We start from the raw sequence: 111559 nt of genomic DNA, 5'->3' as shown, positions 1-111559 counted from the left end.
CTCGGCGAACTCCTGCACCATGTCGTAGACGACCTGACGGGCGGGGCGCACGGTGTTCATCAGCCCCACGCACTGGCCGACGAAGTAGTTGGCCAGCTCGCGGGCGCCCTCGTGGCCGCTCTCGGCGACCTTGTTGATCTGCCGCATGGCGCCCTCGGCGACCACCATCTGCAGCGGCATCCCCAGTGTGCCGGGGCTGTCCGGGCCCTCCCAGGCGTCGGTCCAGGCGGAGCGGAGCTGGCGGGCGGGCTTGCCGGTGCGCGACCGGGAGCGGACGGTGTCGCGCGAGCCGGCGGCCAGCATCTTGGCCTTGACGTGCGGCGGGGTCTCGGCCTCCTCGGTGGTCAGCCAGACCGACCCGCACCACACCCCGGACGCCCCGAGCGCCATCGCGGCGGCCATCTGGCGTCCGGTGGCGATGCCGCCCGCGGCCAGCACGGGCAGCGGCGCGACGGTGTCGACCACCTCGGGGACCAGCACCATCGTGGAGATCTCGCCGGTGTGCCCGCCGGCCTCGCCGCCCTGGGCGACGATCAGGTCGACCCCGGCGGCGACCTGGCGGCGGGCGTGCTCGGCGGTGCCGACCAGCGCCGCGACCGGGACGCCGGCGTTCTCGGCCGCCTCGACCATGCGGGGCGGCGGGGTGCCGAGGGCGCTGGCGATCAGCCGGATGGGGTGGGCCAGCGCGACCTCGATCAGGTCGGTGGCGCCCTGCTCGGTGACCTGCTCGCCGGCGCCCCGGGCGGTGGAGCGGCGGGCGGCGTCGAAGTCCGGCAGCGGGACGCCGTGCCGGTCGAACAGGTCCCGCAGGAACGCCCAGTGCTCCTGCGGGACCGCGGCCAGCATCGCCGCCGGCCCGCCGCCCCCGCCCGGCCCGCCGGAGGCGTCACCGAGGTCGAGCCTGGCGGGCACCAGCACGTCCACCCCGTACGGCCGGCCGCCGACGTGCTCGTCGATCCAGCGCAGTTCCTCCTCGAGCCGGTCGGGGGTGTAGGCGACGGCGCCCAGCACCCCGAAGCCGCCCGCGTTGGTCACCGCGGCGACCACGTCACGGCAGTGGCTGAAGGCGAACAGCGGGAACTCGATGCCGAACATCTCGCAGACCTCGGTGCGCATGCCGCGCACGCTACTGGACCGAACGTCATTCGGTCCAGTGTCGCGCCCCTGTTCAGACCGGCCGGAACAACAGGTAGGGCTCGCCCTCCGCGGGATGGACGAACGACGCCCGCAGCGCCAGCCCCTCCTGCAGCGCGGCCGCGTCCACGCCGTCCAGCCGGGCGTTCAGCCACGGCCCCTCGGCCAGCTCCACCAGCCCCAGGACCGCCGGCGGCGGCACCGTGCCGTCCGCGGCGGGCCGCCCGTGCAGCACCGTCCACGTCACCAGGGTCGCCTCCCCGGAGGCCCGCGCCCACACCAGCTCGTCGCCGCCGCAGGACGGGCAGCCCGACTGGTCGGGCGCGTACCAGTGGTCGCACGGCTCGCACCGCCGGATCACCAGCCGGCCCTCGGCCGCGCCGTCGAAGAACGGGTCGGTGCGGCCGTCCCTGCGCAGGATGCCGATCTCCACGGCCTAGGCCCCCTTCCGGTGCGGGCTGAGGATCAGGGTCGAGTGGTGGTCCAGGATGCCGCCGTTGCCGCTGACCAGGATCACGTCGTGCTTGGCGACCTGGCGTTCGCCGCCGTCGCCGCGGGCCTGGACGACCGCCTCCGACAGCGGCGTCATGCCCCACATGTAGTAGCCCGACAGCTGCCCGCCGCCGGTGTTGGTGGGCAGCGCGCCGCCCGGCCCGAGCGCCCCGGACTCCACGAACGCCCCGCCCTCGCCCTTGGCGCAGAACCCGTAGTCCTCCAGCGAGACCAGGACCGTGTAGGTGTAGCAGTCGTACAGCTCGCAGACGTCGATGTCGGAGACGGTCACCCCGGCCATCTTCATCGCGATCGGCCCGGAGACCGCCGCGCCGGTGGTGAGCCCGAACTCGCTGCCACGCTCCCTGCGGTGCCCCGGGTGGCCCTGCCCCCAGCCCCAGATGTGCACGGGCGGGCGGGCCAGGTCGCGGGCCCGGTCGGCGGAGGTGACGACCACCGCGATCGCCCCGTTGGACACCAGGCAGCAGTCCAGCAGGTGCAGCGGCTCGGCCACCCAGCGGGAGTTCTGGTGGTCGGCCAGGGTGATCGGGTCGCGCATCTGGGCCAGCGGGTTCATGGTCGCCCACTGCCGGGTGCTGACCGCGATCGCGCCGAACTGCTCGCTGGTGGTGCCGTAGCGGGCCATGTGCCGCCGCGCCGCCAGCGCGTACAGGGCGTTGACGCTGCGGAAGCCCAGCGCGGCGGTCATGCCGCCGTAGCCGTGCCACTCCCGGGCGCTGCGCTCGTACGCCGCGCCCGAGGACCGCTCGGGCCGCAGCGGCGCGTCGGCGAACACGCAGGCCACGGTGGTCGCGGCGCCGCTGGTCACCGACATGGCGGCGTACGCGATCATGGCCCCGGCGGTGGCGCCGAAGGCGTTCATCTGGGTCAGCGCCCGCAGGTCGCGCAGGCCGAGCGTGTCGGCCAGCTCGATGCCCGGGGAGCCGCCCAGCCCGTGGCTGACCACCAGCCCGTCCAGGTCGGCCAGGCCGAGCCCCGCGTCGGCGACCGCGCGCCGCACCGCGTCGGCGGCCAGCCGGCGCGCGCTGCGCCCGTACACCTTGCCGAGCTCGGTCATCCCGAGCCCGGCGATCGCCGCTCCCTCACCCATGGATCCTCATCGCCCCTCCAGACCGGAACGTTCCGATCGCCACCGTACCGAATGACATTCGGTACGGGGCGTGTCGCCCTGGGGTGGATTCGCCCGGTTCGTTCGGCGTGCGATCGGCGGCGGAGACGGCGAACGGCCGTGCGCCGCCGGGCGCACGGCCGTTCGACCGGACGGCTCAGAACGCGGCGAACCGGTCGGTGGCCTCGATCAGGTGGTGCAGGATCCCCGGCTCGTCGTAGGAGTGGCCGGCGTCGTCCACGAGGTGGAACTCCGCCTCCGGCCACGCCCGGTGCAGGTCCCAGGCGGTCGCCGGCGGGGTGCAGACGTCGTAGCGGCCCTGCACGATCACCGCGGGGATGTGCCGGATCCGGTCCACGTCCCGCAGCAGCTGGTCCTCCTCGAAGAACCCCTCGTTGCGGAAGTAGTGGTTCTCGATCCGGGCGAACGCCACCGCGTAGTCGGGGTCGCCGAAGTGCTCGATCAGGTCGGGCCGGGGCCGCAGGGTCAGCGCCGTCGCCTCCCACTGCGACCAGGCGCGCGCGGCCGCCACCCGGACCTCCCGGTCGGGCGACTCCAGCCGCTCCCCGAACGCGGCGATCAGGTCCTCGCGCTCCTCCTCGGGGATCGGCGCCACGTACCGCTCCCAGGCGTCCGGGAAGATCAGCGAGGCGCCCTCCTGGTAGAACCAGTACAGCTCGAACGGCCGCAGCATGAAGATCCCGCGCAGCACCAGCGCGGTGACCCGGTCGGGATGCCGCTGCGCGTAGGCCAGCGACAGCGCGCTGCCCCACGACCCGCCGAACACCAGCCACCGGTCGATGCCCAGGTGCTCGCGGAGCCGTTCCATGTCGGCGACCAGATGCCAGGTGGTGTTGTGCTCCAGCGACACCGCGGGGTCGGCGGCGTGCGGCCGGCTGCGCCCGCAGTTGCGCTGGTCGAACAGCACGATCCGGTACCGCTCGGGGTCGAACTGACGGCGGTGGTCGGCGGTGCAGCCGCCGCCGGGCCCGCCGTGCAGCATCACCGCGGGCCGGCCGTCGGGATTGCCGCAGACCTCCCAATAAATCTGATTTCCGTCACCGACGTCCAGCAGCCCGCCGTCGTACGGCTCGATCGGCGGATACAGCGTGCGCAACTCCATGACCAGCGATTGTCGCACCGGCGGCGGAGCCGTCCGCGGGGTGTACGCGGTGTTGACAACGCATTGAGATCCTCGTTCTCAAACCCAAACAGGGCAAACGCTGTGCTGATCGGGACTAGAGTGCGTGGGGGAACGTTGTGGGGAGCCTCCGGGCGACGAACGCAGCGGACCAAGAGCCAACCAAGGATGCAGGGTGAGCCGGCGAACGCGGCTCCGAGCCTCCAGGCGAGGGGACAAGTGAGCGATCTCAACGGATCGGGTCACCGGCCGGTCCAGGACATGGGTTCGGCATGGCCGGTACTGGGGCCCGACTCGGGACCGCAGCCCGTGGTGCCCGCGGCGTCCGCGGCGGCGCAGCAGGCCGCCCGGCCCGGCGAGCAGCACGACGCCCAGCCCTGGGACATCGTCGAGCGGCTGCGGCAGATGGCCGACCTCATCGGGGACGCGCTGGCCGCCGGCGAGCGCAAGGTCGCCGAGGCCACCACCGAGCTGACCACGTTGCAGCAGGAGAAGGAGGCCGCGCAGCGCGACGCCGCCGCGGCGTGGGGCGAGGTGCAGCGCGCCCGGGGCCAGGCCGAGCAGGCCGACCGCCGGGCCGCCGAGGCCGAGCGGCGAATGGCCGAGGCCGCCAACGAGGCGGCGGCGCAGATCGCCGCCCTGCAGGCCGAGCGGGAGTCCGCGCAGCGCGACGCCGCCGCGGCGTGGGGCGAGGTGCAGCGCGCCCGGGGCCAGGCCGAGCAGACCGAGCGCCGGGCCGTGGAGGCCGAGCGGCGCGCCGAGCAGGCCGAGCTGCGGGCCGCCGAGGCCGAGCGGCGGATGGCCGAGGCCGCCAACGAGGCGGCGGCGCAGATCGCCGCCCTGCAGGCCGAGCGGGAGTCCGCGCAGCGCGACGCCGCCGCCGCCTGGAACCAGGCCCAGCAGGCCCGCGCCCAGGCCGAGCAGGCGCTGGCCCAGGCCGAGCAGGCCGAGCTGCGGGCCGCCGAGGCCGAGCGGCGCGCCGAGCAGGCCCGCGCCCAGGCCGACCAGGCCCGCGCCCAGGCCGAGCAGGCCGGCCAGGCCCGCGCGCAGGCCGAGCAGCGGACGGCCGAGGCCGAGAACACCGCCCGCCAGGCGATGGCCCAGCGCGACTCGATGCGCGAGGCCCGCGACGAGGCGCACCGGGCGATGGAGGACGCGGTCGCCGCCCGGCGCGGCGTGGAGTCCGAGCGGGACCGGATGGCCGAGCAGGCCGCCGAGCTGTCGCGGGCGCTGGAGACCGCGCACGCCGAGCTGGCCGCGGTGCGCGCCAAGCTCAGCGACGCCGAGCTGACCGCCGCCAACCTGCAGCACGCCGTCGCCGCCGCGACCAAGGAGGCCGAGGCCGAACGGCGGCGCGCGGCCGAGCTGGACACCGAGCGGCAGCAGGCGCTGGAGGCAGCGATGGCCGCCGAGAAGCAGCGCGAGGCGGCGCTGCAGGCGCAGGCCCGCGCCGACTCCGAGGCCACGCTGGCCCGCGGCCGCGCCGAGCAGGCCGGCCGGGAGCGCGACAACGCGGTGGCCGCGATGCGGCAGCTGGCCGCCGAGCGCGACGCGATCGCCGAGAAGCTGGCCGAACGCGACCAGTGGGTGGACCAGCTGGCGCAGGCGGTCACCGAGCAGCGCACCGCGCTGGCCGAGATGTCCCAGGAGCGCGACGCCGCCCGGACCGCCGCCGACCAGGCCCGCAACCTGATCGACGAGCTGACCCGGCAGCTGCGCACCATCATGCCCAACGCCGTGCCGCGGGTCTGATCCGTCGCACGGCGGACGGCTCCGGCGCCATCGGCCGCCGGAGCCGTCGTGCGTTCCCGGCCACGGCACCGGTTCCGGCGGCGCGGCGGGGCGCCGGCCTGCGTTCCGGCGGCGGGGCCGGGCATCCCGGACCCGGCCGTGCCCACCTGCTGATATCCTGGTGGCCCGTGGACAGGGCGGTCGAGGGTCCGCCATGCGACGACCACGGGAGTGTCCTTTTTGCCTTCGGCAGCCACTGGTAGCCAGCGTCCTACCAAGCATCTCTTCGTCACCGGCGGTGTCGCCTCCAGCCTCGGCAAGGGACTGACGGCGTCCAGCCTGGGCCGGCTTCTGACCCTGCGGGGCCTGCGGGTCACCATGCAGAAGCTGGACCCCTACCTCAACGTCGACCCCGGCACGATGAACCCCTTCCAGCACGGAGAGGTGTTCGTCACCGACGACGGCGCCGAGACCGACCTGGACATCGGGCACTACGAGCGGTTCCTGGACACCGACCTGCACGGGTCGGCCAACGTGACCACCGGCCAGGTGTACTCCAACGTGATCGCCAAGGAGCGGCGCGGCGAGTACCTCGGCGACACCGTCCAGGTCATCCCGCACATCACCAACGAGATCAAGGACCGCATCCGCGGCATGGCCGAGCCCGGCGTGGACGTGGTGATCACCGAGGTGGGCGGGACCGTCGGCGACATCGAGTCGCTGCCGTTCCTGGAGGCGGTCCGCCAGATCCGGCACGAGATCGGCCGCGACAACTGCTTCTTCCTGCACGTGTCGCTGCTGCCCTACATCGGGCCGTCCGGGGAGCTGAAGACCAAGCCCACCCAGCACTCGGTGGCCGCGCTGCGCAGCATCGGCATCCAGCCCGACGCGATCGTGTGCCGCTCGGACCGGCCGATCACCGACGGGCTCAAGCAGAAGATCAGCCTGATGTGCGACGTGGACCGCGAGGCCGTGGTGTCGGCGGTGGACGCCGCCAGCATCTACGACATCCCCAAGGTGCTGCACGCCGAGGGCCTGGACGCCTACGTGGTGCGCCGGCTCGGCCTGCCGTTCCGCGACGTGGACTGGGGCGCCTGGGACGAGCTGCTGCGCCGGGTGCACCGGCCGGCCCGCGAGGTCACCATCGCGCTGGTCGGCAAGTACATCGACCTGCCCGACGCGTACCTGTCGGTGACCGAGGCGCTGCGGCACGGCGGGTTCGGCAACGACGCGCGGGTCAACATCCGCTGGGTCAAGAGCGACGAGTGCGCCACCCCGGCCGGCGCCCGGCAGATGCTGGACGGCGTGGACGGGGTGCTGATCCCCGGCGGGTTCGGGGTGCGCGGCATCGAGGGCAAGATCGGCGCGGTCCGGCACGCCCGGGAGAACCGGATCCCGCTGCTGGGCATCTGCCTGGGCCTGCAGTGCATGGTGATCGAGGCGGCCCGGTCGCTGGCCGGGCTGACCGACGCCGGCAGCACCGAGTTCAGCGACGACACCCTGCACCCGGTGGTCGCCACCATGGCCGACCAGCTCGACGTGGTGGCCGGCGACCGCGACATGGGCGGCACCATGCGGCTCGGCCTGTACCCGGCCGAGCTGGCCGAGGGGTCGCTGGTCCGCGAGCTGTACGGGGTGCCCCGCGCCAGCGAGCGGCACCGGCACCGCTACGAGGTCAACAACCTGTACCGCGAGCAGCTGGAGAAGGCCGGGCTGCGGTTCAGCGGGCTGTCCCCGGACGGGCGGCTGGTGGAGTACGTGGAGCTGCCCCGCGAGGCGCACCCGTTCTTCGTCGGCACCCAGGCGCATCCGGAGTTCCGGTCCCGCCCGACCCGCCCGCACCCGCTGTTCGCCGGGCTGGTCGCGGCGGCCATCGAGTACGCCACCGCCCGGCGCGGCGCCGACGCGGTCGCCGCCTCATGAGCGCCCTGCCCGAGCCCGTCGAGGAGATCTGCGACCGACCGGAACGCTGGGAGGTCGTGGACAGCGCCGAGGCGTTCCGGGGCCGGGTCGTGCGGGTCCGCGTCGACCGGGTGAAGATGCGCGGCGGCGACGGGATGGAGGTCGTCACCCGGGAGGCCGTCGTCCATCCGGGCTCGGTCGGCGTCGTCGCGATCGACGAGGCCGACCGGGTGCTGATGATCCGCCAGTACCGGCACCCGGCCGGGCGGCTGCTGTGGGAGGTGCCCGCCGGGCTGCGCGACGTGCCCGGCGAGCCGCTGCGCGACCTGGCGGCGCGGGAGCTGCTGGAGGAGGCCGGGTACCGGGCCGAGCACTGGCACACCCTGGTCGACGCGTTCCCCTCGCCCGGCATGTCCGACGAGCGGATCCGGGTGTTCCTGGCCCGCGGCCTGACCGAGGTGCCGCCCGAGGAGATCGACTTCGAGCGGGTGCACGAGGAGGCCGACATGCCGGTGGCGTGGGTGCCGCTGGACGAGGCCGTGGCCAAGGTGCTGCGCGGGCAGATCCACAACTCGATGGCGGTGAACGGGATCCTGGCCGCCCACGCCGCCCGCGCCCGCGGCTGGACCGGGCTGCGCCCCGCCGACGCGCCGGAGGACTGACGTTCGGCCGCGTACCGGCCGCGGACCCGGCATGATGGGCGGGTCCGATACCGGCGGGTACGAGCGGGACGGGAGTGCCGAACGTGGCGGCGGAGGTCGCGTTGCACACGGCCGTGCACGGCTATCTGGCGCATCTGGCCGCCGAGCGCGGGCTGGCCGCCAACACCCTGCGGTCCTACCGGCACGACCTGAGCCGTTACGTGCGGGTGCTGGCCGCCCGGGGCCGGCACGCCATCGGCGAGGTGACCGAGGCCGACGTGCTGGACTTCCTGGCGGCGCTGCGCGAGGGCGAGCCCGGACGGCCACCGCTGTCGGCGCGGTCGGCGGCCCGCGCGGTGGCGGCGGTCCGCGGGCTGCACCGGTTCGCCGCGCAGCGCGGCATGGCCCCCGCCGACCCCGCCGCCGGGGTGCGCGCGCCCGCCGCGCCGCGCCGCGCCCCCAGGGCGATCTCGGTCGCCGAGGTGGAACGGCTGCTGGCCGCCGCCGCGCCCGACGACACCCCGCGCGGGCTGCGCGACCGGGCGCTGCTGGAACTGCTGTACGCCTCCGGGGCGCGGATCTCCGAGGCGGTCGGGCTGGACACCGGCGACGTCGACCTGGCCGCCGGGCTGGTCCGGGTCGCCGGGCAGGGCGGCCGGACCCGGCTGGTGCCGGTCGGCGAGCACGCCCGCCGGGCCGTGCAGGCCTATCTGCTGCGCGCCCGCCCCCGGCTGGCCCGCGACGGCGCGGCCGGTCCCGCATTGTTCCTGAACGCCCGCGGCGGTCGGCTGTCCCGGCAGGGCGCCTGGATGGTGCTGCGGGCCGCCGCCGAACGGGCCCGGCTGGCCGGGGTGTCCCCGCACACGCTGCGGCACTCGTTCGCCACCCATCTGCTGGACGGCGGTGCCGACGCGCGGATCGTGCGGCGGCTGCTCGGGCACGCCGACGGGACGGCGGGGGAGGGCCCGGGCGCCGACCGGCTACTGCGCGACGTGTACGCCGAATCCCATCCCCGGGCCGGGATCTGACCGGATCCGGGTAATCGGTGTCACCGCGCGCGTCGGCTTGAGACCGGGGCGACGGAACCCTAAAGTCCCCGTTTTGGACGGTAACCAGGCCCCGGGAAGGTTCGAAGCCGTGACCAGTACGCCAGAGGCCGCCGAGAGCGAGCTCTCGGCAGCCCTGACCGACCCCCGCCAGGCGATCGGGCCGACGGGGCGGCCCCTGCCCGAGTTCCCCGAGCCCGAGCCGCTGACCGAGCACGGGCCGGCGCGCATCGTGTCGGTCTGCAACCAGAAGGGCGGCGTCGGCAAGACCACCACCACCATCAACCTGGGCGCGGCGCTGGCCGAGGTCGGCCGCCGGGTGCTGCTGGTCGACTTCGACCCGCAGGGCGCCCTGTCGGTGGGCCTGGGCAAGGGCGACCCCCGCCAGCTCGACCTGACGGTCCACAACCTCCTGCTGGAGAGCAACGTCTCCTGGGAGGAGATCGTCATCGACACCGGCGTGGAGGGCATGGACCTGCTGCCCAGCAACATCGACCTGTCGGGCGCGGAGGTCCAGCTCGTCCACGAGGTCGGCCGCGAGTACATCCTCGCCGGAGCGCTCAAGCCGGCGGTCCCCGAGTACGACTACATCCTCATCGACTGCCAGCCGTCGCTGGGCCTGCTCACGGTGAACGCGCTGGCCGCCAGCCACGGCGTGCTGGTGCCGCTGGAGTGCGAGTACTTCGCGATGCGCGGGGTCGCGCTGCTGATGGAGACGATCGAGAAGGTGCAGTCCCGGATCAACCCGGAGCTGCAGATCGACGGCGTGCTCGGCACCATGTACGACTCGCGGACCCTGCACACCCGGGAGGTGCTGCAGCGGATCGTGCAGGCGTTCGGCGACCGGGTGTTCCACACCGTGATCAACCGGACGGTGCGGTTCCCCGACGCCACCGTGGCCGGCGAGCCGATCACCTACTTCGACCCCTCCTCGATGGGCGCCAACGCCTACCGCGAGCTCGCCAAGGAGGTCCTGGTGAGGTGGAACCAGGCCGGCTGAGCGCGGCCGGGGCCGTGACGGCCCGCCGATGCCTGGTCATCGGCCCGATTCCGTTACGGTCTTACGTGTGAAGCACGCCGCCGCCCCCGACACCGGCGACCCGCGGGCCGCCGCACCGCAGGCGGACGCCGCGGACACCGGGCAGCCGCAGGGCTTCCAGGTCCGTCTGGACAACTTCGAGGGCCCCTTCGACCTGCTGCTGGCGCTGATCTCCAAGCACAAGCTCGACATCACCGAGGTGTCGCTGCACAGGGTCACCGACGAGTTCATCGCCTACATCCGGTCCCGGGGCCCGGACTGGGAGCTGGACCAGGCCAGCCACTTCCTGCTGGTCGCGGCGACGCTGCTGGACCTGAAGGCGGCCCGGCTGCTGCCGTCCGGCGAGGTCGACGACGAGGAGGACCTGGCCCTGCTGGAGGCCCGCGACCTGCTGTTCGTCCGGCTGCTGCAGTACCGGGCCTACAAGGAGGTCGCCAAGGTCCTCGCCGGGCGGATGGCCGCCGAGTCCCGCCGCTTCCCCCGCGCGGTGCCGATGGAGCCCCGGTTCGCGAACATGCTGCCGGAGGTGTTCCTGGGGCTCGGGCCGGTCGAGTTCGCCCGGCTGGCCGCCAGGGCGCTGGCGCCCAAGGGCCCGCCGCCGGGGGTGTCGGTCGAGCACATGTACACCCCCAAGGCCAGCGTCACCGAGCAGGCCGCCATCGTGGTCGCCAAGCTGCGGCGGCTGCGGCGGGCCACGTTCCGGACGCTGACCGCCGACGCGCAGGGCACGTTCGAGGTGGTGGCGCGGTTCCTGGCGCTGCTGGAGTTGTACCGGGAGAGGGCCGTGACGTTCGAACAGGCCGAGCCGATGGGGGAGCTGCACGTCACCTGGACCGGCAGCGACGAGGGCGAGGTGGCGGTGGCCGACGACTACGAGGGCGCCCGGGAGCCGGCCGGCGACCGGTCCGGCGACCGGTCCGGCGAAGAGGAACGGGCATGACCGCGACGATGGGCGAGCAGACGCCCGAGGAGTCCGCGCAGCCGGACCTGCGGGCCGCGCTCGAGGCGATCCTGATGGTGGTGGACGAGCCGGTGACCGAGGTCACCCTGGCGCAGATCCTGGAGAGGCCCCGCCGGGAGGTCGCCGCGACGCTGCGGGAGCTGTCGGCGGAATACACCGCCCAGGGCCGCGGGTTCGACCTGCGGGAGGTCGCCGGCGGCTGGCGCTTCTACACCCGCGCCGAGTGCGCGCCGGTGGTGGAGCGCTTCGTCACCGACGGGCAGCAGGCCAGGCTGACCACCGCGGCGCTGGAGACCCTCGCGGTGGTGGCCTACCGGCAGCCGGTCAGCCGGGCCCGGGTGTCGGCCATCCGGGGGGTCAACAGCGACGGCGTGATGCGCACCCTCACCCTGCGGGGCCTGATCGAGGAGGCTGGTCAGGACCCGGAGACCAACGCCCATCTGTACCGGACCACCGGGTACTTCCTGGAGCGGCTGGGCCTGGGCAGCCTGGACGAGCTGCCCGACCTGGCCCCGTTCCTCCCCGACGACATACCCGACGACATTCTCGAGGACGACCGCACGTGAACACCGACACCCACAACGAGGGCGTACGCCTGCAGAAGGCCCTGGCCGACGCGGGGGTGGGCAGCCGCAGGCACTGCGAGCAGCTCATCGCCGAGGGCCGGGTCAAGGTCGACGGCAAGGTGGTGTCCTGGTTCGGCGCCCGGGTCGACCCGGCCAAGGTCGTCATCCACGTCGACGGCCTGCGCGTGGAGACCCGCCCGGAGATGCGCTACTACGCCGTCAACAAGCCGCGCGGCGTGGTGTCCACCATGTCCGACGAGCGCGGCCGCAAGTCCCTGGCCGACTTCGTGGACGTCCCCGAACGGCTGTTCCACGTGGGCCGGTTGGACACCGACACCGAGGGGCTGATACTCCTCACCAACGACGGCGAGCTGGCGCACCGGCTCACCCACCCCAGCTACGGGGTGCAGAAGGTGTACCTGGCCGAGATCCAGGGGCCGGTCAAGCGGGACCTGGGCAAGCGGCTGCGCGCCGGCATCCCGCTGGAGGACGGGCTGGCCCGCGCCGACCGGTTCAAGCTGGTCGAGCAGGTCGGCCGGCGGGCGCTGGTGGAGGTGGCGCTGCACGAGGGCCGCAAGCACATCGTGCGGCGGATGCTCAAGGAGGCCGGGCACCCGGTGCAGCGGCTGGCCCGTACCGAGTTCGGCCCGATCAAGCTGGGACACCTGAAGTCCGGCGGGCTGCGCGCGCTGACCATGAAGGAGATCGGCGAGCTGTACAAGGCGGTCGGGCTCTGACGCTCGGGCCGACGCACGGCTGGGAAGGACGACGACAGTGGCGGTACGGGCGATCCGGGGGGCCACCCAGGTGGACGCCGACGAGCGGGAGCTGATCCTGGAGGCGACCACCGAACTGGTCTCGGAGGTGATGCGGCGCAACGAGCTGACCACCGACGACGTGATCAGCGTCATCTTCACGCTCACCCCCGACCTGACCGCGGAGTTCCCCGCGCTGGCCGCCCGCAAGCTGGGGTTCCACGAGGTGCCGCTGCTGTGCGCCAGCGAGCTGAACGTGCCGCACGCCATGCCCCGGGTGATCCGGCTGATGGCGCACATCGAGACCGACAAGCCCCGCTCGGCGATGCAGCACGTCTACCTGCGCGGCGCCACCGCCCTGCGGCTGGACATCGCCCAGTGAACGCGGATCGGCGGGCCGGGCGGACGGCGCGGGAGCAGGGGATCGGGCGGATCGTCGTCATCGGGACGGGACTGATCGGCACCTCCGTCGCGCTGGCGATGCGCGGGCGGGGCGCCGAGGTGCTGCTGGCGGACCGGGACGGGGCCTCCCTGGAGCTGGCGGCCCGGCTGGGCGCGGGCTCCCCGCTGCCGCCGGACGGGCCCGGCGAGCCCGCCGACCTGGCCGTGCTGGCGGTGCCGCCGGCCGCGGTCGCGCCGGTGCTGCTGGACGCCCAGAAGCGCGGGCTGGCCCGCGTCTACACCGACGTGGCCAGCGTGAAGGCGCTGCCGCTGGCGGCGGCGGCCGAGCTGGGCTGCGACCTGAGGACGTTCGTGGCGGCGCATCCGCTGGCCGGCAGTGAACGGTCCGGGCCCGCCGCCGCCCGCGCCGACCTGTTCCTGGGCCGCACCTGGGCGGTGTGCCCGGCCGCGCAGACCGATCCGGCCGCCGTGGCGCTGGTGGAGGAGCTGGCCCGGGCCTGCGGCGCCGCCCCGCTGCGGGTGGAGGCCGCCGAGCACGACCGGGCGGTGGCGCTGGTCTCGCACGCCCCGCACGTGGTGTCGGCGGCGACGGCGGCGCGGCTGCGCGGCGCCGACGAGGTCGCGCTGGGCCTGGCCGGGCAGGGCGTGCGCGACGTGACCCGGATCGCCGCCGGGGACCCGGAGCTGTGGATCGGGATCCTGGCCGCCAACGCCGGGCCGGTCGCCGACGTGCTGGAGGAGGTCGCCACCGACCTGGCGCTGGCCGCCGCGCTGCTGCGGGACGGCGGGGAGGGCGCCATGGAGCACGTGCGGGAGCTGCTGTCGCGGGGCAACGCCGGGCGCGCCCGGATCCCCGGCAAGCACGGCGGGCGGCAGTCCCGGTACGCGGTCGTCCCGGTGGTCGTCCAGGACCGGCCGGGCGAGCTGGCGCTGCTGTTCCAGGCGGCCGGGGTCGCCGGGGTCAACATCGAGGACGTGGCGATCGAGCACTCCCCGGGGATGCCGGTCGGCGTGGTGGAGCTGTCGGTGGAGCCGGCGGCGGCCGGCCGGCTGGCCGACGAGCTGCGCGCCCGGGGCTGGTCCGTCCCCGGCTGATCTCCGGGAGCGGTAGCCTGGCACGCCGGGGCCGGGCGCGGCACGGGCCGCGCACCCCCGCGACTCCTCCGCCGGCACCCGTTCCTTGAAACCTGGGAAGGAATCCACCGTGTCGCTCGTTATCGCCATCGACGGACCGTCCGGGTCGGGCAAGTCCAGCGCGTCCAAGGGCGTGGCCCGCGCGCTGGGACTGCGTTACCTGGACACCGGGGCCATGTACCGGGCCATGACGTGGTGGATGCTGAACCAGGGCGTTCCGGTGCAGGACGCCGAGGCCGTCGCCGCGCGGGCGGGCGAGCCGGTGCTGGAGTGCGGCACCGACCCGGACGCGCCGACGATCGCGGTGGACGGCACCGACGTGTCGGGCCCCATCCGCACCCGCGAGGTCACCAACGCGGTCAGCGCGGTCAGCGCGGTGCCCGCGGTCCGCGAGCGGCTGGTGGCGCTGCAGCGCCAGATCATCGGGACGGGGGGCATCGTGGTGGAGGGCCGCGACATCGGCAGCGTGGTGGCGCCCGACGCACCCGTCAAGATCTTCCTGACCGCCAGCGAGGAGGCCCGGGCGCAGCGCCGTGCCCGGGACCTGGCCGCCGACCCGGCGGCGACGGTGGAGCTGACCCAGGCCGAGCAGGCCCGCCGGGACCGGCTGGACTCCACCCGCAAGGCGTCCCCGCTGACCAAGGCGGAGGGCGCGGTAGAGATCGACTCCACCGGCCTGAGCCTGCCCGAGGTCATCGAGACCGTCGTGCGGCTGGCCAAGGAGAGCACCGCCACGGGGTGACCCCGGGCAGCCGCAGGCTCCGAACCGGTCGTCCGCGGAGCACGTGGTACGGCAGGACGACCACGAAACCGGAGTAGACGTGAGCGAGTACGACGTCGTGGAGAGCGCGGAGTTCGAGACCGCCGGCGATTTCGGGGCCGACGAGCGGATCCCGCCCGTGGTGGCCGTGGTGGGGCGTCCCAACGTGGGCAAGTCCACCCTGGTCAACCGGATCCTGGGGCGCCGCGAGGCGGTCGTGGAGGACGTGCCCGGGGTGACCCGGGACCGGGTCGCCTACGACGCCGAGTGGAGCGGCCGGCGGCTGACCGTCGTGGACACCGGCGGCTGGCTGCCGGACGCCGCCGGGCTGGCCGCGGCCATCGCCGAGCAGGCCCGGATGGCGGTGGACCTGGCCGACGTGGTGCTGTTCGTGGTGGACGCCACCGTCGGCGCCACCGACGTGGACGAGGCCGTGGTCGACATCCTGCGCCGGTCCGGCAAGCCGGTGCTGCTGGTGGCCAACAAGGTCGACGACGCCGCCACCGAACTGGAGGCGGCGGCGCTGTGGTCGCTGGGCATTGGCGAGCCGCACCCGGTCAGCGCCCTGCACGGACGCGGCAGCGGCGACCTGCTGGACGCGGTGCTGGAGGCGCTGCCCGAGCCTCCGCCGCCCGTGCAGACCGCCGAGGGCGGGCCGCGCCGGGTGGCGCTGCTGGGCCGCCCCAACGTCGGCAAGTCCAGCCTGCTCAACAAGCTGGCCCGCGAGGACCGGGTGGTGGTCGACGACGTCGCCGGCACCACCCGCGACCCGGTGGACGAGCTGATCGAGCTGGGCGGCCGGACCTGGCGGTTCATCGACACCGCCGGGATCCGGCGGCGCTACCGGGAGAACCAGGGCGCCGACTTCTACGCCACCCTGCGCACCCAGTCGGCGCTGGAGCGCGCCGAGGTGGCGGTGGTGCTGATCGACGCCAGCCAGTCGCTGGCCGAGCAGGACCTGCGGATCATCTCCATGGTGATCGAGTCCGGCCGGGCGCTGGTGCTGGCCTACAACAAGTGGGACCTGCTGGACGAGGAGCGCCGCTACTACCTGGAGCGGGAGATCGACCGGCAGCTGCACAACGCCCGCTGGGCGCCGCGGGTCAACATCTCGGCCTACACCGGGCGGCACGTGGACAAGCTGGTGCCGGCGCTGGACACGGCGCTGGAGGGCTGGGGCCACCGGGTGCCCACCGCCAAGCTCAACCAGTTCTTCGCCGAACTGGTGGCCGCGCATCCGCACCCGATCCGCGGCGGCAAGCAGCCGCGGGTGCTGTTCGCCACCCAGGCGGGCGTCCGGCCGCCCCGGTTCGTGCTGTTCACCACCGGTTTCCTGGAGGAGGGCTACCGGCGGTTCATCGAACGCCGGCTGCGCGAGGAGTTCGGCTTCCCCGGCACCCCCGTCGAGATCAGCATGCGGATCCGCGAGAAGCGGGGCGACAAGGGGTCCCGGCGCGGCAGGAAGTGAGGCCCGCGGGCTTCCCGGGCGGCGCGATCCTCCCTATCGTGGAGGCTGAAACGAGAACACGTTCTACCGCGTCGCCCGGGAGTTGCCACGTGCGGACCCTGCTGTTCGTCCTCGCCGCGATCGCTCTGGTGGCCTGGGGTTTCGCCGGGGACATGCCCTGGCTGTGGGGCCTGGGCCTGCTGGTGGGCCTCGGCGCGCTGCTGGGCGACAAGGACCCGGTCCAGGCCCGGTACGCCGAGCAGGGCGCCGAGACCCCGCAGACCGTCCGCCGCATGCGCAGCAGGGACCTGTGACCGCTCAGGCGCGGCCCGCGCCGGGTTCGCCGGCCACCCGGTGGTCGGCGGGCTCGGCGGACTTGGCGGGCTCGGCGGGCGGCGCCTGGTCGGGGCGGAGCGCGTAGCGGCCCTGCGGCCGGGCCATCGGCTGCGTGACGCCCTCGGGCCGCGATCCGGCCGGCGGGTGCGCCTCCCAGGGCTCCTCACGGCGGGCGTCGTGCTCGGCGAGCTCCTCCGCCAGCCGGGCCTCGCGGACGCCGACCACGGCGAACCGGCCCAGGGCCAGCGCGGCGAAGAACACGATCACCGTGCCGAGCCCGGTGAAGAAGCTCAGCTGCTCGGCCACCTGCCGGGTCTCGCCGCCCAGCGGAGTGCCGACGCCGTCCGCGTTCCACAGCACCGACAGCGGCCCGCCGACCACGAACCAGGCGCCGCCCAGCACGGCCAGCCAGGCCCCGAGGATGGCCACCGCCCGGTTGGCGACGGCCAGCACGATCAGCCCGCCCAGCACGGTCGCCGCCGCGGGCGCCGCGCTCAGCAGCAGCCGGTCGTCGGTGACGTGCCACGGCTCGTCGGGGCTGAAGGCGAAGTCGGCGTACGGGCCGACGAACGGGATGAGCCCGCCCCACAGCCCGAGCAGCACCAGCATGAGCCCGCTGAACGCGCCACGGCTGCGCGGTACTCGCATCGTCCCAGTCATGTGATCTCCTGACCAGGTGGGGGGTTTGGTCCAGTGAAACCGCCTTACCCGCCCAGGCACGGTCCAAGCACCGCGGCACCGGCGTCCGCCCCTGTCACCGGCCGGTGACGGGGGCCGGGGACCGGCCGCCCCCGTCCGGTGTTCAGGACCAGCCGACGCTCTCGTCGAGCTCCGCGGACGGCTGGGTCAGGCTGAACCAGTTGCCGAAGTCGTCGCGGAAGATCGCCTCGACGCCGTAGGGCCGCTTCTGCGGCTCCTGCAGGAAGTTGACTCCCCGCGCCTTCATCGCCCGGTAGTCGCCCTCGCAGTCGTCGGTGGTGAACGCCCCGGCGCCGAGCGCGCCCTTGGCGATGAGGGCCTTGATCTGCTCGGCGGTCTCCGGGTCGTGGGTCGGCGGGCCGGGCACCATCAGGGTGAGCATCAGGTCCGGCTGGTCCTTGGCGCCGACCGTCACCCAGCGCATGCCGCCCTCGCCCAGGGTCAGGTCGTCGCGCACCTCCATGCCGAGCTTGTCGACGAAGAAGTCCTTGGCCCGGTCCTGGTCCAGGACCCATACGGTGGCCACTCCGAGTCCGGTGATCATCGCCGCCTCCTGGCAGGTCGTCGTCGTGTTCGTGCTGCTCACGCTAGGGATCGCGGTTCTCGGGGGACTTCTCGAAAGTTGCGGCGTGCGGCGTGCCGGCCCGGAAGCCGCCCGCCCAGAACAGCGCGAAGCAGCCCGGGATCCGCCCCGCCCCCTCGGTGCGGGCGCGGGCGCGGAACTCGGTGGGGGTCATGCCGACCTGCCGCTTGAAGCGGTTGCAGAAGCTGCCCAGGCTGGTGAAGCCCACGACCATGCAGATCTCGGTGACCGTGAGGTTGGCCGAGCGCAGCAGGTCCTGGGCCCGCTCGATCCGGCGGCGGCTCAGGTACTGGCCCGGGGTCTCCCCGTACACCTCGCGGAACAGCCGGATGAAGTGGTAGCGCGAGTAGCCCGCCTCGGCGGCGACGGCGTCCAGGTCGATCGGCTGCGACCAGTCGCGGTCCATCACGTCCTTGGCCAGGCGCAGCCGGTGCAGTTGCGCCAGGTCCGGCCGTCCCATGTCCCGATCCTGGCACACCGCCGGGCCGCGTGGCGTCGCACCCGACGGCCGGGACGGCGGAGCCGACCGCATCTGCGAGGCTGAACGCGGAGATGGTACGCAGATTCCAGGGTTGATCCGGGATTGGCGTCGTATCGGCGAGATGTTACGGTTCCGGCGTGGAGACGTTCCGGATCAGTGAGGCCGCCGGGCTGCTGGGGGTCAGCGCCGACACGGTGCGCCGCTGGGTCGACGCCGGGCGGCTCCCCGCGGACCGCGACGAGCACGGTCACCGCCGGATCGCCGGGGCCGACCTGGCCGCCTTCGTCCGCGAGCAGGCCGGGCGGGACGGGCCCCGGGGGCGGTTCTCCTCGGCCCGCAACCGGATGCGCGGCATCGTCACCGACGTCGTCCGCGACACCGTGATGGCCCAGGTGGAGATCCAGGCCGGGCCGTACCGGCTGGTGTCGCTGATGAGCCGGGAGGCCGCCGACGAGCTGGGCCTGCGGGTCGGGGTCGTCGCCGAGGCCGTGGTCAAGTCCACCAACGTCGTCGTGGAGCTGCCCGATCATGACTGACCGCATCGCCCGCCGGGCCGCCCGGACCGTCGCCGCCCTGGCCCTGGCCGTCGCCGCGGCCGGCTGCGGCGACGCCGGCCGGACCGGCGGGGGCGGCGCGACCCTGACCGTGTTCGCCGCCGCGTCGCTGACCGAGTCGTTCACCGAGCTGGGGCGCGCCTTCGAACGCTCCCGGCCCGGCGTCAGGGTGCGGTTCTCGTTCGCCGGCAGCTCCACGCTGGCCCGGCAGATCGCCGAGGGCGCGCCCGCCGACGTGTTCGCCGCCGCCGACCAGAACGCCATGCGCACCGTCGCCGGCGCCCGGCGCACCGCCGCCCCCCGGGTCTTCGCCCGCAACCGGCTCGTGATCGCGATCGCGCCGGGCAATCCCGGCGGCGTCCGCTCGCTGCGCGACCTGGCCGGCCGGAGGGTCAAGGTGGTGCTGTGCGCGGCCCCGGTGCCCTGCGGCGCCGCCGCCCGCAAGGCCCTGGACGCCGCGAACGTGCGGGTCACCCCGGTCTCCGAGGAACAGGACGTCAAGGCGGTCCTGACCAAGGTGCGGATGGGGGAGGCCGACGCCGGGCTGATCTACCGCACCGACGTGCGGGCCTCGGGCGGGCGGGTCGAGGGCGTGGAGTTCCCCGAGTCCGCCCAGGCCGTCAACGACTACCCGATCGCGCCGCTGACCGAGGCCCCCGAGCCCGGGCACGCCGAGGCGTTCGTGGCCCTGGTGACCTCCGCGCAGGGCCGTGCGGTGCTCGCCGGGGCGGGGTTCGGCCTGCCGTGAGCCGGGGCCGGGTGCCGTGGCCGCTGGTGATCCCGGCGGCGCTCGGGCTGGCCTTCCTGGTGCTGCCGCCGGCCGGGCTGCTGCTGCGCGCCCCTTGGTCCACGCTCGGCACCCGGCTGGCCGAGCCGCAGGTGCTGACGGCGCTGCGGCTGTCGCTGGTGACCGCCACGCTGGCGACCGGGCTGTGCCTGCTGCTGGGCGTTCCGCTGGCGTGGGCGCTGGCGCGGGGCGGCTTCCGGGGGCGGGGCCTGGTGCGGGCGCTGGTCACGGTGCCGCTGGTGCTGCCGCCGGTGGTGGGCGGGGTGGCGCTGCTGATGGTGCTGGGCCGCAACGGGATCGTCGGCCGGTGGCTGGACGCGGCGTTCGGCGTGACGCTGCCGTTCAGCACGGCCGGGGTGGTGCTGGCGGAGGCGTTCGTGGCGATGCCGTTCCTGGTGATCAGCGTGGAGGGGGCGCTGCGCGGGGCGGACCCGCGGTACGAGGAGGCCGCCGCGACGCTGGGCGCGTCCCGCTGGACGATCTTCCGGCGGGTGACCCTGCCGATGGTCGCGCCGGGCGTGGCGGCGGGCGCGATCCTGTGCTGGGCCAGGGCGCTGGGGGAGTTCGGCGCGACGATCACGTTCGCGGGCAGCTTCCCGGGCCGCACCCAGACCATGCCGCTGGCGGTCTACCTGGCGCTGGAGACCGACCCGCAGGCGGCGATCGTGCTGAGTCTGGTGCTGCTGGCGGTCTGCGTGGCGATCCTGGCGCTGCTGCGCGACCGGTGGGTGAGCGGCCCGTGACCGCCGGTCTGCAGACCCGGCTGGTGGTGCGCCGCGGGGACTTCACCCTGGACCTGGCGCTGGAGGCCGCCGCCGGCGAGGTGGTGGCGCTGCTCGGGCCCAACGGCGCGGGCAAGACCACCGCGCTGCGGGCCCTGGCCGGGCTGACCCCGCTCGCCGCGGGGCACATCCGGCTCGACGGCGAGCCGGTGCACGACCTGGCCGCCGAACGCCGTCCGGTCGGCGTGGTGTTCCAGGACTACCTGCTGTTCCCGCACATGACCGCGCTGGACAACGTGGCGTTCGGCCCCCGCTGCCGGGGCGCGTCCCGGCGGGAGGCGCGCCGGCGGGCGGGCGAGTGGCTGCGGCGGGTCGGCCTGGAGGGGCACGAGGACCGCAGGCCGCGGGCGCTGTCGGGCGGGCAGGCCCAGCGGGTCGCGCTGGCCCGGGCGCTGGCCGTCGAGCCGCGCCTGCTGCTGCTGGACGAGCCGCTGGCCGCGTTGGACGCGCACACCCGGCCGCGGATCCGGTCCGGGCTGCGGCGGCACCTGGCCGACTTCGGGGGAGTGGCGATCCTGGTCACCCACGACCCGCTCGACGCGATGGTGCTGGCCGACCGGCTCGTGGTGGTGGAACGCGGCCGTCTGGTCCAGCAGGGGCCGCCCGCCGAGGTCGCCCGGCATCCCCGCAGCGACTACGTGGCCCGCCTGGTGGGCCTGAACCTCTACCGGGGCCGGGCGGACGGCCACACCGTCGCCCTGCACGGCTCGCCGATCCGGCTGGACACCGGCGAGGCCCTGCACGGGGAGGTGTTCGTGGCGTTCGCCCCCTCGGCCGTGGCGCTGTACCGGGAGCGTCCCGAGGGCAGTCCCCGCAACCGGTGGCGGGCCCGCGTCGAGACCGTCGAACGGCACGGCGACCGCGTCCGGGTGGGGCTGGGCGGCCCGGTCCCGGCGGCCGCCGACGTCACCCCCGGCGCGGTGGCCGAGCTCGGGCTGGCCGAGGGGAGCCGGGTCTGGGCGGCGGTCAAGGCCACGGAAACCCACGCCTACCCCGCCTGAGATCACACCTTCTGGGTGGTTAGTCCGACTCGTCCCGGGCACGCTCCAGGCAGGTGACATCGGTCACAAACGGCCCCGGGGACGGTAAAAACGGCCCGGATTGGTCCAGACCAAATGGAAAACATGTGTCGTTTTGTTCATCATGCAAAGATCCTGCGAACAGCATAAGGAGTTGCCCGTGTCCCAACAGGTACCCGGCCTCGATCAGGCCCCCACCAGTCACGCCGAGCTGGTCGACTGGGTGCGCCGGATCGCCGAGCTCACCAAGCCCGACCGGGTCGAGTGGTGCGATGGTTCGGACGAGGAATGGAAGCGGCTGACCGACCTTCTCGTCGAGCAGGGCACCTTCAAACGCCTGAACCCAGACAAACGGCCGAACAGCTTCTACGCAGCCTCCGACCCCAGCGACGTCGCCCGCGTCGAGGACCGCACCTTCATCTGCTCCGAGCGGGAGGAGGACGCCGGCCCCACCAACAACTGGATCGCGCCGGCGGAGATGCGGGCCACCTTCGACACGCTGTTCGACGGCTGCATGCGGGGCCGCACCATGTACGTGGTGCCGTTCTGCATGGGGCCGTTGGGCGGTGAGATCTCCCAGCTCGGCGTCGAGATCACCGACTCGGCCTACGTGGCCGTGTCGATGCGGATCATGACCCGGATGGGCGCGCCCGCGCTGCGGCTCATCGAGGAGCGCGGCTCGTTCGTCAAGTGCGTCCACTCGGTCGGCGCCCCGCTGGAGCCCGGCCAGCAGGACGTGCCGTGGCCGTGCAACTCCACCAAGTACATCTCGCACTTCCCCGAGACCCGGGAGATCTGGTCCTTCGGGTCCGGGTACGGCGGCAACGCGCTGCTCGGCAAGAAGTGCTACGCGCTGCGGATCGCCTCGACCATGGCCCGCGACGAGGGCTGGCTGGCCGAGCACATGCTGATCCTCAAGCTGACCCCGCCCAGCGGCGAGACCCGCTACGTGGCGGCCGCGTTCCCGTCCGCCTGCGGCAAGACCAACCTGGCCATGCTGCAGCCGACCATCCCGGGCTGGAAGGTCGAGACCATCGGCGACGACATCGCCTGGATGCGGTTCGGTGAGGACGGCCGGCTGTACGCCATCAACCCGGAGGCCGGCTTCTTCGGCGTCGCCCCCGGCACCGGCGAGACCACCAACGCCAACGCCATCAGGACGCTGTGGGGCAACAGCATCTTCACCAACGTCGCGCTCACCGACGACGGCGACGTGTGGTGGGAGGGCCTGACCGACGAGCCGCCCGCGCACCTGACCGACTGGAAGGGCAACGACTGGACGCCGGAGTCCGGCACGCCCGCGGCGCACCCGAACGCCCGCTTCACCACCCCGGCCGGGCAGTGCCCGACCATCGCGCCCGAGTGGGAGGACCCCAAGGGCGTGCCGATCTCGGCCATCCTGTTCGGCGGTCGCCGCGCCACCGCCGTGCCGCTGGTGACCGAGTCGTTCGACTGGCAGCACGGGGTGTTCCTGGGCGCCAACGTGGCCTCGGAGAAGACCGCCGCCGCCGAGGGCAAGGTCGGCGAGCTGCGCCGCGACCCGTTCGCCATGCTGCCGTTCTGCGGCTACAACATGGGCGACTACTTCGCCCACTGGATCAGGATCGGCAAGCAGGCCGACCCGGAGAAGCTGCCGCGGATCTACTACGTCAACTGGTTCCGCAAGGACGCCGACGGCCGGTTCATCTGGCCGGGCTTCGGCGAGAACAGCCGGGTCCTGAAGTGGATCGTGGACCGGCTGAACGGGCGGGCCGACGCGGTCAAGACCCCGATCGGCCACGTGCCGACCAAGGAGTCGCTGGACACCGAGGGCCTGGAGATCGACGAGGCCGACCTCGACACCCTGCTGTCGGTGGACGTCGAGGTCTGGAAGCAGGAGGCCGCGCTGATCCCCGACCACTTCGACACCTTCGGCGACCACCTGCCCAAGGAGCTGTGGGAGGAGTACCGCGCCCTGGTCAACCGCCTCGGCTGAGCGGGCGGACCTGACACGGACCGGACAACGGCCATGACGCGCGCCGCGTTCCCCGATCTCCGGGGGGCGCGGCGCGCGCGTGCGTTCAGGCCGCCCGGTCCGCGACCCGCCTGACCATGCCGGACGCGCCCGGCTCGATCCCCCACGTGTAGATCCGGCGGGGACGGATGCGGATCAGCTCCGGGCTCATGCCCGGCCGCGGCGGCCGCTGCCCGGTCAGGGCCTCGGCCTCGCCGCGGATCTCCATGCCCCGCACCCGCCAGGGGTCCGTGGAGGTCAGTTCGTCGATCACCAGCGCGACGTTCGGATTGCGCTGGACGTTGCGGAACTTGCGGGTGGACCCCAGCGCGAAGCCGCCGATGTCGAACGTCCCGGTCCCGGCGTTGTAGAAGAAGCCGACCGGGTTGTTCTGCGGCGCTCCGCCGGCGTCCACGGTGGCCAGCCGGCCGAGCCGCTGGGTCCGCAGGAAGGCCAGTTCGTTCTCGGTGAGCTCCATGACCCGATCCTGGTACCTCAACCAAGGTTGAGGTCAAGCTAGAGTGGGGGCATGACGCAGTCCACCCGTTCCGAGCTCACCGTGGGCCAGCTGTCCCGGCGCAGCGGGGTCGCCGTCTCCGCGCTGCACTTCTACGAGGCCAAGGGGCTGATCCGCAGCCGCCGCACGGCCGGCAACCAGCGCCGCTTCTCCCGCGACACGCTGCGGCGGGTGGCGTTCATCCGGGTGTCCCAGCGGGTCGGGATCCCGCTGGCGGAGATCCGCGAGGCGCTGGCGCGGCTGCCGGAGGAGCGCACCCCGACCGTCGAGGACTGGGCGGCGCTGTCGGAGGCGTGGCGGCGCAAGCTGGACGAGCGCATCGCCCAGTTGCAGCGGCTGCGCGACGACCTGACCGGCTGCATCGGCTGCGGCTGCCTGTCGCTGAGCGTCTGCACGCTGGCCAACCCGGCCGACCGGCTCGCCGAGGAGGGCCCCGGCCCGCGCCGCCTGCTGGTCCGCTCCGGTGAGGAGGCCGAGGAACGGGAGACCGCCGACCGCTGACGGCGCCCGGCCGTGGCCGCCTGCCGGTCCGTTCTCAGGAGGGGAACGCCCCGAGCCCGCCGCCGACTGCCGCTGACGGCGCCCGGCCGGAGCCGCCTGCTGGTTCGCTCTCAGGAGGGGGAACGTCCCTGGCTCGCCGCGCTAGGTGCTGCCGACGGTATTCGGCCGGGACCGCGGGCGCGTCGTCGCTTCGCTCCTGGGGCGCCGAGGCGGGCTCGGAGAGTGATGCCCCCTCAGCGGTGCCCGGCCAGGACGGCGTGGTGGTCGGCGCCGCCGACCGGCCGCGGATCGGCGTGCACGAGTGCGCCGTGCAGCCGGGGCAGGGCGTGCAGCAGGGCGTGCTCGGCGGCCACCGCCACCGCGTGGGCCTCGACCGCGCTGGCCCGGTGGTCCACGACCACCTCGCACTCGGCGCGCAGCCGGTGCCCCAGCCAGCGGAGCCGGACCGCCCCCACCCCCAGCACCCCCGGCGTGCCGCGCAGCGTCTCCTCGGCCCGGTCCACCAGGGCCGGGTCGACGGCGTCCATCAGCCGGTGGCACACCTCCCGGCCCGCCTGCCGCAGCACCGCCAGGATCGCCGCCGTGATCGCCAGCCCGACCACCGGGTCCGCCCACCGCCAGCCGGCCGCGACCCCGGCGGCGCCGGCCAGCACCGCCAGCGAGGTGAACCCGTCGGCGCGGGCGTGCAGCCCGTCGGCGACCAGCGCCGCCGAGCCGATCCGGCGGCCCACCCGGATCCGGTAGCGGGCGACGATCTCGTTCCCGGCGAACCCCACCAGGGCCGCCGCCGCCACGGCCGGCAGGTGGTCCACCGGAGCGGGCTCCAGCAGCCGCCGGATCGCCGCGTAGCCGGCCGCCGCGCACGACAGCGCGATCACCGCGACGATCAGCACCCCGGCCAGGTCCTCGGCGCGCCCGTACCCGTAGGTGAAACGGCGCGACGGCGGGCGGCGCGCCAGCCAGAACGCCACCGCCAGCGGGACGGCGGTCAGCGCGTCGGCCCCGTTGTGCAGGGTGTCGCCCAGCAGCGCCACCGAGCCCGACACGGCGACCACCGCCGCCTGGACCAGCGTGGTGAGCCCCAGCCCGCCGACGGAGATCCACAGCGCCCGCATGCCCTCGGCGGCCGACTCCATCTCCCGGTCCACCCGCCCCGCCGGTTCGTGGGAGTGCCCGTGGGAGTGCGGGCGCAGCAGACGGGCGATCCGACCGAGCGGGCCGCGCCCGTGATGGTGATGACCCATGGCGTCAGGATGACGCAGCGATCCCGCTGCAGCACCTCGACAACAGCGCAGGTCATGCTGTTGCAAACCGGGCGCGACGGCTCATAGTTCGCCGCGCTGGACAGGTCGCAACCGCCCTGACGGATCGGTGCGGCGCGGGGCGGGTCCCCGTCCGTGGGGCTGCGCCGGACGCGGCACGGACGGGATCGGCGGCACCGCCAGGCGCACCGGGTCCTCGCCCAGCTCGAACTCCTCGCCGTGGTGGGCGATCCGCAGCGGCGGCCCCTGGTGCAGCTCGTACAGGGCCTTCTCGGCGGTCACCGTGACGCACAGCCGCCGCCCCCGGTACCGGATCCGGAACGACAGCCGGCTGATGCCGCCCGGCAGCCGCGGCGCGAAGCTCAGGCACCCCTGGCAGGCCCGCATCCCGCCGAACCCGGCCACCAGCGCGTTCCACGTCCCCGCCAGCGACGCCAGGTGCAGCCCGTCGCGGGTGTTGCCGGCCAGGTCGTGCAGGTCGATCAGCGCGGTCTCGCCGAGATAGTCGTGCGCCAGGTCCAGATGACCGACCTCGGCGGCGATCACCGCCTGGGTCTGCGCCGACAGCGAGGAGTCCCGCACCGTGATCGCCTCGTAGTAGGCGAAGTTGCGGCGCTTCTGCTCCTCGGTGAACGCGTCCCCCCGCAGATGCATCGCCAGCACCAGGTCGGCCTGCTTGACGACCTGCTTGCGGTACAGGTCGAAGTACGGGAAGTGCAGCAGCAGGGGGTACTGGTCCGGCCCGACCTGCGAGAAGTCCCACCGGGCGTGGTTGGTGAACTGCTCGCTCTGCGGGTGGACGCCCAGCCGCTCGTCGTAGGGGATCAGCATCGCGTCCGCCGCGTCCCGCCAGGAGGCCGCCTCCTCGGTGGTCACCCCCAGCCGGTCGGCGACCTCGGGATGCCGCATCGCCATGTCGGCGGCGGCCCGCAGGTTACGCTGCGCCATCAGGTTGGTGTAGACGTTGTTGTCGGTGAGGGCGCTGTACTCGTCCGGGCCGGTCACCCCGTCGATCCGGAAGCCGCCGTGCACGTCGTGGTGGCCCAGGCTGCGCCACAGCCGGGCGGTGGCCACCAGCAGTTCCAGGCCGATCTCCCGTTCGAACTCGGCGTCCTCGGTGGCGTCGACGTACCGGACCACCGCGTCGGCGATGTCGGCGTTGACGTGGAACGCCGCGGTGCCCGCCGGCCAGTACCCCGAGCACTCCTGCCCGCGGATCGTCCGCCAGGGGAACGCCGCCCCCTCCAGGCCCAGCGTCCGGGCCCGTTCCTCGGCCAGCGGCAGCGTCATGCGCCGCCACGCCAGCGCGTCCGCCGCCGCGGTCGGGAACGTGTAGGTCAGCACCGGCAGCACGAACGTCTCGGTGTCCCAGAACGTGTGCCCGTCGTAGCCGGGGCCGGTCAGCCCCTTGGAGGGGATCATCCGCCGCTCGGCCCGCGCCCCGGCCTGCAGGATGTGGAACAGCGCGAACCGCACCGCCTGCTGCACCTCGGGATCGCCGTCGACCTCCACGTCGGCGCCCTCCCAGAACTCGTCCAGGAACTCGCGCTGCTCCCGCAGCAGGCCCTCCCAGCCGGTCAGCCGGGCGTCCGCGAGCGCCGCCACCACCTGGTCGTGCAGCGCCGGGCGGGACCGCTGGCTGGACCAGCCGTACGCCAGGTACTTGACGATCCGCAGCCTCTGCCCCGGGTTCAGCCGGGTGGCCACGGTGACGCGGCCGACGTCGGGGAAGCTCTCGGCCTCGGTCGACAGCTTCTCCGGGCCGTGGATCTCGTGGGTCATCCCGGCCGCCATCCGCAGCCCGCTGCGGCGGGTGCGGTGCACCAGCACCACCCGGTGCCCGTTGGACACGTGCTCCTCCGACACCAGCGGATGCTCCAGCACCGCCGCCATCCGCGGGTCGTTGCCCAGGTACGGGATGGACTCGTTGGCGACCAGCTCCGACTGCACCACGATCCGCACCGGCTCGTGCACCGGCTCCACCTCGTAGCAGATCGCCGCGATCGCCCGCTGGGTGAGCGAGACCAGCCGGGTCGAGGTGACCCGCACCGTGTCGTCGGCCGGGGAACGCCACTCCACCTCGCGGGTCAGCGTCCCGGCGCGCATGTCCAGGCTGCGCACGTGCCGGTTGAGCCGGCCGTACCGCACGTCGAACGGCTCGTCGTCGACCAGCAGCCGGATGATCTTCCCGTTGGTGACGTTGATGACCGTCTGCCCGGACTCGGGGTAGCCGTAGCCGGCCTCGGCGTACGGCAGCGGGCGCAGCTCGAAGAAGGAGTTCAGATAGCTGCCCGGCATCCCGTGCGGCTCGCCCTCCTCCAGGTTGCCGCGCAGCCCGATGTGCCCGTTGGCCAGGGCGAACACCGACTCGCTCTGGGCCAGCCGGTCCAGGTGCAGGTCCTGTTCGCGTACGCACCACGGATCGACGTCGTACACGGGCCGGGGGGTCTCGGGATCGGTCATCGCACCTCCAGCAGCTCGCGGAGCTCGCCCAGGTCGTCCACCACGATGTCGGCGCCGTGCTCGCGCAGCGCCTCGCCGTGCCCGCCGCCGACCCGGTCCACCCCGACGACCAGCCCGAAGTCGCCGGCCCGGCCCGCGGCCACGCCGGCCAGGGCGTCCTCGAACACCGCCGCACGGGCCGGCTCGACGCCCAGCTCACGGGCGCCCTCCAGGAACATGTCGGGGGCGGGCTTGCCGGGCAGGTCCCGGTCGCGGGCGGTGACCCCGTCGACCCGGGCGTCGAACAGGTCGGTCAGCCCGGCGACCTGGAGCACCTGCACGGTGTTGGCGCTGGAGGACACCACCGCGGTGCGCATCCCGCGGTCCCGGACCGCCCGCAGGAACGCCACCGCGTCGGGGAAGACGGTCACGCCCTTCTCGTCGAGCAGCCGCAGCACCAGGTCGTTCTTGCGCGCCCCCAGCCCGCGCACGGTGGGCGCGTCCGGCGGGTCGTCGGGGGAGCCCTCGGGCAGTTCGATGCCGCGCGAGGCCAGGAACGAGCGGGTGCCGTCCTCGCGCTTCTTGCCGTCGACGTACCGGGGGTAGTCGGTGTCGGGATCGAACGGCACGAACGGCTCGCCCGCACGCGCGGACCGCTCGCGCAGGAACTCGTCGAACATCTGCTTCCAGGCGGCCGAGTGCACCGCCGCGGTGTCCGTCAGCACCCCGTCCATGTCGAACAGGCAGGCGCGCAGATCGCTGGGGAGCATCACCCTCCTCAAAGGGTGGCAGGGGGCCTCGTTTGTCGACCGATGCCTACCCCTTGACGCCGATGCCGAACGGGTGGGGGCCTGATCACGTAGAACGGAGGAGGTCGCTTCAACGAAGAGGGGATTGAGATGGCACAGGCGCGCATCGGCGTCACCGGCCTGGCGGTGATGGGCCGCAACCTGGCCCGCAACCTGGCCCGGCACGGCCATCCGGTGGCCGTGCACAACCGCACCGAGGCCCGGACCAAGGCGCTGGTCGAGGAGTTCGGCCACGAGGGGACGTTCGTCCCGGCGTCCACGCCCGAGGAGTTCGTGGCGGCGCTGGAACGGCCCCGCCGGCTGGTGATCATGGTCAAGGCGGGCGCTCCCACCGACGCGGTGATCGAGGAGTTCGCCCCGCTGCTGGAGCCCGGCGACATGATCGTGGACGGCGGCAACGCGCACTTCGCCGACACCCGGCGACGGGAGGCGGCGCTGCGCGAACGCGGCATCCACTTCGTCGGCACCGGCATCTCCGGCGGCGAGGAGGGCGCGCTGCACGGGCCCAGCATCATGCCGGGCGGGTCGGCCGAGTCCTACGAGGCGCTGGGCCCGCTGCTGGAGGACATCGCCGCCGAGGTCGACGGCACGCCGTGCTGCACCCACGTCGGGCCGGACGGCGCGGGCCACTTCGTCAAGATGGTCCACAACGGCATCGAGTACGCCGACATGCAATTGATCGGCGAGGCGTACGACCTGCTCAGGCACGCCGCCGGGCTGGAGCCCGCGGAGATCGCCGAGGTCTTCCGCACCTGGAACGGCGGGCGGCTGGAGTCGTACCTGATCGAGATCACCGCCGAGGTGCTCGCGCACACCGACGCCGCCACCGGCGGGCCGTTCGTGGACGTGGTGCTGGACCGGGCCGAGCAGAAGGGCACCGGCCGCTGGACGGTGCAGACCGCCCTGGACCTGGGCGTCCCGGTGAGCGGCATCGCCGAGGCGGTGTTCGCCCGGTCGGTCTCCGGCCACGGGGTGCTCCGCGAGGCCGCCCGCGGGCTGCCCGGACCGGTCCCGGCCAGGCTCCAGGACGCCGGCACGTTCGCCGACGACGTGGAGAAGGCCCTGTACGCCTCCAAGATCGTCGCCTACGCGCAGGGCTTCCACCAGATCCAGGCCGGCAGCACCGAGTACGGCTGGAACATCGACCTCGGCTCCATGGCCACCATCTGGCGCGGCGGCTGCATCATCCGCGCCCGCTTCCTGGACCGCATCCGCGCCGCCTACGACGCCGACCCCGGCACCGTCACCCTGCTCACCGACGACCACTTCGCCGAGGCCCTCGGCGACGCCCAGGACGCCTGGCGCAAGGTCGTCGCCACCGCCGCCCGCCTGGGCGTCCCCGCCCCGGGCTTCTCCACCGCCCTGGCCTACTACGACTCGCTGCGCGCCGAACGGCTCCCCGCCGCGCTCACCCAGGGGCAGCGGGACTTCTTCGGCGCCCACACCTACCGCCGGGTCGACCGCGACGGCTCGTTCCACACCCTCTGGGGAGGCGACCGCACCGAGCACCCGGCCTGACGCCGCCTTCCCGCTCCCGGCCGATACGACCGGCCCTGTCGCGTCCGTCGAGGAGTGCGCCGCGGGGCCGGCCACGGCATGGCTCACCCCGGCCGGCCCCTGCGCGCGAATCGCTCCACTCACCTCCGAAATCTTTCGAAAGAGTTAAGAGTTTTTCGGAGATCGGGTCGGGGTGTTGAGCGCCTTTAGTGAGGCTTTCGCGGGGGTGACCTCTGGAGTTGTTCTATCGATGCAGGTCGCCGTGAAGGAATCTGTTCGGCGATCTCGCTTCACTTCCGAAACGTTTCGGAAAATGTTTATTGACGTTCCTCCGCCCGGAGTCCAGACTCTCGTTCGCGGCGCCGCGCAAATCCCGCCCCTGCCCGGGCGGCCCCAGGGCCGTCCGGGCACCGGAAGAGGAGGCCGAAGTGAGCAGAGATTCCTCCGGATCCGTGCGCACGCGACCAGGACCGCTCGCCCGTGTCCGCAGGGCGTTGGGTCTGGCCGCGGCGGGCGTCGTGGCCGCGACCGGGCTCGTCGTCCTGTCCGAACCCGCCCAGGCCGCCGACACGCTGGGGGCCGCGGCGGCGGCCCGCGGCCGTTACTTCGGCGCCGCCGTCGCCGCCAACCGCCTCGGCGAGTCGCAGTACGTGACCGTGCTCAACCGCGAGTTCACCTCGGTCACGCCCGAGAACGAGATGAAGTGGGACGCCACCGAGCCCAGCCGGGGCTCGTTCTCGTTCGGCAACGCCGACCGGATCGTCAACCACGCCCGCGGCCGGGGCATGTCGATCCGCGGGCACGCTCTGGTGTGGCACTCGCAACTGCCCGGCTGGGTGAGCGGCCTGTCGGCCACCGACCTGCGCTCGGCCATGAACAACCACATCACCACGCTGATGCGGCGCTGGCAGGGCCAGATCCACTCCTGGGACGTGGTGAACGAGGCGTTCGAGGACGGCTCCAGCGGCGCCCGGCGCAACTCGGTGTTCCAGCAGCGGCTGGGCAACGGCTACATCGAGGAGGCGTTCCGCACCGCCCGCGCGGCCGACCCGAGCGCCAAGCTCTGCTACAACGACTACAACATCGAGGACGCCAACGCCGCCAAGACCCGGGCCGTCTACAACATGGTGCGGGACTTCAAGCAGCGCGGCGTGCCGATCGACTGCGTCGGCCTGCAGTCCCACTTCAACGCCCAGTCCCCGGTCCCGGCCAACTTCCAGCAGACCATCGCGCAGTTCGCCGCGCTCGGGGTCGACGTGCAGATCACCGAGCTGGACATCGAGGGCTCCGGGCAGACCCAGGCCACCAACTACCGCAACGCCGTGAACGCCTGCCTGGCCGTCTCGCGCTGCACCGGCATCACCGTCTGGGGCATCCCGGACCACTACTCGTGGCGCGCCAGCGGCACCCCGCTGCTCTTCGACGGCAGCTACAACAAGAAGCCGGCCTACTACGCGGTGCTGGAGGCCCTGAACGGTTCCAGTAACCCCGGCGATCCGGGCGACCCCGGCACCGCCTCCTGCACCGCGACCTACACCGAGACCCAGCGCTGGGGCGACCGCTTCAACGGCCAGGTGACGGTACGGGCCAACACCGCGATCAGCAGTTGGGCCGTCACCGTGACGGTGACCCCGCCGCAGCGGATCTCCACCACCTGGAACGGCAGCCCCACCTGGGACGGCAGCGGCAACGTCATGACGATGAGACCGAACGGCAACGGCGCCCTGGCCGCCGGGCAGTCCACCAGCTTCGGGTTCACGGTCATGGCGAACGGCACCTGGTCCGCCCCCCGGATCGGCGGCTGCACCGCCTCCTGACCGGACGACGCGACCGGGACGATCCGGTCGGACGACCCGGCCCGCGGCGCGGCGATCCCGGATCGCCGCGCCGCGCGGCCCGTGCCGGGCGCGGCGGTCGCAGGGAGCACGTTCGTCGCGCCCGGCGCCGGGCCACACGACCATAGACTTCATCGAGTGACCCTTATCGACCTGTTGCCGCCCCTTGACAAAGCCGATCCCGATTCCCTCTTCGAGGCGTTCGAGGAGTGGGTCTCCGAGCGCGGGATCACGCTGTATCCGGCGCAGGAGGAGGCGCTGATCGAGGTGATGTCGGGGTCGAACGTGATCCTGGCGACGCCTACGGGGTCCGGCAAGAGCCTGGTGGCGGCCGGGGCGCACTTCGCGGCGCTGGGGCGAAACGAGGTCAGCTTCTACACCGCGCCGATCAAGGCGCTGGTGTCGGAGAAGTTCTTCGACCTGTGCGCGATGTTCGGCAGCGAGAACGTCGGCATGATGACCGGGGACGCCAGCGTCAACGCCGACGCCCCGATCATCTGCTGCACCGCCGAGGTGCTGGCCGGCATCGCGCTGCGGGACGGCGCCGACGCCGACATCGGCACCGTGATCATGGACGAGTTCCACTTCTACGCCGAGCCGGAGCGCGGCTGGGCGTGGCAGGTGCCGCTGCTGGAACTGCCGCAGGCGCAGTTCCTGCTGATGTCGGCGACGCTGGGCGACGTCAGCCGGTTCGAGAAGGACCTGACCCGGCGCACCGGCCGGCCCACCGCCGTGGTCACCTCCGCCGAGCGGCCCGTCCCGCTCAAGTACGAGTACCGCCTCACCCCGCTGCACGAGACCATCGAGGACCTGCTCGGCCAGCAGAAGGCGCCGATCTACGTGGTGCACTTCACCCAGGCCGCGGCGATGGAACGGGCGCAGGCGCTGATGAGCATCAACGTCTGCACCAAGGAGGAGAAGGCGAAGATCGCCGAGATGATCGGCGGGTTCCGGTTCACCACCCGGTTCGGCCGCAACCTGTCCCGGTTCGTGCGGCACGGCATCGGCGTGCACCACGCCGGGATGCTGCCCAAGTACCGGCGGCTGGTGGAGCGCCTGGCCCAGGCCGGGCTGCTCAAGGTGATCTGCGGCACCGACACCCTCGGCGTCGGCGTGAACGTCCCCATCCGCACCGTGGTGTTCACCGCGCTGAGCAAGTACGACGGGCACCGGGTGCGGCGGCTGCGGGCCCGGGAGTTCCACCAGATCGCCGGGCGCGCCGGGCGGGCCGGGTTCGACACCATCGGATACGTGGTGGCGCAGGCCCCCGAGCACGTCATCGAGAACGAGCGGGCGCTGGCCAAGGCGGGCGACGACCCCAAGAAGCGGCGCAAGGTGGTCCGCCGCAAGGCCCCCGAGGGGTTCGTGTCCTGGGACGAGGAGACCTTCGTCAAGCTGCAGTCCGCGCCGCCGGAGCCGCTGCAGTCCAGGTTCAAGGTCACCCACGCCATGCTGCTGTCGGTGATCGCCCGGCCCGGCAACGCGTTCCAGGCGATGAAGAAGCTGCTCACCGACAACCACGAGGACCGGGCGGCGCAGCGCCGGCACATCCGCCAGGCCATCGCGATCTACCGGTCGCTGCTGGCCGGAGGGGTGGTCGAGCAGCTGACCGAGCCCGACGAGGAGGGCCGGTACGCCCGGATCACCGTCGACCTGCAGGAGGACTTCGCGCTCAACCAGCCGCTGTCGACGTTCGCGCTGGCCGCGCTGGAGATCCTGGACCCGAACTCGCCGACCTACGCGCTGGACGTGCTGTCGGTGATCGAGGCGACCCTGGACGACCCGCGGCAGATCCTCGCCGCCCAGGAGAACAAGGCCCGCGGCGAGGCGGTCGCCCAGATGAAGGCCGACGGGGTGGAGTACGAGGAGCGGATGGAGCTGCTCCAGGACGTCACCTACCCCCGGCCGCTGGAGGAGGAGCTGAACGCCGCGTACGAGATCTACCGGCGCGGCCACCCGTGGGTGAGCGACCATCCGCTGGCGCCCAAGTCGATCGTGCGGGACATGTACGAGCGGGCGATGACGTTCGTGGAGTACATCGGCTTCTACGAGCTGGCCCGCGCGGAGGGTCTGCTGCTGCGCTACCTGTCCAGCGCCTACAAGGCCCTGCAGCAGACGGTGCCGGAGTCGATGAAGACCGAGGAGCTGGTCGACCTCATCGAGTGGCTGGGCGAGCTGGTCCGCCAGGTCGACTCCAGCCTGCTGGACGAGTGGGAGCAGCTCACCAACCCCAGGGACGCCGAGGAGCCGGGCACGGTCGTGGACGCCCCGGCCGCCAGGGTCACCGCGAACACGCGGGCGTTCCGGGTGCTGGTGCGCAACGCGATGTTCCGGCGGGTGGAGCTGGCCGCCCTCGAACGGTACGACGAGCTGGGCGAGCTGGACCCGGAGTTCGGGGCGGACGCGTGGGCGGAGGCGATGGACGCCTACTACGCCGAGCACGACGAGCTGCCGACCGGCCCCGACGCCCGCGGCCCCGGGCTGCTGATGATCGAGGAGGTGCCCGAGGAGGCGCTGTGGCGGGTCCGGCAGGTGTTCGACGACCCGGCCGGCGACCGCGACTGGGGCATCACCGCCGAGGTCGACCTGACCGCCTCCGACGAGCAGGGCACCGCGGTGATCAGGGTGCTGTCGGTCGACCGGATGTGAGCGCGCCCCGACCGGCCGCCCGGTGCGGGCGGCCGGTCACGCGGGACGCGGTCAGCGGCGGCCGGCCTTCTGGACGGCCTTGGCGAGCTCGTCCTTGGTCATCTTCGAACGGCCGGAGATGTCCAGCTCCTGCGCCCGCTTGTACAGCTCCTGCTTGGTCCCGGCGGGGGCGGCCTTGCCGCCCTTGCCGCCCTTGACGGCGGAGCGCACGCCGCCGCGGGTCTTGCCGGTGGTCTTCGGGGCCTTCTTGGCGCCGAAGCCGTGCTTGGACATCTCCTGCATCCGGCGTTCCTCGAACGCCTCGCCCAGCTCGTCGAGCCGCTTCCTGCTCACCGCCTTCTTGAGGGCGGGCAGGATCTCGCCCTCCTCCTCTTCGATGTGGTGTTTGACGGCGGTGACCAGCTCCTCCAGGCACTGGTCGAAGTCGGGGCCACCCGGGTCGATGCCCTCGAGCCGGTGCAGCGTCTCCTCCGCCTCCCTGTGCTCCTCCTCGCTGTGCTCGATCTCGCCCTTCTCACCGGCCTCCTCGGCGATGGCGGGGTAGACCCGCTCCTCCTCGGCGCGGGAGTGGGCGATGAGCATGGCGCTCATCTCCTTGACCAGCTCGGGCCGCCTCCCGCGGTCGGAGGCCAGCCGGTCGAACAGCTTCTCCATGGCCCGGTGGTCCTTGGTGATCAGTGTGATGACGTCGGGCATCCGTCGCTCCTCGAACTTCGTCGGTCAGGATGTGCCGGTCCGAAGGTCCGGTCAGGGCCGGTGGCCGACCCCGGTGGTCAGTTCCCGGATCCGCATCGGGCCGCCGGTGCCGGGCGACAGCGGCGGGGTGTCCATCCCGGCGCCCTCCCGCAGCCCGCGCAGGAACTCCTCCAGCGCCTCCAGCGAGCTGTGCCGGGGCGTCCAGCCCAGCTCCCGCCGGGCCCGGCCGGTGTCCATGATCGGAATGTGCCGGGCCAGGTCGAACAGCTGCGGCGAGGCGGGCACCAGGCCCAGGCCCCAGCCGGCCGCCAGCATCGCCCGCACCCCCGCCGCCGGGACCCGCACGATGCGCGCCCCCAGCAGCGAGGCCAGCTCCCTGGCCCCCACCACCGGGTCGGCGGCGAGGTTGAACGGGCCGCGCGCGTCGCCGGTGATCGCCAGCCGGTACGCCTCCCGCACGTCGTCGGCGTGCAGCACCTGGAACCGCAGCCCCGGGAAGTCCGGGACCACCGGGATCAGGCCCGGCCGCACCAGCCGGTTCGGCACCAGCGGCCCCATGAACAGCCGCCGCTGCTGGGTCGCCGACTCGCGCTTGAAGATGAACCCCGGCCGCAGCCGCACCACCCGGCAGTCCGGGTTCACCACCTGGAAGCTGTCCAGCAGGCGTTCCACGTACGCCTTCTCCCGGCTGTAGGCGGCCATCGGCCAGCCGTGGGTCTGCCAGTGCTCGTCGACCCGGCGGTCCTTCGGCCCGGGGGAGTAGGCCCCCACCGACGAGGCGTACACCAGCGCGGGGACGCCGGCGTCGGCGACCGCGCGGAACACCCGGGCGCTGCCCAGCACGTTGTTGCGCCAGGTCACCATCGGCCGGTGGGTGGGCTGGAACAGCCACGCCAGGTGCACCGCCACGTCGGCGCCGCGCAGCAGCGGCACCAGGTCGGCGGTGGTGACGTCGGCCTGCGCCCACTCGGTCTTGCCGGCCGTCCACCCCGGCCGGCGCCGCGCCACCCCGAGGATCGAGGTCACCCGCGGGTCGGCGGCCAGCGCCTCGACCAGGCTGGTGCCGACGTTGCCGGTGGCGCCGATGACGACTACCCGCATCGGTCCCTCCTCAGCGCGTCACCCTGGCCAGCGCCCCGCTGACCAGGTCGCGGGTCCGGTCGAACACGGCGACGGCGGGCCCGGCCAGCAGGTTGCGGGTCGCGCTCTCGGTGCCCGGATGCGGGTGGGTGGGCGCGGTGGCCTCGGCGGTGCGCACCGCCGCCGCCAGCGCCCGGCGCTCGGCGGTCCCGAACTCCCGCCGCACCAGCGGGAACTCCTGCCGTTCCTCCTCGCGGGCGTGGTCGAGGACCGCCCTGCGCAGCTCCTGGATCCCGTCCAGGAACGCCGGGTCGCCGATGTCCATGCCGTCCAGCGCCGCCAGGATCTCCTTGGCCCGCCGCTCCTCGGCCAGCCGTTCGGCCACGACCCGTTCCCCGTCCGGGGCGACTCGGCGCACCAGCGGGTGCACGATCTCCTCCTCGGCCGTCTCGTGCACGGCCAGCAGCCGGACCAGCCGCCGGAAGGCGTCCCGTCGTTCGTCTCCGGTGCGGTCCTGAACCTGGAAGAACAGCTCGTGGATCTGCTCGTGCTGCCGCAGCAGCAGGTCGACCACATCGGTCTCGGCGCTCATGGTCACCCTCCTCGTCGGCGTGCGAGCGCCGTACCCGCCCATCGTCCCGGCATGCATCCCGAACCCGCACGTCACGGTCGCGGCGGGCGGCCGGGTCAGCCGGTTCCCCGGCCGTACGGGCTGAGCAGCAGGAGGGCGATGTCGTCGCTGACGGAGTCGTTCTGCAGGTTGTGCCGCAGCAGGACGTCGGCCAGCGACTCGATCGGCTGCCGCCCGGCCCGCGACAGGGTCTTGGCCAGCTCGACGATCGCGTCGTCCAGGCCGATGTCCGGCGACTCCACCAGCCCGTCGGTGTACAGCGCCAGCACCGAGCCGTCGGGGAAGGGCAGTTCCACCGTCGGGTAGTCGCCGCCCGGCTCGATGCCCAGCAGCAGGCCCGGCTCCACCGGCAGCACCTCGGTGTCCCCGTCCGGCCGGCGCAGCAGCGGCGGGGGATGCCCGGCCGAGGCCAGGCAGACCTTCCGGCTCTCCAGGTCGATCTGGGCGTACAGGCAACTGGTGAACAGGCCCGGGTTGAGGTCGGTCAGCAGCCGGTTGGTGTGGGCGAGGACCTCGCCCGGGGCGGCGCCCGCGGCGCTGTGCGCGTGCACGGCGGTGCGGACCTGCCCCATCAGCGCGGCGGCGGTGACGTTGTGGCCCTGCACGTCCCCGATCACCGCCGCCGCCGTCGCGCTGTTCAGGCGGATCAGGTCGTAGAAGTCGCCGCCGATGTCCAGGCCGCGGGTCGCGGGCCGGTAGCGGGCCGCCACCTCCAGCCCCGGCAGGCCGGGCAGTTCGGCGGGCAGCAGGCTGGCCTGCAGGCCGTGGGCGAGCTGGTGCTTGGCGTCGTAGAGCTGGGCGCGTTCCAGGGCCTGGGTGATCAGACCGGCCAGCGAGGTGAGGATGGCCCGCTCCTCCACCGGGAACGGGTGCGGCCGGTCGTAGGACAGCAGGCAGCACCCGACCGGCCGGCCCGAGGCGACCAGCGGCAGGAACGCCCACGCCGACTTGCCCGAGATCGCCGACAGCCCGGGATAGATCCGCTCCATCTCCTCGGGGGAGGTGATGAAGCTGGGGATGCCGCTGACCAGCGCGCGTTCGACCGGGGTCGGCCGGGGGTGACGGTAGAACACCGCATCGAACAGCTCGGGCATCTCCGGGCCGTACCCGCGGTGGCCGATGATCCGCAGCCTGCCGTTATCGGCCCGGAACAGCGCGAGCCCCTGCGCGTCGAAGGCCGGCATGATCTGGTCGGCGACCAGGTCCACCACGTCCTGCACCCCGACCGCCTCGGTGAGCGTGGCCGCCAGGTGCATCACCTGATAGAGCACCCCGGCCCGGATGGGGGAGGACGGCGCCGCCTCCGGCCGCCCGGTCTGGTCCTCGATGGCGCCGGTCATGTCGGTGGGCGTGATGCGGACGCTGATGCCGCTGCCGTCCGGCCACATGTCGAACGTCAGCCACTGGTCCGGCGGGCGCCGCGCGGTGAACCTGGACGGCCGCCGGCTGACCAGGGCGGACCGGTAGCGGTCCTCGTAGACCGGGTCGTACAGCCAGGGCAGCGCCTCCCACGGGAGCCGGCCCAGCAGTTCCGCGCGCGGCCTGCCCAGCAGTTCGGCGGCCCTGGTGGTGAGGAAGACGATCCGGCCCTCCAGGTCCAGCGAGCAGCATCCCTCCGGCAGCCGTTCGGTGAACTCCAGCGCCAGCACCGGCTCGCCGGGATCGGGCCTGCGGGAGGGCGGCGGTGAGATCAGCCTCGGCTCGAGGGCGGGCCGGACGGGACGGCCGCTGTCGGCGGCCTCCTGTAGGTAGCGGCCCAGCCGCCGGCAGGCGGTCTCCAGACGGCGCCGTTCCTGCCGGGACAGGTGCGGCGGGTGGAACGGCGGCAGTACCAGGACCAGCGCCCCCCAGTCGGTGTCCCCCCAGGTGATGGGGGCGGCGACCAGGGCGAACTGGTACGGCAGGATCAGCGCGGTCCGCGGGTAGCGGCGGGCCAGCTCGGTATGGCTGCGGATCCACACCAGGTGGTGCTCGCGCAGCGCGTCGGTGGCGGGCGCGGGGGCGCCGACCGGCACCCGCTTCCAGGGGGCGGCGATGTCGGGGCTGACCCCCAGCACCGTGGTCAGCCGCAGCACCTGCTTGTCCGGCTCCAGCAGGTACAGCAGGCCGATGGTGGCGCCGGCGCGCGCGATGATCCGGCCGACCATCGGGTCGAGCCACTCGGCCCCGGTCTCAACGGCCTGGGCGGCCTCGTCCCGCATGGCCTCTCGCTCCCCGGTCCGGGCCGACCACGGCGGCACCCGGGCCCGGCGGCGGGGCCTCGGTCGTCATCGTTGTCGCCACCACGAACACCTCCGCCAGCGCGGTATGCCCGGCCGGTGCGCGGCGCACACCACCGTCCGGGTCAAACCCCCAGGAAACGACGGTGCAGCTCGCGGATGGACGCGGCCAGTTCGGGCACCGGGCCGTCGACCACCGCGCCCGGCACCACCTCGCGGACCGGCAGCGGCCGGACCGGCGGGGCCGCGACGCCCCACTCGGCGAGCCAGCCCGACAACTGCTCGGAGGAACTGGCGTACACGATCCGGCCGAGCCCGACCCAGCCGTGCGCCGCCGCGCACATCGGGCAGTGCTCTCCGGAGGTGTAGACGGTCGCCGCCGCCCGTTCCCCGGGCGTCAGGGCGCTCGCCGCCCACCGCGCGATCGCGAACTCCGGATGCCGGGTGCGGTCGCCGGAGGCCACGTGGTTGTGGTCCTCGAAGAGCACGGTGCCGTCGGAGGCGACCAGGACGGATCCGAACGGCTCGTCGCCCGACTCCAGGGCCTGCCCGGCCAGTTCCACACAGCGCCGCAGATGACGCAGGTCCGTGTCGTTCACCATGGTCGCCTCCCTGTCGAGATCCGCGCGGCATCGTAGCCCGGCGCGGGCCGCCGACGCCCGATGGCGGGCCGCGCCGGAGCGCGACCCGCCACCGGGGAGGGAGGGAGCGGGGGTGTCAGCTGCCCGGGCAGGTGTGCCGGTACTCGGAGATGCCCCGGTCGTCCGGGGGCGGGCACAGGAACTGCTCGTAGCGGGTGTCGTCGTCGATGTACCGCTTCATCCAGCTGATCATGTACTTGGCCATGAGGGTGTTGGCCGTGTTGGGGAAGAAATGTGTCCCGTTGTCGATCTCCATGTACGCCTTCTCACGGGCGTTGGAGAGGCTGTTGTAGAACGGGATCGAGTGCGTGTTCACCGCGGCGATGTTGTCGCTCTCGCCGCCGATGATCAGGGTCGGGGTGCGGACCTCCGCCCAGCTCTTGTCCAGGTTCCACGGCGCCAGCGGGATCGCGGCCTTCAGCGAGGGCCGCTCGGCCGCGGCCTCCAGGGTGCCGCCACCGCCCATCGAGTGACCGGCCACCGCCAGGCGCCGCGCGTCGATCAGGGCGCGGGCGTTGCTGCGGGTGGTGGCGTAGTCCAGCGCGGCCAGCAGCTGGCGGCCGCGGCTGCCGGGCTGGTCCAGGCGGGTGATGGTGTCGATGCCGATCACCACGAAGCCCTGCGAGGCCAGCCGCTCGCCCAGCCAGGACAGGCTGGTCCAGCCGGCGGTGAAGCCGGGCGAGATGGCGATGGCGCCGTAGGTCTGGCTCCGGTCGGTCGGGTGGTAGATCGTGGCGCCGCCGAAGTCCGACACCCCCAGCGAGCCGACCCGCTCGGTGGAGACGCCGAACGGGCCGCGGGCGGCCTCGATGCTGCGTTCGGTGGGGTCGGGGCCGCGTTCGTAGGGGTTGTCGGCGGCCTGGGCGGCGGGGGCGGCGGCCAGGCCGGCCACCAGCGCCGCGGCGGCGGAGACGAGCCCGATCGACTTCTTCAGGGGCATGGTCGTCCTTTCACAGACGGACTGCGGGGGTCCGCGGCGCACCGGCGCGCCGCACGCGGGTTCCCGCCGGGGCGGTCGGGACCCGATCCGGTGGCGCCGGGGGAGTGGCACGTCCCGGCGGAACCGAACGGGCCTCAGTGTGTGAGCGCCGGATCCGCCCGCCATCGGTGAAATCACGGACCGGGTCGCTCGCCGCCGCGACCTTGTGAGGGGCGTGCGCGAAGCAAGGGCCGGGATGGGCCACGGGACAGCCGGTGACGCCTTTCCGTGGCGGTGGCGTCAACGGTGCGTGGTCGTCCCTGCGCGGTCGCGGAACGCCGGGAAGCACGGGCGGGCGGCGGATGTTCGACCGGGCATGAGCACTTCACCGTCCGCCGTGAGAGCGGAGATCCTGCGGTACGCGGCGTTCACCACCGACCCGGACGGCGGCAATCCGGCGGGGGTCGTGCTGGACGCCTCAGGGCTGGACGACGCGGCGATGCTCGCGGTCGCCGCCGAGGTGGGCTACTCCGAGACGGCCTTCCTGACGGCGCCGCCCGAGCCGGGGGAGGAGCGCGCCTGGACCGTGCGCTACTTCAGCCCCAAGGCCGAGGTGCCGTTCTGCGGGCACGCGACGATCGCGACCGCCGTCGCGCTGGCCGAACGCCTGGGGCCGGGCCCGCTGACGTTCCACACCCCGGCCGGGAGGGTGCCGGTCGAGGTCGGCGGGGACCCGGACGGCGGGCTGAGCGCGACGCTGACCAGCGTCGAGCCGTACGTGGCGGAGATCGGCGGGCCGGAGGTCGCCCGGGCCCTCGACGCGCTGCGCTGGAAGGCCGGCGACCTCGACCCCGCCCTGCCGCCCCGGATCGCGTTTGCCGGGGCCCGGCACCTGGTGCTGGCCGCCGCCACCCGCGCCCGGCTGGCCGACCTGGACTACGACTTCGACCGCCTGCTCGGCTTCATGACCGAACACGACCTGACGACGGTGCAACTGGTGTGGCGGGAGTCGGCGGACACCTTCCATGTGCGCGACCCGTTCCCGGTGGGCGGCGTCGTCGAGGACCCGGCGACCGGGGCCGCCGCCGCGGCGTTCGGCGCCTACCTGCGCGATCTCGGGCAGGTGAGTCCTGATGCGGTGCTGACCCTGCACCAGGGGGAGGACATGGGCCGCCCCGGCACGCTGCGGGTGGAACTGCGCCCCGGCGACCCCCGGATCCGGGTCTCCGGAACGGCGGTGCGCATCCGGGACTGACCGCGCCCCCACCCATCACGGCCCGTGACCAAAGGCCGATGTGCGCGCGCACATCGGCCTTTGGGCCGCGGCCTCGGGCGCCGCGGCGCCGGTCACCGGCCGGGCTGCTGAGGCGAGGTCATCCGGAGGATCATGGTGTGCAGGAACCGGCGGAACGCCTCCAGGTCCTGGGGCGGGACGCCCGATCGGCGGCCCTCGTGACGCATCGGATCGGCGGTCTGCATGCCGCCGGTGAGGTAGCCGTACACGCACCAGACGACGCTCCAGACCAGGAAGTCGGCGGGGACGTCCTCGGGGATCAAGGGGGCGACCAGCTCGCTCACCGCGAGCGCCAGCGGACGGCTGTACAGCTGCTCCAGTCCCGGGACGTCGGCGGCGTCCCCCATCCACCGGTGCTGCCACAGGGCGAGCACGTGCGGGTTGTCCACGCAGAAGTCCAGGTAGGCGTCCAGGAGGCCGGACAGGCCCGCGCGGGTTCCGTCGAACCGGGCCAGGGCGGCCTCCATGGCCTCCCGCTCGGCGTTGTGGGCCCGCATCATCACCGTCCGGTAGAGCTGCGGCCGGTCGCCCGCCTCGGCGACGAGAGTGGCCACGTCGACCCCGGCCGCGTCGGCGATGAGCCGCGCCGAGGTCCCGTCGTAGCCCAGCTCGGCGAACAGCCGGGTGGCGGTTCCGATCAGCCGTTCCACCTCGGAATCAGTAGCCATGCAGTCACTTTAAGTGATTGCGAGGATGCGCCCCTCGGCCGGACGGGGCGCTGGAGCAGGGTGTTCGGAACGGCGGTGCGGATCCGGGCCTGGACCGTGGCCGCGTTGGGACGCGAAGATCGCGGGTACGCCCTCTGCCGACCCGTCCCCTCGGGGTCGCCCCGCCGCCCCGCGGCCGGTGCCCCGGAAGGAGTCGACCATGCTGTCCAGGACACTGCTCGGCGTCGTCAAGACCCTGCTCGCACTGATCACCTCGCTGGTCCCGGCGTCGGTGCCGGCCGTCGCCGTGGTGGCGGCGGTGGGCTCCGTCGCCGCCGTCACCGCCGGCTGCGCCACCGACGACGGTGACGACGACGACGGCGGCGATGACGGCGACGACAACGGCGGCGGCGACGACTGACGCCGTAACCGCTCCGGGCCGCTCGGACGCGCCGCCGCCTGCGGTGGGACAATTCCGTCATGGCAGGCGGCGCGCGCGAACCCGGACGGTCGGTGACCTCGAAGGTCCTGGCCGTGCTGGGGGCGTTCGACGCGGCGCATCCCCGGCTCACCCTCACCGACCTGGCCCGCCGCAGCGGGCTTCCGCTGTCGACCGCGCACCGGCTGGTGGCGGAGCTGGTGGACGCCCAGGTGCTGTCCCGCGCCCCCGACGGCCGGCTGCGGGTCGGGATGCGGCTGTGGGAGCTGGGCCAGCTCGCCACCGGCCGGCTGCACGAGGCGGCCCGTCCCTGGCTGCAGGAGCTGTTCACCGCCACCGGCGAGAACGTCCACGTCGCCGTCCGCGACGGGCTCGAGGTGCTGTACGTGGACAAGGTGTACGGCCGCCGGGCGGTCCCGATCGTCTCCCGGACCGGCGGCCGGCTGCCGATGCACCCGACCGGGGTCGGCAAGGTCCTGCTCGCCCACGAGCCGGACTGGTTCGTCACCGCCTACCTGGCCCGCGAACTGGAACGCCCCACCCCCTACACGATCACCGAGCCGGGCCGGCTGGCCCGCGAGCTGGACGCCGTCCGTGACCGCGGGTACGCGCTGACCCACGAGGAGATGACGCTCGGCTCCTGCTCGGCGGCGGTCCCGGTCACCGTCGACGGCCGGGTGGTGGCCGCCCTGGGCATCGTGCTGTCCTCCCGGCGCTCCCGGGAGCTGCCCCGGCTGATCGAGCCGCTGCGGACCACCGCCGCGGCCATCGCCCGCGGCTGCGCCAGCCTCCCGGTCTCCTGACCCCCGGCCGCGCCCCGGCGCCGCGGAACGCGTTCACCCGGGCGTCCTACGACGTGCCTTCGGGCGAACACGGGCGGCGGACCAGGTAGGCCGCCGCGCCGACCGCCAGCACCGCCGTCCCCGCGGCCACCGAGCCGGTCGGCAGGGTGAACGCCAGCAGCAGGCACCCGGCCAGCCCCACCGCCGGGATCGCCCGCGGCGGCCGGCCCTCCCGGGAGGCGAGGGTCCAGGCCGAGGCGTTGGCGATCGCGTAGTACACCAGCACCCCGAACGAGGAGAACCCGATCGCGCCGCGCAGGTCGGCGGTCGCCGCCAGCACCGCCACCACCGCCCCGACCGCCAGTTCGGCCCGGTGCGGCACCCCGAAACGGGGGTGGACCGCCGCCAGCGGCCGGGGCAGGTGACCGTCCCGCGCCATCGCCAGGGTCGTCCGGGACACCCCGAGCAGCAGCGCCAGCAGCGACCCCAGCGCGGCGACCGCGGCCCCGGCCCGGACCACCGGCTCCAGCGCCGGGACCCCCGCGGCCCCGACCGCGTCCGCCAGCGGCGCGGCCGACTCCGCCAGCCCCCGCGGCCCCAGCACCGCCAGCACGGCCGTGCCGACCGCCGCGTACACCACCAGCACCAGGCCCAGCGCGATCGGGACGGCGCGCGGGATCGTCCGTTCCGGGTCGCGGACCTCCTCGCCCAGCGTGGCGATCCGCGCGTACCCGGCGAACGCGAAGAACAGCAGCCCGCCCGCCTGCAGCACGCCCCAGCCGTCCGGCCCGGCCTCGGGCAGCGCCCGCGAGACGTCGGCCCGCCCCGAGGTCGCGCAGGCCACGACCACCGCCGCCAGCACCGCCAGTACGACGGCGACGATCACCCTGGTCAGCCGGGCGGTCTTCTGGACGCCGGTGTAGTCCACCGCGGTCAGCGCCACCACCGCGGCCACCGCGACCGCGTGCTCGTGGCCCGGCCACACGTAGGCGCCCACCGTCAGGGCCATCGCCGCGCACGAGGCGGTCTTGCCCACCACGAAGCCCCACCCGGCCAGGTAGCCCCAGAACGGGCCGAGCCGCTCCCGCCCGTACACGTAGGTGCCGCCCGACGCCGGATGGCGGGCGGCCAGCCGGGCCGAGGAGGTGGCGTTGCAGTACGCCACGACCGCCGCGATCGCCAGCGCGACCAGAAACCCGGACCCGGCGGCCCGCGCCGCGGGGGCCGGCGCGGCGAACACCCCCGCACCGATCATCGAGCCCAGGCCGATCACCACCGCGTCGGTCAGGCCGAGACGCCGCCGCAACCCCGGCCCGCCGGCCGCCGGTCGTCCCATCCGCACCACTCCCTCCGCGTCCTTCCTACACTGGGCGTCGATTCATGCAGGTGTACGGCGGATGAACCCGCCGGTGGGGGAGATGTCCGTGTCCGACGGCGGCACCGCGCGGACGGTGGCGGCGGTCTCGGCGGGCGGCATGCTGGGATCGCTGGCCCGGTACGGCGTCGCCGAGGCGTTCCCGCACGCCCCCGGCGGCTTCGGCTGGGCGATGTTCGCCGTCAACGTGTCGGGGTGCCTGCTGATCGGCGTGCTCATGGCGGTGATCACCGGCAGGCCGCGGGTGCATCCGCTGACCCGCCCGTTCCTGGGGGTCGGGGTGCTGGGCGGCTTCACGTCGTTCTCCGCCTACGCGCTGGACGTCCAGCGGGCGTTCCAGGCGGGGGCGCCCGGGGTCGCGGTGGCGTACCTGGTCGCGACCGTGGTCTGCGCGCTGGCGGCGGTGTACGCGGGACTGCGGGTGACGCGCCCGCTGGTCCGCCGGGGCGGACGCCCATGACCGCCGTTCTGGTCCTCCTCGGGGCGGCGGTGGGCGCGCCGCTGCGCTACCTGGCCGACCAGTGGGCGCGGTCCCGTTTCGGCGGCGGGTTCCCGTGGGGCACGCTCGGGGTGAACGTGCTCGGCTCCGGGCTGCTGGGCCTGCTCGCCGCCCTGCCCGCGGGCCCCGGCCTGATGGCGTTCGCCGGCACCGGCCTGTGCGGGGCGCTGACCACCTACTCGACGTTCGGGTACGAGACGCTGCGGCTGCTGGAGGACGGCGCCCGGTGGCACGCGCTGACCAACGTCGCCGCCTCGGTCACCGCGGCCCTGGCCGCGGCCGCCGCCGGAGCCGCCGCCGCCCACTTCGTCGAAGTCCTGCTCTAGCCGGATCCGCGGCTTTCGAGTCAGCAGGTGCGCGGGCCGGTGGTGGCGGGGGCGTCGGCCCGGCTCGGGGCGGGGGAGCAGGGCTGGTTCACCGACAGGACGATCACGGCGAGGAAGAAGACCATCACCGCGACGATCGCCGCGGCCACGGCCACCGCGACACGCGGCGGCCGCCAGGAGACCGGAGCGTCCTCGGCCGCGTCCGCGGGCTCGAAGGTGCGCAGCCGCCAGGCCAGCTCGGGATCGGCCCGGCCCAGTTGCGTCTCGATCCGGTGCAGCGCGGCCCGTTCATGCCTGGTCAACCGCATCGTGCAAGCTCACCGCCCTCCAGGCGCACCGGCCGTACGGTCAGGGCCGTTACCCAGCGCGCCCCGTCTGACACCTGTTCGCGTAGGTCGCGCCCCGGAGGCCGGGAAGACCGCGCCCGCCGGGCCGAATGCCCGTTCCCGTCGCGGGTAGGGGCCGGACCACACATCCCGAACAAGGAGGTTCCGCGATGGCTCGCAAGATCCGCGAGATCATGACCAGTTCGCCCGTCTGCGTCTCCCCCGACGTCGACCTGGGGCAGGTCGCCCGGCGCATGCGCGACGAGAACATCGGCGACGTCCTGGTGACCGAGGGCGACACGCTGCGCGGCGTGGTCACCGACCGCGACCTCGTGGTGCGGTGCATGGCCGAGGGCGGCGACCCGTCCTCCACCAGGGTCGGCGACATCGCCAGCAGCGCCGACGTCACCGTCGGGCCCGACGACGACCTGGGCACCGCGGTGCACCTGATGCGCGAGAAGTCCGTGCGCCGGCTGCCCGTCGTCGAGAACGGCAAGCCCGTCGGGATCGTGTCGATCGGCGACCTGGCGATCGAGCGGGACGAGAAGTCCGCGCTCGCCGACATCAGCGCCGCCTCCCCCAACCGGTGACGCCGGGAACGCACCGGCGGGGGCGCCCCGGGCGGGGCGCCCCCGCCGTGTTCAGCCCGCCAGCCAGCCGGGACTGACCAGGCCGGACTCGTACGCCAGCACCACCAGCTGGGAGCGGTCGCGCACCGCCAGCTTGGTCATGATCCGGCTGACGTGGGTCTTGGCGGTGGCGGGGCTGAGCACCAGGCGGGCGGCGATCTCGTCGTTGCTCAGGCCCGCCGCCACCAGCCGCATCACCTCGCGCTCGCGTTCGGTCAGGGCGTTCAGCCGCGGGTCGGGACGCGGGGCGCGCACCCGGGCGGCGAACTCGGCGATCAGCCGGCGGGTGACCGACGGGCTGATCAGCGCGTCGCCGCGGGCCGCCACCCGCACCGCGTGGATCAGCTCCTCGGGCTCGGTGTCCTTGACCAGGAAGCCGGCGGCCCCGGCGCGCAGCGCCCCGTACACGTAGTCGTCCAGGTCGAACGTGGTCAGGATGACGACCCGCACGTCCGCCAGGCGCGGGTCGGCGGCGATCCGGCGGGCCGCCGCCAGCCCGTCCACCCCCGGCATCCGGATGTCCATCAGCACCACGTCCGGCCGCAGCTCGCGGCAGGCGGCCACGGCCTGCTCCCCGTCGGCGGCCTCGCCGACCACCGTGATGTCGTCCTCGTCCTCCAGGATCGACCGGAACCCGGCGCGGACCAGCCGCTGGTCGTCGGCCAGCAGGACCTCGATCATGACCGGGGGACCGTTCCGCCGCGATGCGGCAGCCGGGCCCGGACCGCGAACCCGCCGCCCGGCCGGGGACCGGCGGTCAGCTCGCCGCCCAGCGCCCGCGCCCGCTCCCGCATGCCGGTGATCCCGCTGCCGGGCGCGCCGTGGGCGGGGCCGTCGCCGTCGTCGGCGACCTCCACCGTCACCGCGTCCGGCCCGCGGTCCAGGCGGACGGTGACGGTACGGGCGCGGGCGTGCCGGGCGACGTTGGTCAGCGACTCCTGCACGATCCGGTACGCGGCCAGATCCACCTCGACCGGCAGCGGCCCGGCGTCCCCGGTGGTCCGCGTGCGCACCCGCAGGCCCGCCTGCTCGGCGGCCCGGACCAGCTCCTCCAGCCTGGCCAGCCCCGGCGGCGGCGCGACGGGGACGTCCTCGTCGGCCTGCCGCAGCACCCCGAGGGTGGCGCGCAGCTCCCGCAGCGCCTCCCGGCTGGACTCCTTGATCGCGCCGAGCGCCTCCTCGGCCTGCGCCGGGTCCCGCCCGATCCGGTGCAGCGCCGCGCTGGCCTGCACGTTGATCAGCGACATGTGGTGACCGACCACGTCGTGCAGCTCCCGGGCGATCCGCAGCCGCTCCTGTCCGGCGGCCCGTTCCCGCGCCTCGCGGACGTAGGCGTGGCGGCTGTGCGCCACCCACCCGAGCGCCACCACCGCGACCAGCCAGCCGGCCAGCATGAACAGCGCGATGCCGTTGATCTCGTGGTTGCCCGCCAGGGTGCCGGCGCCCACGCCGATCAGGGTCAGCGCGGCCAGCGCGACCGCCGCCTGCAACCGGCCCGCCGCCGCGGCCGTGTACAGCGCCACCATCAGCGCGATCATCAGCGGCCCGTCGTAGACGCTGGTGAGGTAGTACGCGCCGGTGGCGGCGAACACCAGCGTCCCGACGGCCACCGGATGCCGGCGGCGCAGGTACAGCGCCGCGCACGCCACGGTGATCAGGACGCAGCCCAGGACGGTGACCGCCCAGGACTCGCCCGGCCCGCCGACGAACGCCCGGACGGTGCCGGTGGCCGACACGACGAAGACTGCGACGGCCAGCGCCGCGTCCGCCGCGCGCCCGCGCGGCAGCCGCAACCGGGTGGTGCCGCCTGAGGTCATGCCCTCAGCCTAGGGCCGCCGGCGTCCCGTGATCCCCGTCGCGGGCCTGTTCGCAACTCCGGGAGTACGGCCGTCGCCGAGGTCGCAACTGGCGGAGTACGGCGGGTGTCCGCCGCAGGCCGATGCCCGGGCGGTGGACGCGCGTCCACGCTGTCGGGCATGAACGCGAACTCTCCGTCCGGCCGGGCCGCTCTCGTCGGGCTGCTGGTCGGCGGGGCCGCCGGGTTCCTGCTGATCGAGGTCGCGGGCGTGCTGTTCGCCTTCGTCCTCGGCCGCTCGCTCGCCCTGGACGGCACCGGCGAACCGCCGCCCGCCGTCCTGGCGGTGCCGGTGGTCTGCGCCGTGATCGGCGCGGTCGTCGGCGCCCGGCTGGCCGGTCGCGACCCCCGTTCCGGAAACCGAGGTTGATGATCATGTCTTCGACGCGCGGCACGGCCCCGCCGGCCGGGCCCACCGAGCCCGCGGCGGTGCGGGGCGCCCCCCGCACCGGTCTGTTCGGGCGGCTGGCCGCCTGGTCGCAGCGGCGCCGCTGGGGCGCGCTGCTGCTGTGGGTGCTGGTGGTGGCCGCCATCACCGTCGGCTCCCAGGCGGCCGGCAGCGACTACCGCAACGACTTCTCGCTGCCCGGTACCGACTCGCAGGCCGCCACCGACCTGCTGACCGAGCACGGCTCGCCGCAGGCCGGCGACAGCGTGCAGATCGTCGTGCACAGCGAGGCCGGGCTGACCGGCGTGCGCGACCGCGTCGAGCCGATGCTCCAGCGGGTGCGCGGGCTGCCCGGGGTCGCCGACGTGCGCAGCCCGTACGCCGACGCCTCGGCGATCTCCCGCGACGGGACCATCGGCTACGCCACCGTCACCCTCGACGCCAGGGCCGAGCAGGTGCCCGCCGAGGACGTCACCCGGATCATCGACACCGCCGAGGCCGCCGAGACCGGCGGGCTGCGGGTCGAGCTGGGCGGCGACGCGATCCGGGCGGTCGCCGAGTCCGAGGAGGGCGGGTCGGCCGAGGGCGCGGGGATGCTGGCCGCGCTGGTGGTGCTGGTGCTGCTGTTCGGCTCGCTGGTGGCGGCGGCGCTGCCGCTGGTCACCGCGCTGTTCGCGGTGGGCGGCGCGGTCGGGCTGATCGCGCTGGCCTCGCACGTGTTCACGGTCGCCGACTTCACCCCGCCGATCATGATGCTGGTGGGGCTGGGCGTCGGCGTGGACTACGCGCTGCTGATCTTCTACCGGTACCGGCACGAGCTGACCGCCGGGGCCGACCGCGCCGCCGCCGCCCGGATCGCGCTGGACGCGGCGGGCCGGACGGTGTTCTTCGCCGGCTGCACCGTGATCATCGCGCTGCTCGGGCTGGTGGCGCTGGGCCTGGGCGCGCTGCAGGGCGTGGCGCTGGCGGTGGCGCTGACCGTGCTGGTGACCATGGCCGCCTCGCTCACCCTGCTGCCGGCGCTGCTGGCGGTGTTCGGCGGGCGCATCGAACGCAACGTCCGCAGGCGCGCCGCCAGGGCCGAGGCCAGGGGCCGGGTCGAGGGCGCGCGCTGGCGGGCGATGGCCACGGCCGTGCAGCGCCGCCCGCTGCCCGCCCTGCTCGCCGCCGTCGCCGCCCTGCTGGCGCTGTCGGCCCCGGCGCTGGACATGCGGCTGGGCTTCGCCGACGCGGGCAACGACGCCCCCTCCTCCACCCACCGCCAGGCCTACGACCTGCTGGCCGAGGGGTTCGGGCCGGGCTTCAACGGCCCGCTCGTCGTGGTCGCCCAGGGCGGCGAGCCCGCCGCACGGCACCTGCAGGCGGCCCTGACCCGGACGGACGGCGTCGCCGCGGCCACCCCGCCGCTGCCCTCCGGGGACGGGGCCGTGTTCACCGTGATCGCGTTCCCCGAGACCGCCCCGCAGGACGAGGCCACCGGCGACCTGGTGCACACGCTCCGCTCGGACGTGCTGCCGTCGCTGGCCGAACGCACCGGCGGCACCTACCTGGTCGGCGGGCCGACCGCCGCCGCCCAGGACTTCGCCGACACGGTGGCGGAACGGATGCCGCTGTTCGTGGCGATCGTGGTGGGGCTGTCGTCGCTGCTGCTGATGGCGGTGTTCCGGTCGCTGCTGATCCCGCTCAAGGCGGCGCTGCTGAACCTGCTGTCCATCGCGGCGGCGCTGGGCGCGATCACGCTGGTCTTCCAGCACGGCCTGCTCGGGGCGCAGCCCGGCCCGATCGAGGCGTTCATCCCGGTGATGATCTTCGCGATCGTGTTCGGGCTGTCGATGGACTATGAGGTGTTCCTGGTCTCCCGGATCCACGAGGAGTGGGAGCGGGACGCGGACCACCGGCGGGCGGTCCGCGAGGGCCTGGCCGCCACCGGCAAGGTGATCACCGCGGCGGCGGCGATCATGATCGTGGTGTTCGCCGCGTTCATCCTCAGCCCGAGCCGGATGCTGCAGCAGTTCGGCCTCGGCCTGGCGGTGGCGATCCTGCTGGACGCGGTGGTGATCCGCTGCCTGATCGTGCCCGCGGTGATGCAGTTGCTCGGCCGCCGCGCCTGGTGGCTGCCGTCCCCGCTGGCCCGCCTCCTGCCCAAGGTCGCCCTGGAACGCCCGTCCTGACCCGGCCCCGGATCACGGCCCGGCCCCTCGGCGGGGCCGGGCCGCCGCCGGCCGCGCGGCCGGAACGACATGGGAAAAGGCCGGCCCACCGTGTGCGGGTGGGCCGGCCTTGTCGCATCGCCGGAACCGATGGTACGGCCCTACGGGCCATGATCCGGCCACGCCGCGCCGGGGCTGACCGGCCTCGGGGCCGGGGCCGTTCCCAAGAGAGCGGGTCAGGCCGGGCGGGCGCCCAGGGCGCGCAGGGCGAAGTCGGTGACCTGGTCGGCGGCCTCCTCGGGACGCAGGGGGGTCGTCTGCTGCATCTGCGCCTCGAAGGCATGGCCCAGCGCGGCGCGGATGAAGCGGGCGTCGGACTCGGGCTCGGCCCGGGGGAACGAGCCGTCGGCCAGCCCGGCGCGCAGGATGCCGGCGATGACCGAGTCCTGGATGGCCAGGAACCGGGCCCGTTCGGCGGCGTACCCGCGCGCCCGCTGGGCCTCCTGCGAGGTCAGCACCAGCACGCGCCGCCGCCGCGAGGGGTCGGCGGTGAGCCGGAGCATCCCGTGCATCAGGGCGCGCAGCGCCTCGGCGGGGGTGGGCGCGGCGGCGATCATCGCCCGCAGTTCCTGCATCACCCGGTCGGCGTCCTCGCGGAACATGGTCAGCAGCAGCCCGTCCTTGGACTGGAAGTGCCGGTAGAAGGCCCGGGTGGACAGGCCCGCGGTGGTGAGGATGTCGGTGATGGAGGCGGTCGCGCCATCGGTGTCGGCCAGGCATCGGTAGGCGGCCTCCACGATCTGCGCCTTCTCGGCGGCCTGCTTCGGCACGGCTGCGACCCCCTCGGGTTGCTGGGCGGCTCGGGTCCGGCGGCGATCAGGGCGCCAGCGTAACCCGCGTCAGGGGCATACCGGACCGGATCAGGATGCAGACCAGTGCACCGCACCGGGTTGGAACGGTCCGCCTCCTAGCGGGCCGCGAGCGCCCCGCCGACCAGGACCGCCCGGACCGGATCGGCGCCGCCGGGCACGTCCGCCAGCGGCGTCCGCAGGACGACGAGATCGGCCGGCAGTCCGGGACGCACGCGCCGGGGCGGCCCGCCGGGGTCGCCGGACGGCGCGAGACAGGCGTCCAGGGCCTGGCGGAAGGTGAGCCGTTCGCCCGGCCCGGCCACCCGGCCGGAGGGGGTGCGCCGTTCGGTCGCGGCGGCGATGACGGCCCACGGGTCCACCGGCCCGTACGGGGCGTCGCTGGACAGCGCCAGCGGCACCCCGGCCCGCAGGAACGCGGCGCAGCGATACAGGTCCGGGCGGTCCTCCGGCGGAACGTCCCGCAGGTAGTCGTCACCCCGATGGGCCAGGAACCCCGGCTGGGTCACCACCCGGACCCCCAGCCGCGCCAGGTCGCCGACGAGTCCGGGCGGCGTCAGCGCGGCGTGCTCGATCCGGTCGCCGGGCAGCGGCCCCGCCTCGCCGAGCGCCGCCAGCAGCAGCACCAGCGCTTCCCGGGTGACGCAGTGCACCGCGACGGAACGCCCGGCGTCGTGCGCGGCCCGGATCCGTTCCACCAGGTCGTCGTAGCGGGGCAGGCCCGAGTCGGCCAGCACGATCTTGTAGGGGCCGGTCACCGGCCCGGGGCCGCCGCCGTCACCGGGGGCGTTCTCGCCCAGCGGCACGCCCAGCAGCCGGACCCGCTGGGGGAGCGCCCCGCTCCGCATGGCGTCGGTGATCGCCTGGACGGCGGTGGGATCCAGGTCCGGGGTGGCGTCGGTGACCTCGGTGACGCCGTACCGCAGGAGGGCGGCGCCGACAGGACCGAGATCCGGCGGCCCGGCCGGGGGCAGGCGCGACCGCAGCCACTCGTCGGCCCGCCACAGCCGCCCGGTGGGGCGGCCCGCCGCGTCACGCTCCACCCCGGACGGCCCGTCCATCGCCCCGACCGCCGTCAACGCCGCCGTGTTGAGCACCCACAGCGCGCCGCTGCGATGCTGCACCCGCACCGGCCGGTCGGCGCGCAGCGCGTCCAGCGCCGCCGCGTCCAGGTCACCGGACACCGTCTCGGCGTACCCGACCCCGCGGATCCAGCCGTGCGCGTCCGGTACGGCCGTGGCCAGCGCGGCGGCCAGCCCGGCGCGGTCGGTGACCTCCGGCGGGCCGCAGCGCACCGACCCCCGCCAGGCCGCCAGCGCGTGCAGATGCACATGGTGGTCGCACAGCCCCGGCAGCAGCGCGCCGCCCCGGCAGTCGTACTCCTCCTCGCCGCGGCGTTCCAGCGCGGGGGCCACCTCGGTGACGCGCCCGCCGGACACCCGGACGTCCGCCCGGATCCGCCCGTCGATCTCGGCGTCGCGCAGCAGCAGCCCGGTCGCCACGGCCCCGACGATACACTTCGCGGCGCGGCGCGATCATCGTGGTGCATGCCCGCCGACCTGGCAGAACGGAGGCCGTGTGCGCATCTCCCTCAGCGAGCTGGCCGACCTGGCCGGGGGCGCCGCGGACCCGCCGCCGCTGGACGGGACGGGCCGGGTGCCGGAGCCGCTGCTGGCGGTGGACCTCGACGCCGCCGCCTCGCCCGCGACGCTGGTCCGGGCGGCGTCGGCGGCCCGCGCGGCCGACCGGCTGCTGGTCGGCGTCGCCTCCGGCGCCGTGCCGGAGAAGGTCGCGGGGCTGGTGCCGGCGCTGGACCTGACGCTGGCGGCCGAGGACGGGGGCCGGGCCTGCGTCGCCGTTCCCGATCCCGAACGGGAACTGCGCGCCCTGGAGCGGGCCGCGCACGCCAACCCGCAGGCGGCCGTGGTGCTCGGCCAGGTGCTGCGGGCCTCGGAGCACCTGCCGGTCGACGCGGCCCTGGACGTGGAGTCGCTGGCCTACTCGACCCTGCTGGGCGGCGCGGAGTTCCGCCGCTGGCTGGAGGAACGGGGTCCGCGCCCGCTGCCGCCGGAGTCCGCCGAGCCGGTGCTGGCCCGCCGCGAGGGGGACCGGCTGCTGATCACGCTGAACCGTCCGGAACGCCGCAACGCCTACGGCCGCCAGGTCCGCGACGCGCTCGTCGACGCGCTGCGCGTGGCGCTCCTGGACGACGGCATCGCCCGGGTGGTGCTCGGCGGGGCGGGGCCGTCGTTCTGCTCGGGCGGCGACCTGGACGAGTTCGGCACCGCGCCGGACCTGGCCACCGCCCACTTCATCCGGACCCGCGCGGGGGCGGGCCGCCTGCTGCACCGGCTCGGCCCGCGCGTCGAGGCCCGCGTGCACGGAGCGTGCGTCGGCGCGGGGATCGAGCTGCCCGCCTTCGCCGCGACGGTGGTGGCCGATCCGGAGACGGTGTTCCGACTGCCCGAGGTCGGGATGGGGCTGATCCCCGGCGCGGGCGGCACCGTCAGCATCCCGCGCCGCATCGGGCGCTGGCGGACCCTGCACCTGGCGCTGACCGGCCGTCCGCTGCCCGCGCCCGCCGCGCTGGCGTGGGGGCTGGTGGACCGGGTGGAGCCGGTCAGCCCCGGCTGAGCCCCAGCTCGCGCAGGACCTCGTCGGTGTGCTCGCCGCCGCCGGGAGCCCGGCCGGCCGGGGCCCGCCGCCGTTCCGGCTCGGCCACGGGCACCGGCCCGGACGGGGCGTCGACCACCCATCCGCCGCGTCCGTCCGGCCCCGCCTCGGTCGACGGTCGCGGGGGACCGGGGTCGAGCGTGGCGGCGACCACGTCGGCCATCGCGACGTCCCACAGCCGTCCGCCGTCTCCGGAGGCGGCCAGCACGGCGGCGGCCAGCCCGGTCAGCGGATCGGCGATGGCGTCCCCGGCGAACAGCGGCGTGCCGTCCGCCTCGTACGCCACCAGCCCGTTCGCGGCGGCGATGTCGTCGCCGAAGCCCACCCGGCCGCTGCCGCGCCCGTAGGCGGTGATCGAGATCCAGGTCGTGCCCGCCGCCGCGGCGGCCTCGGCGTCCAGCCCGAACCGGGCCAGCGCCCGGGGACGCGACGCCTCGATGACGATGTCGGCCGCCTCCACCAGCGCCGCCATCGCCGCCCGCCCGTCCGCCGTGCCCGGATCCAGGACCACGGAGCGATGCCCGGCGTGCAGCAGCCGGTAGAAGTCCCGGTTCCCCCGCCGGGCCCCGTCCGGCCGCGAGGGCGTCTCGACCTTGACCACCCGGGCGCCCGCGAGCCCGAGCAGGTGGGCGCACAGCGGTCCCGCCCACAGGGCGCTGAAGTCGACCACCAGCAGTCCCGCCACAGGGCGGGGCGGCCCCGGCTCCGGGAGCGGCGGCGGCGTCTCGCGGTGGACGACCGGACCGGCCGCCACCCCCAGCAGTTCCGCGCGTTCGGCGAGCTCGGCGCCGGTGTGGCCGCGCAGCCACGCGGTGACCGCGGGCCACGGGTCGTCGTCCACCTCCGCGCAGGCCAGCGCCCCCAGCAGCGCCGGGTCGTCGGGGCGCGCGCACGAGACGGCCGCCCATCCGTCGGCGGTGGGCAGCAGCCGGCACGCGCCCCCGGCCGACACCGTCCCACGCCGCCGGTGCCCGGTGAACGCGGCGCGTTCCGACAGCAGCCGGGCCCCGTCCACCCGCACCCCGGTGCGGGCCGCGAACCGTTCGGCCAGCTCGGCGGCCAGGGACGCGGCCCGCCCGGGCGGCACCAGCGGGGGCCCGTCCGCCCGGCCGGTCAGCGCGACCACGCCGCTGCGGGCCCAGTCGGCCGGTGCGTCGTTCGGCATGTGCGGACGGTACCCCGGGGCGGTCCCGTCAGACGACGGGGTTCTCCACCAGGCAGACGGTCGGCGACGGCGTGTCGCACCGCCTCCTGTGCAAGCCGGATCGGACTTCCCGCCCCGGATCGGCGATCGCGCACGCTTGCTCAGGGTCCGGGCTGGTCAGGGGTGGTTCAGGGCTGAGGTGGGGGATCGGGGGTAAAGGGCGCGCATGCGTACGGGTGTGCTGGACATCGGGTCGAACTCGGCCCATCTGCTGGTGGTGGATCTGATGGCGGGGCTGCCGCCGTTGCCGGTGGGGGCGGTGAAGTGCCCGACGCGCCTGGCGGAGGCGATCGGGCCGGACGGGACGATCGAGGAGCCGGCGGTGGGGCGGCTGGTCGCGGCGGTGCGGCAGGCGGTGGAGGAGGCCCGCGAGCTGGAGGTGGACGAGCTGGTCGTGTTCGCCACCTCGGCGGTGCGGGACGCCGCCAACGCCACCGAGATCCTCGGCCGGATCGAGCGGGCGTGCGGGGTGCGGCCGGGGTTCCTGAGCGGGGAGGCCGAGGCGCGGCTGACGTTCCACGCGGTGCGCGCCTGGTACGGGTGGTCGGCCGGGGGGATCCTGCTGGCCGACATCGGCGGCGGGTCGCTGGAGCTGGCGTACGGGCGCGCCGCGCTGGGCGGCGCGGAGCCGCAGGTGGCGATGTCGCTGCCGCTGGGCGCCGGGCGGCTGACCCGCCGGTTCCTGCCCGACGACCCGCCGCGCCGCAAGGACCTGCGCAGGCTGCGCCGCCGGGTGGAGGCCAAGCTGGAACGCCGGCTGCCGGTGCTGCGCGAGGCCGTCGCGGAGGTCCCCGACCGGCCGCTGCTGGCGGTCGCCACCTCCCGCACGTTCACCCAGCTGGCCGTGCTCGCCGGCGCGCCCAGGGCGTCGGCCGGCCCGTACGCCCGCCGCACCCTGGACCGGGCGGACCTGCGGGCGCAGATCCCCCGGCTGGCCAGGCGCCCGGCCGAGCGGCGGGCCAGGATGCGGGGCGTCTCCCGGCCGCGCGCCCGCCAGATCGTCGCGGGCGCGATCGTGGCCGAACGCGTCATGGCGGCGCTCGACCTGACCCGGGTGGAGATCTGCCCGTGGGCGCTGCGGGAGGGCGTGGCGCTGCACCGGCTGCTGGCCCTCACCGACCCCGAGCACGCCGACCGCACCGTGCTGACCGACCTGCTCCAGCCCATGCCCGACGCGGGCGGCCAGCGGCGCCGTCATCTCGCGGTGCTCGGCTGAGGGGTGGAACATCTTGACGATCCGGGGATATTTACGGTGATTAATTCCGATTTATTGTTTTTGTCATGATTCCGGGTGATCTTCGGTCTGCCGCTCTCCCGGGCCCCCTCAGGGACGACCGGTCCCTGCCCGAGGCGGGCGGCAGAAGGGTCCCCCGCCGATGCGCCGATCGCTCGCCGCGGCCGCCCTGGCCGTGCTCCCCGCGCTCGCCGTCCCCGCCCTGGCCACCCCGGCCGAGGCCACCCCGCCCAACATCCCGTCCGCGTCGACCGCCGCGTCCCGGCTCGCCGCGCTGACCGTGCGCGCCGAGTCCAACCACTCCTCCTACGACCGCTCCCTGTTCCCGCACTGGATCACCATCTCCGGCACCTGCAACACCCGCGAGACGGTGCTCAAGCGCGACGGCGTGAACGTGGTGACCGACTCGGCCTGCTACCCGACCTCCGGCTCCTGGTACTCCCCGTACGACGGCGCCACCTGGTACCAGGCGTCCGACGTCGACATCGACCACATGGTGCCGCTGGCCGAGGCGTGGTCCTCCGGCGCCCACGCCTGGACGACCTCGCAGCGGCAGCAGTACGCCAACGACCTCGGCGGCCCCGAACTGTGGGCCGTCACCGACGACGTCAACCAGGCCAAGGGCGACAAGGACCCGGCCGAGTGGCAGCCGCCGCGCGCCGCGTTCCGCTGCACCTACGCCCGCGCCTGGATCCAGGTGAAGTGGTACTGGAACCTCAGCGTCGACAGCGCCGAGAAGAGCGCCCTGACCGCCATGCTCAACACCTGCTGAACCACCGGTCCGGGCTCCGGAACAAGCGGAGCCCGCCACCCACGGCAGGGACGTCATCCGGCCGGTGAGCCGGTTCGCCACCAGGCCCTACCGGCCGGATGACCCCCGCCGGACGGCCGGTCCGGTCGGCCCGCGCTGAACGGCCGGACCGTGCCAATCGGTGGAAAACACTCGCCGGACCACGGTCGGGGCCTCTACTCTCCTGCACTGTTGGTGGGATGATCGGCACGCCCTGTGATGTCGGCGGGAAGGGTGGACGGTGGATCCGCTGGAGCCGGGAGATCCGCGGCGGCTCGGCCCCCACCGGCTGCTGGGCAGGCTGGGCGCCGGCGGCATGGGCGTGGTCTACCTGGGCCGTTCCCGCGCCGGGCGGCTCGTCGCGGTCAAGGTCATCCGGGAGCGCTTCGCCGCCGACCCCCGCTACCGGGCGCGGTTCCGCCGCGAGGTGGCGGCCGCCCGCCGGGTGACCGGCGCGTTCACCGCCCCGGTGCTGGACGCCGACCCGGACGCCGCGACGCCCTGGCTGGCGACCGCCTACCTGCCGGGCCTGTCGCTGCGGGACGCGATCGCCCGGTACGGGCCGCTGCCCCCGGAGTCGGTGCGGGCGCTGGCGGCCGGGCTGGCCGAGGCGCTGGCCGCCGTGCACCGGGCCGGGGTGGTCCACCGCGACCTCAAACCGGCGAACGTGATGCTGACCGCCGCCGGACCCCGGGTGATCGACTTCGGGATCGCCCGCCCGGAGGACGCCGGCGACCTCACCCGCGTCGGCGCGACCCTCGGCACCCCGGGATTCATGGCCCCGGAGCAGATCGAGGCCGACGAGCCCGTGGGACCCGCCGCCGACGTCTTCACCTACGGCGCCGTGCTGGCGTACGCGGCGACCGGCACCGAGCCGTTCGGGACCGGCGACGCGCGCGCCCGGCGGCTCCGCGTCAAGGAGGTCCGGGCCGACCTCGACGCCGTCACCGAACCGTGGCTGCTCGAGCTGGTCACCTCCTGCCTGCGCAAGGACCCGCGGGACCGGCCCTCGGCCGAGGACCTGGTGCGGCGGCTGGCCGTGCCGGAGGGCCCGCCGCTGGAGGGCACCGGCTGGCTGCCGCCCCCGATCGCCGAGGAGATCGACCGCCGCGCCGCCGAGGAGGACCGGCCGCCGGCGCCGGCCGGTGGCCTGCTGGGCCGCCGGAGGCTGATCGCCGTGGTGGGGACCGGCGCGGTGACCGCGGCGGTGGCGGGCGTGCCGCTGCTGGGGCGGGGCGCCGATCGCGACGACGGCAGGCCCCGGCGGTCGTCGGCTCCGCGGGCGTCGGCGGTGCCGCCGCCCCAGCCGGTGCCGCGCTGGAGGACCAAGGTGAGCGACGACCAGCCCGCCCTGCACGTCGCGGACGGGGTGATCCTGGCGGAGGCGGCCGACGAGGTCCGCGCGCTGGATCCGCGCACCGGCCGGGTGCTGTGGGAACGGCCCGCCCCGCTGCCCGTCGCCGTCGGCGGGAACGCGGCCTATCTGGCCACGAACGTCAATCCGGTGCTGACGGCCGTGCGCGCGGGGTCGGGGAAGGTCCTGTGGAGCCACCGGGTGCCGTTCGGGTCGTTCGCCTTCCGGCAGGCGGCCGCCGGGTCGCTGCTCTGCAGCGGCGGCACCGGCCGGCTCAGGGGACTGGACGCCGGCACCGGCGGGCAGCGGTGGACCGCCGGCGTCAACGCCGAGCACGGGCTCGCCGCCGCCGAGGGCGTCGTGGTGGCGCTCTCCGAGACGGAGATGACCGGACTGGACGCCCGCGACGGCCGGAGAAAGTGGTCGTATCGGCTCGACAACGCCTGGAACCTGCGCGTCGGCCACGGACTGGCGTTCGCCTGCGGCCAGGACGCCTGGCACGCGGTGCGCCTGGAGGACGGGAAGGCCGCCTGGCGCAGGCCGAACGGCGGGACGGGCTTCGGTTGCGAGCTGGGCGGCGGGAACGTCTACCTCAGCAAGTACGACGGGACGGTCATCGCCCTCCGGGCCGCGACCGGGGAGCCGGTGTGGTCGCGCCGGATCGGCCGCGGCGAGGGAGCCGGCTACGGTCACGCCAACTCCCTCGGCCTGTCCGGCGACCGGCTGTACGTGGGGGGCACCGACCGCAGGGTGTACGCGCTGGACGCCGCCGACGGGCGGGTCCTGTGGTCGTACGGCGCGGACTCCAACCTGACCGACGGGCCGGTGGGCCTCGCCGGGCTGGTGTTCGTCGGCACCAGGGACGGCCACGTCCTGGCCCTGGCCCCGCCCTCCGGCGAAGCCGCTCGACCGGGAGGCGCGGGTGCGACCCCTTGAACCCGCAGACCCCCGGAGCATCGGGCCCGCAGGCCGCCGGTACCGGGTGCTGGCGCGCCTCGGCTCCGGTGGCATGGGGGTCGTCTACCTGGGGCGGTCCGCCGCCGGACGCACCGTCGCCATCAAGACGGTGCATCCGGAGTTCGCCGCGGACCCCGAGTTCCGGGACAGGTTCCGCCGCGAGGTGACCACGGCCCGGGCGGTCGACGGCGGCTTCACCGCGCCGGTCGTCGACGCCGATCCGGACGCGCGGATCCCCTGGCTGGTGACCGAGTTCCTGCCGTCGGTCTCGCTGGGCGACGCGGTCGCCGAGGCGGGACCCCTGCCCGTGGACGCGGTGTGGCGCATGGCGGCGGGCGTCGCGGAGGCGCTGGCGTCCGTCCACCGGGCCGGAGTCGTGCACGGCGACGTGAAACCGTCGAACGTCCTGCTGACCCTGGACGGCCCGCGGCTGATCGACTTCGGCGTCTCCCGCGCCCTGGAGCCGGCCGCGGCCACCCGCCCGGAGGTCCCGGCGGGCTCCCCGGGGTTCATGTCCCCCGAGCAGGCCGCCGGCGCCCGGACCGGCCCCGCCGGCGACGTGTTCTCGTTCGGCTCCACGCTGGTGTACGCCTGCACCGGCACCGCGCCCTTCGGCGAGGGGCCGTGGCACGTCACGATGCTCCGCATCCGGCGGGAGCCGCCCCGGCTGGACGCCGTGCCGGACAACGGGTTGCGGGAGCTCATCGCGGCCTGCATGGACCGCGTGCCGGAGCGCCGTCCCACGGCCGAGGAACTGGCCGAACGGCTCGCCCGGGCGGTACCGGATGAGACGGCCTCCTGGCTGCCGCCCGCGGTCGTCGCCGAGATCGGCAGGCGCCGCCGGAGCGCCGCCCGCCCGCCCGCGCCGATCCGGTCCCCGAAGCGCCGGCGTGCGCTGCTGCTCGGCGCGGCGGGCGTCGGCACCGCGCTCGTCATCGCCGTGCCGGTGGCAGGCCGGTACGCGACGGCCCCCGATCCGGCCGCGTCCCAGGCGCCGGGGGACCGGCCCTCGCCGACGGCGACGGCCACGGCCACCCGGGCGCCGGCTCGGACGCTGGAGTTCCTGCTGACCGGCGACGTCACGCTGACCTCGTTGACCTACACGGTGAACGGGCGGACGACCACGCTGCGGAACGTGCGGCTCCCGTGGCGCCGGAGTTTCGCCATACCGGCCCTGCCGCAGCGGACCACGTGGCGGATCGAGTACCGCTTCCCGCCGGGGACCGTCCGCAGGACCGTCTCGGTGGACGGCTTCAGGGTGCAGAGCGGGATGTACGGCAGCACCGGCCGGCCCGGCGCGGACCGGGCCACCGGCGTCCACTGATCGTTCCGCCGCGCGCTCACCGGGTACCAACCGGTGATGGAGCACGCGGAGGTACTCGTCGTGGGCGCCGGGCCGACCGGGCTGCTGCTGGCCGGTGACCTGGCCGCCGCCGGAGTCGGCTGCCTCGTGGTGGAACGCCGCGAGGAGGAGTCCAACCTGTCCCGCGCGTTCGCCGTGCACGCCCGGACCCTGGAACAGCTCGACGCGCGCGGCCTGGCCGACGAGCTGATCGCCACCGGGGCGGTGGTGCGGCGGCTGCGGCTGTTCGGGGAGACGGAGCTGGACCTGTCGGTGCTGCCCGGCCGGTTCCCGTACGTGCTCATCACCCCGCAGTACCAGACCGAGCGGCTGCTGGAGGCCCGTGCCCGGGCGTACGGGGCGGAGTTCCGGCCGGGCACCGAGGTGGTCGCGCTGCGCCAGGATCCCGCGGGCGTCGACGTGACCGTGCGGGACCGGCGCGGCAGGACCCGCCGCATCCGCGCCCGCTACGTGGTGGGGGCGGACGGGGTGCACAGCACGGTGCGGCGGACGCTGGGGCTGGACTTCCCCGGGCGTTCGGTGGTGCGGTCGGTGATGCTGGCCGACGTCCGCCTGACCCGGACCCCGCCGGAGGTGGTGACCGTGAACGCCGACGGGGGCGGGTTCGCGTTCCTGGCCCCGTTCGGCGACGGCTGGTACCGGGTGATCGCCTGGAACCGCCGCCGGCAGCTCCCCGACGACGCGCCGGTCGAACTGGCGGAGATCCGCGAGGTGGTGCGGCGGGCGCTGGGCACCGACTACGGCATGCACGACCCCCGCTGGATGTCGCGGTTCCACAGCGACGAACGGCAGGTGCCGCGCTACCGGTCCGGCCGGGTGTTCCTGGCCGGGGACGCCGCGCACGTCCACTCCCCGGCCGGCGGGATGGGCATGAACACCGGGCTGCAGGACGCCGCCAACCTCGGCTGGAAACTGGCCGCCGCGGTGCACGGCTGGGCGCCGCCCGACCTGCTGGACTCCTACCACGCCGAACGCCACCCGGTCGGCCGGACGGTGCTGCGGGCCAGCGGCGCCCTCGTCCGGACGGCCCTGCTCGGCCCGCGTCCGCTGCGCGCGGCGCGCGGCACGCTGGCCCGGGCGGCGATGAACGTCCGTCCCCTCGTGCGCCGTGCCGCGGGCACCGTGTCCGGGATCGACATCGCCTGCCCGCGCCCGCCCGGCGAGCACCCGCTGACCGGCCGGCGCGCCCCCGACGTCCCGCTCGCCGGCGGACGGCGGCTCTACGAGGCGCTCCGCGACGGCCGTTTCCTGCTGGTGGCGCCGCCCGGCGAACGCCCCCGGGAGACCGCCGTCGTCTCCTGGTCCGACCGCGTCCAGGTCACCGAGGCCGGAGCCACCACCCGCCACACCGTCCTGGTCCGCCCCGACGCCTACATCGCCTGGGCCGCCGACCACCCCCACCCCGTCACCGCCGTCCAGACGGCGCTCCACCGCCACTGCGGCGCCCCCACCGCCCCAGCCCTCCAGCCCTGACACCCGGCTCACGACCTTTTCCGCCGGCGGTTTTGTTTTTGTTCATCCGCGCCGGGCCAACCGCGGCCGGAACGTGGCCGTCGAGTTCATATGAACGCATATCGCATCATGGCGGCGATGACCCTGGCCGTAGGGCTCGGGGCGGCTGCGATTCCGGCGGCGTCGGCCGAACCCGTGACCGGATGGCAGGTGTCGTTCCAGAGCGCGTACGACACCCACCTCAACGACCTGGCCGCCACCGATTCCGGCAATGCCTGGGCGGCGGGCAGATACACCACCGACGAGTTCGACCCCCGCAACGGCAGTTACTTCACCGCGCCGCTGCTCCGCCGCTGGAACGGAACGGAATGGATCCAGGCCGCCGTCCCGCGAGGACCCAGGGGATTCCCGCTCCGGGAGATCACCCTGATCGAGGCGTCCGCGCCGGGCGACGTGTGGACGGCGGGCGTAGCGATCGCCCCCGAACCCTCCGACATCACCGAGGCCACCCGTTCCGTGGTGTCCCGCTGGGACGGCCGGCGCTGGCGGATCGCGGCGTCGGACGCCGGAACCGTTCTGGACCTGGACGTCCTCGGCGGACGGCACGCCTGGACGGTGAGCGTGGACGAGCAGACCCGGCAGGTCTCGTTCCGGCACTTCCTCGACGGCCGCCCGCGCACCCTGCCCGCGCCGGACGGCCTGCGGGAGGTCAGCGTCCGCGCCCCCGACGACATCTGGGGCGTCGCGGGCGGGCGGCTGGTGCACTGGGACGGCCGCGCCTGGGAGACCGTCGCGCTGCCGGAGATCGAGGTGCCCGCCGCGCCCGACCCGAACTACGGGGAGGTGACGCCGCGCATCGACGAGGTCCTCACCGTGGGTCCGCAGGACGTGTGGGTGGCGGTCGGTTTCCAGCAGGGCGACTGGTCGCAGCCGGGCACGGCGCTGCTGCGGTGGAACGGCGCCGGATGGGCCGAGACGCGGCTGCCCGCCCTCAACGTACGGCTTCTCGCCGGTGACGGCGCGGGAGGCTTCTGGGCGGCGGCCAACGAGGAGACGATCACCGCCACTCCCGAGGCGGGCGACCCGTACTCCTACACCACCGTCTCCATCGGAACCCTGCGGTATCAGGGCGGCGAGCTCACCCGGCAGGAGCTGACGTCCCCGCGGACCGGTTTCCACTGGGCCGCCCTGGCGGCGATTCCGGGCACCGGGTCGGCGCTGGCGGCCGGATACCGCTACTCGTCCGTGGAACAGGGGCCGGTCGTGTACCGCTACGGTTCCTGAATCTCGTTCGGTACCGTGGGGTGATGATCCACGGGGAAACGGACGTGTTCGACGACCTCGCCGCCGAGCACGCGAGCCTGGAGACCGTGCTCGCGGCGTTGTCGCCGCAGATGTGGGAGACCGGGTCCGGTGCGGCCGGATGGACGATCAGCGACGTGGTGCTGCATCTGGCGCAGACCAACGAGCTCGTCGTGGCCAGCGTCGCCGGTGAACGGTCGCCGTTCTCCCGGCCGGAGGGCGTCCCGCTGGACGAGCTGATGGACCGCATGGTCGCCGCGGACCGCGGCGCGCCCCCCGACCAGGTCTTCCAGCGCTGGCGCGAGTCCGCCGCGGCGGAGCTGGAGGCGCTGCGCGGCTGCCCCGCCGGGACCCGCCTGCAGTGGGCGGCGGTCCCGCTGTCGCCGCGCACCCTCGCCGCCACCCGGATCGCCGAGCACTGGGCGCACGCCCTGGACGTCACCGAACCGCTCGGCGTCGGCTACCCCGACACCCCCCGCCTGCGGCACATCGCCCGGCTCGCGCAGCGCACCCTGCCGTACGCGTTCGCGGTGGCCGGCGAGCAGGGCGGCCCGGTCCGCTGCGAGCTGACCGGCCCGGACGGCGAACGCTGGGAGTTCGGCGACGCCGACGCCCCGAGCGTGATCACCGGCCCGGTGGGCGAGTTCTGCCGGGTCGGCGCCCGCCGCCTGCGCCCCGAGGACACCTCCCTGCGCGCCGAGGGCCCGCACGCCGCCACCGCCCTGCGCGTCCTCCGCAACTACGCCGCCTGAGCGGGCGTCACGGGCGCGGCACAACAGCCCCGCGGAGGGCGTCGGAGATGGACTTGGCGCCGCTGATGTAGGCGGACTCGTCGGAGACGACCAGTGACGCGACCTCCTCGGGGATGCCCGTGCGGCCGAGGGGGCCTCGGCGATGGCGGCCTCGCGGGCCAGGGCGGCGCCGGAGACGACGACCTTGCCGCGAACGCGAGCCATGATTTGCCTCCCGGTGTGATCCACCCCACCATGAGGCATCCGCGTTCAATCCTGGTAATGGATTGCCTCGATGCCCTTCATCGAGCCGACGAATAATCCGAGGTCGCCGTCATGAATCTCGCCAGCCTCGATCTGAATCTGCTGGTCGCCCTGCGCGCCCTGCTCGAGGAGCGCAACGTCACCCGGGCCGGCCGGCGGATCGGGCTGAGCCAGCCCGCCACCAGCGCGGCGCTGGCCCGGCTGCGCCACCACTTCGGCGATCCGCTGCTGGTGCGGACCGGCAACAGCCACGAGCTGACCCCGCTGGGCACCGCCCTGCGCGCGCCTGCCGCCGCCGCCTGCGACCTGCTGGAACGGCTGTTCAACAGCCGGGCCGACTTCGACCCGGCCACCGGGCGGCGCGAGTTCACGCTGCTGGCCTCCGACTACGCGATCGCGGTGTTCGGCGCCGGGCTGGCCCGCGCGGTGCACGACCGGGCGCCGGGCGTGCGGCTGCACTTCCGGCACGTGGGCACGGAGGTCATCGAGAACACCGACACCGCGCTGTCGGCGGTGGACGGGGTGCTGATGCCGCACGGCGTGATCAGCGGGCTCCCGACCGTGGAGCTGTACCGGGACCGGTGGGTGTGCCTGGTCTCCGGCGACCATCCCGAGATCGGCGACGAGATCACCCTCGACGACCTGGCCCGCCTGCCCTGGGTGGTCTACCGGCGCCCGTTCGACACCCCGGTCACCCGGCAGCTCGCCATGCTCGGCCTGGAGCCGCGGGTCGAGGTGTCCGTGCAGAGCTTCCAGTCGCTGCCCGCCCTGGTCGCCGGCACCCGCCGGGTCGCCCTGATCCAGGAACGCCTGGCCCGCCGGCTGCACCCGGTGGCCCCGGTGCGGATCCTGCCCTGTCCCTTCGAGGCGGTGCCGCTCCAGGAGGCGCTGTGGTGGCACCCGGTGCACACCCAGGACGCCGCCCACATCTGGCTGCGCGAGACCGCCGCCCGGATCGCCGCCGAGATGGACGAACTCCCGGATCAGGACGGTTGACGAACGCTCACAACCGCACCGCCCGGTGCCGGAACCGCCGCCGGTACGTGGTCGCGGTCAGCCCGTAGTGGGCCTTGAACCGGCGGGCGAAGTAGTTCTGGTCGGCCCAGCCCACCGCCTGCCCGATCTGGGTGATCGGCTGGTCGGTGTGCAGCAGCAGGGACGCCGCCCGTTCCACCCGGTGCTGCGCCAGGTACGCCATCGGCGGCAGCCCGGTCGCCGACTTGAACAGCCGGATCAGGTGGCGGGGGGCCAGGTGCAGCTCCTCGGCCAGCTCGTTCAGCGTCCCCCTGCCCCTGACCGGCACGTTCACCCGCTGACGAGGACCGTGCGGCCCGCCGTGAGCCGGTGGGCCGCACGGTCCTCGTCAGCCGCCGCGCCGATCGAACGGCCCGCGCGCCCGCAGGACGAACGGGCGGAGCGTCACGGCGCCCGCGAACGAGCCGCCGCCCATGATCGCCCTCGGCGGCGAAGAGAACGCCGGCCGGCAGCCCGGCGGTCACCTGTGCGTGCTGAGGGCGCGGCTGAGGGCCAGGCCGGTGAGCTGGAGCGGCCGGATCAGGGACCAGGCCTGGTCGTCGTTGGGGACGACCAGGCCCAGCGCCGCCACCACCTGCCCGGACGCCCGGACCGGCACGGCGATGCCGGTGGCGTCCGGGTGGACGTGCCCGGGACAGAACGCGAACCCGCGGGCGCGCACGTCGGCGAGCGTGGCCCGCAGCGTCCGCTCGTCGACGATCGTCGCGTCGGTGAACGCGGGCAGCGGCCCCCGCACCACCCGCTCGCGCAGGTCCGCCGGGGCATGGGCGAGCAGCACCAGGCCCGACGAGGAGGCGTTCAGCGGCATCCGCCCGGCGATCCGGGTGAGGTTGACGACCGAGCCGGGCGCGGTGAACCGCTCGACGAACAGCACCTCGGTGCCGTCCAGCACGCCGAGCTGGGTGGAGTGCCCGACCACCGACTGCAGGTCGCCCATGAACGGCACCGCCGTCTCGCGCAGCCGCAGCATCGGCGAGGCCCGCTCGGCCAGCTCCCACATCCGGGTGCCGATCCGCACCCGCCGCCGCTCGTCCCGCGCCAGCAGCCCGTGCCGGGTCATCTCGTCCACCATCCGGGAGACCGTGGCCAGCGGCAGCCGGGCCCGCCGGCTGATCTCGCTGACCGTGAGCACGGGGGAGTCGGGGCCGAACGACTCGAAGATCCGCACGACCCGGGTGAGCACCGACTCCCCGCTGGACGACCTGGCCACCCCGCCATCATTCCGCCGCAGGTCACGACCCGCAGCAGCCTCATCCATTGAACGGAAAGCCTATGGCCGCGCGATGTGGCGCAGCTCATGCTCGGACGCTGATCCACCCCGTGAGGAGGCGTCTTCCATGAATGCACCCCCCGCCGGCCTGCGGGCCCGGCTCGACGACGGCCCGATGTCCCCGCTGCAGTGGTCGGCGATCGCCGTGTGCGTCCTGCTGAACGTGCTCGACGGCTTCGACGTGCTGGTGATGTCGTTCACCGCCGACAGCGTCTCCGACGAGTGGGCGCTGTCGGGGTCGCAACTCGGGCTGCTGCTGAGCGCGGGCCTGGTCGGGATGGCGCTGGGCTCGCTGTTCCTGGCCCCGCTGGCCGACCGGATCGGCCGCCGGGCGATGATCCTGATCTGCCTGACGATCTCCGCGTCCGGGATGGGCCTGTCGGCGGCCAGCCAGAACGCCGTGCAGCTGGGACTGCTGCGGGTGCTCACCGGGATCGGCATCGGCGGCATCCTGGCCAGCAGCAACGTCATCGCCGCCGAGTACGCCAACCGCCGCTGGCGGGGCCTGGCGGTCAGCCTCAACTCCACCGGCTACGCGATCGGCGCGACGGCCGGCGGCGTGATCGCGGCCGTGCTGCTGGACAACGGCGGCTGGCGGCCGGTGTTCGCGTTCGGCGCGGTCGCCACCGCGCTGCTCATCCCCGTCGTGCTGTGGCGGCTGCCCGAGTCGCTGGACTTCCTGCTCACCCGCCGCCCGGCGGGCGCCCTGGAGCGGCTCAACCGGCTGCTGACCGCGATGCGGCACGCCCCCGTCGACGCCCTGCCGCCCGCCCCCGCCAAGGGCCGGGAGGCCGGGCCGGGGCTCGCCCGGATCCTGGCCCCCGACCTGCGCCGCAACACCCTGCTGACCTGGCTGAGCTTCTTCCTGGTGATGTTCGGGTTCTACTTCGTCACCAGCTGGACCCCCAAGCTGCTGGTCGAGGCCGGGATGTCGGCCGACCAGGGGATCACCGGCGGGGTGCTGCTCAACCTCGGCGGGATCTTCGGCGCCACGCTGCTGGGCCTGCTGGCGGCCCGGTTCGCGCTCCGGCACGTGCTGGTCGGCTACCTGCTCGCGACGGCGGCGCTGCTGGCGGTGTTCGTCCCGGCCACGTCGGTGTACGGGGTGGTGTTCGCGCTGGGCGCGCTAATCGGGGTGTTCGTCAACGGGTGCGTCGCGGGCCTGTACGCCCTCACCCCGCTGGTCTACGACCCCTCGGTCCGGGCGACCGGCGTGGGCTGGGGCATCGGCATCGGCCGCATCGGGGCGATCGTGTCCCCGATCGTGGCGGGCCGGCTGCTGGACGCCGACTGGACGGCGGGCCGGCTGTACCTGCTGGTCGCCGGGGTGCTGGTGCTCGGCGGCGTGGCCGTGCACGCGTTCCGGATCTCTGCGGAACGTTCCACGGCGGGCGCTCCCAGCACGGCGGCGGCCTCCGCCTGACCGCACGCTGAAAGGGGCTCTGCGGGATCGTCCCCGCAGAGCCCCTTCGTGTCGCCCGGGTCAGGCCGGGTGGACCCGCATCGGCAGGGACTCCCAGGCCCGCAGCGTGTTGTTGAGGTGCCGCCGGGGCGGACCCGCCAGCTCGAACCGTTCCACCCGGCGGGCCAGCGCGGTCAGCACCGCCTCGGCCTCCAGACGCGCGACGTGCTGGCCCACGCACTGGTGGACGCCCATCCCGAAGCCCACGTGCGCGGACGGGTCGCGGGACAGGTCGAAGACGTCGGGGTCCTCCCACCGGCGGGGGTCCCGGTTGGCGGCGCCCAGGAACATCAGCACCTTCGCCCCGTCCGGGATCACCGTGCCGCCGATCTCCACCTCGCCGACCGCGGTCCGGAAGAACGTCTGCACCGGCGACTGCCACCGCACCGCCTCGTCGAACGCCACCCGCGCCAGCGAGGGGTCCTCCCGCAGCCGCCGCCACTGGCCGGGGTCGGCGGCGAACGCGTACAGCACCGCGCCCAGCCCGTGCACGGTGGTGTCGACGCCCGCCGTCAGCAGCGAACGCACGACCAGCGGGGCCTGCTCGTGGGTGATGTCGCCCTTGTCGGCCGCCTCCCAGATCCGGGCCCCGAAGCCGCCCGGCGCCAGCCGCTCCCGCGCGCACTGGGCGTTCACCCAGGCCGACAGCTCCGCCACCCGGGGCTCGCCCTTCTCGACCAGGTGGTTGGGCGGGCCGAAGGCGTTGAACGCGTGGTCCCCGTACGGCAGCAGGTTCTCCCGCCCGTCCGGGCCCAGCCCCACCGCGTCCGGGAAGACCCGCAGCGGGAACGCCCGGGCGATCCGCTCCACCGCGTCGAACTCGCGCTCGGCCAGGACCTCGTCCACCAGGGCCTCCGCGTCGGCGAACCACGCCTCGCGCAGCCGCCGCAGCGCCCGCGGCACCAGGATCCTCGACAGCACCGCCCGCGGCGCGTCGTGGCGCGGCGGGTCGGCCTCCAGCAGCAGGCTCGGCGGACGCCACGGCCTCTCGTAGCGGAAGTTGCTCAGCCCCACGCCCGCCCCCGACTGGAGCCGCTGCCAGTCGGTCAGCGCCGCGTGCACCTCCTCGTAGCGGGCCAGCCCGTACACCCCGTACCGGCGCAGGAACACCACCGGCCCGGCGTCGCGCAGCTCGGCCTGCAGCGGCGCGGGCTCCTCCAGCACGTCGTCGGCGAACGGGTCGGCGTCACTGACGGGGATGCCGACGGGGACGTCATGAACGATCATCGAAAGCCCTCCCGGGTCACAGGTCCAGCACCAGCCGCTCGGAACGCGCCCGGGACACGCACACGAACATGCAGTCCCCGGCGGCGCGCTCGGCGTCGTCCAGCAGCGCGTCGCGATGGTCGGGCTCGCCCTCCAGCACGGCGGTCTCGCAGGTCCCGCACAGCCCCTGCCGACAGGACGACAGCACGCCGATCCCCGCGTCACCGAGGGCCTGCAGCACCGACCGGCCCGCCGGGACCTTCAGCGTCAGCCCCGACCGCGCCAGCACCAGCTCGAACGGCTCGTCCCGCGCCCCGTCCCGCACCCGGGCCACGAACCGCTCGGTGCGCAGCAGCCCCGGCGGCCAGGTCGCGCACCGCCGTTCCACCGCCTCCAGCAGCGACGCCGGGCCGCAGCAGTACACCTTGGTGTCGGGACGCGCCTCCGATAGCCAGGCGTCCAGGTCGAGCAGCCCCTGCTCGTCCTGCGGCATCACGGTCACCCGGTCCCCGTACGGCTCCAGCTCGTCCAGGAACGCCATCGACGCCCGCGAACGCCCCCCGTACAGCAGCCGCCAGTCCGTCCCCAGCATCGCCGCCTGCCGCACCATCGGCAGCAGCGGCGTGATCCCGATCCCGCCGGCGACGAACAGGTACCGTTCCGACGGCACGAGCCGGAAGTTGTTGCGCGGCCCGCCCAGCCCGACCGTCGCCCCGACCTCCAGCTCGTCGTGGATGAACGCCGACCCGCCGCGCCCGTCCGGCTCCCGCAGCACCGCGACCCGGTAGGAGTACGCGTCCCACCGGTCGCCGCACAGCGAGTACTGCCGGGTCAGCCCGCCCGGCAGCACCAGATCCACATGCGCGCCGGGCGCCCAGTCCGGCAGCCGCCGGCCGTCGGGCCGGACCAGCGTCAGCGCCACCACGCCATCGGCGACGGCCCGCTTGTCCGCCACCCGCAACTCGACGGCCCCGTCGATCACCTCGCTCGCCATCGACTCCTCCTCGCATCAGGGGCAGACCGCGAGGATCGACCGAACACCCGTCACCGGGAACCGGGCTTTTCAATGAATGAGAGGCGCACCACCGAACGCGCCGACGACCGGGCCCGCGGCCGTGAGCGTTCAGCTCTTGCTCGGCATCGTCTCGTCGACGACCGGCGGGCTCGCGCCCATCTCGGCGTGGGTGGCGGCCAGCTTCTTGTCCGGCAGCCACAGGGCCAGCGCCAGGGCCACCGCGAACAGCGGCGCCAGGTACAGGAACACCGGGGTCAGCGCCTGCTGGTAGGCCAGCACCACCTGGTCCTGGACCTGGTCGGGGAGGGCGCGCACCAGCGCCGGGGTGAGGGAGTCGACGTCGCCCACGGCCGTCTCCCGCCCGGCGAGCCGTTCGGTGAGGCGGTGGGAGAACACCGCGCCGACCCCGGCCGCGCCCAGCGTGGCGCCGATCTCGCGGAAGAAGTTGTTGGCGGACGTGGCGGTGCCGACGTCGCCCGCGGGGAAGTCGTTCTGCACGGCCAGCACGAGGTTCTGCATGAACAGGCCGATGCCGGCGCCCAGCAGGAACACGTAACCGCACACCACGTACAGCGGGGTGCCGGTGTCCATCGTGGACAGCAGCAGCGTGGTGACGCCGGCGATGGCGACCCCGGCGACCGGGAAGACCTTGTACCGGCCGGTCCTGCCGATGAGCTGCGCGGACGGCAGGGCGGTGCCCGCGACGCCGGCCACCATCGGCAGCAGCAGCAGGCCCGACTCGGTGGCGCTCGCCCCGTACACCATCTGCAGGTACGTCGGCATGTAGCCGACGGTGGCGAACATCCCCACCCCGGCCACGATCATCCCGATCAGCGTGGCGAGGTTGAACGTGCGGCTGCGGAACAGCCGCGGCGGGACCACCGGCTCCGCGGCCCGCCGCTCGGCCAGGAAGAACAGCGTCCACGCCACCAGCCCGCCCGCGGCCAGGCCCCAGATCACCGGGTCGGACCAGGCGTACTCGGTGCCGCCCCACGTCGCCACCAGCACCGTGCAGGACACCGCCACGGCCATCAGCGCGATGCCGAGCCGGTCGAGCGCCACCCGGACCCTGCGGCGCGGCAGCCGCAGCGCGTACGCGCAGATCCCGAGGGCGAGCAGGCCCAGCGGCAGGTTGATCCAGAAGCACCAGCGCCACCCGGCGCGGTCGGTGAACCAGCCGCCCAGCAGCGGCCCCGCCAGCGCCGACAGCGCGAACACCGCCCCCATCGGCGCCATGTAGCGCGCCCGGTGCCGGGGCGGCACCAGGTCGGCGATGATCGCCTGAGAGGTGATGATCAGGCCGCCGCCGCCCAGCCCCTGCACCCCGCGCCCCACGATCAGCGTGACCATGTCCGGGGCCAGGGCCGCGACCACCGACCCGGCGACGAACAGCCCGATGGCGCTCAGGTACAGCGCCTTGCGGCCCAGCAGGTCGCCCAGCCGCCCGTAGACCGGCATCGCGACGGTCGCGGCCAGCACGTACGCGGTGGTCACCCAGGCCAGCAGCCCGACCCCGGCCAGTTCCCCCACGATGGTCGGCAGCGCCGTGGCCACGATCGTCTGGTCCAGCGAGGCCAGCAGCATCGCCGTCATCAGCCCGGCGAAGATCATCCTGAAGTGCGGGGGCGGCTCCAGGTCCTGCGCCGGCGACGCGGTGTCGCTCATGCGGCCTCCAGGGGGTCAGAACAGGGTCGGCGGCTCCGCGGGCATCGGCTCGGGCAGCGGCTCCACCTCGGGCGTCCGCGCCCGCACCTCCTCGTGGAAGCGGCGGGCGAGCACGAGCGCCTCGGCGTTGTCCGGGGTGTGGACGAACACGGTCGGCGAGCGTCCCTCGCGCAGCCACCCGGTCACCGCGTCGACCCAGAACCGCCAGCCCTCGACCGTCCGTTCGGTGTCGTCCCGTCCCAGGTAGCGGATGATCGGCCGGTCGGTGAGCGGGGCCGACCGGCGGGGCATGCGCGGCTTCTTCATCCAGGCGTCCCGCTCGGCGTCGCTGGTCGGCGGGGTGGTGAAGAACGCCGTGGTGTCGAACGGGATCCACTCCGCCCCGACCTGGCCGAGCGCCCGTTCCAGCAGCCGCGTCGCGCGTTCGTCCTCGAAGAACGCCCGGTGCCGCACCTCGACGGCGTACCGGTGGGACTTCGGCAGCCGTTGCAGGAACGCCGCCAGCGCGCCCACGTCACCGGGCCCGAACGACCCCGGCAACTGCACCCACAGCGCATGGGCCCGCGGCCCCAGCGGCTCGATCGCCGTCAGGAACTCCCGGAGCTCGGTCTCCGCGTCGGCGAGCCGCGCCACATGCGTCACCGTCTTGGGCAGCTTCAGCACGAACCGGAAGTCCGGGTCCGTCTGTGCCGCCCACGACTCCACCGTGCTCCGCGCCGGGGTGGCATAGAACGTCGTGTTCCCCTCCACCGCGTTGCACCAGCTCGCATAGGCCCGCAATCGCTCCTCCGCCGGAAGGGGATGGGGAAGGTACCGTCCCCGCCACGGCGCGTGCGTCCACATCGCACACCCCACATGAAGCCGCATGCCCGCGAACCTACCGAACCCCGCTCCGGCCCGGCCCGGGCGGCCATGCGCCGCCGCCCCACGGCCGCCGCGGAATCCCGGCGCCCCTGAGGCTTTGCTCGTGATTTCCAGTGCCGCTCAGTATGCGGTTCCGTGAAAGTCTCGGCGTGTAAGTCGAATGACAAATCCGAAACCGTGAACGTCGGTCCGGATGAGCGCCCGCGCTCGCGCGGGCTTAGTGTGAGGGCATGATCTCTGGGACGGGACCGGACGAAGACCTGCTCAAGAAGTTCATCGCCGGGTTCGACTACCCGATGTTCGTGGTGACGACCGTCGACCCCGCCGAGGGGACGAGGGCGGGGTGCCTGGTCGGCTTCACCACCCAGACCAGCATCGAGCCGTTCCGGTTCCTGGTCTGCCTGTCCCGGCTCAATCGCACGTACCGGGTCGCCGGGAACGCCGGGCTGCTGGCCGTGCACGTCGTCGGCGAGGACGACGAGCAGCAGGAGCTGGCGGCCCTGTTCGGCGAGGAGACCGGCGACGAGGTCGACAAGTTCGCCCGCTGCGCCTGGCGGCCCGGCCCGGGCGGCGTCCCCCTGCTGGCCGCGTCGCCCCGCCGGCTGGTGGGCGCGATCGAGGGCCGCTTCGACCTGGGCGACCACGTCGGCTTCCTGCTGCGGCCGGTCCACGTCGAGATCGACTCCGCCGACCGGCCGATGGGCTTCGAGGACCTTCCCGACATGGACCCAGGCCACCCGGCCGGGTGACCGTTCAGGGGACGAGGATCGCGCGGCCCCGGACCCGGCCCGCTTCCAGGTCGTCGACGGCCGACTGGAAGTCCTCGAGGGCGTACTTCCTGGTGTGCAGGGTGACCGCGCCCCGGGCGGCGAGGGCCATCAGGTCGCACAGGTCGTTGTAGGACCCCACCAGGTTCCCGATGAAGCCGATCTCGCGGGAGATGATGTCGATCGTCGGGACGTCGATGTTCTCCCCGTACCCGACCACGTGGTACTCGCCCGCCCGGCGCAGCATCCGCACCCCCTCGGAGGTCGCTCCGCCCTCGCCCACGAAGTCGACGACCGCCTCGGCCCCGTGCCCGCCGGTGAGGTCGAGGACCGCCTCGACCTGCCCGCCGTCCGCGACGACGCCGTGGTCGGCCCCGATGGACTTCGCGAGCTCCACCGCCTCCGGGTTGCGGTCGACCACGATCAGCTCGGCGGGGCTGATCGCCTTGAGCACCTGGACGCCGATGTGCCCGAGCCCTCCGGCCCCGATGACCACGCACCGGTCGCGCGGGGTCAGCCGCCGCGCCGCCTTGGCCGCGGCGTGGTAGGCCGTCAGCCCGGCGTCGGCGAACGCCGCCACGTCGGCGGGCTCCAGCGACCCGTCGAGCTTCACCACGCTGCGCGCGGAGGTCCTGAGGTAGTCGGCGTACCCGCCGTCGGTGTCGATCCCCGGGAACCGGCCGTCCTCGCAGTGCACGTCGTCCCCGGCCCGGCAGGCCCGGCACAGCCCGCAGGTGATCATCGGGTGCACGATCACCTTGTCCCCCTCGGCGACGTTGGCGACCGCGGATCCCGTCGCATGCACCCACCCGGCGTTCTCGTGCCCGATCGTGTACGGCAGCCGCACCCCCGACCTGTCCGCCCACTGGCCCTCGAGGATGTGCAGGTCGGTACGGCACACCCCGGCGCCGCCGATCTTCACGACCACGTCGAACGGCCCCTCCGGCTCGGGCACCGGAACCTCCTCCAGCCGCAGGTCCTCGTGATACCCGACGACCCGGACCGCCCGCATCGTGCGCATCGGCCCCGCCCTCCGTCCGATCGATCCCGAACGTCCGACACGAGACGCCATCCGCCGGACCCCGCGTCCGGCGGATCGCGATGAGCCCCCTACCCCGGCCACGGCCCCCAAACGACCCGGCCTGCCGGCGCGCCGACCAGGGCCTCCGCCTGGCCGGGGGACGGGCCCCGTGGGACCCGGTTCACTCCTGGGAGGCGGCGCGCAGCAGCCGGAGCTGGCCGATCTCGGCGGCGTTCTTCATCAGCTCGGAGTTCACCCAGCCGACCATGTGGGCGACGGTGTGCGCGGGGTCGTTCCGCCAGGGGAACGGGGCGGGGGCGTCCAGGTCGGCGTCGGTGAGCCGGTCCAGCACGGTCAGCCACTCCTCACGAAGATCGCGCAGCCACGCGACGGCCGCCTTCCCGTCCCCCGGCCAGGTGATCTCGGTCCGTTCCCGGGGCCTCCGGCACTGTGCGTGGTCGATGGCGACGCTCCACCACCAGCCGATATGCCAGCTCAGCCAGCCGATCGTGGGGACCGGCACGGGCTCGGGCTCGGTCTCCGCCCAGTCCGGCACCCATGTCCCGTCCTCGTCCGGGCGCACCGTCCAGCAGAGCGGAGCGGGCTCCCACAGGAAGTCCTCGGCGACCAGCCGTTCCAGGTGGTGGTCGAACAACGCCCAGGTCAGGTCGAACTGCCAGCGCAGCAGATCACGTCGAGATGTGTTCACCGGCCGACTCTGGCATATCGTCGCCCGGCCTGGAAAACGGTTATCCGCCCCTGCGAGCCGCTCGCCGCCGGACCCGGGGAATCCGCCCGGCCGCGGAGCGGAATGCGCACGGCTCGCTCCGGCGGCGACGTTCGATGAGACGGCCGGACGGGGACATCCGGTGTTCGGATGTCCCCGCCGTCGGCGGAACGCTTTCGAAATGTGGGCCGTCGTGTGCTCAGAGCACCGAGTTGAGGGCGGCGTAGTATCCGCTGCGCTGGCCGAGGGCGGTCGGGTGGTAGGAGTGGTTGATGGGAATGGTGACGGCGTTCAGCCAGTCATGGCCGCTGCACAATTCGTGTCCCATGAACTCGTCCCGCACGCCGGAGAGGGTGAAGTTCGCCCGGCCGGCGGCACTGGCGATGACGCTGTCCAGGAGGTCCGCCGCGCCGTTCAGCGCGGTCCGCTTGGTGTTGCTGAGCCCGACGCACACGTTCACGATCTTGTAGAGCCGCGGATAGTCGAGCACCACCACGCGCGCGGAGGGGGCCCGCGAGCGGATCGCCCGGTAGAGCGTGTCGAGCCGGCCCGGAAGCTGGTTCTGCATGAAGGTCTTGGCGGTGTTGACGGCGTTGAGGCAGGTCGAGTCGGAGCCCAGCACGCACGTCTCCATGACCTTCGCGAACCCGGCGTCGTTGCCGCCGACCGTGATGGTGACCAGGGTGGTGCCGGAGCCGAGGGCGCCGAGCTGGTCGTTCATGACGGACGTGGTGGTGGCCCCCGAGCAGGCGACGAACCGGAACGAGGCGGGGGAGTTGGCGTTCGCCCACAGTTTCGGATAGGCGTTGTTGCTGCGCTGGCAGCTTCCGCTGGCGGAGTCGTAACTTCCGGCTCCGAGTCCCGACGAGTAGGAATCGCCGAGTGCGACATAATTGACGGTGGCGGCGGAGGCGGGCGGGGCGAGGGCGGTCAGGGCGATGGCGAGGATGAGCGCGCAAACGGTGGTAAGCGCGCGGCGGGGGACGCGCATCTGCTCTCCAGGGGGTGGTTGGAGGGTACGGCCTCACTTATACATCGGAATTCCGCGCCCGGGGAGCAGCCGATTTGTTTTGTTGTTTTGGCATTTTTTGCCATTGACGCGACCGGTCGATTGTGCGGGTTTCACGCCGGTGCCCCGCCGGCGGTATACGGACGCCGGGGATTTCGGGATTCCGCTCAGAACGGGATCCGCAGGGACGCCGGGGCGACGTGGACGGGGTCGTCGACGGCGTCCAGGGCGTGGAGGATCTCCCGAGCCCGGGACCTGGTCATGGCGCCCGCCCGGTAGCGTTCGGCGACCTTGGTGCACAGCAGGTCGAGGCGCTGTTCGACGGCGACGGGGCGATGGGCGGCCAGTTCGCCCTGGAAGTCGGTGACGAGCGCGTCGAGTTCGGCCGCCACCTGGGGGTGGATCTCGCCGTACTGGCGGCCGGCTTCGATCGCCTCCCGTACGCGGCTGAGCCTGTGCACCAGGGTCGCGCGGTCCGGCGGACGGAGGGCCGGGGTCACCACCGAGGGCGGCGACGGGCTCGGGGACGTCGGTATCGGCTCCGGGGAGGGCGAACCGGACGACGGAGACGGGGACGGGGATCCGGACGGGGGAACGGAGGCGGACGGCGGCGGGCCGGACGGGGTGGCCAGGGGAGGCGCCGCGCGGCGGCCGGGCGGCTCCGCACCGGGGACGGTCACGACGGTGAGCGTCGCCGCCGCGACCAGACCGACCACCGTCGTGAGGGCGAGCATGCGGGCGGGGCCGATCGGCATGCGCCCGGGGGAGGGCGGAGGCGGCGGCTCGGGGGACGGCTCCGGTTCGGCCGCGGCCCCGATCAGCACGGAACGCACCTCGTGGGCGGTGGGCCGCTGGTCCGGCTCGTACGCCTGGCAGCGCCGGCACAGTTCGGCGACCTCCAGCGAGACGTGCGGGGGGCGGCGGCCGTCCGGGTTGCGCTCGCCGGTCAGCGCCTCGGAGAGCATCACGCCCAGCGCGTAGACGTCGGCCGCCGGGCCGATCTGCCGTTCCGGCGGCAGGTAGGCGGGGTCGGCGGGCTCGGTGCCGAGGGCGAAGTCGCGCACCTTGACGCCGTCCTCGCCCAGCACGACCTTCGCCGGCCGCAGATCGCCGTGCGCGACCCCGGCCTCGTGCGCGGCGGCCAGGGCCTCGGCGACCTGCACGAGCACCGCGATCGCCTCCCGCCCCGCAAGACCGCCCTCCGGCATGCGCCCCTCGAGGAACTCCGTCACCCGGTAGGGGATGGGACGGCCGTCGACGCCGTCCGCCTCGCCGTGGTCGAGCACGGCGGCGATGCGGGGATGGGTCAGCCCCGCCGCCGCCCGCGCGCCGCTCCTGAACCCGCCGCGCACCACCGGATCCGCCGCTCGTCCCGGGTGCAGCAGCCGGATCGCGACACGGCGGCCCCCGACCTCGTCGGCGGCCTGCCACACTTCGGTCTTCCCGCCTTCGCCGAGCCGTCGTTCCAGCCGGTACCGGGCGGCGATGCGGACCCCTGGGCGCATGGAGCCGTCCCCTTCCTACGGCCTACGCCCGTTGGTACGCATCCCGGCGTCCCCAGGCTCGATCGGACCGCACACGGCTTCGTCCGCCGGACCGGACATCGACGGACGGGCCGCCCTTCCGTGCCCGCGCGCGGAAGCCCGGCAGAACGGGGCCCGGGACGTACGGCGGCGGCTCAGCCGAGCAGGTCCTCCACGACGCCCCGCAGGTTGGGCAGCGCTGCGGCGAAGGCGGTTCCGCAGCATTCGGTGGAGCTGAAGTGGCGGTGGGGGACGATCGCCTCCCGCGGGTCCAGGTCGTACTGGCGGCACAGCCAGGCGAGGGTCTCGGTGAGGGAGGCCAGCAGGGGCTCGGGCGGCAGCACGTCGCTGTAGGTGCCCTCGCACTCGATGCCCACGGTGAAGTCGTTGGCGCGGCCCGCGTGGGTGCCCTCGACGAAGAAGCCCCTGCGCGCCGCGTCGATGCTGCCCTGGCGGCCTTCCATGATGTGGCCGCCCCGGCTGATGGTGAAGTGCTGGCCGGTGTCGGGCCAGCCGTTGACGCCCATGTGGGCGCTCTGGATGCTGCGGGACAGCCGGTACGCCTGTTCGAGCGAGAAGTCGTCCACGTTCGGCGTCGCCGTGTGGTGGACGACGACGAACTTCGGGGCCTCGCGGACCAGCCGGGGAGCGGGGGCGGGCCTGGCGTTCCAGTCGGCGCGTGTGCGGATGCGCGGCATGTCGTGCCCGGAACGGCGACCGGCGGCCTCGCGCGCCTTGCGCCGGTCCGGGGTCCGGTCCGAGTCGGAGGAGGCCGTGGCGTCGGCGGCGTAGCCGGACACTTCGAGAAGCGTTCCCGCGGCGAGGACTCCGCCGGCGACGAGGAGCCTGCGCCGGGACATCGCGGGGGTCTGCGTCTTACGGTGCTTGGGCCTTGCGGGCATGAAGGATCCCATCCTGCTGTGCGTGAAAGAACGAGTGCTCTGCGTGATGGCAGAGAAATGCGTCGGCCGAAGGGCGTGACGTGGACGGGCGAACCGCGCCGCCGTCCGGATTTCCCGGGCACGTGCAATGGCCGGCGGGCGCATCGCCCTTTCGGGTTTCGCGGGTTTCGCGGGTTTCGGAATGGTCAGGGCGTGCCGGAACCCGCGATGGTCTTCGTGCCGTTCCCGGAGGGGCTCAGAACCGCCCGCCCGGGAAGGCCGTCAGGCCGTCGACGGCCGATGGAACGCCGGCGGCACGTGACCGGGGAGCCCGTGCGCGGCGAAGGTCAGGGGATCCGTGGCGCGCCGGTGGGGGCGCCGGACGATGGAGCGACGTTCCTCCACGATCTTCTCCTCTCCTTGACGCCTACCGGGTTAGCTGACGGGTTCGGGCCAGGAGACGCCCTACCGCACAAGGCGGATTCACCCCGGAAACAGTGGGTCCCCGGCTCCGCTCGACGGTGGTCGGAGCGGACTCGGCGGCCGTCGTCCGCCTCCGGCGGAGGCGATCATCGACGGCGACGATGAATGCGACTAGATCGTATTGAAAACCCCAAAACCGGACAAGTTTCCCCAAAAAGATCTACCTGGCGGTTCCGGGGATCTCCTTGCCCGCCACCCCGGCAGGACCCCGGGGCCTGTGGTCGGGCGGTGGTGTGCCAACCGGGCGTGGGTCTGGGGCGTCTTCTCGGCAGAAGCGGTCGGGGGTGGGGCATGGTCGCGGGGCATCAGGTCGCGTTCTTCCTGCGTGAGATCGGCTCGGCCGATCCCGCGCGTCGTGCGGCGGCGGCCAAGGGGCTGAGCCGCGCTCCCGGGCACGTCGCCGAGTTGACCGCCCTGGCCGGGGATCCGGCGCCGCAGGTACGCGCGGCGGCCGCGCTGGGACTGGGCGGGCAGGGCGAGGCGGCGCCGATCGGGCCGCTGGTGGCGCTGTGCTCCGATCCCGACGCCGAGGTCCGGCGGCGTGCGGTGAACGCGCTGGACCGGCTCGGTGCGACCGGGCCCGCGGTGGCCGCGGCCTTCGTCCAGCGGGTCGGGGACGGCGAGTTGCGCAGCCGGCCCGTGGTGCTCGACTGGCTGCTGCGGTTCGGAGTGCCGGTGCCGACCGGGGCGCTGGTGCCGCTGCTCGCCGACCCCGACCCCCTGATCTGGGGGCCCGCCAGGCTCCTGCTGCGGCTGCTGCCCGAGGCCGACGCCGTCTTCGCCGATCTGGTCCGCACCGGGCCGGACGAGGTGCGACGACGGGCGCTGCACATGCTGGCCCGCCCGCAGGCCGGCATCCCCGGTATGGGCCCGGATGCCGACCCCGAGACGCGTGAGGCGGCCTGGCGCCGGTTGTGGGATCCCGAGCCGCGGGTGACCGAAGCTCTGTTGGCCGCCCTTGAAGCCGAGACCGAGCCCCACGCACGCAACGTGCTGTTCGGTGCGCTGGCCGCGCACCGCGTGCCCGAGGCCGTCGCGCCTGCGGCCGCCTGGCTGGCCGACCCCGAGTGCGGGCCCGGCGCGGCCGAGGCGCTGGCCGGAGCCGGCACGGCCGAGGCCGTCGACCTGCTACGGCGATTCGTCACCGGACCCGGACGGCAGGAGACCGGACCGCGCGGCGCGACGGCCTGGGAGCTGGGCGCCGACCTGCTGCGGCGGTTCCTCGCGGGGACCGGACGGCAGGAGGCCGAGTTGCGCGGTGCGGCGGTCCGGGCGTTGGGCGCCGCCGGCGGCGTCCCCGAGGCCGAACTGATCTTCGGCCTGCTCGACGATCCGGCCGAGCCGGTGCGCCTGGGCGCGGTCGCCGGGCTGGGCGCCTTCTTCCAGCGGTTCGACGGTTCCCCGCGCGGCGGGCTGGAGCGGTGGCGGGCCGGACGCGTGCCCGGCCTGCCGCTCCCGCCTCCCGCCGACGACCCCGCGGTGCGCGAACTGGCACGCCGGTCGGCGGAACGGCTGACGCGCCTGCTCACCCGCGATGTGGAGCACGCCGACGCCTGCCACAACGCCCTGTGGCACATCCCGGAGGTGCGCCCCCTGCTGCCGGCGCTGCTCGGACATCCCGAGGGACGGGTGCGTTCCACCGCGCTCCATCTCGCCGAGCGGTTCGGCGAGATGGACTTCGCCGGTCGGCTGCGGTTGCTGGACGACGCCCACCACGCCGTACGCCAGGGCGCGGCACTGAAGTTCCTGCTGCTGGTCGAGCAGGAGAGCCTGACGTCCGCCGAGCAGGACACGCTGCGCCCGCACCTCGAACGCGGACAGGACGACCCCGACCACTACGTCCGCACTTTCACGGCCAAGGCCCTGGCGCACCTGGACCGAGCAGGCTGAACGGCGGCAGGGCCTCCTCCCTGGTAGACGCGCCTGATTCCCGGACCGGTACGGCCCGGCGGGCCGTACCGGTCCCCGGATCAGTACTTGATCATCCCGCGGATGTTCTTGCCCTCGAGCATGTCCTGGTAGCCCTGGTTCACCTCGTCGAGGGCGTAGGTGTTGGTCACCAGCTCGTCGAGCTTGAGCCTGCCCTCCTCGTACAGGCGCAGCAGGCGCGGGATGTCACGGCGCGGGTTGGCGTTGCCGAAGATGCAGCCGACCAGCTCCTTGCGCTGCATCGCCAGGTCGAACAGGTTGAGCTGGACGTTCTCCTGGGAGATCGGCGCGACCGCGGTGACCACCCCGCGGCCGCCCTTGGCGACCATCCCCATCATCGGGCCGATGAGGTCGCCGGTGGCCACGCCCGTGGTGAGGATCGCCTTGTCGGCGTTGGCGCCCCAGGTCATCTCCGCGATCATGGCCGCGGCCTCCTCGACCGACGCCGCGGTGTGGGTGGCGCCGAAGACCCCGGCCCGGTCCCGCTTCCACTCGACCGGGTCGACGGCGATGACGTGCCGGGCGCCGGCCATGGCCGCGCCCTGCACGGCGTTCATCCCGATGCCGCCCAGGCCGATCACGACGACGGTCTCGCCCGGCTGGACGTCGGCGGCGTTGACGGCCGCGCCCCATCCGGTGGTGACGCCGCAGCCGACCAGGGCGGCCTTGTCGAGCGGGATCCCGTCGTCGATCTTCACGCAGGACGCCTCGCTGACCACGGTGTACGGCGCGAACGTGCCGAGCAGGCACATGATCCCGAGGTCCCTGCCGCTCTTGGCGTGGTGCCGCGCCGTCATGTCGCCGATCTGCCGGCCGCCGAGCAGGAAGGCGCCGAGGTCGCACAGGTGCTGGCGGCCCATGGCGCACGACGGGCAGCGGCCGCAGGCCGGGACGAACGACAGGACGACGTGGTCGCCCTCCTGCAGCGTCGTGACGCCGGGACCGACCTCGACGACCTCCCCGGCCCCCTCGTGCCCGCCGATGATCGGGAACTGCTCCCACCCCATCAGCTGCGCGATCTCGGGGTCGAGCACCATGTCCCCGGTGCGCAGGTGCTCGTCGGAGTGGCACAGACCCGCCGCGGCGAGCCTGACCTTGACCTCCCCGGCCTTCGGATCGTCGAGCTCGATGTCCTCGATGCTCCAGTCGGTGCGGGGTTCCCACAGGATGGCCGCTCGAGTCTGCACTGGCGTCTCCTCGGATCTGAGCCCGTCGTCCCGGACACGCCGGACAGGGGGCTCCATCCGCAGCGGCACCGGCGACCAGGGGGTCATACTTTATCGGTTATCGACTAGAATCGGGTTCTGAAGCAGAGGTTGTCAACGAAATCGACCGGCGTCCATCCCCCTGCGACGAGGCCATGACCTGCGACCGGCCGCGACCCCTCGAACGACCGGTCGCACACGGCGCGCGCAGAGCGGAACGCGAAGCGGGGATGACGCCGCGCACCCACCTCACATCCACCGCCCGCGAGCACGCGGGCAACTCACCCCTTCCGCCCGCACCGCCCTTCGGCCTGCGGGGTGCGCTGGGACGCCCCTCCGCGCAGTCGCAGCGGCCACGCTGAAAGCCGCCCACTCGGCATCGGTCGTCGGCGATGCCGAGTGGGCGGCGTCAGAACCGTGGCCGTGGCGGGCCGGTCCGGTCTGGGAGGTCCCGCAGACCGTGCCCGGATGCGGCCGGCGGGAACGAGGCGGCTGGGCGGGGGCCGGTGGTCTCCCGCTCGCGGCGGGAGCGGGAGACCGCGGACGTGTCAGGCGTCCGCTTTGACCCGCGTCTCCTCGGCCGGTGCGCCGGCCTTCCGGGGAGCCGGGCGGTTCCGGGCCGGAGCGGTACGGCCGTGGGTCGCGTACAGGGTGAGTCCCACGAACGTCAGGCCGCCGACCAGGTTGCCGACCACGGTCGGGATCTCGTTCCACAGCAGGTAGTCCATGACCGAGAAGTCGCCGCCGAGCATCAGGCCGGACGGGAAGAGGTACATGTTCACGATCGAGTGCTCGAAGCCCATGTAGAAGAAGATCAGGATGGGCATCCACATGGCGATGACCTTGCCCGAGACGGACGTCGACATCATCGCGGCGACGACGCCGGTGGAGACCATCCAGTTGCACAGGACCGCGCGGACGAACAGGGTCAGCATCCCGGCGGCGCCGTGCTCGGCGTAGCCGACCGTCCGCCCCTCGCCGATCGAGCCGATCCGCTGGCCGATCTCGTTCGGCTCCATGGAGAAGCCGTAGGTGAAGATCACCGCCATCATGACCGCGACGGTGAGCGCACCGGCGAAGTTGCCGACGAAGACCAGCCCCCAGTTGCGCAGCACCGAGCGCAGCGTGACCCCCGGCCGCCGGTCGATCAGCGCGAGGGGGACCAGGGTGAAGACGCCGGTCAGCAGGTCGAACCCGAGCAGGTACAGCAGGCAGAACCCGGCCGGGAAGAGAAGCGCGCCGACCAGCGGCTGACCCGTCTGCACGGTGACCGTCACCGCGAACGCCGCGCCCAGCGCGAGGATGGCGCCGGCCATGTACGCGCGGATCACGGTGTCGCGGGTGGACATGAACGCCTTGGTCTCGCCGGCGTCGATCATCTTCGTGACGAACTCCGGCGGGTTCAGATAGGACACGGGGTCGCTCCTTTTCCGTGGGCAGCCCGGAGGGGTGCCGCGGACGCACACCGACGTTCCGGGGAGACGGACCGTCCGGGGTGAGTGTGTGCAGCGGATATGTCCGTTGTGTGACAAGGCCGCGATCATCAAGTCACGTCGGGCTCACACGGCCGGCGGGCCGCTGTTGGGACACGCGAGGCCCGGCCCGTCCGCAGCCGAGGGCACCCCGCCGTGCCTCAGGGGACGATCGTCACGGGAGCGGGTCGGTGTCGTCCGCGCGCCGGGCCGACCTGCGGGTGAGCAGCCAGGCGATCAGCCACGGCAGGGCCAGCCAGCCGAACGTGACGAGCGAACCGACGACCACGTCGCCGAAGAAGTGCGGGTCGGAGAAGCCACGGAACCCGGCGACCGCGAACACGCCGACGTAGAACAGCATGACGCCGGCGGTGACGGCCAGGCCCGCACGTCGCCGCGGCGGTCTGCGGGCCGCGCTGAGCACCCCCAGCCCGACCATCAGGAAGGGCCCGAGGAACAGCCAGGTCGCCGCCATCAGATACATGAACGTCGCACCGGGACCCATTACGGCCATGATCGCATCCCCCGCCGTCATGCGCGAGGCCGGGCGGCCGAAGCGGCGGCACGGTGTGCATTTCCCCGTGACGGGTAGCATCCCCTGTGCCTCCCCGGCCGAATGGTGTTCTTGACCTGCGTCGACGCAAGGTCGGGAGGGACTGGGATGTCTGAGAGAACAGATCAGCGTCAGGCGGCGGCCGGTCGGCCGGTGAGCGCCTGGGCGGTGGGTTTCGCCCTCTTCGCCGCATGCGTGATGGTGCTGTCCGGAGTGTTCGGGGCGATCACGGGGTTCGCCGCCATTCTCGAGAACCAGGTGTACGCGTTCCGGGGCGACTACGTCTTCAAGTGGGACCTGACGACGTGGGGCTGGATCCATCTGCTCGTCGGGATCCTCGTGGCGGCGGCCGGGTTCGCGGTGTTCACCGGGCAGGTGTGGGCGCGAACGGTCGGCATCGTGCTGGCCGGGCTGAGCGCCGTGGTCCACTTCATGTTCCTGCCCTACTACCCGGTGTGGTCCCTGCTGATCATCGCGCTGGACGTCGTGGTGATCTGGGCGCTGACGGTCTACTCGCGCCAGGCCGCCGCGTCCCTGCGCTGAACGCCCCCTGACGGTCACCTGGCCCGCGTCGCCCGCACGGCACCGCGTGCGGGCGACGTGCGGGGGCGGCCTCCGGCCGGGGGGCCGCCTTCGGTCACAGGATGAGCGCGACGAAGATCAGGCAGGCGGCGACGTTGATCACCCAGCTGTGGGAGTTCATCCACTCCCGCACCCGGGGCATGAGGCGTTCGGCGCGCCGGTGCAAGAGCAGCACCATCAGCAGGGGGAGCGCCGCGACCACGACGGTGGCGGCGATGAACGGCAGCGCCGCGGCCAGGCCCGCCTCGTTCTGCTCCAGGTTCGCGCCCACCGTCAGCATGACGACGATGTCCGAGGGCATCAGCCCGATCACCAGCAGGCCGGTCGCCAGCGCCTTGCGCGGCCCGGCCTCCAGCAGCGTGGTGAGCCAGCCGGGCGGCTCGACGGTCTCCCGCCGCACGTAGTTCCTGACCGCGGCGGCCAGCAGCAGGGCGACCAGCCCGATCTGGATCACGGTCCCGGTCGTTCCCCTGCCGGAGCCGTCCAGTTCGACGCCGTTGCCGATCAGGGCGAACACGGCGCGGGCGATGGCGACCCCCACCGTCGTGGCGACGGCGACGCCGAGCAGGAACGCCAGGGAGACCCGCACCGCCCGCCTGCTGGTCACCAGGATGATGGCCGACATGATCTGCGGCCCCACCATCATGGTGACGGCTAACGGGAGTATCTGCAGATTCACGGCTTCCCCTCCGATGTCGGCCACCACGGCCCAGCGCCGATCCGCCTTTGTGCAAGGCTCCGTACCGGCGGTACGGGGCCGACGCCGAATCGCCCGCGGCGGGTGATCCCCGGCGCGTGAGCGCGGCAAACGACGTGGCAGAGGCCCGACACGGGCGACCGGATCCGTCCCTTTGAAGGGTGACCCCTCGCGAGGACCGCACCATCGGCCAACGGCGGACGGCCCGAAGGGCAGGACGGGTTCCAGGCGCGCGGGCCGGCCGTCCTAATACGCTTGTCCGCCGTTCCGGCCCGGGATTACCGTGCCGCGGTGGATCTCTTCTCGCGCTCTTGGGCGGCGTTGCGCACGGCGGTCGCCGAAATCCCGGACGAGGACTTCGAGCGGCCGTCCGGCTGCACCGGCTGGCTCGTGCGGGACCTGGTGTGCCACCTGCTCATCGGCGCCCAGGACGTCCTGATCACCCTGGTCACGCCCGCCGAGAGCGAACCGACCGCGGACGCGGTCACCTACTGGCATCTCGTCGAACCCCCGACCGGCGAGGACCCGCTCGATGCGCTGATCCCCCGGCTGGCCGCCGCGTACGGCGAGCCGCGGTGGCTGAAGTTCCACTTCGACGACGTCGGTTCCGCCGCGGGCCGCGCCGCCGCACTCGCCGATCCCGCCGCCCGCGTCGGCACCCGCGACCAGGTGCTGACCGTCGGCGACTACCTGACCGCGTACGTGCTCGAATGGACCCTGCACCACCTCGACCTGATCGCGCATCTGCCGTCGGCCGCCGAGCCTCCGGCCGAGACCCTCGCGGCGGCGCGCGCGTTGCTGGAGAAGATCGCCGGGACCCCGTTTCCCGCCCCGTTCTCCGACAAGGACGCGCTGCTGATCGGCACCGGACGCCGCGCGCCGACCGACGCGCAGAAGGCCGCACTGGGCGATCTCGCCGCCGAGTTCCCGCTCATCCTCGGCTGAGCGGTCCATCGCGAACGATCCCGGCGAGGTGAGGCAGAACGTCACCGCCAAGAACCGCGGGCCGCTCACCGGACACGTCCTGGCCCGGATGACCCGGATGTTCGCGTCCAGGCGGCACGTCCTGGTCGTCGTTTGCGGCCGTTCCCGGGGGTGCCGATCCGGCGGGTTCGGCCGCGCGGTGTCCTCCGCCCGTGTGGCGGCGAGTCCGGACGGTCCCGTGTACGGGCTGCATTCACGTTCCGGTGGGAACGGCGAAGCCGGTGATTTCGCGGCCGTTTCCGGAACATTGACCGTTCGGCTGAGTGCTCTGCCCATGTCGCCGAGCCGCCATTTGTCGCTCACCTCGATCCAGAGCATCGGAGGGGGTTCCGGACATAGCGGAAGGCGGCGAAAATGCGACTGGATCGGCGGAAGTTCCTGGGGCTGGCCGGAGTGACGGGAATGGGCGCGGCGATCGCCGGTTTCTCGGCGGCTCCGGCATGGGCGACCCCCAAGTTCACCGGCAATCCGTTCACGCTGGGCGTGGCGTCGGGCGATCCGCTGCCCAACGGGGTGGTGCTGTGGACCCGGCTGGCGCCCGAGCCGCTGGCGGCGGACGGGCGCGGCGGGATGCCCGACCGGGTGATCCCGGTGCACTGGGAGGTGGCCGAGGACGAGCGGTTCGGCCGGGTGGTCGCCCGGGGCGTCGAGCGGGCCGCACCGGAGCTCGGGCACTCGGTGCACGCCGAGGTCGGGCGGCTGCGTCCCGGCCGGGAGTACTTCTACCGGTTCCGGGCCGGGCGGGAGATCAGCCCGGTCGGCCGCACCAGGACCGCGCCCGAGGCATGGGCCGGCAACGACGGCCTGAGGTTCGCGTTCGCCTCGTGCCAGAACCTCCCGGCGGGCTTCTACACCGCGTACCGGCACATGGTGCAGGAGGACCTCGACCTGGTGGTCTTCCTCGGCGACTACATCTACGAGGGCGACGCGCAGGGGACGATCGGGCGGGGGCACCTGCCCAACGCGGAGGTCTTCTCGCTGGCCGACTACCGCGTACGGCACGCCAACTACCGGTCCGACGCCGACCTGCAGGCCGCGCACGCCGCGTTCCCGTGGCTGATGACCTGGGACGACCACGAGGTCGAGAACAACTACGCCGACGAGATCTCCGAGGACCCGGCGCAGACCCCCGAGGCGTTCCTGCGCCGCCGCGCCGCCGCCTACCAGGCGTACTACGAGCACCTGCCGCTGCGCCGCGCGGCCTTCCCCCAGGGGCCCGACATGCGGCTCTACCGGCGGGTGAGGTACGGGCGGCTGGCGGAGTTCAGCGTGCTGGACGGCCGCCAGTACCGCTCCGACCAGTGCGACGCCACCACGCAGCCGTGCGACCCGGCCGACCCGTCCCGCACGATGCTCGGGGAGGAGCAGGAGCGCTGGCTGCTCGACGGCCTCGCCCGCTCCCGCTCCACCTGGAACGTCATCGCCCAGCAGACCGTGATCGCCCAGAACGACACCGACCCAGGACCCGGCAAGCAGCTCTCGACCGACAACTGGAACGGGTACCAGGCGGCCCGGCAGCGGCTGTTCGACGGGGTGCTGGAGCGCGGCGTGGACAACTTCGTCGTCATCACCGGCGACGCGCACCGCAGCATGGTGGCCGACCTCAAGCAGAACTTCGACGACCCGTCCTCCCGCACGGTCGGCGCCGAGTTCCTGGGCACGTCGATCTCGTCCGGCGGCGACGGCGCGGACCTGGACGCGACCTGCCGCAACTGGCTGGCGGCCAACCCGCACGTCAAGTTCGCCAACGCCCGCCGCGGCTACGTGCGCTGCTCGCTGAGCCCGGACGAGTTCCGCACCGACTACCGGGTGGTCCAGTACGTGACCACCAAGGACTCGCCGATCAAGACCCAGGCGAGCTTCGTGGTCGAGAACGGCCGCCCGGGAGCGCAGGTGGACTCGATCCAGTGAACCGCCCCCACCCTCCCACCGCGCAACATGGCCACGAGACTGTCGCCGAGGCCGTACCCGGCCCGGCGAACGTTGGCGGCCACCGCGCTGGGTGACCGCATGGGCTTCCGGCGGCCAGGTCTTGGGCGGGTCTTGGGCGGGACGAGCCCGTGCGGCGGCGGGCATCGGGAGCCGACGCAGGGGGGAGGCGTCTCCCGGTGGTCGTGGAGGGCTTTGACACCGATCGGTTTCGTGGCCTTCGTTCGCGTCACACGACACAGATGATCTACTCGTTCAATCCCTTAGGGTGACAATTCGCCCCGCATTGCACTTGCATATGCAAGCGCGACCGCCAATCCGATGGTTGTTTGTCCGGGTCGACTCAGAACAGGTCGGAACGGCATGGTGCAGCCTGCAAGAGTCGTACTGACCTGGGGCTTCCTGGCGACTCGGAACAACTCGGAACACTTCGGAGCTGCCGGGAGGTCACGACCGGACCCGGCGATGGTGAGAAAATCGACGCCAGTCCGGTGGACGTTCTACCGGTGAACCGCGAACAGGGAGTGCGGCGTGCGATGGGCGTCGATCGTGCTTATGACCCGAAGGCCCTGGACGAATTCGTGCGGCAGCTGGAGGAGTTCCGGTGGGCGTGCGGGCGGCCGACCCTGCGGAAGCTGGCGCGGATCTCGCTGGGGGTGCGGAAGCAGGGCAGGAGGTACCAGGCGTTGCCGGAGCTGTCGCTGACGGCGCTCAGCGACGTGCTGAACCGCCGGCGGGTACGACCGCCGGAGTGGCGGTGGGTGGCCTGCTACCTGCTGTCCTGCCGCCGGTACGCGGCGGAGACCGCGGTGGAGGCGTACCCGCGGGAGACCGAGCTGCTGCTGGCCGAATGGCGGCGCCGCTGGGAGGCGGTGTTCACCACCGACGAAGCCGCAAAGGACACCGTAGAGGACACCGCCCGGTCTGCCGGACCTGCCGCCGAGCGGCCGCAAGGCCGCAGCGGCAAAGCCGGTGAAGTCACGGCGAGTCGGCACCGGCAGCCGGACACCGGCCAAGACCGCCGAGACGAGGAGTCCGGCAGGCCGGGCCCGCCGCCTGCCGGCCGCCGGCCGCCGGACGTCCCGCTGTCGGCACCGCCGCTCCTTGAGCCCCATCCCGGCCAGGACCCCGGCGGGCCGCCCCCGGGAAGGCCAGCCGGACCCGGGCCGAACACCCCCAGGGGACGGGGCGGGCCCGCACCGGCCGGCGCCGCGGCGGTGATGGAGTTGATGGAGGACTACGTCGGGGACGTCGACGGGCGCCCGTCGCTGACCGAGCAGCGGATGTTCCGCCTGTACGGGCAGCACGGAGTGCGGCTGCTGCGGGCGGCCGAAGAGCATCAGGACGCCGACGCCTGCTTCCGGCTGGGCGTGCTGTTGTGCCTGGAAGGCTGCCCGGCCGAGTCGCTGGCCTGGCTGATGAAGGCCGAACGCCACGGCCACGAGGTGGCCATCGGCCTGGTCGAGCATCCCGCGCCCCGCCTGGCGGCCGCCGATCACGCCTACGAGCTGGGGTTGGCCGCCGCCGTGGCCGGGGACCGGCCCACCGCCGAGATCTACCTGGAACGCGCCGTCGAGCACGGGCACGCCGACGCCGCGTTCGAGCTCGGCACGCTGTGGATGGAGGACCCGGCCCGCGCGGTGTACTGGTTCACCCGCGCCGCCCAGTGCGGCCACCGGCTCGGGCAGTGGTGGGCCGACAAGATCCACGCCGACAGCCGCCATCTGCGCCCCGCCCCACCCCCGCCACGGCACCACCAGGCCTGGGTGCCGCCCCTGGCCGACCTCATCGAACGCGCCCTCAACGACTCCCGCTGACCTTCCTTCCCGGACGCCCCGGCGGCGCGTTTCAGGGTGCTCTGTGTCGTTCCAGGCGTGGTGGGCGATGCCGATCATCGGGGCGCGCCCCGTCCGGTCGTTCCTGGAACCGCTGATGAAGGTGATCGACTTCGGCGCCTCCCGCCGGGACTGAGGCGTTCCGGACGGCTCGGTGTGATCGGTGAATGGCCCGGGTCGCCGGAAAGAACCGCGGGAGGGGTCAGATGGCGACGCCGGTGGTACCGGACAGGTCGAACAGATCACGCATGTGCCGCTTCCTCGGTCATCGTCGCGGGTGCCGGATCCTGGCGATCAATGCCGCCTGACGGGGTGTCGTGCGGCCTCACAGTCCCCGTGCTCCGTCGATGCGTTCGCGGAGCAGGTCGGCGTGGCCGTTGTGGCGGGCGTACTCCTCGATCATGTGGATGAGCACCCAGCGCAGCGAGACACGCCCGCGCCAGGCGTCGTGACCCTCGATGTCGAGGTGCGGAGCGCCGGCGACGAAGCTTTCGGCGAACGCCACCTCCTCGCGCCAGGCCTGCCAGGCGGCGGGGACGGCGGCGGGTTCAGCGCCGTCGAAGTCGCCGTCGGGGTTCTCCGCGGAGGAGAAGCGGGCGGGCGCGTCCTGCCCGGCCAGCACGTGCCGGAACCAGCGGCGCTCGATGTCGGCGAGGTGCCGCACCAATCCGAGCAGCGACAGCGTGGAGGGCTCCACGGAACGCCGGGCCAGTTCGGCGTTCAGCCCCGTGCACTTCCGTTCCAGCGTCGCCCGTTGCGCCGCCAGGACGTTGACGAGCATGGTCCGCTCGTCTCCGACGGCGGGGAACGTGAACCTGCTGTCGTGATCTCCGCCGATGATGCCGCTCCGTCTCTGGCGGGTCGTGTCCGTCAAGTCCTTCAGCCTTTCTTGTCCAGCGCTTCGATGCGCGAACGCCCGGAGGGTGTCGCCGGTCAGGCGGGAGCCGCCCGGGCATGGGGATGGTCAGTCATGCTGTTTGACGGTGGTCAGCACGCGCATGCCGCGTGAGCCGATCTCATCACGCCGTACCGTCAGTCCGGCCGCGCCCCTGGAACTCGCCGGCTGAGCCGCCGAGACCCGGTGACGCCGCCTGCGCTCCAGCCACGGCGCACGGTGCCTGTGGAAGGACTGCGCTGTGGGACAAGCATCGTGCGCGCACGGACCACCCGAGGCGCTGCCCGCCCGCGACCATGATCAGGACGGTGACGAGACGTCCGAGCAACGGACCGCGAGGGGGACGGCATGACCGAGCCGGTTCTCGAACCCGCCGCGCAGGCGTTCGTGGAGGCGCCGCGACGCGATGCGGTGGTTCTGGGACCAGTGCACGACCGACCTCGGGCGGCGATCGCGTTCCTGCCGGGCGTGCTCGCCCGGCGTTGACTCCTTTTCCTCCGAACGAAGGGCGTGTTGAGATGTCGGTTTCACAGATCGAGCAGCGCATCGAGGAGATCAACGCCTCGGGCCGTCCCCCGGTGGTGTTCGTGCACGGGCTGTGGCTGCTGCCCAGCAGCTGGGACCGGTGGGCCGCGGTGTTCGAGGAGGCCGGGTACGCGCCGCTGACCCCCGGCTGGCCGGACGACCCGGACACGGTCGAGGAGGCCAACGCCCATCCGGAGGTGTTCGCGGGCAAGAGCGTCGGCCAGGTCGCCGGCCACTTCGCCGAGCTGATCGGCAGGCTGGCCCGCAGGCCGGCGGTGATCGGCCACTCCTTCGGCGGGCTGATCACCCAGATCCTGGCCGGACGCGGGCTGTCGGCGGTCTCGGTGGCGATCGACCCCGCCCCGTTCCGCGGCGTCCTGCCCCTGCCGATCTCCTCGCTGCGCTCGGCCCGCCCCGTGCTGGGCAACCCGGCCAACTACCACCGGGCCGTCCCGCTGACCTACGAACAGTTCCGGTACGCGTTCGCCAACGCCGTCGGCGAGGAGGAGGCCAGGGACCTCTACCGGACCTACGCCGTGCCCGCTCCTGGCGAGCCGCTGTTCCAGGCCGCCGTCGCCAACCTCAACCCGTGGTCGGAGACCAGGGTCGACAGCAGGAACCCCGAACGCGGCCCCCTGCTGCTGATCTCCGGGGAAAAGGACCACACCGTCCCCTGGGCCCTCACCAACGCCGCGTACAAGAAGCAGCGGCGCAACGAGGCCGCGGTCACCGAGATCGTGGAGATCCCCGGCCGCGGGCACGCCCTGACCATCGACAGCGGATGGCGCGAGGTCGCCGACACGGCCCTGGCGTTCGTCAGGCGCTTCCACTGAGCCCGGGCGGCCTGAAAAGCGGTGTGACCTGAGCAACGTCCTCCTTGCCCGCGTCCTGCGGCGGCGCGAATAATGCCGCCAGAGCGACGTCGGCGAGGAGGGCCCACGATGCTGCTGCTGGACACCCGCCACGTGCCGCCCGCCGAACGCGTCGACGCGTTCCACGCCGCGATGAAGGAGGCGTGCGTCGTCAGCCGGGTCTCCCACGAGGATCCGGACGGCCCGATCCACGCCCGCATGTTCTACTGGCGACTCGGCCGGCTCGACATCTTCACCTCGCACAACTCCGGGTTCCGCCTCATCCGCACCCCTCGGGACGTGCGCCGGGAATCCCCGCCCGTGCTGGCCCTGGCGATCCAGGCCCGCGGTGTCGGCCGGTTCGAGCAGCAGCGGGAACACCGGCGGATCGACACGAACGACCTGATGCTCAACGATCTCACGGCGCCCTACGACTTCTCCTGGTCGGGAGACGGCGGATCCCTGTCGTTCGCGATGTCCCACGAGCAGCTCGGCCTGCCCGTCGACGTGATCCGCCGCGCCACGTTCCGCCTGCACACCAGCCCGCTGTACGACCTGGTGCAGCGGCACCTGCGGGAGCTGGAAGCGCAGGCCGACCGCCTCAGCGCCGACCCCGGCGCCCCCTACCTGGTGGACGCGACCGTCCAACTGGCCCGTGCCCTCATCGTCTCGGCGGCCGGAGGCGACGACCGGCTCACCCGTTCGGTCCGGGCCGAGACCATGCTCACCCGCATCATGGCCTACGCCCGCCGGCACATCGCCGATCCCGACCTCACACCGGCGCTTCTGGCCGCAGTCCACAACGTCTCCCTGCGCCACCTCTACAAGCTCTTCGAGAACGAGAACCTGAGCCTGGAGCAGTGGATCATCACCCAGCGCCTCGAAGGAGCCCGCGCCGACCTGGCCGACCCCGCCGGTCACCACCGCACCATCGCGTCCATCGCCCTCGCCTGGGGCTTCGCCACCCCCAGCCACTTCACCCGCCGCTTCCGCGACGCCTACGGCGTCACGCCCACCCAGTGGCGCCGCACGAACCGCCCGGCCGGCCCCGGTGACGCGGCGGCCCGTCAGCGCTCGTCCCGAGCATGACCATGCTGCTTACGGCCGCCGTACCGGCCCCCTGATCTCCCGGCAAGCCGGTCGCGTCCCTGCCCGGTGGGCATACTGAGCCGGCTCACCGGCCGCCTGTGGCCGACAGCGGCTTGCAGGCCGATGCCGTCACGGCCGTTGACGCCGATCTCACCCGGGCGCGTGCCGGGGCGCGTGTGCTGAACCCGGCGTTGGCGGCGGCGCAGATGGTGTGGACTCTGCCGGGTTCGGATGCCGATCGGATCCACACCTGCGACCGGAAGGCTCGCCCAGTTCACCGACCAGGGAGTTCTGAAGGGGTGGGCGTGATGACCGAGTATCGTTGCGATCATGGTCAACATGCCGTCGTTGGAACCCGCCGTCTTCCACGCGACGCTCCGCGACCAGTTCGAGGCGTTCCTCGATGAGCATCGATCCGCGCTGAACGCCAGCTTGGACGGGCTGACCGAGGAGCAGGCGCGCCGGTCGCTGGTCCCGTCCAAGACCACGCTGCTGGGCCTGGTCAAGCACGCCACGTTCGTGGAGAAGGTCTGGTTCGACGAGGCGATCACGTGCCGTCCCCGCGCCGAGATCGGCATTCCCGACTCGCCCGACGAGTCGTTCGACCTCGACGACGGCGACACGATCGCCTCCGTCCAGCGGGCCCACCGGCAGGCCTGCGCGGCGTCCCGTCAGGCCACGGCGGAGCTGACCCTCGACGACATCGTGCGAGGCAACCGCCGGGGCCCGCTGCCGCTGCGCTGGGTGTACCTCCACATGCTGCGTGAACTGGCTCAGCACTGCGGTCACGCGGACATCCTCCGCGAGCAGATCCTCAGCGGTGCCACTCGCCGCGGCTAGGTCCTGTTCGAAGCGCCGGGGAGGGCATCTCGTGTCGGGGGCTTTCCAGGCGGGTGGGTTCGCGTAGGCGGCGGGTGAGCAGCCAGGCCAGGGCCGGGAAGACGGTCAGCGTGGAGAGCATGGTGCGCAGGGAGGTCGCGTCGGCCAGGGCACCCAGGGCCGGGGCGAGCACTCCGCCGACGCTCACCGCCAGGCCGAGGGTCACACCGCCGGCGGTGCCCACCCGGTTGGGCAGGTAGTCCTGCCCTAGCGTGATGTGCAGTGAGAACGGTACGTACAGTGCGATCGCCACGACGGCCACGAACCCGTACAGCGCCGGGCCAGGGACCAGCACCACACCGGCGACCGCCAGGGTCGCCACGCCGTAGGCGCGTCGCATCGTGCGGATCCGGCCCCAACGTTCGGCCAGCCGACCGCCGAGAACGGTCCCGACCGCGCCGCCGGTGAAGAGCACGAACAGTGCCGCCCCGCCGGCGGCGTCGCCGGGCTGGATGCGTTGCTGCACGAACAGTCCCAGGAACGAGCTGAGCCCGATGTAGGCGATCGAGCGCAGGATGACGACCGCGGACAACACGCGGAACGCCGGCCAGTCATCACGACCATCCGTTCGGGAACCGGCTGTGACACTCGCCCGCCGTCCCAGCAGCGGCAGGGTGACCAGCATGCCGAGCACCGCCGGCGCGAGCAGGAACGGGGCCGCGGCGAGCCCGCCCAGGGCCAGCACCGCGGTCGCGAGCACCGGCGCGAGCGCGAAGCCGACGTTACCGCCGAGGGAGAACCAGCTCATTCCGACGTGGTCGCCGCCGGTCACCGCGCGGGCAAGCCGCGCCGCCTCCGGGTGGTAGGCGGCTACTCCGAAACCGGTCAGCGCGATCGCCGCGAGGGTGAGCGGATACGACCCGGTCACCCCGATCAGCGCGACACCGCACCCGGCCGCCAGCGTGCCCATCGGGACGAGCCACGGCATCGCCCACCGGTCGGTCAGCGCCCCGAACAGCGGCTGGACCACTGAGGACAGGAGGGACGCGGCCAGCACGAACCCGGACACGCCGAGATGGCCGTAGTGACGCTCGGACACCAGGAACGGCACCAGCACCGGCACGATGCCCTGATAGAAGTCGACGCTCCCGTGCCCGATGGACAGCAGCAGTCGCCTGTTCGCACGCATGCCGCCAGGGTTGCTGATCAAGCTCCTTGACGGCTTCCGATAATCTGCCGGCAAATGTCGATTTCCCGCCACACCCCCGTCGCGCCCACCGGGCTGCGCCGCCTCGAAGCCGGAGCGGAGATCGGTGCTCATCATCACGACGAGCACCAGATCGTCTACGCCGCCCGCGGCGTGCTGTCGGTCACCACCGGCTCGGGCCGCTGGATCGCACCGGCCACCCAGGCGATCTGGGTGCCGGCCGGGACCGTCCATGAGCACCGTGCCTACGGCCGCACCGACATGCATCTGGTGGGCCTTGCGGTCGACATGAACCCGCTGGCCCTGCACGCCCCCGCCGTGCTGGCGGTCGAACCGCTGCTCCGCGAACTGATCATCGAGTACACCCGTGACCCGGACGGCGGTGACCAGGCCGAACGCGACCGGCTCAGGGCCGTGCTGCTCGACCGGCTCCGGTACTCCCCGCGGCAGCCGGTGCACCTGCCCACCCCGCGCGACCCCCGGCTGGCCGCCGTGTGCGCGCTGCTGCACGACGACCCCGCCGACGGCCGCACGCTGGCCCAGCTCGGCGCCCAGGTCGGGGCCGGTGAGCGCACCCTGTCCCGGCTGTTCCGCACCGAACTGCACATGACGTTCCCGCAGTGGCGCACACAGCTTCGGCTGCACCACGCGCTGATACTGCTCGCCGAGAACACGCCCGTCACCACCGTCGCGCACAGGTGCGGCTGGGCCTCGGCGAGCGCGTTCATCGACGTCTTCCGCCGTACGTTCGGGCACACCCCGGGACGAAACCGCTGAGGCCGCATCCCGGTGCGTCCCCGGTACTGCGTCACGCTCAGCCAGAGCCGGAAACCGGTGCCGGCCACGCTGCACGGCACCCCTCCGGCGTACACGGCCAAGCACCTTCAGGCGCTGTCCCGGACCGGCATCGTCCGCTCCACCGCGGGCCACGTCGGCGGCTACGTCCTCACCAGGCCGGCCTCGGCGATCAGCGCGCGATCTAGAGGGCCCGGTCGAGGGCTTCGGTCAGGGCGACCGGGGTGATTTCGAGGCGGTCGAAGCGCCAGCCGTCCTTGGTGCGGCGCGCTCTGTAGTGGTGGATCCCGGCCGCGACGGCCTCCGTCTTGTCGTCGATGACGAAGACGGCGATGTCGTGGGCCCGCACCGTGGCGGTCTCGCCGTCGACCTCGATGACGAGGTTGGACTTGTTGTGCAGGGTGCGGGCGTACACGTGGTGCGCGCTCACGAGTTCGATGAGCGCCTTGATGCCGTGGGCCTCCCCACGGGGGGACTTGACGACGGCGTCCTCGGTGAAGAGCCGGTCGGTCTCGTCGTAGCGGCCCTCGTCGATCCACAGGCTGTGACGGGCGACCAGGTCGGCCAGTTCGGCGCGGTCGGCGAGGGCGCGGATCAGGGTTTCGGCACCGGTCATGACGATCTCCAAGTGGTGAGAGCCGGCCACCGGCCGATCTGGCCGCCCACGACCAGTTCCCAGTGGCCACGAGCACCTAGCGGGTGGCGGCCTGGTGGTCGTTCTTGAGGAGGGTGAGGAAGAAGTCCCGGATGTCCTCGGCGAGCAGCTCCGGCACCTCCATCGCGGCGAAGTGACCGCCGCGGTCGAACTCCGACCAGTGCCTGATGTCGTACAGCCGCTCGGCCAGCGGCCGCACCGACTGTGTGATGTCGTGCGCGAACACCGCCACGCCCATCGGCACCGGGCACGGCTCGATCCGCCGCGGAGCATCGTGGTGCAGCCGCGCCGAGGAGGCCGCGGTGGCGGTCAGCCAGTACAGCGAGATGTTGGTGAGCATCCGGTCGTCGCTGATCTGCGAGCGGGGGTCGGTCCACTGTGCGAAGCGCTCGGCGATCCAGACCAGCTGGCCGACCGGCGAGTCGGTCAGCGCGTAGCCGATGGTCTGGGGGGTGAGGGCCTGCAGAGCCTGGTACGGCGGACGATCGGCCATCAGCCGCCTGACCTTGTCCAGCCGGGCCTCATCCGTTTCGGACAGCTCGATGTCGGCGTCCGGGACCGGCCGGGTCGGCAGGTAGTTGACGTGCACCCCGACGACCTGCTCGGGTGCCACCGCGCCGAGCGCCATGGAGATGCCCGAGCCGAAGTCGCCACCCTGCGCGCCGTAGCGCTCGTACCCCAGACGGCGCATGAGCTCGGCCCAGGCCCGCGCGATCCGGACGATGTCCCAGCCGCGCTCGTGGGTCGGCCCGGAGAAGCCGTACCCCGGGATGGACGGGATCACCAGGTGGAAGTCGCGCGACAGCGGCTCGATCACGTCGAGGAACTCCAGGAACGAACCGGGCCAGCCGTGGGTGAGGATCAGCGCGAGCGCATCCGGCCTGGTGGACCGGACGTGGACGAAGTGGATGTTCTGGCCGTCGATCTCGGTGGTGAAGTGCGGAAGCTCGTTGAGCCTGGCCTCGTGCTCGCGCCAGTCGTAGCCGGTACGCCAATACTCGGCCAGTTCCTTGAGCCGTGCCAGCGGGAAGCCGTAGTCCCACCCGGCGTCGGCGACCTCGTTGGGCCAGCGGGTGCGGGAGAGCCGGTCGGCCAGGTCGTCGAGGTCGGCCTGGGGGATGTCGATGCGGAACGGCTTGATCATGGTCTTGCCTCCAGGGGGACTCATCCGGCGCCCAGATGTGGGGGACGCCAACGTTGGACGTGCCAACGATATCACAGCCGTTGGTGAGTCCAACGAAACGGTCGCCGGCCGGAAGTCCGACGGCGGCGCGGATCCGGCTTGCAGCACGCCCACCGCGTCCTTCAGGACCCGCGAAAGCTCAGCGAACGCCGAGCCGTCCCCCTTGCAGGCCGGCCGGGGGAGCCACCCGGAGGAGACCGGCCGTGTCGTTGTATCTGGCGAAGAGGTAGAAGGGCCGTGCGGCGGACACCGCGTTGTCGAGCGACACGAAGCCCCGGTCCAGGGCGGCCAGTTCGAGGGTGTCCGGCGAGGCCCGCCAGTGTTCGGCCAGCAGGTCCTCGATCCTGGCCCGCGGTATGGCGTCGATGGCGAGATCGGGCCGATCCCGCAGGGCACGGTCGTTGACCTCCTCGGCGAGACGGACGAACCGTCGGGCCGCGTCACGTACGGAGGGCTCCTCCAGCAGCGACAGGGCGATCTCCTCCCAGGGAAGCCTCAGCGTGGTGCGGCAGGACCGGACCAGGGCGATGGCCAACTGGTCGGCCAAGGGCAGTCCGGCCTCGGCGGGGGTCACCCACAGGTTCAGGAACGGGAGCCGTTCGCGCCGGGCGGGCAGACGGTAGAGACCGTGGTGTTCTCCGTGGAGCAGGGCCCGTTCCGCGTCCGTGCCGGGGCCGGCCCGCTCTCCGCACTCCGCGGCGCACAGGGACGCCAGGGTTCGCAGGGTCATGTCCCGGTGGTGGTCCGGGTAGTCGTCCGCGAACAGCTGGCAGGCGCGCAGCAGGTCGAGCGCGCTTGTCGGGGAGGCCCCGTCTTCCGGGCCGGTGGTACGCGCGGCGAGCTGCCAGGCGTACAGGAACGCGGTCCGGTGCGGGGCCTGCGGTGTCCGCCGGGGTTCGGGCCCGGCGAAGGCGTCGTCGTCCCGCAGGCCGTCCAGGAGAAGAAGAGCGTCCTCGCGTTTGGGGTCCTGCCGGTGGGCGAGGCAGTGGCGCTGGAGAGCCCGGACCGCCGTCCCGTCCAGCCCGGCCTCCGCACCGGCCTCGGGGAGGGCGGCGTAGGAACGCAGCCCGAAAGGCCACCGGGCGAGAACCTCGATGAGCCGGTCGGCCGTGGAGGCGTCGCACACCCCGTGCCGGACGGCCGCGGCGAAGGTGGCCCGCATGCACACCAGCGGCTCCGAGTGCGGCCGGTAGCCCTCCTCCCGGGGGCTGTGCAGGAGCGTCACCTCGTCGTCGGCCTCCAGCCGGCCGTCGCGGTAGTCGGCGTAGACGCGGCCGACGCCCCGCATGCCGAAGCGGTCCAGCTCGGCGGCCCTCAGCGCCCCCATGCTCGACGCGCCGAGCACGTGGACTCCCCGGCCGAGGAGATCCAGGATCTCCTTGTGCCGTACGGATCGCGTCTGGTGGAAGTAGCCGTCGATGATGGCGATCACGTCGCCGGCTCGCACGTCGAGGCGCAGGAGATCGCCCGCGGCGACGGGCGGCATGAGGCGTACGCCGGTTCCGGCGGCCAGTCCGGCGGCGTCCGGCAGGCTGGGGCCTACGAAGCAGTACTTCCTCGGCATGGGCCGATCACCTCTCACTCGGCTCAGTGGCTGATGTCGATGAGCGCTCCGGGGCACACCACGTGGGCGACGGGAATCCCGAGTTCCGGTCGCGTCAGGTCGACGTACAGCGGCGGATGGCCCATCACCGACTCGATCCGGCGCGCCACGTGGACCACCTCCTGGCGTACGTCCGGAAGCGGAGCGGAGACGACGGAGGCGAAGTCGACCGCGTCGCGGCCGGGAAGCGGCGGGGACGGTGAGCGGTTCACCAGCGAGAAGTGGGCCTCCCGGTACGGGGTCTGCCCGAGGTCGTCGCGTGTTCCCGCGATGGCGGTCGCGCGTGACTGCGCCGCCTCGGTGAGCGCCCGGCACAGGGCTATGCCGGCGTCCAGATGGGTCCCGACGCCTCCGAAGGGCACCGGGAACATCGAACTGGTGATCACGGCGTCGAAGGTGGGGATGCCGAAGGGGCTGGGCAGGAAACGCGCCGTGACGTGTATCCCCGCCGACGTCAGGCGTTCCAGGAGCATGCGGGCAGTGGGGTCGTGCACGGTGGACAGATCGAGCGGCCGGCCCGTGCCGTGCCGCCTGGCGCGGGCGGCGGCGTCCCGTTCCACGACCTCGTACAGACCGTGGAGCAGCGCTTCGTCCAGCACGTTGCCGCTGGCCAGGCCGTTGCTGGTGGCCCGGAAGGCGGCGGGCGTCCACCGGCCCGTGACGCACGAGTCGAGGTGTAGCAGGGAGGAGGGCAGGTACGACGTTCCCGCCCCGTCGATCCGGGCGGCCGGATACCAGCCGAAGCGGCAGTCGGGACCGACGAAATGGCGGGGGGCCAGGGGCAGCGCGTCGAGGGGGTAACCCAGTTCCCCCTCGATCTCCTCGACGGTGGCGGTGGTCACGGGCACGCGCGGATGCTCCGCGTGCCACAGCTCGACGGCCTCCATGGCGGCGGAGACCCTCGCCAGCATGGCGGTGGCGCCCTTGCCCTGGGACACCGACAGCGTCCGGGCGTTGGGCCGCACGGCCTGGAAAACGGGTATGCCGATCTCGTCGAGCCAGGTGACGTCCGCGACCCGGGTGATGCCGCAGCGCGGAAGGATCGGCCGTATCCACTCCCATGTCTCCTCGGCGGGACGCACCCGGTGGGTGCCGACCGAGGTGACCTTGGCGGAGGCGGGTGGGGCAGAAGGTCCGGTCGGCGCCAGGGACCGCCCATGCATCTCGATACTCCGTACTTCGTCGCGGTGAACGGGGCGGGGTGACCTGAACGGCGGGCCGAGCCCGTCCGGGCCCCGTGGTGAGGGCCCGGACGGGGTGTCGGGTGGTCGGCGGCCGCCGGACTACTCGTCGCCGGGGGCGTAGTCCTCGGTCGCGAGGTACGCCGAGGCCGCGTGCACCATCTGCTCGTCGGCGCCCTGGAAGACTTCGTCCAGCTCACCGGGTGTGGGGATGACCAGCGTGTTGCTCATGCCATTCTCCTTTCTTCTCATGCGGCATGGAATCCGCCACCGCCGTCCGTGACCGGTGGACCACGGTGGACGATTTACGGCTCGTGGGGAGCACTCGTGGAAGGCCGCAGGGGCCGAAACACCGAGTGGTTCCCGGGGCGAGCGCGGTGGATGGAGGAACTGTGGCCATCGACGCGCTTTCGTCATCGCTTCGAGTGTCCGAGGATCCCCTTTTCCGTTCCAGTTCATCGTCGGCCGAGCGGGACCGGCATCGGCCGTGCACCGGCATTGGTCACGGACCGATCCGCTCGTAAATCGATCCTGCCCCGGAGGAACCTGGGAAAGCCAGGAATCGGTGATGACAACAGGCGCCCGATCCATATACTTCCGTGCATGGACAGGCGGATGCGGCACGGTGCGGGGGATGGTGAAAGGGCGCCGGCGGCCGGGCCGGAGCCGACCGTTCACCAGCTCCGGCTGCTGATGGCCGTGGCCCAGGAACTGCACTTCGGCCGCGCCGCCGCCCGGCTCCACATGACCCAGCCCGCGCTCAGCCGGCAGATCCGCACGCTGGAACATCACCTGGGCGTGCGGCTGTTCGACCGCACGAGCCGGGTCGTCGAACCGACGGCCGCGTGCCGCGCGTTGCTCGCGGAGGCCGAGGTCGTGGTCGCGGCGATGGACCGGCTGGTGCGGACCGCCCGCGGCCACAGCCGCGAACTCGGCGGTCACCTGATCGTCGGCACGATCGGGGCCGAGGCGTCGATGCCGCACGCCCAGGCCATCCTGCGGGAGCTGCGCAGGCGCCATCCGCGGATCACCGTGGAGCTGCGGAACCTGAACTTCGCCGATCACATGAACCGGCTGCTGGACGGCGAGGTGGACGTGGCCCTGTTCCGGCCGCCCGCCCCGCCCGGCATCCAGATGCTGGAGATCTGCACCGAGGCTCGCCTGGCCTGCCTTTCCGCCACCGACCCGCTGGCGGACCGGCCGCGGATCCGGCTGGCCGACCTGGCCGACCGCCCCGTGGTGGCCGTGCCGCCGCACGTGCCCCGGATGTGGTGGGACTTCTGGGTGGTCAACCCCCGGCCCGACGGCTCGGCCGTCCGTCCCGGGCCCGTCGTGACGGACATGGAGGGCCTGCTGTACGTGGTCGCCGAGGGCACGGCGATAGCGTTCGTGCCCGCGGCCGCCCGCCGCTTCTTCGACCGCCCCGGTGTGGTCTACGTCGAGGTCACCGACCTGCCGCCCTGCTCATCCGCACTGGCCTGGACCACCGCCAGACGCGACCATCCCATGGTGAACGCGATCCGGGCCGTCGCCGGCGATTATGTCGCCGCACGGACCACCAGGCCGATCCGACGCTCCACCCGAACCCGGGGATGAAGCAGCAGCCCGGTCTGCGGCAAGTGAAGAGGGCCGCGCAGCGCATGACATATGCGATCCTGGACGGCATCCTCACTCCAATCAACCGGTCGTCCGGAGCCGGCGACCGGCCGTACCGCTCGGGAAACACCATCGGCACGGGGCGGACATTCAGTTGCTTTGACGAGGCCCGCCCGCCCTGGAATCGAAGGCCGCCCGGCTCTTCACGTCGGTTACGATCCGATTTGCATAAACCTTTTGCTCCCAGGCCCCAGGAGGTCGACCTCCGGATGAGTGCGCTGTCCCCCCACGAGCAGAAACTCCAGAGCGCTTACAACGCCTTCTACGCCGCACGGGCGTCCTCGGACCTTCCCTCTCGGATCTACGCCGAGGCACTGGGCGACGCCTACCCCGTCGAGGTCGCGGCGGCCGGCGCCTGCGACTGGAACCTGCTGGGCACGCTGGTGAGCAGGCTGCGGTTGCGCCCCGGCCAGGTCCTCGTCGATCTCGGCTGCGGCACCGGCGGCGTGGGCCTGTGGCTGGCCCGCGCCCTCGCCGTCGAACTGGTCGGCGTCGACCTCTCCTCCACCGCCGTCGAACTCGCCCAGGCGCGTCGTTCCCGCTTCGTGCCGCCCGAGCGCGCCCGGTTCCAGGTGGGCACGGTACGGTCCACCGGCCTGCCCGACCGCTGTGCGGACGGCGTCGTCTTCGTGGACGTGCCGGGCGGCGGCGCCGACTGGACCGCCGCGTTGGGCGAGATCCACCGCATCCTCACGCCCGGCGGCCGCGCGGTCCTCACCCGCTCCGTGCGCCGCGACTCCGGGCCGGTGTGGAGACGGCAGGCCGAGGCGGCCGGGTTCGAGATCGAGCACGTCGACGAGCGGCCCGACGAACCTGAGATCTGGCGCGGCCTTTACCGGCTGTGGCTGGCCCGCGAAACCGATCTACGCCGTGAACTCGGCGACGCCCAGACGGACTCCCTGCTCCACGAGGCGAACCACGTACTGCCCCTCCTCGACGCCTACCACGCGTTCGTGGCGACCCTGCGCCGCCCCCGGCACCGATCTCCATGAGCCGAGCACCAGGCGACCCGCGATGACAGGAGCGAAGGCCGGGGCATCGAGCAGACGGCACGACGCCACCGCATCCCGCCGAGAAGATGCGGGCCACACCGGGGCGATGAGAGCGATCACGATCCGGATTCGGTACGCCCCGCCTCGGGAGTCCTGGCCGCCCGGGGCTCGCCGTCCGCCCTGTGGGAACCCTTCTGGGGCCGGGCCGTCGTCCCCCTCTGAAGTCTCACCCAGGCGGCGAAGTCCTCGATCCCGTCGATGACCGCTTCGAAGCGAAGGGAGTGGAAGAGGTCGAAGGCGTGGTGGCCTCCGCGCAGTTCGGCGTAGCCGACGGGGTCGGCGGAGGCGAGGCGTAGCCGGTCGGCGAATTGCCGAGCGGCCGACACGGGCGTCAGCGTGTCCTTGTCACCGTGCGCCAAGAAGAACGGCGGCGCGTCGGCCGCGATGTGGGACAGCGGTGAGGACTCGGGTCCTTGCCCGTAGTAGGCGCCGTAGTAGGTGTTCAGGCAGATGGCGGCGGTGACCGAGGTGTCCGCGTCCTCGAAGCCCGGCTGCAGGCCGGGGTCGCCCTGGGTCAGCGCGGCCAGCGCCGCCATGTGCCCGCCCGCCGAACTGCCCGCCACGAACAGCGTCGCCGGATCGGCCCCGTACTCGTGGGCGTGCTCCCGCACCCAGGCGATCACCTTCTTGAGGTCGATCAGGTGCTCTGGGTGCTGGACGTCTGGCCGCAGCCGGTAGTTCGCGCTGACGCACACCCAGCCATGGCTCGCCAACCGGTAGAGCAGCGGAAGTGACTGGCTGTTCTTGCGCCCCCGTGAGTAACCGCCTCCGTGCATGTGGATGAGCACGGGCGCGCCCGTCGGCCGGGAGCGGTGGCGGTAGACGTCGAGGAGGTTCCGGCGGCCCGCGTCGCCGTACCGTACGTTGGGCACGCGCTCGACGTCACGGCGACGCCGAACGAACGGCCAGAGGACGACGCGGGCCAACGGAGCGCGGCGACGCGGCCTCGCCGCGAGGTCGGCGTCGATGGCGGTACGCCACCCGGCCCCGAGCCCTTCGGCCATCGCACGTTCGACGCTCGCCCTGTCCCGCAGTCCGCGCCAGGCGACGACCGCGAGCCCGGACGCCGTGACGACGGCGAGCCCGAGGGTCGCCCAACCGCCCGGCGCGGCGATGTCACTTTGAGCGAACGCCACCGACGTCCAGATCAGCAGCCAGAGGAAGGCCGTGAACGGCAGTTCGTTGACGACGAGGCCGAGGTGGTAGCTCACGTCGGCGAGCGGCCGCGGCCGCCGCACGGGCGCCAACGCGAACAACGTGCCGAGCACGACGAACGCCACGGTGACCGAATAACCGACGGGCACGGGACCTCCACACAGTTGGGATACCACACCTGTGGTACCACAGTTGAGGTAGTATCGCCAGGCGTGAACCAGGAGCGACGAGACTCCCTGCGGGACGCGGCCATCGAGGTGCTGGCGGAGGCGGGCGGGCGAGGCCTGACCCACCGGGCCGTGGACGCCGCCGCGGGGGTGCCGCCGGGCACCACCAAGAACTACTTTCCGACCAGGGACGCCTTGTTGCGGGCGGTCGCCGAACGGTGCGTCGAGCTGTACCACCAGGTCCCCACCCCGCCGCCCACCGACCGGGAGAGCCTGGCGGCCATGCTCCGCGCGCTCCTGGAGAACGTCGCCGGGCCGGGCCGCCACCGCGTGCTGGCGATTTCGGAGCTTCAGTCCGAGGCGGCCCGCAAGCCATGGCTGGGGGCGATCCTCGACCGGGTCACGGCCGCCGACTTCGCCGACTTCGAGCACGCCCAGCGCGCCGCCGGGCTACCGGTCACCCCGCACCGCGCCGCCATCCTGACGCTGGCCCTGCACGCCGCCCTCTCCCATCTGCTGGCCGGAGGCCCCGACACCCTGGCCGCGACCGGGCTCGACGACCTCGACGAATTCGTCCACCGTCTTCTCGAGACGATCTACGGCCCACCCGCCCCAGGGCAGAACTGACGCCCCGCTCGCGGCACGCTGTGCATCGGCGGACCCTTGGTCCAGCCGGAGAAACGCCGTCGGCAGCGTCGCCGCTGCCCTACATCCGCACCTGCTGGTGGTGCGCGAGCAGGCGGGTGAGCAGGCGGGTCAAGGTCTGCCTGTCCTCGGCCGAAAGCGGTCCGAGCAGGTCGTCCTGCACCTTGTCGAGTGCTCGGTCCATGCGCCGCAGCTGCCGAGCACCTGCCGTGGTGAGGGTCACGATGTTGCGCCTTCGGTCATCGGGGTCCGGCGTCCGCTCGACGAAACCCTGCGCGGCCAGTTCGTTGATCGCCGCCACCACGTCGCTGCGGTCCATGTTGCACCGGCGGCCGAGCTCGGCCTGGCTGGCCGCCCCGAACTCGTCCAGCGCGGCCAGGATGCGGTAGTGGTACCCGCGCGCGCCCACCTCGCCGAAGCCGTCGGAGGCCAACCGGTGGGCGTGCACCGCCATCTGGGTGAGCAGCCAGCTCGGCTTCGCGGTCAGGCGTGCGGGGATCTGTTCCACGGCAGCCACCCTACATCGTTGGCGCAGCCAATGAATCCATGTATGGTTGGCTACGCCAATGTTGGCGTTACCAACGAATGAGAGGTGTCATGTCCACGGACACGCTGATCGCTGACCGCATCGAGATCGCCGACCTGTTCACCCGCTTCGCGCTCCTGCTCGACGAGAAGCGGTGGGAGGACGCCGGCACCGTGTTCACCGACGACGTGGCGGTGTACTCGCCGCGCGGGGGCGAACTCCACGGCATCGACAAGGTCGTCGGCTTCATGCGACAGGGCGAGGTCGAGGGGCGGCACGCCCAGCACACGACCACCGACCTGCTGGTGGACGTCGACGGCGACCAGGCGGCCGCCTCGGCGAACTCGCTCGTGCACTACTACCGCGACGGCCAGGCGCCCCACTTCACAGGTGGCCTGCGACTGGCCGGCACCGCAGTGCGGACGCCGGCGGGCTGGCGACTCCGCGAGGTGCGGATCACGCCCGCCTGGACACGCGAGAACTGACCTCTTTCCCGGGAGGCAGGGGAGCAGGGGACCGCGTCGTCACGCCGCTCCGCCCGGCCCCGCGGCAACCGACCATGCGGCAGGGGTTCAGTGCCGGAGGTGGTAGTCGGCGGGGTTCAGACGACGGGTGCGGCGGCGGTAGCCGGTCATGAAGCCGGGCCAGTTGTTGGTGTTGCGGTGGTCGGCGTCCAGGTACCAGCTGTCGCAGCCGCCCTGGTTCCAGACGGAGGTGGACAGGCGGCGCTGGGTGGCGGCGTCGAAGCGGTCGAGCACGTCCTGGCGGACGTCCATCGTGGTGATGCCCTCGGCGAGCAGGCGGGCGGCCTGGACGATGTAGGCGGTCTGGCTTTCCAGCATGTGGACGATGGAGCCGGAGCCCACATTGGTGTTGGGGCCGTACATCAGGAAGAAGTTGGGGAAGCCGGAGACGGCCATGCCCAGGTAGGCGCGGGCGCCGTCCTTCCAGGCGGCGTTGAGCTCGGTGCCGTGCGGGCCGGTGACGCGCATGGGGGCCACGAAGTCCTGTGAGCGGAAACCGGTGGCCCAGATGATCGTGTCGACGAGGTGGTGTTCGCCGTCGGCGGTGCGGACGCCGTCGGCGGTGATCTCGGTGATGGGGCTGTCGACGACGTGGACGTTGGGCCGGTTCAGGGTCTCGTAGTACTCGCTGGAGGTCAGGATCCGTTTGCAACCGGGCTCGTAGCGAGGGGTGAGGCGGTCCCGCAACTGCGGGTCCCGCACCGAGCGGAGGGCGTGGCGGCACATCAGCCGGACGGGCGCCGACAGCAGGAGGCGGCCGCGCGGGGAGACCAGGGCGGGGTTGAGCACCAGCTCGAACCACAGGAAGATCCCCAGCCGTGCCAGCTTCTGCACGACGGGGACGCGCCGGTTGAGGGTGTGCCGCCAGCGGGGGTAGACGCGGTCGGGTTTGCGGCTGATCCAGTGCACCTCGATCTGGAAGATGGTCAGGGACTCGGCGTCGGGGGCGATGCGGGGGACGAACTGGATGGCGCTGGCGCCGTTGCCGACCACCGCGATGCGGGCGCCGGTCAGGTCGTGTCCGTGGTCCCATCGCGCCGAGTGGAACATCGCGCCGGTGAACGAGTCCATGCCGGGCAGCCGGGGCACGGCGGGGTTGCTGAGCTGCCCGCAGGCGGCGACCAGCAGGTCGTACTCCAGGCGCTCGCCGTCGCCGGTCCGCACCCGCCACCGGCCGCGGGCCGCGTCGAACTCGGCGTCGGTGATCTCGGTGCGCAGCCGCAGGTGCGGGGTCAGCCCGTACTCGGCCGTGCAGTGCCGCAGGTAGTCCAGGATCTCGGGCTGTTCGGCGAACCGGCGGGTCCAGTCGGGCTTGGGTTCGAACGAGTAGGAGTACAGGTGCGAGGGGGCGTCGCAGGCGGCGCCGGGATAGGTGTTGTCGCGCCAGACGCCCCCGACGCCGTCGGCTTTGTCGAAGATGGTGATGTCGGTGAAGCCGGCCTGTTTCAGGCCGATGGCCAGGCCGATGCCGCTGAACCCGGCTCCGACGACGGCGATCGACAGGTCCCTGCGTCCCATGCGCGGCTCCCTCGGGGGTGGGGTGACGGGCGGCGGTGTCCCGGCGACCACCGATTACCGACACCTATGTCGGTTAGGGTGACGCCAACCGGAGGAGGGAGTCAAGACGATGGGCGAGACCGCGCCGAAGTCGCGGATGCGGGCGCCGGCCCGCCGGGCGACGATCACCGCCGCGGCACTGAAGATCTTCGCCGACAAGGGCTACCACGCCGCTTCGCTCGGCGAGATCGCGACCGCGGCCGGGGTGGCGCGGACCGTGCTGTACGACCACTTCCCGTCCAAGCGGGTGCTGCTGCTGGCGGTGATGCAGGAGCAGAACGCCGAGCTGGTGGAGTACGTCGGATCCCGCATCACCGGCTCGGGATCCCCGCAGGAGCGGATGCGGTCCACGATCGACGCCTACTTCAGCTTCGCCGAAAGCCGCCCGGAGGCCCGCAAGCTGCTGTTCGACCGCACCGACGAGGACGATCCGGAGATCCGCACCGTCCGCCAGGGCATCCGCGAGTCCCGCACCCGGACGGTCACCGCGCTGCTGGCCGGCGACATCCGCTCGGTCGGGGCGGATCCGGGCGAGCCGATCGCCGAGGCGATGGTCGAGCTGATCATCGCCGGCCTGGACGGTGTGGCGCAGTGGTGGGAGCGGCACCCCCAGGTGCCCCGGGCGGTGCTGGTCGAGGGGGCGATGCGGCTGCTGTGGAACGGTCTGGGCAACCCCCCGTGACCGCCGTCGCGCGCCGAGAACCGGCCGCCGCGGGGCTTGACGCCCCCGGCGGCCTTCCTCATAGTGGGGACCCACCCCGATAACCGACATCAGTGTCGGTTAACCACCCCCTGTGAGGAGTGCGCCGTGGACGACAGGACACCGTCGCAGCACGGATCGACCGAGGGACCGGGCGGGATCGGCCGCCGCAAGTTCGTCACCGGGGCGCTGGCGGCGGCCGGCGCGGCCACCGTGGCCGGGGCGATCGGCCCGGACCGGACCGCCTCGGCGGCGGCGACCCGGCGGGCGGCGCCGGGCCGCCGCGTGGCGGTGTTCGGCGGCGGGATGGGCGGCCTGACCGTCGCCCACGAGCTGGCCGAACGCGGCTTCCAGGTGACCGTGTACGAGCGCAAGGCCTGGGGCGGCAAATGCCGGAGCATGCCGGTGCCGGGCACCGGGTCCGGCGGGCGCCAGGACCTGCCGGCCGAGCACGGCTTCCGCTTCTTCCCCGGCTTCTACCAGAACCTCCCGGACACGATGAAGCGCATCCCGCTGCCCGGCGGGGGGACCGCCTACGACAACTT

Annotated in this window: 108 protein-coding genes and 1 riboswitch (2 of these 109 only partly in view); of the genes, 58 read left to right on the top strand and 50 right to left on the bottom strand. The window is 73.4% G+C overall.

Features of this window, described 5'->3' with window-relative positions; all coding sequences use genetic code 11:
- From HNR21_RS26410 to pip, 4 genes are all read right to left on the bottom strand, one after another.
- On the bottom strand, nt 1–1116 hold the 5' portion of the coding sequence (locus tag HNR21_RS26410; protein ID WP_182707337.1) for an NAD(P)H-dependent flavin oxidoreductase. Its footprint begins 39 nt before the window's first position; the window shows 1116 of its 1155 coding nt (coding positions 1–1116); its start codon is at nt 1114–1116; its stop codon lies beyond the left edge, outside the window.
- 52 nt (nt 1117–1168) lie between these two features.
- Nucleotides 1169–1567 (bottom strand): Zn-ribbon domain-containing OB-fold protein, encoded by a 399-nt coding sequence (locus HNR21_RS26405; protein ID WP_182707336.1) that lies wholly within the window; start codon nt 1565–1567, stop codon nt 1169–1171.
- A gap of 3 nt (nt 1568–1570) precedes the next feature.
- Entirely contained in the window at nt 1571–2737 is a 1167-nt protein-coding gene (locus tag HNR21_RS26400; protein ID WP_182707335.1) for a thiolase family protein, read from the bottom strand.
- Nucleotides 2738–2912: 175 nt separating this feature from the next.
- Nucleotides 2913–3872 carry a prolyl aminopeptidase gene (gene pip / locus HNR21_RS26395; protein WP_182708846.1) on the bottom strand — a complete coding sequence of 320 codons (960 nt, stop codon included), beginning with the start codon at nt 3870–3872 and terminating at the stop codon, nt 2913–2915.
- A 285-nt stretch (nt 3873–4157) separates the two neighbouring features.
- Here pip and HNR21_RS26390 point away from each other — a divergent pair, with 285 nt between their 5' ends.
- The 13 genes from HNR21_RS26390 to HNR21_RS26330 all read left to right on the top strand — a co-directional run bounded on the left by HNR21_RS26390 (nt 4158) and on the right by HNR21_RS26330 (nt 16594).
- Nucleotides 4158–5648, top strand: a complete 1491-nt coding sequence (locus HNR21_RS26390; protein ID WP_157995986.1) for a coiled-coil domain-containing protein — start codon at nt 4158–4160, stop codon at nt 5646–5648.
- 219 nt (nt 5649–5867) lie between these two features.
- On the top strand, nt 5868–7550 hold the full coding sequence (pyrG, locus tag HNR21_RS26385) for a CTP synthase (RefSeq protein ID WP_182707334.1): 1683 nt from the start codon (nt 5868–5870) through the stop codon (nt 7548–7550).
- Complete coding sequence (locus tag HNR21_RS26380) at nt 7547–8191, top strand: NUDIX domain-containing protein (protein ID WP_182707333.1); 645 nt, start codon at nt 7547–7549, stop codon at nt 8189–8191. Before pyrG ends, HNR21_RS26380 begins: the two co-directional genes overlap by 4 nt.
- 83 nt (nt 8192–8274) lie before the next feature.
- Complete coding sequence (locus tag HNR21_RS26375) at nt 8275–9198, top strand: tyrosine recombinase (RefSeq protein ID WP_119732009.1); 924 nt, start codon at nt 8275–8277, stop codon at nt 9196–9198.
- A gap of 154 nt (nt 9199–9352) precedes the next feature.
- Complete coding sequence (locus HNR21_RS26370; RefSeq protein WP_182708845.1) at nt 9353–10216, top strand: ParA family protein; 864 nt, start codon at nt 9353–9355, stop codon at nt 10214–10216.
- Nucleotides 10217–10283: 67 nt separating this feature from the next.
- Complete coding sequence (locus tag HNR21_RS26365) at nt 10284–11195, top strand: segregation and condensation protein A (protein WP_312881291.1); 912 nt, start codon at nt 10284–10286, stop codon at nt 11193–11195.
- Entirely contained in the window at nt 11192–11782 is a 591-nt protein-coding gene (gene scpB / locus HNR21_RS26360) for an SMC-Scp complex subunit ScpB (protein ID WP_182707331.1), read from the top strand. Before HNR21_RS26365 ends, scpB begins: the two co-directional genes overlap by 4 nt.
- On the top strand, nt 11779–12519 hold the full coding sequence (locus tag HNR21_RS26355) for a pseudouridine synthase (RefSeq protein WP_182707330.1): 741 nt from the start codon (nt 11779–11781) through the stop codon (nt 12517–12519). Before scpB ends, HNR21_RS26355 begins: the two co-directional genes overlap by 4 nt.
- A 37-nt stretch (nt 12520–12556) precedes the next feature.
- A complete protein-coding gene (gene aroH, locus HNR21_RS26350; RefSeq protein ID WP_119729903.1) occupies nt 12557–12919 on the top strand; it encodes a chorismate mutase in 363 nt (120 codons plus the stop codon).
- On the top strand, nt 12916–14034 hold the full coding sequence (locus tag HNR21_RS26345; protein WP_312881289.1) for a prephenate dehydrogenase: 1119 nt from the start codon (nt 12916–12918) through the stop codon (nt 14032–14034). Before aroH ends, HNR21_RS26345 begins: the two co-directional genes overlap by 4 nt.
- 109 nt (nt 14035–14143) lie before the next feature.
- Entirely contained in the window at nt 14144–14815 is a 672-nt protein-coding gene (gene cmk, locus HNR21_RS26340; protein WP_182707329.1) for a (d)CMP kinase, read from the top strand.
- A 43-nt stretch (nt 14816–14858) separates the two neighbouring features.
- Nucleotides 14859–16301, top strand: a complete 1443-nt coding sequence (gene der, locus HNR21_RS26335; protein WP_182707328.1) for a ribosome biogenesis GTPase Der — start codon at nt 14859–14861, stop codon at nt 16299–16301.
- Nucleotides 16302–16390: 89 nt separating this feature from the next.
- Entirely contained in the window at nt 16391–16594 is a 204-nt protein-coding gene (locus HNR21_RS26330) for a hypothetical protein (protein ID WP_182707327.1), read from the top strand.
- A gap of 4 nt (nt 16595–16598) precedes the next feature.
- On the opposite strand, the gene HNR21_RS26325 is transcribed toward HNR21_RS26330, so the two are convergent.
- The 3 genes from HNR21_RS26325 to HNR21_RS26315 form a co-directional block, all read right to left on the bottom strand.
- Entirely contained in the window at nt 16599–17276 is a 678-nt protein-coding gene (locus tag HNR21_RS26325) for a hypothetical protein (RefSeq protein ID WP_182707326.1), read from the bottom strand.
- A 142-nt stretch (nt 17277–17418) separates the two neighbouring features.
- Nucleotides 17419–17901, bottom strand: a complete 483-nt coding sequence (locus HNR21_RS26320; protein ID WP_220500307.1) for a VOC family protein — start codon at nt 17899–17901, stop codon at nt 17419–17421.
- 1 nt (nt 17902) lies between these two features.
- A complete protein-coding gene (locus tag HNR21_RS26315) occupies nt 17903–18358 on the bottom strand; it encodes a helix-turn-helix transcriptional regulator (RefSeq protein ID WP_119729908.1) in 456 nt (151 codons plus the stop codon).
- A gap of 158 nt (nt 18359–18516) precedes the next feature.
- Here HNR21_RS26315 and HNR21_RS26310 point away from each other — a divergent pair, with 158 nt between their 5' ends.
- The 5 genes from HNR21_RS26310 (at nt 18517) to HNR21_RS26290 (ending at nt 23496) form a co-directional block, all read left to right on the top strand.
- Nucleotides 18517–18915, top strand: a complete 399-nt coding sequence (locus HNR21_RS26310; RefSeq protein WP_119729909.1) for a TOBE domain-containing protein — start codon at nt 18517–18519, stop codon at nt 18913–18915.
- Entirely contained in the window at nt 18908–19681 is a 774-nt protein-coding gene (gene modA / locus HNR21_RS26305; RefSeq protein WP_182707325.1) for a molybdate ABC transporter substrate-binding protein, read from the top strand. Before HNR21_RS26310 ends, modA begins: the two co-directional genes overlap by 8 nt.
- Nucleotides 19678–20463: a molybdate ABC transporter permease subunit gene (gene modB / locus HNR21_RS26300; RefSeq protein WP_182707324.1), complete on the top strand. Its 786-nt coding sequence runs from the start codon at nt 19678–19680 to the stop codon at nt 20461–20463. The genes modA and modB overlap by 4 nt, the downstream gene beginning before the upstream one ends.
- Nucleotides 20460–21503 (top strand): ABC transporter ATP-binding protein, encoded by a 1044-nt coding sequence (locus HNR21_RS26295; RefSeq protein ID WP_312881286.1) that lies wholly within the window; start codon nt 20460–20462, stop codon nt 21501–21503. Before modB ends, HNR21_RS26295 begins: the two co-directional genes overlap by 4 nt.
- 178 nt (nt 21504–21681) lie before the next feature.
- A complete protein-coding gene (locus HNR21_RS26290; RefSeq protein WP_182707323.1) occupies nt 21682–23496 on the top strand; it encodes a phosphoenolpyruvate carboxykinase (GTP) in 1815 nt (604 codons plus the stop codon).
- Between the two features lie 85 nt (nt 23497–23581).
- On the opposite strand, the gene HNR21_RS26285 is transcribed toward HNR21_RS26290, so the two are convergent.
- Entirely contained in the window at nt 23582–23992 is a 411-nt protein-coding gene (locus HNR21_RS26285; protein ID WP_119729912.1) for a PPOX class F420-dependent oxidoreductase, read from the bottom strand.
- A 51-nt stretch (nt 23993–24043) separates the two neighbouring features.
- On the opposite strand from HNR21_RS26285, the gene soxR reads away from it, so the two are divergent.
- Nucleotides 24044–24532: a redox-sensitive transcriptional activator SoxR gene (gene soxR / locus HNR21_RS26280; RefSeq protein ID WP_182707322.1), complete on the top strand. Its 489-nt coding sequence runs from the start codon at nt 24044–24046 to the stop codon at nt 24530–24532.
- 233 nt (nt 24533–24765) lie between these two features.
- Here the strand turns inward: soxR and HNR21_RS26275 are convergent, their stop codons facing one another.
- From HNR21_RS26275 to HNR21_RS26265, 3 genes are all read right to left on the bottom strand, one after another.
- Nucleotides 24766–25776, bottom strand: coding sequence for a cation diffusion facilitator family transporter (locus tag HNR21_RS26275; RefSeq protein ID WP_182707321.1), 1011 nt, complete (start codon nt 25774–25776; stop codon nt 24766–24768).
- Nucleotides 25777–25857: 81 nt separating this feature from the next.
- Entirely contained in the window at nt 25858–28257 is a 2400-nt protein-coding gene (locus tag HNR21_RS26270; RefSeq protein WP_182707320.1) for a glycoside hydrolase family 65 protein, read from the bottom strand.
- Nucleotides 28254–29006, bottom strand: a complete 753-nt coding sequence (locus HNR21_RS26265) for a beta-phosphoglucomutase family hydrolase (RefSeq protein WP_182707319.1) — start codon at nt 29004–29006, stop codon at nt 28254–28256. The genes HNR21_RS26270 and HNR21_RS26265 overlap by 4 nt, the downstream gene beginning before the upstream one ends.
- 129 nt (nt 29007–29135) lie before the next feature.
- On the opposite strand from HNR21_RS26265, the gene gnd reads away from it, so the two are divergent.
- From gnd to HNR21_RS26250, 3 genes are all read left to right on the top strand, one after another.
- Entirely contained in the window at nt 29136–30563 is a 1428-nt protein-coding gene (gnd, locus tag HNR21_RS26260) for an NADP-dependent phosphogluconate dehydrogenase (protein ID WP_182707318.1), read from the top strand.
- A 407-nt stretch (nt 30564–30970) separates the two neighbouring features.
- The gene (locus HNR21_RS26255) at nt 30971–32359 is read left to right on the top strand and encodes a glycoside hydrolase family 10 protein (RefSeq protein WP_312881285.1); all 1389 of its coding nucleotides are present in this window, start codon (nt 30971–30973) and stop codon (nt 32357–32359) included.
- Nucleotides 32360–32515: 156 nt separating this feature from the next.
- Entirely contained in the window at nt 32516–35026 is a 2511-nt protein-coding gene (locus HNR21_RS26250) for a DEAD/DEAH box helicase (RefSeq protein ID WP_182707317.1), read from the top strand.
- A gap of 51 nt (nt 35027–35077) precedes the next feature.
- On the opposite strand, the gene HNR21_RS26245 is transcribed toward HNR21_RS26250, so the two are convergent.
- The 6 genes from HNR21_RS26245 to HNR21_RS26220 all read right to left on the bottom strand — a co-directional run bounded on the left by HNR21_RS26245 (nt 35078) and on the right by HNR21_RS26220 (nt 41233).
- Entirely contained in the window at nt 35078–35722 is a 645-nt protein-coding gene (locus HNR21_RS26245; protein ID WP_182707316.1) for a hemerythrin domain-containing protein, read from the bottom strand.
- Between the two features lie 51 nt (nt 35723–35773).
- On the bottom strand, nt 35774–36823 hold the full coding sequence (locus HNR21_RS26240; RefSeq protein ID WP_182707315.1) for an NAD-dependent epimerase/dehydratase family protein: 1050 nt from the start codon (nt 36821–36823) through the stop codon (nt 35774–35776).
- Between the two features lie 10 nt (nt 36824–36833).
- Nucleotides 36834–37394 carry a hemerythrin domain-containing protein gene (locus HNR21_RS26235; RefSeq protein WP_182707314.1) on the bottom strand — a complete coding sequence of 187 codons (561 nt, stop codon included), beginning with the start codon at nt 37392–37394 and terminating at the stop codon, nt 36834–36836.
- Between the two features lie 95 nt (nt 37395–37489).
- A complete protein-coding gene (locus HNR21_RS26230) occupies nt 37490–39634 on the bottom strand; it encodes a SpoIIE family protein phosphatase (RefSeq protein WP_182707313.1) in 2145 nt (714 codons plus the stop codon).
- Between the two features lie 143 nt (nt 39635–39777).
- Nucleotides 39778–40254, bottom strand: coding sequence for a nucleoside deaminase (locus HNR21_RS26225; protein ID WP_119729923.1), 477 nt, complete (start codon nt 40252–40254; stop codon nt 39778–39780).
- A 115-nt stretch (nt 40255–40369) separates the two neighbouring features.
- Nucleotides 40370–41233, bottom strand: coding sequence for an alpha/beta hydrolase family protein (locus tag HNR21_RS26220; protein ID WP_182707312.1), 864 nt, complete (start codon nt 41231–41233; stop codon nt 40370–40372).
- Between the two features lie 376 nt (nt 41234–41609).
- On the opposite strand from HNR21_RS26220, the gene HNR21_RS26215 reads away from it, so the two are divergent.
- Nucleotides 41610–42467, top strand: a complete 858-nt coding sequence (locus tag HNR21_RS26215; protein ID WP_312881284.1) for a PhzF family protein — start codon at nt 41610–41612, stop codon at nt 42465–42467.
- Between the two features lie 92 nt (nt 42468–42559).
- Here the strand turns inward: HNR21_RS26215 and HNR21_RS26210 are convergent, their stop codons facing one another.
- Nucleotides 42560–43174, bottom strand: a complete 615-nt coding sequence (locus tag HNR21_RS26210; RefSeq protein ID WP_182707310.1) for a TetR/AcrR family transcriptional regulator — start codon at nt 43172–43174, stop codon at nt 42560–42562.
- A gap of 199 nt (nt 43175–43373) precedes the next feature.
- Here HNR21_RS26210 and HNR21_RS26205 point away from each other — a divergent pair, with 199 nt between their 5' ends.
- Nucleotides 43374–43574, top strand: coding sequence for a DNA primase (locus HNR21_RS26205; RefSeq protein ID WP_182707309.1), 201 nt, complete (start codon nt 43374–43376; stop codon nt 43572–43574).
- Nucleotides 43575–43633: 59 nt separating this feature from the next.
- On the top strand, nt 43634–44395 hold the full coding sequence (locus tag HNR21_RS26200) for an IclR family transcriptional regulator (RefSeq protein ID WP_119729927.1): 762 nt from the start codon (nt 43634–43636) through the stop codon (nt 44393–44395).
- 46 nt (nt 44396–44441) lie between these two features.
- On the opposite strand, the gene HNR21_RS26195 is transcribed toward HNR21_RS26200, so the two are convergent.
- Nucleotides 44442–45710 (bottom strand): APC family permease, encoded by a 1269-nt coding sequence (locus HNR21_RS26195; protein ID WP_182707308.1) that lies wholly within the window; start codon nt 45708–45710, stop codon nt 44442–44444.
- A gap of 61 nt (nt 45711–45771) precedes the next feature.
- Between HNR21_RS26195 and HNR21_RS26190 the strand changes: the two genes are divergently transcribed.
- Both HNR21_RS26190 and HNR21_RS26185 read left to right on the top strand, forming a co-directional pair.
- Nucleotides 45772–46209, top strand: coding sequence for a fluoride efflux transporter FluC (locus HNR21_RS26190; protein ID WP_182707307.1), 438 nt, complete (start codon nt 45772–45774; stop codon nt 46207–46209).
- Nucleotides 46206–46574, top strand: coding sequence for a fluoride efflux transporter FluC (locus HNR21_RS26185; protein ID WP_182707306.1), 369 nt, complete (start codon nt 46206–46208; stop codon nt 46572–46574). The genes HNR21_RS26190 and HNR21_RS26185 overlap by 4 nt, the downstream gene beginning before the upstream one ends.
- A 20-nt stretch (nt 46575–46594) precedes the next feature.
- On the opposite strand, the gene HNR21_RS26180 is transcribed toward HNR21_RS26185, so the two are convergent.
- Nucleotides 46595–46876: a DUF3040 domain-containing protein gene (locus tag HNR21_RS26180; protein ID WP_220500305.1), complete on the bottom strand. Its 282-nt coding sequence runs from the start codon at nt 46874–46876 to the stop codon at nt 46595–46597.
- Between the two features lie 194 nt (nt 46877–47070).
- Here HNR21_RS26180 and HNR21_RS26175 point away from each other — a divergent pair, with 194 nt between their 5' ends.
- Nucleotides 47071–47490: a CBS domain-containing protein gene (locus tag HNR21_RS26175; protein WP_182707304.1), complete on the top strand. Its 420-nt coding sequence runs from the start codon at nt 47071–47073 to the stop codon at nt 47488–47490.
- 51 nt (nt 47491–47541) lie between these two features.
- On the opposite strand, the gene HNR21_RS26170 is transcribed toward HNR21_RS26175, so the two are convergent.
- Both HNR21_RS26170 and HNR21_RS26165 read right to left on the bottom strand, forming a co-directional pair.
- The gene (locus tag HNR21_RS26170) at nt 47542–48210 is read right to left on the bottom strand and encodes a response regulator (protein WP_119729932.1); all 669 of its coding nucleotides are present in this window, start codon (nt 48208–48210) and stop codon (nt 47542–47544) included.
- A complete protein-coding gene (locus tag HNR21_RS26165; RefSeq protein ID WP_182707303.1) occupies nt 48207–49346 on the bottom strand; it encodes a sensor histidine kinase in 1140 nt (379 codons plus the stop codon). Before HNR21_RS26165 ends, HNR21_RS26170 begins: the two co-directional genes overlap by 4 nt.
- Before the next feature lie 159 nt (nt 49347–49505).
- Here HNR21_RS26165 and HNR21_RS26160 point away from each other — a divergent pair, with 159 nt between their 5' ends.
- Together HNR21_RS26160 and HNR21_RS26155 are read left to right on the top strand one after the other, a co-directional pair.
- Nucleotides 49506–49754, top strand: a complete 249-nt coding sequence (locus tag HNR21_RS26160; RefSeq protein ID WP_182707302.1) for a hypothetical protein — start codon at nt 49506–49508, stop codon at nt 49752–49754.
- 5 nt (nt 49755–49759) lie between these two features.
- Nucleotides 49760–51943, top strand: a complete 2184-nt coding sequence (locus HNR21_RS26155; protein WP_182707301.1) for an MMPL family transporter — start codon at nt 49760–49762, stop codon at nt 51941–51943.
- Nucleotides 51944–52158: 215 nt separating this feature from the next.
- On the opposite strand, the gene HNR21_RS26150 is transcribed toward HNR21_RS26155, so the two are convergent.
- Together HNR21_RS26150 and HNR21_RS26145 are read right to left on the bottom strand one after the other, a co-directional pair.
- Nucleotides 52159–52752, bottom strand: a complete 594-nt coding sequence (locus HNR21_RS26150) for a TetR/AcrR family transcriptional regulator (protein WP_182707300.1) — start codon at nt 52750–52752, stop codon at nt 52159–52161.
- A 137-nt stretch (nt 52753–52889) separates the two neighbouring features.
- Entirely contained in the window at nt 52890–54293 is a 1404-nt protein-coding gene (locus HNR21_RS26145; RefSeq protein WP_182707299.1) for an amidohydrolase family protein, read from the bottom strand.
- Nucleotides 54294–54369: 76 nt separating this feature from the next.
- On the opposite strand from HNR21_RS26145, the gene HNR21_RS26140 reads away from it, so the two are divergent.
- Complete coding sequence (locus HNR21_RS26140) at nt 54370–55425, top strand: enoyl-CoA hydratase/isomerase family protein (RefSeq protein WP_220500304.1); 1056 nt, start codon at nt 54370–54372, stop codon at nt 55423–55425.
- Here HNR21_RS26140 and HNR21_RS26135 read toward each other — a convergent pair.
- Complete coding sequence (locus HNR21_RS26135) at nt 55412–56629, bottom strand: CoA transferase (RefSeq protein WP_182707298.1); 1218 nt, start codon at nt 56627–56629, stop codon at nt 55412–55414. The two genes, HNR21_RS26140 and HNR21_RS26135, sit on opposite strands and share 14 nt — an antisense overlap.
- Before the next feature lie 205 nt (nt 56630–56834).
- Here HNR21_RS26135 and HNR21_RS26130 point away from each other — a divergent pair, with 205 nt between their 5' ends.
- The 8 genes from HNR21_RS26130 (at nt 56835) to HNR21_RS26095 (ending at nt 67111) form a co-directional block, all read left to right on the top strand.
- Entirely contained in the window at nt 56835–57884 is a 1050-nt protein-coding gene (locus tag HNR21_RS26130; RefSeq protein WP_182707297.1) for a Ppx/GppA phosphatase family protein, read from the top strand.
- Nucleotides 57885–58044: 160 nt separating this feature from the next.
- Nucleotides 58045–58674, top strand: coding sequence for an HNH endonuclease family protein (locus tag HNR21_RS26125; protein ID WP_119729938.1), 630 nt, complete (start codon nt 58045–58047; stop codon nt 58672–58674).
- A gap of 259 nt (nt 58675–58933) precedes the next feature.
- Entirely contained in the window at nt 58934–60982 is a 2049-nt protein-coding gene (locus tag HNR21_RS26120) for a serine/threonine-protein kinase (RefSeq protein WP_182707296.1), read from the top strand.
- Nucleotides 60969–62327: a serine/threonine-protein kinase gene (locus tag HNR21_RS26115; RefSeq protein WP_312881282.1), complete on the top strand. Its 1359-nt coding sequence runs from the start codon at nt 60969–60971 to the stop codon at nt 62325–62327. The genes HNR21_RS26120 and HNR21_RS26115 overlap by 14 nt, the downstream gene beginning before the upstream one ends.
- 36 nt (nt 62328–62363) lie before the next feature.
- Complete coding sequence (locus HNR21_RS26110) at nt 62364–63839, top strand: FAD-dependent monooxygenase (RefSeq protein WP_182707294.1); 1476 nt, start codon at nt 62364–62366, stop codon at nt 63837–63839.
- A 117-nt stretch (nt 63840–63956) separates the two neighbouring features.
- Nucleotides 63957–65102 (top strand): hypothetical protein, encoded by a 1146-nt coding sequence (locus tag HNR21_RS26105; protein WP_182707293.1) that lies wholly within the window; start codon nt 63957–63959, stop codon nt 65100–65102.
- A gap of 23 nt (nt 65103–65125) precedes the next feature.
- Nucleotides 65126–65872 (top strand): maleylpyruvate isomerase family mycothiol-dependent enzyme, encoded by a 747-nt coding sequence (locus HNR21_RS26100; RefSeq protein WP_182707292.1) that lies wholly within the window; start codon nt 65126–65128, stop codon nt 65870–65872.
- A gap of 315 nt (nt 65873–66187) precedes the next feature.
- Nucleotides 66188–67111, top strand: coding sequence for a LysR family transcriptional regulator (locus HNR21_RS26095; protein WP_182707291.1), 924 nt, complete (start codon nt 66188–66190; stop codon nt 67109–67111).
- A gap of 7 nt (nt 67112–67118) precedes the next feature.
- Here the strand turns inward: HNR21_RS26095 and HNR21_RS26090 are convergent, their stop codons facing one another.
- Both HNR21_RS26090 and HNR21_RS26085 read right to left on the bottom strand, forming a co-directional pair.
- A complete protein-coding gene (locus tag HNR21_RS26090) occupies nt 67119–67424 on the bottom strand; it encodes a helix-turn-helix transcriptional regulator (protein ID WP_182707290.1) in 306 nt (101 codons plus the stop codon).
- A gap of 186 nt (nt 67425–67610) precedes the next feature.
- Nucleotides 67611–68360 carry an IclR family transcriptional regulator gene (locus HNR21_RS26085; RefSeq protein WP_312881281.1) on the bottom strand — a complete coding sequence of 250 codons (750 nt, stop codon included), beginning with the start codon at nt 68358–68360 and terminating at the stop codon, nt 67611–67613.
- A gap of 127 nt (nt 68361–68487) precedes the next feature.
- Between HNR21_RS26085 and HNR21_RS26080 the strand changes: the two genes are divergently transcribed.
- Nucleotides 68488–69843 (top strand): MFS transporter, encoded by a 1356-nt coding sequence (locus tag HNR21_RS26080; protein ID WP_182707288.1) that lies wholly within the window; start codon nt 68488–68490, stop codon nt 69841–69843.
- Nucleotides 69844–69903: 60 nt separating this feature from the next.
- Here HNR21_RS26080 and HNR21_RS26075 read toward each other — a convergent pair whose 3' ends face one another.
- The 4 genes from HNR21_RS26075 to HNR21_RS26060 all read right to left on the bottom strand — a co-directional run bounded on the left by HNR21_RS26075 (nt 69904) and on the right by HNR21_RS26060 (nt 74635).
- Nucleotides 69904–71109, bottom strand: coding sequence for a cytochrome P450 (locus tag HNR21_RS26075; RefSeq protein ID WP_182707287.1), 1206 nt, complete (start codon nt 71107–71109; stop codon nt 69904–69906).
- 16 nt (nt 71110–71125) lie between these two features.
- The gene (locus tag HNR21_RS26070; protein WP_182707286.1) at nt 71126–72082 is read right to left on the bottom strand and encodes a PDR/VanB family oxidoreductase; all 957 of its coding nucleotides are present in this window, start codon (nt 72080–72082) and stop codon (nt 71126–71128) included.
- Nucleotides 72083–72211: 129 nt separating this feature from the next.
- Nucleotides 72212–73768 carry an MDR family MFS transporter gene (locus tag HNR21_RS26065; RefSeq protein ID WP_182707285.1) on the bottom strand — a complete coding sequence of 519 codons (1557 nt, stop codon included), beginning with the start codon at nt 73766–73768 and terminating at the stop codon, nt 72212–72214.
- Between the two features lie 15 nt (nt 73769–73783).
- Nucleotides 73784–74635, bottom strand: coding sequence for a DUF72 domain-containing protein (locus HNR21_RS26060; protein ID WP_182707284.1), 852 nt, complete (start codon nt 74633–74635; stop codon nt 73784–73786).
- 227 nt (nt 74636–74862) lie between these two features.
- On the opposite strand from HNR21_RS26060, the gene HNR21_RS26055 reads away from it, so the two are divergent.
- Nucleotides 74863–75381 carry a flavin reductase family protein gene (locus HNR21_RS26055; RefSeq protein ID WP_182707283.1) on the top strand — a complete coding sequence of 173 codons (519 nt, stop codon included), beginning with the start codon at nt 74863–74865 and terminating at the stop codon, nt 75379–75381.
- Between the two features lie 4 nt (nt 75382–75385).
- Here HNR21_RS26055 and HNR21_RS26050 read toward each other — a convergent pair whose 3' ends face one another.
- The 5 genes from HNR21_RS26050 to HNR21_RS26030 form a co-directional block, all read right to left on the bottom strand.
- On the bottom strand, nt 75386–76420 hold the full coding sequence (locus HNR21_RS26050) for an NAD(P)-dependent alcohol dehydrogenase (protein ID WP_246442338.1): 1035 nt from the start codon (nt 76418–76420) through the stop codon (nt 75386–75388).
- Between the two features lie 181 nt (nt 76421–76601).
- Nucleotides 76602–77129 carry a DinB family protein gene (locus HNR21_RS26045; RefSeq protein ID WP_182707282.1) on the bottom strand — a complete coding sequence of 176 codons (528 nt, stop codon included), beginning with the start codon at nt 77127–77129 and terminating at the stop codon, nt 76602–76604.
- A gap of 217 nt (nt 77130–77346) precedes the next feature.
- Complete coding sequence (locus tag HNR21_RS26040; RefSeq protein WP_119729953.1) at nt 77347–78138, bottom strand: SGNH/GDSL hydrolase family protein; 792 nt, start codon at nt 78136–78138, stop codon at nt 77347–77349.
- A 185-nt stretch (nt 78139–78323) separates the two neighbouring features.
- Entirely contained in the window at nt 78324–79661 is a 1338-nt protein-coding gene (locus HNR21_RS26035; protein WP_182707281.1) for a serine/threonine-protein kinase, read from the bottom strand.
- Nucleotides 79662–79834: 173 nt separating this feature from the next.
- Nucleotides 79835–80581, bottom strand: a complete 747-nt coding sequence (locus HNR21_RS26030; RefSeq protein ID WP_182707280.1) for a peptidoglycan recognition protein family protein — start codon at nt 80579–80581, stop codon at nt 79835–79837.
- Nucleotides 80582–80969: 388 nt separating this feature from the next.
- Nucleotides 80970–81112, bottom strand: a riboswitch (cyclic di-AMP (ydaO/yuaA leader).
- A 222-nt stretch (nt 81113–81334) separates the two neighbouring features.
- On the opposite strand from HNR21_RS26030, the gene HNR21_RS26025 reads away from it, so the two are divergent.
- Entirely contained in the window at nt 81335–82933 is a 1599-nt protein-coding gene (locus HNR21_RS26025; protein WP_182707279.1) for a HEAT repeat domain-containing protein, read from the top strand.
- A gap of 80 nt (nt 82934–83013) precedes the next feature.
- Here the strand turns inward: HNR21_RS26025 and HNR21_RS26020 are convergent, their stop codons facing one another.
- The 3 genes from HNR21_RS26020 to HNR21_RS26010 all read right to left on the bottom strand — a co-directional run bounded on the left by HNR21_RS26020 (nt 83014) and on the right by HNR21_RS26010 (nt 86163).
- Nucleotides 83014–84159 (bottom strand): NDMA-dependent alcohol dehydrogenase, encoded by a 1146-nt coding sequence (locus HNR21_RS26020; RefSeq protein WP_182707278.1) that lies wholly within the window; start codon nt 84157–84159, stop codon nt 83014–83016.
- 566 nt (nt 84160–84725) lie between these two features.
- On the bottom strand, nt 84726–85592 hold the full coding sequence (locus HNR21_RS26015; protein WP_182707277.1) for a formate/nitrite transporter family protein: 867 nt from the start codon (nt 85590–85592) through the stop codon (nt 84726–84728).
- Nucleotides 85593–85824: 232 nt separating this feature from the next.
- Nucleotides 85825–86163: a hypothetical protein gene (locus tag HNR21_RS26010; RefSeq protein WP_182707276.1), complete on the bottom strand. Its 339-nt coding sequence runs from the start codon at nt 86161–86163 to the stop codon at nt 85825–85827.
- Between the two features lie 192 nt (nt 86164–86355).
- Between HNR21_RS26010 and HNR21_RS26005 the strand changes: the two genes are divergently transcribed.
- A complete protein-coding gene (locus HNR21_RS26005; RefSeq protein ID WP_220500303.1) occupies nt 86356–86745 on the top strand; it encodes a DUF7144 family membrane protein in 390 nt (129 codons plus the stop codon).
- Nucleotides 86746–86839: 94 nt separating this feature from the next.
- On the opposite strand, the gene HNR21_RS26000 is transcribed toward HNR21_RS26005, so the two are convergent.
- The gene (locus HNR21_RS26000) at nt 86840–87463 is read right to left on the bottom strand and encodes a GAP family protein (RefSeq protein ID WP_182707274.1); all 624 of its coding nucleotides are present in this window, start codon (nt 87461–87463) and stop codon (nt 86840–86842) included.
- 309 nt (nt 87464–87772) lie between these two features.
- On the opposite strand from HNR21_RS26000, the gene HNR21_RS25995 reads away from it, so the two are divergent.
- The 3 genes from HNR21_RS25995 (at nt 87773) to HNR21_RS25985 (ending at nt 92211) form a co-directional block, all read left to right on the top strand.
- On the top strand, nt 87773–88426 hold the full coding sequence (locus HNR21_RS25995) for a maleylpyruvate isomerase N-terminal domain-containing protein (RefSeq protein WP_182707273.1): 654 nt from the start codon (nt 87773–87775) through the stop codon (nt 88424–88426).
- Between the two features lie 393 nt (nt 88427–88819).
- A complete protein-coding gene (locus HNR21_RS25990; protein WP_182707272.1) occupies nt 88820–90376 on the top strand; it encodes an alkaline phosphatase D family protein in 1557 nt (518 codons plus the stop codon).
- 554 nt (nt 90377–90930) lie between these two features.
- A complete protein-coding gene (locus HNR21_RS25985; RefSeq protein WP_182707271.1) occupies nt 90931–92211 on the top strand; it encodes a tetratricopeptide repeat protein in 1281 nt (426 codons plus the stop codon).
- 343 nt (nt 92212–92554) lie between these two features.
- On the opposite strand, the gene HNR21_RS25980 is transcribed toward HNR21_RS25985, so the two are convergent.
- Nucleotides 92555–93010 (bottom strand): DinB family protein, encoded by a 456-nt coding sequence (locus HNR21_RS25980; RefSeq protein ID WP_182707270.1) that lies wholly within the window; start codon nt 93008–93010, stop codon nt 92555–92557.
- Nucleotides 93011–93472: 462 nt separating this feature from the next.
- Here HNR21_RS25980 and HNR21_RS25975 point away from each other — a divergent pair, with 462 nt between their 5' ends.
- From HNR21_RS25975 to HNR21_RS25960, 4 genes are all read left to right on the top strand, one after another.
- Complete coding sequence (locus HNR21_RS25975) at nt 93473–93610, top strand: hypothetical protein (protein WP_182707269.1); 138 nt, start codon at nt 93473–93475, stop codon at nt 93608–93610.
- Nucleotides 93611–93642: 32 nt separating this feature from the next.
- The gene (locus tag HNR21_RS25970) at nt 93643–94482 is read left to right on the top strand and encodes an alpha/beta hydrolase (RefSeq protein ID WP_182707268.1); all 840 of its coding nucleotides are present in this window, start codon (nt 93643–93645) and stop codon (nt 94480–94482) included.
- A 108-nt stretch (nt 94483–94590) separates the two neighbouring features.
- The gene (locus HNR21_RS25965; RefSeq protein ID WP_182707267.1) at nt 94591–95589 is read left to right on the top strand and encodes an AraC-like ligand-binding domain-containing protein; all 999 of its coding nucleotides are present in this window, start codon (nt 94591–94593) and stop codon (nt 95587–95589) included.
- 339 nt (nt 95590–95928) lie between these two features.
- Nucleotides 95929–96429, top strand: a complete 501-nt coding sequence (locus HNR21_RS25960) for a DinB family protein (RefSeq protein ID WP_182707266.1) — start codon at nt 95929–95931, stop codon at nt 96427–96429.
- On the opposite strand, the gene HNR21_RS25955 is transcribed toward HNR21_RS25960, so the two are convergent.
- Entirely contained in the window at nt 96404–97597 is a 1194-nt protein-coding gene (locus HNR21_RS25955) for an MFS transporter (protein ID WP_182707265.1), read from the bottom strand. The genes HNR21_RS25960 and HNR21_RS25955 overlap by 26 nt on opposite strands.
- Before the next feature lie 54 nt (nt 97598–97651).
- Here HNR21_RS25955 and HNR21_RS25950 point away from each other — a divergent pair, with 54 nt between their 5' ends.
- Both HNR21_RS25950 and HNR21_RS36675 read left to right on the top strand, forming a co-directional pair.
- On the top strand, nt 97652–98392 hold the full coding sequence (locus tag HNR21_RS25950) for an AraC family transcriptional regulator (RefSeq protein WP_182707264.1): 741 nt from the start codon (nt 97652–97654) through the stop codon (nt 98390–98392).
- 12 nt (nt 98393–98404) lie between these two features.
- Entirely contained in the window at nt 98405–98638 is a 234-nt protein-coding gene (locus HNR21_RS36675) for an Rrf2 family transcriptional regulator (RefSeq protein ID WP_376766603.1), read from the top strand.
- On the opposite strand, the gene HNR21_RS25940 is transcribed toward HNR21_RS36675, so the two are convergent.
- From HNR21_RS25940 to HNR21_RS36135, 5 genes are all read right to left on the bottom strand, one after another.
- Nucleotides 98595–99026, bottom strand: coding sequence for a nuclear transport factor 2 family protein (locus tag HNR21_RS25940; RefSeq protein WP_182707263.1), 432 nt, complete (start codon nt 99024–99026; stop codon nt 98595–98597). The two genes, HNR21_RS36675 and HNR21_RS25940, sit on opposite strands and share 44 nt — an antisense overlap.
- Before the next feature lie 76 nt (nt 99027–99102).
- Nucleotides 99103–100209: an epoxide hydrolase family protein gene (locus tag HNR21_RS25935; protein ID WP_182707262.1), complete on the bottom strand. Its 1107-nt coding sequence runs from the start codon at nt 100207–100209 to the stop codon at nt 99103–99105.
- Nucleotides 100210–100387: 178 nt separating this feature from the next.
- On the bottom strand, nt 100388–101812 hold the full coding sequence (locus HNR21_RS25930; protein WP_182707261.1) for a TfuA-like protein: 1425 nt from the start codon (nt 101810–101812) through the stop codon (nt 100388–100390).
- A gap of 23 nt (nt 101813–101835) precedes the next feature.
- Nucleotides 101836–103014 carry a YcaO-like family protein gene (locus HNR21_RS25925; RefSeq protein ID WP_182707260.1) on the bottom strand — a complete coding sequence of 393 codons (1179 nt, stop codon included), beginning with the start codon at nt 103012–103014 and terminating at the stop codon, nt 101836–101838.
- A 120-nt stretch (nt 103015–103134) separates the two neighbouring features.
- Nucleotides 103135–103263 carry a hypothetical protein gene (locus HNR21_RS36135; protein ID WP_281402066.1) on the bottom strand — a complete coding sequence of 43 codons (129 nt, stop codon included), beginning with the start codon at nt 103261–103263 and terminating at the stop codon, nt 103135–103137.
- Nucleotides 103264–103635: 372 nt separating this feature from the next.
- Here HNR21_RS36135 and HNR21_RS25920 point away from each other — a divergent pair, with 372 nt between their 5' ends.
- Together HNR21_RS25920 and HNR21_RS25915 are read left to right on the top strand one after the other, a co-directional pair.
- On the top strand, nt 103636–104628 hold the full coding sequence (locus HNR21_RS25920) for a LysR family transcriptional regulator (protein WP_182707259.1): 993 nt from the start codon (nt 103636–103638) through the stop codon (nt 104626–104628).
- A gap of 269 nt (nt 104629–104897) precedes the next feature.
- Nucleotides 104898–105680 (top strand): class I SAM-dependent methyltransferase, encoded by a 783-nt coding sequence (locus tag HNR21_RS25915; protein WP_220500301.1) that lies wholly within the window; start codon nt 104898–104900, stop codon nt 105678–105680.
- 116 nt (nt 105681–105796) lie between these two features.
- On the opposite strand, the gene HNR21_RS25910 is transcribed toward HNR21_RS25915, so the two are convergent.
- A complete protein-coding gene (locus HNR21_RS25910; RefSeq protein ID WP_182707258.1) occupies nt 105797–107044 on the bottom strand; it encodes an alpha/beta hydrolase in 1248 nt (415 codons plus the stop codon).
- 63 nt (nt 107045–107107) lie between these two features.
- On the opposite strand from HNR21_RS25910, the gene HNR21_RS25905 reads away from it, so the two are divergent.
- The gene (locus HNR21_RS25905; protein ID WP_182707257.1) at nt 107108–107689 is read left to right on the top strand and encodes a TetR/AcrR family transcriptional regulator; all 582 of its coding nucleotides are present in this window, start codon (nt 107108–107110) and stop codon (nt 107687–107689) included.
- 79 nt (nt 107690–107768) lie between these two features.
- Here HNR21_RS25905 and HNR21_RS25900 read toward each other — a convergent pair whose 3' ends face one another.
- Nucleotides 107769–108215 carry a MarR family winged helix-turn-helix transcriptional regulator gene (locus tag HNR21_RS25900; RefSeq protein WP_182707256.1) on the bottom strand — a complete coding sequence of 149 codons (447 nt, stop codon included), beginning with the start codon at nt 108213–108215 and terminating at the stop codon, nt 107769–107771.
- A gap of 89 nt (nt 108216–108304) precedes the next feature.
- On the opposite strand from HNR21_RS25900, the gene HNR21_RS25895 reads away from it, so the two are divergent.
- A complete protein-coding gene (locus HNR21_RS25895; protein ID WP_182707255.1) occupies nt 108305–108718 on the top strand; it encodes a nuclear transport factor 2 family protein in 414 nt (137 codons plus the stop codon).
- 87 nt (nt 108719–108805) lie between these two features.
- On the opposite strand, the gene HNR21_RS25890 is transcribed toward HNR21_RS25895, so the two are convergent.
- On the bottom strand, nt 108806–110275 hold the full coding sequence (locus tag HNR21_RS25890; RefSeq protein WP_182707254.1) for a flavin-containing monooxygenase: 1470 nt from the start codon (nt 110273–110275) through the stop codon (nt 108806–108808).
- Nucleotides 110276–110384: 109 nt separating this feature from the next.
- Here HNR21_RS25890 and HNR21_RS25885 point away from each other — a divergent pair, with 109 nt between their 5' ends.
- The gene (locus HNR21_RS25885) at nt 110385–110996 is read left to right on the top strand and encodes a TetR/AcrR family transcriptional regulator (protein WP_182707253.1); all 612 of its coding nucleotides are present in this window, start codon (nt 110385–110387) and stop codon (nt 110994–110996) included.
- 126 nt (nt 110997–111122) lie between these two features.
- Nucleotides 111123–111559, top strand: partial view of a hydroxysqualene dehydroxylase gene (locus tag HNR21_RS25880; RefSeq protein ID WP_182707252.1) — the start only. 1381 nt of this gene lie beyond the right edge of the window; the window shows 437 of its 1818 coding nt (coding positions 1–437); it begins with the start codon at nt 111123–111125; its stop codon lies beyond the right edge, outside the window.

It is taken from the genome of Thermomonospora cellulosilytica (assembly GCF_014138835.1).
GTDB lineage: Bacteria > Actinomycetota > Actinomycetes > Streptosporangiales > Streptosporangiaceae > Thermomonospora > Thermomonospora amylolytica.
The sequence above is the reverse complement of the archived record's forward strand: the minus strand, read 5'-3'. Positions and strand labels throughout refer to the sequence as shown.

What these genes read in the sequence shown, in the direction of transcription:
- HNR21_RS26400 (WP_182707335.1), bottom strand. Translation starts at nt 2,737, where the DNA reads ATGGGTGAGGGAGCGGCGATCGCCGGGCTCGGGATGACCGAGCTCGGC.
- HNR21_RS26390 (WP_157995986.1), top strand. Translation starts at nt 4,158, where the DNA reads ATGGGTTCGGCATGGCCGGTACTGGGGCCCGACTCGGGACCGCAGCCC.
- HNR21_RS26380 (WP_182707333.1), top strand. Translation starts at nt 7,547, where the DNA reads ATGAGCGCCCTGCCCGAGCCCGTCGAGGAGATCTGCGACCGACCGGAA.
- scpB (WP_182707331.1), top strand. Translation starts at nt 11,192, where the DNA reads ATGACCGCGACGATGGGCGAGCAGACGCCCGAGGAGTCCGCGCAGCCG.
- HNR21_RS26325 (WP_182707326.1), bottom strand. Translation starts at nt 17,276, where the DNA reads ATGACTGGGACGATGCGAGTACCGCGCAGCCGTGGCGCGTTCAGCGGG.
- HNR21_RS26315 (WP_119729908.1), bottom strand. Translation starts at nt 18,358, where the DNA reads ATGGGACGGCCGGACCTGGCGCAACTGCACCGGCTGCGCCTGGCCAAG.
- modA (WP_182707325.1), top strand. Translation starts at nt 18,908, where the DNA reads ATGACTGACCGCATCGCCCGCCGGGCCGCCCGGACCGTCGCCGCCCTG.
- HNR21_RS26285 (WP_119729912.1), bottom strand. Translation starts at nt 23,992, where the DNA reads ATGGAGCTCACCGAGAACGAACTGGCCTTCCTGCGGACCCAGCGGCTC.
- soxR (WP_182707322.1), top strand. Translation starts at nt 24,044, where the DNA reads ATGACGCAGTCCACCCGTTCCGAGCTCACCGTGGGCCAGCTGTCCCGG.
- HNR21_RS26275 (WP_182707321.1), bottom strand. Translation starts at nt 25,776, where the DNA reads ATGGGTCATCACCATCACGGGCGCGGCCCGCTCGGTCGGATCGCCCGT.
- HNR21_RS26270 (WP_182707320.1), bottom strand. Translation starts at nt 28,257, where the DNA reads ATGACCGATCCCGAGACCCCCCGGCCCGTGTACGACGTCGATCCGTGG.
- HNR21_RS26265 (WP_182707319.1), bottom strand. Translation starts at nt 29,006, where the DNA reads ATGCTCCCCAGCGATCTGCGCGCCTGCCTGTTCGACATGGACGGGGTG.
- gnd (WP_182707318.1), top strand. Translation starts at nt 29,136, where the DNA reads ATGGCACAGGCGCGCATCGGCGTCACCGGCCTGGCGGTGATGGGCCGC.
- HNR21_RS26245 (WP_182707316.1), bottom strand. Translation starts at nt 35,722, where the DNA reads ATGCCCGACGTCATCACACTGATCACCAAGGACCACCGGGCCATGGAG.
- HNR21_RS26240 (WP_182707315.1), bottom strand. Translation starts at nt 36,823, where the DNA reads ATGCGGGTAGTCGTCATCGGCGCCACCGGCAACGTCGGCACCAGCCTG.
- HNR21_RS26235 (WP_182707314.1), bottom strand. Translation starts at nt 37,394, where the DNA reads ATGAGCGCCGAGACCGATGTGGTCGACCTGCTGCTGCGGCAGCACGAG.
- HNR21_RS26230 (WP_182707313.1), bottom strand. Translation starts at nt 39,634, where the DNA reads ATGCGGGACGAGGCCGCCCAGGCCGTTGAGACCGGGGCCGAGTGGCTC.
- HNR21_RS26225 (WP_119729923.1), bottom strand. Translation starts at nt 40,254, where the DNA reads ATGGTGAACGACACGGACCTGCGTCATCTGCGGCGCTGTGTGGAACTG.
- HNR21_RS26220 (WP_182707312.1), bottom strand. Translation starts at nt 41,233, where the DNA reads ATGCCCCTGAAGAAGTCGATCGGGCTCGTCTCCGCCGCCGCGGCGCTG.
- HNR21_RS26210 (WP_182707310.1), bottom strand. Translation starts at nt 43,174, where the DNA reads ATGGCTACTGATTCCGAGGTGGAACGGCTGATCGGAACCGCCACCCGG.
- HNR21_RS26205 (WP_182707309.1), top strand. Translation starts at nt 43,374, where the DNA reads ATGCTGTCCAGGACACTGCTCGGCGTCGTCAAGACCCTGCTCGCACTG.
- HNR21_RS26200 (WP_119729927.1), top strand. Translation starts at nt 43,634, where the DNA reads ATGGCAGGCGGCGCGCGCGAACCCGGACGGTCGGTGACCTCGAAGGTC.
- HNR21_RS26195 (WP_182707308.1), bottom strand. Translation starts at nt 45,710, where the DNA reads ATGGGACGACCGGCGGCCGGCGGGCCGGGGTTGCGGCGGCGTCTCGGC.
- HNR21_RS26190 (WP_182707307.1), top strand. Translation starts at nt 45,772, where the DNA reads ATGAACCCGCCGGTGGGGGAGATGTCCGTGTCCGACGGCGGCACCGCG.
- HNR21_RS26185 (WP_182707306.1), top strand. Translation starts at nt 46,206, where the DNA reads ATGACCGCCGTTCTGGTCCTCCTCGGGGCGGCGGTGGGCGCGCCGCTG.
- HNR21_RS26175 (WP_182707304.1), top strand. Translation starts at nt 47,071, where the DNA reads ATGGCTCGCAAGATCCGCGAGATCATGACCAGTTCGCCCGTCTGCGTC.
- HNR21_RS26170 (WP_119729932.1), bottom strand. Translation starts at nt 48,210, where the DNA reads ATGATCGAGGTCCTGCTGGCCGACGACCAGCGGCTGGTCCGCGCCGGG.
- HNR21_RS26165 (WP_182707303.1), bottom strand. Translation starts at nt 49,346, where the DNA reads ATGACCTCAGGCGGCACCACCCGGTTGCGGCTGCCGCGCGGGCGCGCG.
- HNR21_RS26160 (WP_182707302.1), top strand. Translation starts at nt 49,506, where the DNA reads ATGAACGCGAACTCTCCGTCCGGCCGGGCCGCTCTCGTCGGGCTGCTG.
- HNR21_RS26155 (WP_182707301.1), top strand. Translation starts at nt 49,760, where the DNA reads ATGTCTTCGACGCGCGGCACGGCCCCGCCGGCCGGGCCCACCGAGCCC.
- HNR21_RS26135 (WP_182707298.1), bottom strand. Translation starts at nt 56,629, where the DNA reads ATGCCGAACGACGCACCGGCCGACTGGGCCCGCAGCGGCGTGGTCGCG.
- HNR21_RS26130 (WP_182707297.1), top strand. Translation starts at nt 56,835, where the DNA reads ATGCGTACGGGTGTGCTGGACATCGGGTCGAACTCGGCCCATCTGCTG.
- HNR21_RS26125 (WP_119729938.1), top strand. Translation starts at nt 58,045, where the DNA reads ATGCGCCGATCGCTCGCCGCGGCCGCCCTGGCCGTGCTCCCCGCGCTC.
- HNR21_RS26110 (WP_182707294.1), top strand. Translation starts at nt 62,364, where the DNA reads ATGGAGCACGCGGAGGTACTCGTCGTGGGCGCCGGGCCGACCGGGCTG.
- HNR21_RS26105 (WP_182707293.1), top strand. Translation starts at nt 63,957, where the DNA reads ATGACCCTGGCCGTAGGGCTCGGGGCGGCTGCGATTCCGGCGGCGTCG.
- HNR21_RS26100 (WP_182707292.1), top strand. Translation starts at nt 65,126, where the DNA reads ATGATCCACGGGGAAACGGACGTGTTCGACGACCTCGCCGCCGAGCAC.
- HNR21_RS26095 (WP_182707291.1), top strand. Translation starts at nt 66,188, where the DNA reads ATGAATCTCGCCAGCCTCGATCTGAATCTGCTGGTCGCCCTGCGCGCC.
- HNR21_RS26080 (WP_182707288.1), top strand. Translation starts at nt 68,488, where the DNA reads ATGAATGCACCCCCCGCCGGCCTGCGGGCCCGGCTCGACGACGGCCCG.
- HNR21_RS26075 (WP_182707287.1), bottom strand. Translation starts at nt 71,109, where the DNA reads ATGATCGTTCATGACGTCCCCGTCGGCATCCCCGTCAGTGACGCCGAC.
- HNR21_RS26070 (WP_182707286.1), bottom strand. Translation starts at nt 72,082, where the DNA reads ATGGCGAGCGAGGTGATCGACGGGGCCGTCGAGTTGCGGGTGGCGGAC.
- HNR21_RS26065 (WP_182707285.1), bottom strand. Translation starts at nt 73,768, where the DNA reads ATGAGCGACACCGCGTCGCCGGCGCAGGACCTGGAGCCGCCCCCGCAC.
- HNR21_RS26060 (WP_182707284.1), bottom strand. Translation starts at nt 74,635, where the DNA reads ATGCGGCTTCATGTGGGGTGTGCGATGTGGACGCACGCGCCGTGGCGG.
- HNR21_RS26055 (WP_182707283.1), top strand. Translation starts at nt 74,863, where the DNA reads ATGATCTCTGGGACGGGACCGGACGAAGACCTGCTCAAGAAGTTCATC.
- HNR21_RS26050 (WP_246442338.1), bottom strand. Translation starts at nt 76,420, where the DNA reads ATGCGCACGATGCGGGCGGTCCGGGTCGTCGGGTATCACGAGGACCTG.
- HNR21_RS26040 (WP_119729953.1), bottom strand. Translation starts at nt 78,138, where the DNA reads ATGCGCGTCCCCCGCCGCGCGCTTACCACCGTTTGCGCGCTCATCCTC.
- HNR21_RS26035 (WP_182707281.1), bottom strand. Translation starts at nt 79,661, where the DNA reads ATGCGCCCAGGGGTCCGCATCGCCGCCCGGTACCGGCTGGAACGACGG.
- HNR21_RS26030 (WP_182707280.1), bottom strand. Translation starts at nt 80,581, where the DNA reads ATGCCCGCAAGGCCCAAGCACCGTAAGACGCAGACCCCCGCGATGTCC.
- HNR21_RS26025 (WP_182707279.1), top strand. Translation starts at nt 81,335, where the DNA reads ATGGTCGCGGGGCATCAGGTCGCGTTCTTCCTGCGTGAGATCGGCTCG.
- HNR21_RS26010 (WP_182707276.1), bottom strand. Translation starts at nt 86,163, where the DNA reads ATGGCCGTAATGGGTCCCGGTGCGACGTTCATGTATCTGATGGCGGCG.
- HNR21_RS25990 (WP_182707272.1), top strand. Translation starts at nt 88,820, where the DNA reads ATGCGACTGGATCGGCGGAAGTTCCTGGGGCTGGCCGGAGTGACGGGA.
- HNR21_RS25985 (WP_182707271.1), top strand. Translation starts at nt 90,931, where the DNA reads ATGGGCGTCGATCGTGCTTATGACCCGAAGGCCCTGGACGAATTCGTG.
- HNR21_RS25980 (WP_182707270.1), bottom strand. Translation starts at nt 93,010, where the DNA reads ATGCTCGTCAACGTCCTGGCGGCGCAACGGGCGACGCTGGAACGGAAG.
- HNR21_RS25975 (WP_182707269.1), top strand. Translation starts at nt 93,473, where the DNA reads ATGACCGAGCCGGTTCTCGAACCCGCCGCGCAGGCGTTCGTGGAGGCG.
- HNR21_RS25970 (WP_182707268.1), top strand. Translation starts at nt 93,643, where the DNA reads ATGTCGGTTTCACAGATCGAGCAGCGCATCGAGGAGATCAACGCCTCG.
- HNR21_RS25965 (WP_182707267.1), top strand. Translation starts at nt 94,591, where the DNA reads ATGCTGCTGCTGGACACCCGCCACGTGCCGCCCGCCGAACGCGTCGAC.
- HNR21_RS25960 (WP_182707266.1), top strand. Translation starts at nt 95,929, where the DNA reads ATGCCGTCGTTGGAACCCGCCGTCTTCCACGCGACGCTCCGCGACCAG.
- HNR21_RS25955 (WP_182707265.1), bottom strand. Translation starts at nt 97,597, where the DNA reads ATGCGTGCGAACAGGCGACTGCTGCTGTCCATCGGGCACGGGAGCGTC.
- HNR21_RS25950 (WP_182707264.1), top strand. Translation starts at nt 97,652, where the DNA reads ATGTCGATTTCCCGCCACACCCCCGTCGCGCCCACCGGGCTGCGCCGC.
- HNR21_RS25940 (WP_182707263.1), bottom strand. Translation starts at nt 99,026, where the DNA reads ATGACCGGTGCCGAAACCCTGATCCGCGCCCTCGCCGACCGCGCCGAA.
- HNR21_RS25935 (WP_182707262.1), bottom strand. Translation starts at nt 100,209, where the DNA reads ATGATCAAGCCGTTCCGCATCGACATCCCCCAGGCCGACCTCGACGAC.
- HNR21_RS25930 (WP_182707261.1), bottom strand. Translation starts at nt 101,812, where the DNA reads ATGCCGAGGAAGTACTGCTTCGTAGGCCCCAGCCTGCCGGACGCCGCC.
- HNR21_RS25925 (WP_182707260.1), bottom strand. Translation starts at nt 103,014, where the DNA reads ATGCATGGGCGGTCCCTGGCGCCGACCGGACCTTCTGCCCCACCCGCC.
- HNR21_RS36135 (WP_281402066.1), bottom strand. Translation starts at nt 103,263, where the DNA reads ATGAGCAACACGCTGGTCATCCCCACACCCGGTGAGCTGGACGAAGTC.
- HNR21_RS25920 (WP_182707259.1), top strand. Translation starts at nt 103,636, where the DNA reads ATGGACAGGCGGATGCGGCACGGTGCGGGGGATGGTGAAAGGGCGCCG.
- HNR21_RS25915 (WP_220500301.1), top strand. Translation starts at nt 104,898, where the DNA reads ATGAGTGCGCTGTCCCCCCACGAGCAGAAACTCCAGAGCGCTTACAAC.
- HNR21_RS25895 (WP_182707255.1), top strand. Translation starts at nt 108,305, where the DNA reads ATGTCCACGGACACGCTGATCGCTGACCGCATCGAGATCGCCGACCTG.
- HNR21_RS25890 (WP_182707254.1), bottom strand. Translation starts at nt 110,275, where the DNA reads ATGGGACGCAGGGACCTGTCGATCGCCGTCGTCGGAGCCGGGTTCAGC.
- HNR21_RS25885 (WP_182707253.1), top strand. Translation starts at nt 110,385, where the DNA reads ATGGGCGAGACCGCGCCGAAGTCGCGGATGCGGGCGCCGGCCCGCCGG.